The 110,601-nt window shown below is 72.1% G+C and carries 107 protein-coding genes and 1 pseudogene; 49 read left to right on the top strand and 59 right to left on the bottom strand.

The window, feature by feature from the left end:
- Window positions 1–484 precede the first annotated feature (484 nt).
- On the bottom strand, window positions 485–979 hold the full coding sequence (locus ACY34I_RS22580) for a phytase (RefSeq protein ID WP_462757067.1): 495 nt from the start codon (window positions 977–979) through the stop codon (window positions 485–487).
- 396 nt (window positions 980–1,375) lie between these two features.
- Window positions 1,376–2,410: a helix-turn-helix domain-containing protein gene (locus tag ACY34I_RS22575; protein WP_462757066.1), complete on the bottom strand. Its 1,035-nt coding sequence runs from the start codon at window positions 2,408–2,410 to the stop codon at window positions 1,376–1,378.
- A 63-nt stretch (window positions 2,411–2,473) separates the two neighbouring features.
- On the opposite strand from ACY34I_RS22575, the gene ACY34I_RS22570 reads away from it, so the two are divergent.
- Complete coding sequence (locus ACY34I_RS22570; protein WP_462757065.1) at window positions 2,474–6,856, top strand: S8 family serine peptidase; 4,383 nt, start codon at window positions 2,474–2,476, stop codon at window positions 6,854–6,856.
- Window positions 6,857–6,879: 23 nt separating this feature from the next.
- Complete coding sequence (locus ACY34I_RS22565; protein ID WP_462757064.1) at window positions 6,880–8,565, top strand: Kelch repeat-containing protein; 1,686 nt, start codon at window positions 6,880–6,882, stop codon at window positions 8,563–8,565.
- A gap of 87 nt (window positions 8,566–8,652) precedes the next feature.
- On the opposite strand, the gene ACY34I_RS22560 is transcribed toward ACY34I_RS22565, so the two are convergent.
- Window positions 8,653–9,267, bottom strand: a complete 615-nt coding sequence (locus ACY34I_RS22560; protein ID WP_462757063.1) for a dihydrofolate reductase family protein — start codon at window positions 9,265–9,267, stop codon at window positions 8,653–8,655.
- Window positions 9,268–9,824: 557 nt separating this feature from the next.
- On the opposite strand from ACY34I_RS22560, the gene ACY34I_RS22555 reads away from it, so the two are divergent.
- The 3 genes from ACY34I_RS22555 (at window position 9,825) to ACY34I_RS22545 (ending at window position 13,024) form a co-directional block, all read left to right on the top strand.
- The gene (locus tag ACY34I_RS22555; protein ID WP_462757062.1) at window positions 9,825–11,735 is read left to right on the top strand and encodes a hypothetical protein; all 1,911 of its coding nucleotides are present in this window, start codon (window positions 9,825–9,827) and stop codon (window positions 11,733–11,735) included.
- Between the two features lie 151 nt (window positions 11,736–11,886).
- The gene (locus ACY34I_RS22550) at window positions 11,887–12,432 is read left to right on the top strand and encodes a CbrC family protein (protein ID WP_462757061.1); all 546 of its coding nucleotides are present in this window, start codon (window positions 11,887–11,889) and stop codon (window positions 12,430–12,432) included.
- Window positions 12,433–12,502: 70 nt separating this feature from the next.
- Window positions 12,503–13,024, top strand: coding sequence for a hypothetical protein (locus tag ACY34I_RS22545; protein WP_462757060.1), 522 nt, complete (start codon window positions 12,503–12,505; stop codon window positions 13,022–13,024).
- A 339-nt stretch (window positions 13,025–13,363) separates the two neighbouring features.
- On the opposite strand, the gene ACY34I_RS22540 is transcribed toward ACY34I_RS22545, so the two are convergent.
- Window positions 13,364–14,167, bottom strand: coding sequence for an AEC family transporter (locus tag ACY34I_RS22540; protein ID WP_462757059.1), 804 nt, complete (start codon window positions 14,165–14,167; stop codon window positions 13,364–13,366).
- 47 nt (window positions 14,168–14,214) lie between these two features.
- Between ACY34I_RS22540 and ACY34I_RS22535 the strand changes: the two genes are divergently transcribed.
- On the top strand, window positions 14,215–14,760 hold the full coding sequence (locus ACY34I_RS22535) for a CGNR zinc finger domain-containing protein (RefSeq protein WP_462757058.1): 546 nt from the start codon (window positions 14,215–14,217) through the stop codon (window positions 14,758–14,760).
- A gap of 249 nt (window positions 14,761–15,009) precedes the next feature.
- Window positions 15,010–15,960, top strand: a complete 951-nt coding sequence (locus ACY34I_RS22530) for a helix-turn-helix domain-containing protein (RefSeq protein ID WP_462757057.1) — start codon at window positions 15,010–15,012, stop codon at window positions 15,958–15,960.
- A gap of 70 nt (window positions 15,961–16,030) precedes the next feature.
- Here ACY34I_RS22530 and ACY34I_RS22525 read toward each other — a convergent pair whose 3' ends face one another.
- From ACY34I_RS22525 to ACY34I_RS22515, 3 genes are all read right to left on the bottom strand, one after another.
- Window positions 16,031–19,780: a S8 family serine peptidase gene (locus ACY34I_RS22525; RefSeq protein ID WP_462757056.1), complete on the bottom strand. Its 3,750-nt coding sequence runs from the start codon at window positions 19,778–19,780 to the stop codon at window positions 16,031–16,033.
- A gap of 278 nt (window positions 19,781–20,058) precedes the next feature.
- Window positions 20,059–21,066 carry a 4-hydroxythreonine-4-phosphate dehydrogenase PdxA gene (locus ACY34I_RS22520; RefSeq protein ID WP_462757055.1) on the bottom strand — a complete coding sequence of 336 codons (1,008 nt, stop codon included), beginning with the start codon at window positions 21,064–21,066 and terminating at the stop codon, window positions 20,059–20,061.
- A 113-nt stretch (window positions 21,067–21,179) separates the two neighbouring features.
- The gene (locus ACY34I_RS22515) at window positions 21,180–21,911 is read right to left on the bottom strand and encodes a GntR family transcriptional regulator (protein WP_462757054.1); all 732 of its coding nucleotides are present in this window, start codon (window positions 21,909–21,911) and stop codon (window positions 21,180–21,182) included.
- Between the two features lie 137 nt (window positions 21,912–22,048).
- Here ACY34I_RS22515 and ACY34I_RS22510 point away from each other — a divergent pair, with 137 nt between their 5' ends.
- The 7 genes from ACY34I_RS22510 (at window position 22,049) to ACY34I_RS22480 (ending at window position 29,108) form a co-directional block, all read left to right on the top strand.
- Window positions 22,049–22,990 (top strand): sugar phosphate isomerase/epimerase family protein, encoded by a 942-nt coding sequence (locus tag ACY34I_RS22510; protein ID WP_462757053.1) that lies wholly within the window; start codon window positions 22,049–22,051, stop codon window positions 22,988–22,990.
- The gene (locus ACY34I_RS22505; protein ID WP_462757052.1) at window positions 22,987–24,717 is read left to right on the top strand and encodes a dihydroxyacetone kinase family protein; all 1,731 of its coding nucleotides are present in this window, start codon (window positions 22,987–22,989) and stop codon (window positions 24,715–24,717) included. Before ACY34I_RS22510 ends, ACY34I_RS22505 begins: the two co-directional genes overlap by 4 nt.
- Window positions 24,714–25,169, top strand: coding sequence for a ribose-5-phosphate isomerase (locus ACY34I_RS22500; protein WP_387278088.1), 456 nt, complete (start codon window positions 24,714–24,716; stop codon window positions 25,167–25,169). Before ACY34I_RS22505 ends, ACY34I_RS22500 begins: the two co-directional genes overlap by 4 nt.
- Window positions 25,170–25,173: 4 nt before the next feature.
- Window positions 25,174–25,950 carry a triose-phosphate isomerase gene (locus ACY34I_RS22495; RefSeq protein ID WP_462757051.1) on the top strand — a complete coding sequence of 259 codons (777 nt, stop codon included), beginning with the start codon at window positions 25,174–25,176 and terminating at the stop codon, window positions 25,948–25,950.
- A gap of 128 nt (window positions 25,951–26,078) precedes the next feature.
- On the top strand, window positions 26,079–27,053 hold the full coding sequence (locus tag ACY34I_RS22490; protein WP_462757050.1) for a tripartite tricarboxylate transporter substrate binding protein: 975 nt from the start codon (window positions 26,079–26,081) through the stop codon (window positions 27,051–27,053).
- Entirely contained in the window at window positions 27,054–27,593 is a 540-nt protein-coding gene (locus ACY34I_RS22485; protein WP_462757049.1) for a tripartite tricarboxylate transporter TctB family protein, read from the top strand. It begins immediately after the preceding gene.
- Window positions 27,594–27,596: 3 nt separating this feature from the next.
- A complete protein-coding gene (locus ACY34I_RS22480) occupies window positions 27,597–29,108 on the top strand; it encodes a tripartite tricarboxylate transporter permease (protein WP_462757048.1) in 1,512 nt (503 codons plus the stop codon).
- A 219-nt stretch (window positions 29,109–29,327) separates the two neighbouring features.
- Here the strand turns inward: ACY34I_RS22480 and ACY34I_RS22475 are convergent, their stop codons facing one another.
- Window positions 29,328–30,650, bottom strand: a complete 1,323-nt coding sequence (locus tag ACY34I_RS22475) for an aspartate aminotransferase family protein (RefSeq protein WP_462757047.1) — start codon at window positions 30,648–30,650, stop codon at window positions 29,328–29,330.
- Between the two features lie 86 nt (window positions 30,651–30,736).
- Between ACY34I_RS22475 and ACY34I_RS22470 the strand changes: the two genes are divergently transcribed.
- Window positions 30,737–31,711 (top strand): LysR family transcriptional regulator, encoded by a 975-nt coding sequence (locus ACY34I_RS22470; RefSeq protein WP_462757046.1) that lies wholly within the window; start codon window positions 30,737–30,739, stop codon window positions 31,709–31,711.
- A gap of 140 nt (window positions 31,712–31,851) precedes the next feature.
- Here ACY34I_RS22470 and ACY34I_RS22465 read toward each other — a convergent pair whose 3' ends face one another.
- Window positions 31,852–32,388, bottom strand: a complete 537-nt coding sequence (locus tag ACY34I_RS22465; RefSeq protein WP_462757045.1) for a TetR/AcrR family transcriptional regulator — start codon at window positions 32,386–32,388, stop codon at window positions 31,852–31,854.
- Window positions 32,389–32,747: 359 nt separating this feature from the next.
- Here ACY34I_RS22465 and ACY34I_RS22460 point away from each other — a divergent pair, with 359 nt between their 5' ends.
- A complete protein-coding gene (locus tag ACY34I_RS22460) occupies window positions 32,748–33,086 on the top strand; it encodes a DoxX family protein (RefSeq protein WP_462757044.1) in 339 nt (112 codons plus the stop codon).
- 44 nt (window positions 33,087–33,130) lie between these two features.
- On the opposite strand, the gene ACY34I_RS22455 is transcribed toward ACY34I_RS22460, so the two are convergent.
- Both ACY34I_RS22455 and ACY34I_RS22450 read right to left on the bottom strand, forming a co-directional pair.
- Window positions 33,131–33,538, bottom strand: a complete 408-nt coding sequence (locus ACY34I_RS22455; protein ID WP_148801123.1) for a hypothetical protein — start codon at window positions 33,536–33,538, stop codon at window positions 33,131–33,133.
- Window positions 33,539–33,611: 73 nt separating this feature from the next.
- Entirely contained in the window at window positions 33,612–34,124 is a 513-nt protein-coding gene (locus tag ACY34I_RS22450) for a DoxX family protein (RefSeq protein ID WP_462757043.1), read from the bottom strand.
- A 66-nt stretch (window positions 34,125–34,190) separates the two neighbouring features.
- Here ACY34I_RS22450 and ACY34I_RS22445 point away from each other — a divergent pair, with 66 nt between their 5' ends.
- On the top strand, window positions 34,191–34,322 hold the full coding sequence (locus ACY34I_RS22445) for a hypothetical protein (protein ID WP_462757042.1): 132 nt from the start codon (window positions 34,191–34,193) through the stop codon (window positions 34,320–34,322).
- A gap of 225 nt (window positions 34,323–34,547) precedes the next feature.
- On the opposite strand, the gene ACY34I_RS22440 is transcribed toward ACY34I_RS22445, so the two are convergent.
- Window positions 34,548–35,153, bottom strand: a complete 606-nt coding sequence (locus ACY34I_RS22440) for a TetR family transcriptional regulator (RefSeq protein ID WP_462757041.1) — start codon at window positions 35,151–35,153, stop codon at window positions 34,548–34,550.
- 80 nt (window positions 35,154–35,233) lie between these two features.
- On the opposite strand from ACY34I_RS22440, the gene ACY34I_RS22435 reads away from it, so the two are divergent.
- Entirely contained in the window at window positions 35,234–36,163 is a 930-nt protein-coding gene (locus ACY34I_RS22435) for an oxidoreductase (protein WP_462757040.1), read from the top strand.
- Here the strand turns inward: ACY34I_RS22435 and ACY34I_RS22430 are convergent.
- A complete protein-coding gene (locus ACY34I_RS22430) occupies window positions 36,126–37,094 on the bottom strand; it encodes a LysR family transcriptional regulator (RefSeq protein WP_462757039.1) in 969 nt (322 codons plus the stop codon). The genes ACY34I_RS22435 and ACY34I_RS22430 overlap by 38 nt on opposite strands.
- Window positions 37,095–37,216: 122 nt before the next feature.
- Here ACY34I_RS22430 and ACY34I_RS22425 point away from each other — a divergent pair, with 122 nt between their 5' ends.
- Entirely contained in the window at window positions 37,217–38,464 is a 1,248-nt protein-coding gene (locus tag ACY34I_RS22425) for an MFS transporter (RefSeq protein ID WP_462757038.1), read from the top strand.
- 49 nt (window positions 38,465–38,513) lie between these two features.
- Here the strand turns inward: ACY34I_RS22425 and ACY34I_RS22420 are convergent, their stop codons facing one another.
- The 4 genes from ACY34I_RS22420 to ACY34I_RS22405 all read right to left on the bottom strand — a co-directional run bounded on the left by ACY34I_RS22420 (window position 38,514) and on the right by ACY34I_RS22405 (window position 41,440).
- The gene (locus ACY34I_RS22420; protein ID WP_462757037.1) at window positions 38,514–38,897 is read right to left on the bottom strand and encodes a UBP-type zinc finger domain-containing protein; all 384 of its coding nucleotides are present in this window, start codon (window positions 38,895–38,897) and stop codon (window positions 38,514–38,516) included.
- A 236-nt stretch (window positions 38,898–39,133) separates the two neighbouring features.
- Window positions 39,134–39,469: a YnfA family protein gene (locus tag ACY34I_RS22415; protein WP_462757036.1), complete on the bottom strand. Its 336-nt coding sequence runs from the start codon at window positions 39,467–39,469 to the stop codon at window positions 39,134–39,136.
- 137 nt (window positions 39,470–39,606) lie between these two features.
- On the bottom strand, window positions 39,607–40,794 hold the full coding sequence (tuf, locus tag ACY34I_RS22410; protein ID WP_462757035.1) for an elongation factor Tu: 1,188 nt from the start codon (window positions 40,792–40,794) through the stop codon (window positions 39,607–39,609).
- 307 nt (window positions 40,795–41,101) lie between these two features.
- Window positions 41,102–41,440, bottom strand: coding sequence for a hypothetical protein (locus tag ACY34I_RS22405; protein ID WP_462757034.1), 339 nt, complete (start codon window positions 41,438–41,440; stop codon window positions 41,102–41,104).
- Between the two features lie 180 nt (window positions 41,441–41,620).
- Between ACY34I_RS22405 and ACY34I_RS22400 the strand changes: the two genes are divergently transcribed.
- Both ACY34I_RS22400 and ACY34I_RS22395 read left to right on the top strand, forming a co-directional pair.
- Entirely contained in the window at window positions 41,621–42,100 is a 480-nt protein-coding gene (locus tag ACY34I_RS22400; protein WP_462757033.1) for a hypothetical protein, read from the top strand.
- A gap of 64 nt (window positions 42,101–42,164) precedes the next feature.
- Complete coding sequence (locus ACY34I_RS22395; RefSeq protein WP_462757032.1) at window positions 42,165–43,076, top strand: TIGR03619 family F420-dependent LLM class oxidoreductase; 912 nt, start codon at window positions 42,165–42,167, stop codon at window positions 43,074–43,076.
- A 23-nt stretch (window positions 43,077–43,099) separates the two neighbouring features.
- Here ACY34I_RS22395 and ACY34I_RS22390 read toward each other — a convergent pair whose 3' ends face one another.
- The 3 genes from ACY34I_RS22390 to ACY34I_RS22380 are packed head-to-tail and all read right to left on the bottom strand — an operon-like array spanning window position 43,100 to window position 44,835.
- The gene (locus tag ACY34I_RS22390) at window positions 43,100–43,534 is read right to left on the bottom strand and encodes a TIGR03668 family PPOX class F420-dependent oxidoreductase (protein ID WP_462757031.1); all 435 of its coding nucleotides are present in this window, start codon (window positions 43,532–43,534) and stop codon (window positions 43,100–43,102) included.
- Between the two features lie 45 nt (window positions 43,535–43,579).
- A complete protein-coding gene (locus ACY34I_RS22385) occupies window positions 43,580–43,987 on the bottom strand; it encodes a RidA family protein (RefSeq protein WP_462757030.1) in 408 nt (135 codons plus the stop codon).
- Entirely contained in the window at window positions 43,984–44,835 is an 852-nt protein-coding gene (locus tag ACY34I_RS22380) for an NAD(P)-dependent oxidoreductase (RefSeq protein WP_462757029.1), read from the bottom strand. The genes ACY34I_RS22385 and ACY34I_RS22380 overlap by 4 nt, the downstream gene beginning before the upstream one ends.
- 59 nt (window positions 44,836–44,894) lie before the next feature.
- On the opposite strand from ACY34I_RS22380, the gene ACY34I_RS22375 reads away from it, so the two are divergent.
- Both ACY34I_RS22375 and ACY34I_RS22370 read left to right on the top strand, forming a co-directional pair.
- Complete coding sequence (locus tag ACY34I_RS22375) at window positions 44,895–45,839, top strand: LysR family transcriptional regulator (RefSeq protein WP_462757028.1); 945 nt, start codon at window positions 44,895–44,897, stop codon at window positions 45,837–45,839.
- 399 nt (window positions 45,840–46,238) lie between these two features.
- A complete protein-coding gene (locus ACY34I_RS22370) occupies window positions 46,239–46,724 on the top strand; it encodes a hypothetical protein (RefSeq protein WP_462757027.1) in 486 nt (161 codons plus the stop codon).
- Window positions 46,725–46,869: 145 nt separating this feature from the next.
- Here the strand turns inward: ACY34I_RS22370 and ACY34I_RS22365 are convergent, their stop codons facing one another.
- The 7 genes from ACY34I_RS22365 to ACY34I_RS22335 form a co-directional block, all read right to left on the bottom strand.
- Complete coding sequence (locus ACY34I_RS22365; RefSeq protein WP_462757026.1) at window positions 46,870–49,635, bottom strand: helix-turn-helix transcriptional regulator; 2,766 nt, start codon at window positions 49,633–49,635, stop codon at window positions 46,870–46,872.
- Between the two features lie 132 nt (window positions 49,636–49,767).
- Entirely contained in the window at window positions 49,768–50,313 is a 546-nt protein-coding gene (locus tag ACY34I_RS22360; RefSeq protein ID WP_462757025.1) for a hypothetical protein, read from the bottom strand.
- Between the two features lie 11 nt (window positions 50,314–50,324).
- Window positions 50,325–50,894: a hypothetical protein gene (locus tag ACY34I_RS22355; protein WP_462757024.1), complete on the bottom strand. Its 570-nt coding sequence runs from the start codon at window positions 50,892–50,894 to the stop codon at window positions 50,325–50,327.
- 177 nt (window positions 50,895–51,071) lie between these two features.
- A complete protein-coding gene (locus tag ACY34I_RS22350; protein WP_462757023.1) occupies window positions 51,072–51,857 on the bottom strand; it encodes a polysaccharide deacetylase family protein in 786 nt (261 codons plus the stop codon).
- A 9-nt stretch (window positions 51,858–51,866) separates the two neighbouring features.
- Entirely contained in the window at window positions 51,867–52,757 is an 891-nt protein-coding gene (locus ACY34I_RS22345) for an alpha/beta fold hydrolase (protein WP_462757022.1), read from the bottom strand.
- A 78-nt stretch (window positions 52,758–52,835) separates the two neighbouring features.
- Window positions 52,836–52,994, bottom strand: a complete 159-nt coding sequence (locus tag ACY34I_RS22340; protein ID WP_462757021.1) for a hypothetical protein — start codon at window positions 52,992–52,994, stop codon at window positions 52,836–52,838.
- 97 nt (window positions 52,995–53,091) lie between these two features.
- Window positions 53,092–54,378, bottom strand: coding sequence for an erythromycin esterase family protein (locus ACY34I_RS22335; protein ID WP_462757020.1), 1,287 nt, complete (start codon window positions 54,376–54,378; stop codon window positions 53,092–53,094).
- Between the two features lie 325 nt (window positions 54,379–54,703).
- On the opposite strand from ACY34I_RS22335, the gene glpK reads away from it, so the two are divergent.
- Complete coding sequence (glpK, locus tag ACY34I_RS22330) at window positions 54,704–56,221, top strand: glycerol kinase GlpK (protein WP_462757019.1); 1,518 nt, start codon at window positions 54,704–54,706, stop codon at window positions 56,219–56,221.
- 44 nt (window positions 56,222–56,265) lie between these two features.
- Here glpK and ACY34I_RS22325 read toward each other — a convergent pair whose 3' ends face one another.
- Genes ACY34I_RS22325 through ccsA form a run of 5 tightly spaced genes read right to left on the bottom strand, consistent with a single transcriptional unit; the run spans window position 56,266 to window position 60,859 of the window.
- Window positions 56,266–57,168 carry a cytochrome c-type biogenesis protein CcmH gene (locus tag ACY34I_RS22325; RefSeq protein ID WP_462757018.1) on the bottom strand — a complete coding sequence of 301 codons (903 nt, stop codon included), beginning with the start codon at window positions 57,166–57,168 and terminating at the stop codon, window positions 56,266–56,268.
- Window positions 57,165–57,728 carry a TlpA family protein disulfide reductase gene (locus ACY34I_RS22320; RefSeq protein WP_462757017.1) on the bottom strand — a complete coding sequence of 188 codons (564 nt, stop codon included), beginning with the start codon at window positions 57,726–57,728 and terminating at the stop codon, window positions 57,165–57,167. Before ACY34I_RS22320 ends, ACY34I_RS22325 begins: the two co-directional genes overlap by 4 nt.
- The gene (locus ACY34I_RS22315) at window positions 57,725–59,704 is read right to left on the bottom strand and encodes a heme lyase CcmF/NrfE family subunit (protein ID WP_462757016.1); all 1,980 of its coding nucleotides are present in this window, start codon (window positions 59,702–59,704) and stop codon (window positions 57,725–57,727) included. Before ACY34I_RS22315 ends, ACY34I_RS22320 begins: the two co-directional genes overlap by 4 nt.
- Entirely contained in the window at window positions 59,694–60,101 is a 408-nt protein-coding gene (locus ACY34I_RS22310; RefSeq protein ID WP_462757015.1) for a cytochrome c maturation protein CcmE, read from the bottom strand. Before ACY34I_RS22310 ends, ACY34I_RS22315 begins: the two co-directional genes overlap by 11 nt.
- The gene (gene ccsA, locus ACY34I_RS22305) at window positions 60,101–60,859 is read right to left on the bottom strand and encodes a cytochrome c biogenesis protein CcsA (RefSeq protein WP_462757014.1); all 759 of its coding nucleotides are present in this window, start codon (window positions 60,857–60,859) and stop codon (window positions 60,101–60,103) included. The genes ACY34I_RS22310 and ccsA overlap by 1 nt, the downstream gene beginning before the upstream one ends.
- 135 nt (window positions 60,860–60,994) lie before the next feature.
- Between ccsA and coxB the strand changes: the two genes are divergently transcribed.
- From coxB to qcrB, 9 genes are read left to right on the top strand one after another with little or no spacing between them, the layout of a single operon-like run.
- The gene (gene coxB / locus ACY34I_RS22300) at window positions 60,995–62,020 is read left to right on the top strand and encodes a cytochrome c oxidase subunit II (protein WP_462757013.1); all 1,026 of its coding nucleotides are present in this window, start codon (window positions 60,995–60,997) and stop codon (window positions 62,018–62,020) included.
- Window positions 62,021–62,028: 8 nt separating this feature from the next.
- Window positions 62,029–63,954 (top strand): cytochrome c oxidase subunit I, encoded by a 1,926-nt coding sequence (ctaD, locus tag ACY34I_RS22295; RefSeq protein WP_462757012.1) that lies wholly within the window; start codon window positions 62,029–62,031, stop codon window positions 63,952–63,954.
- The gene (locus ACY34I_RS22290) at window positions 63,951–64,580 is read left to right on the top strand and encodes a cytochrome c oxidase subunit 3 (protein ID WP_187413857.1); all 630 of its coding nucleotides are present in this window, start codon (window positions 63,951–63,953) and stop codon (window positions 64,578–64,580) included. The genes ctaD and ACY34I_RS22290 overlap by 4 nt, the downstream gene beginning before the upstream one ends.
- Entirely contained in the window at window positions 64,580–64,981 is a 402-nt protein-coding gene (locus ACY34I_RS22285) for a hypothetical protein (RefSeq protein WP_462757011.1), read from the top strand. The genes ACY34I_RS22290 and ACY34I_RS22285 overlap by 1 nt, the downstream gene beginning before the upstream one ends.
- Entirely contained in the window at window positions 64,969–65,883 is a 915-nt protein-coding gene (locus ACY34I_RS22280; RefSeq protein ID WP_462757010.1) for a cytochrome c oxidase assembly protein, read from the top strand. The genes ACY34I_RS22285 and ACY34I_RS22280 overlap by 13 nt, the downstream gene beginning before the upstream one ends.
- Window positions 65,880–66,266 carry a c-type cytochrome gene (locus ACY34I_RS22275; RefSeq protein ID WP_462757009.1) on the top strand — a complete coding sequence of 129 codons (387 nt, stop codon included), beginning with the start codon at window positions 65,880–65,882 and terminating at the stop codon, window positions 66,264–66,266. The genes ACY34I_RS22280 and ACY34I_RS22275 overlap by 4 nt, the downstream gene beginning before the upstream one ends.
- Before the next feature lie 3 nt (window positions 66,267–66,269).
- Window positions 66,270–67,049 (top strand): cytochrome bc1 complex diheme cytochrome c subunit, encoded by a 780-nt coding sequence (qcrC, locus tag ACY34I_RS22270; protein WP_462757008.1) that lies wholly within the window; start codon window positions 66,270–66,272, stop codon window positions 67,047–67,049.
- Complete coding sequence (locus ACY34I_RS22265; protein WP_462757007.1) at window positions 67,046–67,909, top strand: QcrA and Rieske domain-containing protein; 864 nt, start codon at window positions 67,046–67,048, stop codon at window positions 67,907–67,909. Before qcrC ends, ACY34I_RS22265 begins: the two co-directional genes overlap by 4 nt.
- On the top strand, window positions 67,906–69,672 hold the full coding sequence (gene qcrB, locus ACY34I_RS22260; RefSeq protein ID WP_462757006.1) for a cytochrome bc1 complex cytochrome b subunit: 1,767 nt from the start codon (window positions 67,906–67,908) through the stop codon (window positions 69,670–69,672). Before ACY34I_RS22265 ends, qcrB begins: the two co-directional genes overlap by 4 nt.
- A 40-nt stretch (window positions 69,673–69,712) precedes the next feature.
- Here qcrB and ACY34I_RS22255 read toward each other — a convergent pair whose 3' ends face one another.
- Complete coding sequence (locus ACY34I_RS22255; RefSeq protein WP_462757005.1) at window positions 69,713–70,609, bottom strand: LysR family transcriptional regulator; 897 nt, start codon at window positions 70,607–70,609, stop codon at window positions 69,713–69,715.
- Between the two features lie 105 nt (window positions 70,610–70,714).
- On the opposite strand from ACY34I_RS22255, the gene ACY34I_RS22250 reads away from it, so the two are divergent.
- Entirely contained in the window at window positions 70,715–71,662 is a 948-nt protein-coding gene (locus tag ACY34I_RS22250) for a DMT family transporter (RefSeq protein ID WP_462757004.1), read from the top strand.
- A gap of 184 nt (window positions 71,663–71,846) precedes the next feature.
- On the top strand, window positions 71,847–73,979 hold the full coding sequence (locus tag ACY34I_RS22245; protein WP_462757003.1) for an amylo-alpha-1,6-glucosidase: 2,133 nt from the start codon (window positions 71,847–71,849) through the stop codon (window positions 73,977–73,979).
- 48 nt (window positions 73,980–74,027) lie between these two features.
- On the opposite strand, the gene ACY34I_RS22240 is transcribed toward ACY34I_RS22245, so the two are convergent.
- Complete coding sequence (locus ACY34I_RS22240) at window positions 74,028–75,077, bottom strand: zinc-dependent alcohol dehydrogenase family protein (RefSeq protein ID WP_462757002.1); 1,050 nt, start codon at window positions 75,075–75,077, stop codon at window positions 74,028–74,030.
- 85 nt (window positions 75,078–75,162) lie between these two features.
- Here ACY34I_RS22240 and ACY34I_RS22235 point away from each other — a divergent pair, with 85 nt between their 5' ends.
- Window positions 75,163–76,323, top strand: a complete 1,161-nt coding sequence (locus ACY34I_RS22235; RefSeq protein WP_462757001.1) for a hypothetical protein — start codon at window positions 75,163–75,165, stop codon at window positions 76,321–76,323.
- Between the two features lie 24 nt (window positions 76,324–76,347).
- Here ACY34I_RS22235 and ACY34I_RS22230 read toward each other — a convergent pair whose 3' ends face one another.
- From ACY34I_RS22230 to ACY34I_RS22215, 4 genes are all read right to left on the bottom strand, one after another.
- Window positions 76,348–76,731: a VOC family protein gene (locus tag ACY34I_RS22230; protein WP_462757000.1), complete on the bottom strand. Its 384-nt coding sequence runs from the start codon at window positions 76,729–76,731 to the stop codon at window positions 76,348–76,350.
- Entirely contained in the window at window positions 76,728–77,018 is a 291-nt protein-coding gene (locus tag ACY34I_RS22225; protein ID WP_462756999.1) for an ArsR/SmtB family transcription factor, read from the bottom strand. The genes ACY34I_RS22230 and ACY34I_RS22225 overlap by 4 nt, the downstream gene beginning before the upstream one ends.
- Window positions 77,019–77,071: 53 nt before the next feature.
- Entirely contained in the window at window positions 77,072–78,205 is a 1,134-nt protein-coding gene (locus ACY34I_RS22220; RefSeq protein ID WP_462756998.1) for a hypothetical protein, read from the bottom strand.
- Between the two features lie 149 nt (window positions 78,206–78,354).
- A complete protein-coding gene (locus ACY34I_RS22215) occupies window positions 78,355–79,506 on the bottom strand; it encodes an NRAMP family divalent metal transporter (protein ID WP_462756997.1) in 1,152 nt (383 codons plus the stop codon).
- A 255-nt stretch (window positions 79,507–79,761) separates the two neighbouring features.
- On the opposite strand from ACY34I_RS22215, the gene ACY34I_RS22210 reads away from it, so the two are divergent.
- Window positions 79,762–81,987 carry a hypothetical protein gene (locus ACY34I_RS22210; RefSeq protein ID WP_462756996.1) on the top strand — a complete coding sequence of 742 codons (2,226 nt, stop codon included), beginning with the start codon at window positions 79,762–79,764 and terminating at the stop codon, window positions 81,985–81,987.
- Window positions 81,988–81,995: 8 nt separating this feature from the next.
- Here the strand turns inward: ACY34I_RS22210 and ACY34I_RS22205 are convergent, their stop codons facing one another.
- Window positions 81,996–82,433: a PPC domain-containing DNA-binding protein gene (locus ACY34I_RS22205; protein ID WP_148802927.1), complete on the bottom strand. Its 438-nt coding sequence runs from the start codon at window positions 82,431–82,433 to the stop codon at window positions 81,996–81,998.
- Window positions 82,434–82,601: 168 nt separating this feature from the next.
- On the bottom strand, window positions 82,602–83,024 hold the full coding sequence (locus tag ACY34I_RS22200) for an acyl-CoA thioesterase (protein ID WP_462756995.1): 423 nt from the start codon (window positions 83,022–83,024) through the stop codon (window positions 82,602–82,604).
- A 98-nt stretch (window positions 83,025–83,122) separates the two neighbouring features.
- Between ACY34I_RS22200 and ACY34I_RS22195 the strand changes: the two genes are divergently transcribed.
- Window positions 83,123–84,181: a S8 family peptidase gene (locus ACY34I_RS22195; protein WP_462756994.1), complete on the top strand. Its 1,059-nt coding sequence runs from the start codon at window positions 83,123–83,125 to the stop codon at window positions 84,179–84,181.
- Between the two features lie 111 nt (window positions 84,182–84,292).
- Here the strand turns inward: ACY34I_RS22195 and ACY34I_RS22190 are convergent, their stop codons facing one another.
- On the bottom strand, window positions 84,293–85,540 hold the full coding sequence (locus ACY34I_RS22190; protein ID WP_462756993.1) for a D-alanyl-D-alanine carboxypeptidase family protein: 1,248 nt from the start codon (window positions 85,538–85,540) through the stop codon (window positions 84,293–84,295).
- A 528-nt stretch (window positions 85,541–86,068) separates the two neighbouring features.
- On the opposite strand from ACY34I_RS22190, the gene ACY34I_RS22185 reads away from it, so the two are divergent.
- The 6 genes from ACY34I_RS22185 (at window position 86,069) to hypF (ending at window position 91,723) form a co-directional block, all read left to right on the top strand.
- Entirely contained in the window at window positions 86,069–87,334 is a 1,266-nt protein-coding gene (locus tag ACY34I_RS22185; RefSeq protein WP_462756992.1) for a L,D-transpeptidase, read from the top strand.
- Between the two features lie 170 nt (window positions 87,335–87,504).
- Complete coding sequence (locus tag ACY34I_RS22180) at window positions 87,505–87,882, top strand: helix-turn-helix transcriptional regulator (protein ID WP_462756991.1); 378 nt, start codon at window positions 87,505–87,507, stop codon at window positions 87,880–87,882.
- Window positions 87,883–87,892: 10 nt separating this feature from the next.
- Window positions 87,893–88,507 carry a D-sedoheptulose-7-phosphate isomerase gene (locus tag ACY34I_RS22175; RefSeq protein WP_462756990.1) on the top strand — a complete coding sequence of 205 codons (615 nt, stop codon included), beginning with the start codon at window positions 87,893–87,895 and terminating at the stop codon, window positions 88,505–88,507.
- A complete protein-coding gene (locus ACY34I_RS22170) occupies window positions 88,504–88,746 on the top strand; it encodes a HypC/HybG/HupF family hydrogenase formation chaperone (protein WP_462756989.1) in 243 nt (80 codons plus the stop codon). Before ACY34I_RS22175 ends, ACY34I_RS22170 begins: the two co-directional genes overlap by 4 nt.
- Before the next feature lie 22 nt (window positions 88,747–88,768).
- Window positions 88,769–89,434, top strand: coding sequence for a D-sedoheptulose-7-phosphate isomerase (locus tag ACY34I_RS22165; RefSeq protein ID WP_462756988.1), 666 nt, complete (start codon window positions 88,769–88,771; stop codon window positions 89,432–89,434).
- A 9-nt stretch (window positions 89,435–89,443) separates the two neighbouring features.
- Complete coding sequence (gene hypF, locus ACY34I_RS22160; RefSeq protein WP_462756987.1) at window positions 89,444–91,723, top strand: carbamoyltransferase HypF; 2,280 nt, start codon at window positions 89,444–89,446, stop codon at window positions 91,721–91,723.
- Window positions 91,724–91,882: 159 nt separating this feature from the next.
- Here hypF and hypE read toward each other — a convergent pair whose 3' ends face one another.
- From hypE to ACY34I_RS22095, 13 genes are read right to left on the bottom strand one after another with little or no spacing between them, the layout of a single operon-like run.
- Window positions 91,883–93,028 carry a hydrogenase expression/formation protein HypE gene (hypE, locus tag ACY34I_RS22155; protein ID WP_462756986.1) on the bottom strand — a complete coding sequence of 382 codons (1,146 nt, stop codon included), beginning with the start codon at window positions 93,026–93,028 and terminating at the stop codon, window positions 91,883–91,885.
- The gene (gene hypD, locus ACY34I_RS22150) at window positions 93,025–94,152 is read right to left on the bottom strand and encodes a hydrogenase formation protein HypD (RefSeq protein ID WP_462756985.1); all 1,128 of its coding nucleotides are present in this window, start codon (window positions 94,150–94,152) and stop codon (window positions 93,025–93,027) included. Before hypD ends, hypE begins: the two co-directional genes overlap by 4 nt.
- A gap of 11 nt (window positions 94,153–94,163) precedes the next feature.
- The gene (locus ACY34I_RS22145; RefSeq protein WP_148802550.1) at window positions 94,164–94,436 is read right to left on the bottom strand and encodes a HypC/HybG/HupF family hydrogenase formation chaperone; all 273 of its coding nucleotides are present in this window, start codon (window positions 94,434–94,436) and stop codon (window positions 94,164–94,166) included.
- A gap of 21 nt (window positions 94,437–94,457) precedes the next feature.
- A complete protein-coding gene (locus ACY34I_RS22140) occupies window positions 94,458–94,559 on the bottom strand; it encodes a DUF6893 family small protein (protein ID WP_462756984.1) in 102 nt (33 codons plus the stop codon).
- A 33-nt stretch (window positions 94,560–94,592) separates the two neighbouring features.
- The gene (locus ACY34I_RS22135) at window positions 94,593–94,796 is read right to left on the bottom strand and encodes a hypothetical protein (protein WP_148802554.1); all 204 of its coding nucleotides are present in this window, start codon (window positions 94,794–94,796) and stop codon (window positions 94,593–94,595) included.
- Between the two features lie 13 nt (window positions 94,797–94,809).
- Complete coding sequence (locus ACY34I_RS22130; protein ID WP_462756983.1) at window positions 94,810–95,427, bottom strand: DUF5947 family protein; 618 nt, start codon at window positions 95,425–95,427, stop codon at window positions 94,810–94,812.
- Window positions 95,424–96,032: a hypothetical protein gene (locus ACY34I_RS22125; protein ID WP_462756982.1), complete on the bottom strand. Its 609-nt coding sequence runs from the start codon at window positions 96,030–96,032 to the stop codon at window positions 95,424–95,426. Before ACY34I_RS22125 ends, ACY34I_RS22130 begins: the two co-directional genes overlap by 4 nt.
- The gene (locus tag ACY34I_RS22120) at window positions 96,025–97,824 is read right to left on the bottom strand and encodes a nickel-dependent hydrogenase large subunit (protein ID WP_462756981.1); all 1,800 of its coding nucleotides are present in this window, start codon (window positions 97,822–97,824) and stop codon (window positions 96,025–96,027) included. The genes ACY34I_RS22125 and ACY34I_RS22120 overlap by 8 nt, the downstream gene beginning before the upstream one ends.
- A complete protein-coding gene (locus tag ACY34I_RS22115; RefSeq protein ID WP_462756980.1) occupies window positions 97,821–98,942 on the bottom strand; it encodes an NADH-quinone oxidoreductase subunit B family protein in 1,122 nt (373 codons plus the stop codon). The genes ACY34I_RS22120 and ACY34I_RS22115 overlap by 4 nt, the downstream gene beginning before the upstream one ends.
- Window positions 98,939–99,469 carry a hemerythrin domain-containing protein gene (locus ACY34I_RS22110; RefSeq protein ID WP_462756979.1) on the bottom strand — a complete coding sequence of 177 codons (531 nt, stop codon included), beginning with the start codon at window positions 99,467–99,469 and terminating at the stop codon, window positions 98,939–98,941. Before ACY34I_RS22110 ends, ACY34I_RS22115 begins: the two co-directional genes overlap by 4 nt.
- The gene (locus ACY34I_RS22105) at window positions 99,469–99,825 is read right to left on the bottom strand and encodes a hydrogenase maturation nickel metallochaperone HypA (RefSeq protein ID WP_222870791.1); all 357 of its coding nucleotides are present in this window, start codon (window positions 99,823–99,825) and stop codon (window positions 99,469–99,471) included. The genes ACY34I_RS22110 and ACY34I_RS22105 overlap by 1 nt, the downstream gene beginning before the upstream one ends.
- Complete coding sequence (locus ACY34I_RS22100; RefSeq protein WP_462756978.1) at window positions 99,818–100,402, bottom strand: hydrogenase maturation protease; 585 nt, start codon at window positions 100,400–100,402, stop codon at window positions 99,818–99,820. Before ACY34I_RS22100 ends, ACY34I_RS22105 begins: the two co-directional genes overlap by 8 nt.
- Complete coding sequence (locus ACY34I_RS22095; protein ID WP_462756977.1) at window positions 100,399–101,805, bottom strand: hypothetical protein; 1,407 nt, start codon at window positions 101,803–101,805, stop codon at window positions 100,399–100,401. Before ACY34I_RS22095 ends, ACY34I_RS22100 begins: the two co-directional genes overlap by 4 nt.
- A 266-nt stretch (window positions 101,806–102,071) precedes the next feature.
- Here ACY34I_RS22095 and ACY34I_RS22090 point away from each other — a divergent pair, with 266 nt between their 5' ends.
- From ACY34I_RS22090 to ACY34I_RS22080, 3 genes are read left to right on the top strand one after another with little or no spacing between them, the layout of a single operon-like run.
- On the top strand, window positions 102,072–103,040 hold the full coding sequence (locus ACY34I_RS22090; protein ID WP_462756976.1) for an ABC transporter ATP-binding protein: 969 nt from the start codon (window positions 102,072–102,074) through the stop codon (window positions 103,038–103,040).
- Window positions 103,033–103,833: an ABC transporter permease gene (locus ACY34I_RS22085; protein ID WP_462756975.1), complete on the top strand. Its 801-nt coding sequence runs from the start codon at window positions 103,033–103,035 to the stop codon at window positions 103,831–103,833. The genes ACY34I_RS22090 and ACY34I_RS22085 overlap by 8 nt, the downstream gene beginning before the upstream one ends.
- On the top strand, window positions 103,830–104,624 hold the full coding sequence (locus ACY34I_RS22080) for an ABC transporter permease (protein WP_462756974.1): 795 nt from the start codon (window positions 103,830–103,832) through the stop codon (window positions 104,622–104,624). The genes ACY34I_RS22085 and ACY34I_RS22080 overlap by 4 nt, the downstream gene beginning before the upstream one ends.
- 17 nt (window positions 104,625–104,641) lie before the next feature.
- Here the strand turns inward: ACY34I_RS22080 and ACY34I_RS22075 are convergent, their stop codons facing one another.
- The 3 genes from ACY34I_RS22075 to ACY34I_RS22065 form a co-directional block, all read right to left on the bottom strand.
- Window positions 104,642–105,016 (bottom strand): VOC family protein, encoded by a 375-nt coding sequence (locus ACY34I_RS22075; protein WP_462756973.1) that lies wholly within the window; start codon window positions 105,014–105,016, stop codon window positions 104,642–104,644.
- 68 nt (window positions 105,017–105,084) lie between these two features.
- Window positions 105,085–105,297, bottom strand: a complete 213-nt coding sequence (locus ACY34I_RS22070) for a hypothetical protein (RefSeq protein ID WP_462756972.1) — start codon at window positions 105,295–105,297, stop codon at window positions 105,085–105,087.
- 108 nt (window positions 105,298–105,405) lie between these two features.
- Window positions 105,406–106,254 (bottom strand): SAM-dependent methyltransferase, encoded by an 849-nt coding sequence (locus ACY34I_RS22065; RefSeq protein WP_462756971.1) that lies wholly within the window; start codon window positions 106,252–106,254, stop codon window positions 105,406–105,408.
- A gap of 142 nt (window positions 106,255–106,396) precedes the next feature.
- Here ACY34I_RS22065 and ACY34I_RS22060 point away from each other — a divergent pair, with 142 nt between their 5' ends.
- Window positions 106,397–107,470 (top strand): NYN domain-containing protein, encoded by a 1,074-nt coding sequence (locus tag ACY34I_RS22060; protein WP_462756970.1) that lies wholly within the window; start codon window positions 106,397–106,399, stop codon window positions 107,468–107,470.
- A 49-nt stretch (window positions 107,471–107,519) separates the two neighbouring features.
- Here the strand turns inward: ACY34I_RS22060 and ACY34I_RS22055 are convergent, their stop codons facing one another.
- Complete coding sequence (locus tag ACY34I_RS22055; protein WP_462756969.1) at window positions 107,520–108,707, bottom strand: hypothetical protein; 1,188 nt, start codon at window positions 108,705–108,707, stop codon at window positions 107,520–107,522.
- Between the two features lie 367 nt (window positions 108,708–109,074).
- Between ACY34I_RS22055 and ACY34I_RS22050 the strand changes: the two are divergent.
- Window positions 109,075–109,642 (top strand): annotated as a pseudogene (locus tag ACY34I_RS22050) (sigma-70 family RNA polymerase sigma factor).
- A gap of 94 nt (window positions 109,643–109,736) precedes the next feature.
- Here the strand turns inward: ACY34I_RS22050 and ACY34I_RS22045 are convergent.
- Window positions 109,737–110,474: a zf-HC2 domain-containing protein gene (locus tag ACY34I_RS22045; protein ID WP_462757068.1), complete on the bottom strand. Its 738-nt coding sequence runs from the start codon at window positions 110,472–110,474 to the stop codon at window positions 109,737–109,739.
- Between the last annotated feature and the right edge of the window lie 127 nt (window positions 110,475–110,601).

The raw sequence follows: 110,601 nt of genomic DNA, 5'->3' as shown, positions 1-110,601 counted from the left end.
CACGGTATCGCCGTCGTCACCACGCCTGCGCGGAATACCTCGAAGCACTGCCCACAGTGCCTGACTCCGCTACGGCACTGTAAGGCCCCCGACAAGCCCACCACCCCGGGCTGGAAGTGGGCCCTGTGTCCCCACCAGTCCTGCCGGTGGCAGGGAGACCGGGACCAGGGTGCCTGGCGGCGGATCGCCGCCCGCGGCCTGGCCCATCAGGCAAAGACCGTCATCGACAAGGCCAGCGGGCACATGGTCATCCGCGCCGTGGTCGACAAACTTGAAGCGTCGGCGGTCATCACGAAGACCCACCGGGGGGACCGGTCGAAGACGGGTTTCACCCGGCGCAAGGCATCACGCCCCGCGCCCAGGCGACGTAGGGCACCCTCCCCCACCCGGCCTCACAGCCTGGCGGGTAAGCGTCCGGAGGGACACGCATCAACGGACCGGAGGCTGCCCCGCGCAGCCCACCGGCACCAGGGCGTGACAACGATCAGCACACCCACCACCGGCCACCGGCCACGCGGAGCCGCGTTGGGCGCGGGATTCCACTTCCACGCCCACGCGACACCACCACGGTGGGAAACGATCCCGGAAACTCAATCCGACTCAGGATCACTAAGCTGATCAGGGACGCTGACGCCGTACGCGATGTCGACGTTGTTGTAGCGGCCGCGGCGGTGTCGACCCGCGGTGCCTTGGTGGCGGGCAGCGACTGGAGCTCTCGCGAGCCCATGTCGTAGACGCGGAGGCCGCCTTCCTTGGCGGTCACGATCACGACCGACTTGTGGGAGTCGGCCGGGTGGACCCAGATGGCCGGGTCGCCGCCGGAGGCGTTTCCGCCAGCATCGTCGTCGTACAGGGCCGGGGTTTCGCTGTCGGTGGTCACGACCGCGGGCTGTGTGGTGGCGGCACTGGCGTGGGGCGGGGCGAGCAGCGCGGCGACGATGCTGCCCGCCGCGATTGCGGCGTTCAATGTGTACGTCACGGCAGCCAGGCTGTGGGACGGAGATTACCGCCGATCTGACCGGCGGTTGCCATGGGTGAAATCGGCGATTACCGGCGCTGTACGGTACGTGACGTCGATGCCGAGCGACCTCGTCGCCTGGGCAACCCGCGCGATGCCGGTTACGCCCGATCAGGTGCTCGCGGCCCGTCCCACTTTTCATGTCATCACCGGGGGTGTCTCCCTTTTACGCCAAGGGTTTTGGCGACGGTGAGCCAGGTGTGGGTGACCATGGCGAGGGTTATTGGGGCGTGCCGGGCCACCAGCCGCGGATGCCGCCGAGGCGGTTTGGCCGACCTAGCCAGGGGGACTGTTCGGTCCATTGCCTTGCACTATGACGTGAACTTCCTGTCGCTCTGCTGGGTTCCTGGTGGCGGGTCAGATCCAGCCCAGGCGGGCCGCCTGGCGGCCGAGTTGGGTACGGGTCTGCGCGCCCGCCAGGTCCATCAGGAGGCGGACTCGGCGCTGCACGGTTCGCAATGAGGTGCCGAGCCGGCCGGCCACCGCCTGGTCGGTGAGCCCGGCCAGCAGCAGACTGAGGATCTTCGCATCGATGTCCTCCAGTTGCCCAGGGCCGACCTCGGCAATGCCGTCAGCCATGGTGACGATCTCGCTGGAGACGTTCCACAGGCACTCGAACAGCGTGATGAGTGCGTCGAGCAGCGCGCTTCGGTGCACCATGAGTGCCCCCGATGCAGCGCCGTGGTGCTCGCCGGCGATCGGGATGAGCGCCAGCTCGCGGTCGACGATCAGCAGCTTCATGGGCAGGTTGTCGATGACGCGTACCCGCTCGCCCTGCGCGATCACCCTTTCGATCTCGCCGAAGATGTTGACGTCGTCCTCGAGCATCGCGCGTTCGAGCACCACGCGGTAGGAGACGCCGCGTGCCACGGCCGCGTCCTCGGCGGTGTTCTCGTCGGTCTCGACCACCACGGGGGGCGCCGTGACGAAGGCCATCACCTCCTCGCGCGCGCCCATTTGCAGCTGCTCGAAGCGCTGCCTGATCGCCTCCGCGCCCTGCACCACGTCGATCACGTCGGCGATGGTCCGCCGGGTGGCCGCCGCCCGGTAGGTCTCTTCCAGCGCGTTGAGCTCCAGCTCGGCGAGCCTGATCTCGTTCTGCCGCTTGGCCAGCAACGCGCCGAGCGCGACGGTGGGCGGGGACGCCACGAACCGCCCGGTGTCTTCGCCGCTGCGCGCGGCCAGGCCGAGGTTCACCAGGCGTCCCAGCACGTACGCCACCTGAGCTGTCTCCATGCCGAGCCCGGCACTCAGGTCCGCCGGCGCGCAGGACGGCAGCTTGATCAACTCGCGGTAGACCCGCGACTCTTCGTTCGTCAACCCCAGCACGGGTAAGAGCATGGCGTGCCTCCGTCTCGATGATCCACCTGAAGCATGGCGGAAAGCCGCCATGACGCAAAGCCGTACCTCGATCCCGCTTGTTCGGTCGGATCCCAGGCGGGATCGTGCCATCCCATGAGAAAGATGCTCTTGAAAAGGCGGCTGGCGCTCCGCCTGGGAGTGGTGATGTCCCTTCTGGCCAGCGCCGCCGCCGTCGTTGCGTTGTCCAGCGGCGCGCAGGCCCGCGACAAGATCAAGCCGGAGGTGCGCTCGGCCTTGCAGTCCGAGCGGACCGGCTCGTACTGGGTGCGGTTCACCGAGCGACCCAACCTGGGGGCAGCCGCCGCGCAGCAGGACTGGACCGGGCGCGGCGAAGCCGTCGTGAAGGAACTGCGTCGGAGCGCGGCCCGTAGCCAGGGCAATGTGCTCGGCAAGCTCAAGTCGTCGGGCGCCGACTTCGAAGTGTTCTGGGTGTCCAACACCGTGTACGTCAAGAAGGGCACCCTGGAACTGGCCCAGTCGCTGGCCACCGAGAGCGAGGTCACCTCCATCGAGGCCGACCACGTATACACGCTGCCCGAGCCCACCCCGGGCAAGGATGTGGCCGCTGCTGCGGCCGACACGGTGGAGTGGGGCATCAAGGCCATCGGCGCCGACCGCGTCTGGGCCGACTTCGGCGCGCGCGGCGCGGGCATCGTCGTCGGCAGCATCGACAGCGGCGCCCAGTATGACCACCCGGCGCTGGTCAACTCCTACCGCGGCAAGCGAGGCGACGGTACCTTCAGCCACGACTACAACTGGTACGACCCCGCGCTCGAATGCGCCTCGCCGTCCCGGGTGCCATGCGACAACAACGGGCACGGCACGCACACCATCGGCACCATGACCGGTGACGGTGGCGAGGGCGGCCACATCGGCGTCGCGCCGGGCGCGCAGTGGATCTCCGCCAAGGGCTGCACCGGCCGCAGCTGCCCGGAGTCGGCGCTGATGGCCTCGGCTCAGTGGATGCTGGCGCCCACCGACCTCAACGGCAACAACCCCCGCCCCGAGCTGCGCCCGCATGTCGTGAACAACTCCTGGGGCAGCCCCAACGGCCCGATCGTGGAGCCGTGGTTCAAGGACGTGGTCGACGCATGGATCGCCGCGGGCATGTTCCCGATGTTTTCCAACGGCAACGAGGGCCCCGCCTGCGACACCTCAGGCAGCCCCGGTGACTACCAGAGCACCTATGCGGCGGGCGCGTTCGACGCCAACGGCGCCATCGCCATCTTCTCCTCCCGCGGCTCCGGCGAGGAGGGCGACATCAAGCCCAACATCGCCGCTCCGGGCGTCAATGTCCGCTCGGCCGCCCCCGGCAACGGCTACGTCTCGATGAACGGCACCTCGATGGCCTCCCCACACGTCGCGGGTGCCATCGCGCTGCTGTGGTCGGCCGCTCCGGCGCTGGTCGGCGACATCGCCGCGACCAGGAAGCTGCTCGACCAGACCGCCGTGGATGTCGCGGACACGTCCTGCGGCGGCACTGCGCAGAAGAACAACGTCTGGGGCGAGGGCAAGCTCGACGTGCTCGCCGCCGTCGCCGCCGCGCCGCTGCAGAATGTCGGCACGCTGAACGGCAAGGCGACCGACGCCAAGACTGGTAAGCCGCTGGCCGGCGTCAAGGTGCACGTCGACGGCCCGCTTGACCGTGACCTGGTCACCGGGATCGACGGCGGTTACAGCGTCCGCCTGCTGGCCGGTGACTACAAGATCACTGCGTCGATGTTCGGCTATGTCGACGTCAACCGGGACGTGACCGTCAAGGCGACCGCGACCGTATCGGCCGACTTCGCGCTGCAGGCCGCGCCCAAGGGCGCGGTGCACGGCGTGATCCGCGACGGGTCCGGCCAGGGTTGGCCGCTGTACGCGAGGATCAGCGTGGCAGGGCTCGCCGCCGGGCCGTGGTTCACCGATCCGCAGACCGGCGCGTACGAGATCGAGCTGCCCGAAGGCACCACCTACCCGCTGGACGTGCAGGCGGTCTACCCCGGCTACCAGAAGTTGAGCGTGCCCGTGGCGTTCGGGGGCGACCTCACCAAGGACCTCACCCTCCAGGTCGACGCCAACCGCTGCAAGGCGCCCGGCTACCAGGTGAACGGCCTCTCCGAGACCTTCGACGGCACCGAGACGCCCGCCGGCTGGACGGTGGAGTCCAAGACGGACGGCGGCATGTGGGTCTTCGACGACCCCACCCCGCTCGGTAACCGCACGCCGGGCGGCGAGGGCAACTTCGCCTCGGTGAACAGCGAGCTCTCCGGCTACCAGAAGACGCAGGACACCTACCTGATCACCCCGGCGATCGACCTGTCCGCCACCACCGAGCCCGTGATCAGGCTGAAGACGGAGTACTTCGCCCCCTCCTGGGTGCGCTCCACCGCGACGATCGAGCTGTCCACCGACGGCGGTCAGAATTGGGCCGCGGTGTGGAGCCGTGCCAAGGGCACCGTCAAGGACACCCTCACGGTCCCGATCCGGCAGGCGGCGGGCAAGGGCGACGTGCGCGTCCGCTTCCACTACACCGGCTCGTTCGACATGTGGTGGGAGATCGACGATGTGCTCGTCGGGGAGCCCACCTGCGCCCCGGTGCCGGGCGGCCTGGTGGTCGGCCAGGTGACCGACCGCAACACCGGCGCCGGGCTCGGTGCGGCCGAGGTGGCCGCCACCGAGGCCCGCTCGCAGGCCGGTCGCTCCCGCGCCACGCCCGAGGACAACGCCACCGGTGACGGGTTCTACTGGGCCTTCCTGCCCCGTACCGCGGAGCTGACCGCCACCCACCAGAAGTTCACCGCCCAGAGCAAGACGGTGCAGATCACCCCTGGCACGATCACCAAGGCTGACTTCTCGCTGGCCGCCGGCCTGGCCGAGCTGTCCACCACGAAGCTGACGGCCGGCCAGGAACTCGGCACCACCGGCACCGCCACGGTCACCGTCACCAACAAGGGCACCGCACCGTTGCGCCCGCGCACTGGTACGGTCTCCGGCGGTGCGCGCGCCCTCGCCGCCACCGGGCAGCCGCCGGTCGAGGTGCGGGCGAACGTCACGCCGAGTGCGCTGACCCCGAACACCGAGCAGGCGCCACGCACCGACGCGGACGCCACCGCGACCGGGCAGGAGGGCGACTGGTCGGTCCTGACCCCCTACCCCGTGGGCATCATGGACCCGACCGTCGGCACGCACGAGGGCAAGATCTACTCCGTCGGCGGTTTCGACGGCGCGAAGACCGTCGCCACCGGCTACAGCTACGACCCGATCAACGAGCGCTGGGACAGCATCCCGCAGATGCAGGTGGCCAGGCAGCGGGCCTCAGGCGCGTTCATCGACGGCAAGTTCTACGTCGCGGGAGGCTGGGACGCCTCCGTCAAGGTCGTCGGCGTCACCGAGGTGTACGACCCGGCCAAGCGTCAGTGGAGCGTGGCCGCCAGCCCCGCCAAGCCGCTGGCCGCCGCGGGCACCGTCGTCCTGGACGGCAAGCTCTACCTGATCGGCGGCTGCGGCTCGGGCAACGGCACGCTCGCGGGCGACTGCGGCAGAACCGACGTCCAGGTCTACGACCCGGCCACCGACACCTGGCGTACGGCGGCGCCGTACCCGGCCAACGTCGGCTGGGCCTCCTGTGGCGCGATCAACGGGAAGATCTACTGCGCGGGTGGCATGAACTCCACCGCCGCGGGCCCCGTCGCCTCCGCCTACTCCTACGACCCGGTCTACGACCACTGGACGCCCATTGCCGACCTGCCCGTCGGCGCATGGGCCTCGGCCTACAGCGCGGGCGCCGGCAAGTTGCTGGTCTCCGGCGGTATCCGCGGCGGCATCACCAACGGCCTTGTCACCAACCAGGGCTACGCCTACGACCCGACCAGCAACGCCTGGACGGCGCTGCCCAACACCAAGTACCCGCTGTACCGGGCGGGCACCACATGCGGCTTCACCATCATCGGCGGTGCGGCCAGCGGCTGGCCCGGCATGGCCAGGTCGCAGGTGCTGCCCGGCTACGAGGGCTGCGGCACCGGCGAGGGCTCCTGGCTGTCGGCCAAGCTGCCGTCGGGCGCCCTGGCCCCCGGTGAGAAGGCCACCATCAGCGTCACCTTCGACACGGCCAAGCTCGAGCAGCCGGGCAAGCGCCAGGGCCAGGTCGTGGTCATGGGCGACTCGCCGTACGCACCCGTCGGCGTGGACGTCGCGCTCGACGTGACGCCCCCACCGGGCTGGGCCAAGGTCGAGGTCAGCGCCGTCGCGCAGGCCTGCGACGGGACGAAGACGGCGCTGCCGTCGGCGTACCTGGAGATCGGCTCGGTGGCTCGCAAGAGCGACGCCAACGGCAGGGCCGTCGTCTGGCTGCCGGTCCAGGGCAAGCCCGACGTCCGGATCATCGCCAGCAAGGACGGCCTCGCCTCGGCCGTCACCACCATCCAGGTCAAGCAAGGCGCGGCGACGGCCGAGCTGACGCTGAAGCCGGCGGGCGGGTGTTCGGCCCGATGAAGACCGCACAGATCGGAACCATCATGAAAATCCCCATGCGGGCGGGGGCCGTCCTCGCCCTGGTAGCGGCAATGTCCACGGCGTCGAGCGCGTACGCCGCATCGCCGGACGTCGTGGTCTCTCCCGGCGAACTGACCGTGACGCATCCGATGGGCGAGGCCAGCCAGGCCACCTTCACCGTGACCAACTCTTCGGCCGCGGCCAGGCGCGTCACCGTGTCCGAATCGACCGGCACCTTCACGATCCAGGGAGCCGCCGAGGTCCAGGGCGCTGCCGCCGTACCGGCGAAGGTCGTCCCGATGGAGGGCGACGGCTGGCACCGGCTCGCGGACACCAAGGCTGCGGCCCAGGCTGAGGCCAAGGTGGAGGCCGCTGTCGCGCCGTGGGTGGACGTGGCGGCCTACCCCATCCCGATCATGGACAACCTGATGGCCGTCCACGAGGGCAAGGTGTACTCCGTCGCCGGAGTCACCAAGAGCGCCATGACCGCCGCAGGCTACTCCTACGACCCCTCCACCAGGGCCTGGGCGGCGATCGCGCCGATGTCCAAGCCGAGGGAGAAGCCCACGGGCGCCTTCATCGACGGCAAGCTGTACGTCGTCGGTGGCTGGGCGGAGACCGGCGGCCCGGCCGGCGACGTCGAGGTGTTCGATCCGGCGACGGGCGCGTGGAGCAAGGCCGCACCGAATCCCGAGCCGCTGGCCGCCTCGGCGGCGGCGGTCGTAGACGACAAGCTGTACGTCATCGGTGGCTGCGACGACCGCTACTGCGGCAAGACCACCGTCCAGTCCTACGACCCCAAGACCGACGCGTGGACGGCCAAGGCCGCCTACCCGCAGGAGATCTCCTGGCTGTCGTGCGGTGCGATCGCCGGGAAGATCTACTGCGCGGGCGGGCTCAGCGACAACGGGGGAGTCACCGCAAACCTGCATGTGTACAACCCGGCCACCAACAGCTGGACCGCCCTGGCGCCCATGCCCACCGCGCTGTGGGGCTCGGGCTACGCCGTTGCGGGCGGCCAACTGCTCGTCTCCGGCGGTTCCACCGCTGAGGGCCTGACCAACGTGGGTTTCCGGTTCGATCCGCAGACCTCCAGCTGGGCGCCGCTGCCCAACGCCAGCCAGCTTTTGCGGCGGAGCGGCAGCGCGTGCGGCTTCTACCGGGTCGGCGGTTCGACCGGCGACTTCACTGGCGTAACGGCGGCGGAGGTGCTCCCTGGCTACGACGCGTGCGGCGACGACGTGCCCTGGCTGTCGGCCGACCCCGTCCAGCTCGACCTGCAGCCCGGCCAGACCCGGACGGTGACCGTCACCATGGACAGCGCGGGAGTGGCCCAGCCCGGCACCTTCACCGCGGCGCTCAGGATCGGCACCGACGCCGGCGACGTGGTCGACCCGGTGAAGGTGACGATGATCGTTGCGGCACCCGCCCGGTGGGGCAAGCTCAGCGGCGTGGTGACCAGGGCCGCGTGCGCGGGTGGCACGCCTCTGGAGGGTGCCACCGTGGTGGTCACCTCGGGCGACGTCACAGAGGTGCTGAAGACGGGCCCCGACGGCGGCTACGCGCTCTGGCTGGACAAGCACCGGAGCCCAGTCACCGTCATCGCCAGCAGCGACGGCTGGCGGGCCGACGCTACCGAAGTAAAGATCAAGAAGGGTGAGGACGCCACCGCGTCCTTCGGGCTGAACCCGTACCCGGCCTGCCGGTAAACCTACAGCCCGCACCGCGGTGTGCCCGGGGACCAGCCAGTCGGCCTCCCCGGGCACCCCGACCTGCGCAGTCCCCGCGAAGGCGGGCTATTTCCCTGCGGGTACCTGGTCTTTGACCTCGTCGTAGCCGACCTTGGCGGGTGCCGCGGTGGGCGAGTAGATCACGCGGATCACGCCCGTCGGAAACGCCTCCGTCGCCGTCATTCTCAGGTGGTACGGCGCCTCGCCCTCGTCGAACAGCCTGCGGCCCTTACGCGCCGCCACCGGATGCACCAGCAGGCGCAGCTCATCGACCAGCCCGGCGGCGAGCAGTTGCTGCACCACGGAGATCGACCCGGGGATGAGAATGCCTCTGACGCCGGCATCGGCCTTGAGTGAGGTGACGGCATCCAGGAGATCGCCCTTGATCAGCTCGGAGTTGCCCCAGGTGAACTCCAGCGGCTGGCGCGAGACGACCACCTTGCGCATGTCCCCGAGTTGCTTGGCGAACGGTGCGTCGTCCCCACCCGCGACCTCGCGGTCGGGCCAGGCTCCGGCGAAGCTGTCGTAGGTCTCGCGGCCGATGAGCAGCACGTCAGCGGTGTCATAGTCCTCGCCGACGGCGCGGCCCATGTTCTCGTCGAAGTACGGGAAGTGCCAATCGGGGTCGATCTCGGCCACACCGTCGGCCGAGATGAACAGCGTGGAGATGACCTTTGCCATCGGGGTGATCCCTTCGGTTCAGGTGGTGTCGGTAGGTAGACCCGCGCAGCATCCCAAACTCATTGGCCGGCCGCGGATCCCGTCCGACGGAAGCGTTCAGCGCTGGACATCGTGGTCGGTGCGCTGGCGGTTCCCGACCTGGCGGCCGGTGTAGCGGGGGTTGCACAGGATCGCCGCGACGGTGGCCAGCCTCTATTGGTGGGTGCTGCGGTGAAGGTTACGCCCCGGGTCGGCGCCGGACGGGCACGGCACGCCGGTGCCATCGAGCGTGCGGGCGATGCTGCCGCCGCAGGGCCTCGGCGTCGTGGTGGGCGGCGCGGGCACTGCGGCTCGGGAGTTGAGTTCGATGACCCGCCGGTCGTGGGGTCCGAACGACGGTCGGATGATCGATGCCGCTCGGGGAAGCCGGAGCCCTGGCCACGCAGTTGGTTGCATATGCTGCCGCCGTGCTGCGGGGATTGGGCGATGTCGGCTGGGATGAGCTGAGCCATGCATACGGTCAGGCTCTGGATACCGCGGACCTGCTGCGGCAGGTGGGCTCGCCGAACGAGGAGGCCGTGAAAGAGGCGCTTTCCGAGCTGTACGGCAGCATCTTCCACCAGGGCACCGTCTACCCCGCCACGGTCGCGGCCGTGCCGTTCCTGGCCGAGTTGGCGCAGACCGCGCCGCACGGGCGGGCCGAGCTCGTCTGGATGCTCGGGCAACTGGCCGACCGACGGCACGCGTACGGCGAGGACTTCCCAGATGTGCGTGCCGCGGTCGCCACGCAGCTGCCGATGCTGCTGACGCTGCTCGCAGACGGCGACCAGGAGGTACGGGAAGCCGCGGCCTACGCGGCAGCTCAGGCGGGCACGGCTGCCGAGCCCCTGTGGCGGCGCTGGCGGACGGAGACCAGCGAGCTGGTGCAGGCGTCGCTCGTGCTGGCGCTGGGCCTGATCGACCCTGCCACCGCCGGGCCGGTGCTGGCCGAACGGGTCCTACACGCCGCGCCGCGGGTACGGGTGGCTGCCGCAGTTGCGCTCCTGCGCGCCGGGATGCCCTGGCCGAAGGACAGCATCGCTGCGGTGGTCTCGGCGATCGATGACGGCGCTACCGTCACGTACTGCTGGGCGCCCGGCGGAGACTGGTCCGACGAGCTGATGGTGGCGCCGTCCGCGACGGTCGCGTTCGACCTGCTCCGCCATCTGCTGCAGGCTAGTCAGCCGGAGACTCGCAAGATCGGCCTATGGGCTGCGTCGCAAAGGTGCGACGCCAGGCGCTCCGCGCCGGCGCAAGTTGTTCCGTTGGTCGTGGCCGCGTTACACGACCCAGACCCGGGTGTACGGCATGCTGCCCTCAACACGCTCACCCGGGCCGGCGCGGCAGCCGGACGGTATGCCGATCTGCTGGCCGGTCTCGCCACCGGATACGCACAGGCGGCCAGCGAGCCCGGATTCACCTCCGAGTATCAGGCGGTCGCCGCTCTCACCCGGCTCGGTGATCCCCGCTGGATCGAACCGGTGTGCGCCGCGGCGGCCGCCGGGCACCCAGCGCCGCGGTTGCTCGACCGCACCCGCTTCACGCCCGCAGTGCTGGCCGCGGTCCGTCGACGCCTGGCCGCTGAGCCGGCCCGAGCCGATGTGTTGGCCGGGGTGCTCGGCCGCTGGCGCGCGGGGGAGGCCGTTCCAGAGCTGATCGCCGCGCTGCCCTACGCGGGGCCGCAGGTGGCGTGGGCGCTGCTGGAGATCGGGCACGACGATCCGGACGCCGTGCCGCACCTGCGCACACGCGCGGCCCAGGGCTGCGACGCGGCAGCCGCCCTGGCCGTCCGGCGCATCACCGGCGACGTGCAGCCGCTACTGGACCTCATCGACGTCTTCTTGACCGGAGGGCGGCAGCCGTCCCCCGGCCCGCGCACGTTCGTCAACGAGTTAGGTGAGGCGTTGCGCCCGCTGCTGCCCGCCGCCCTAGCCCAGCTCACCGGCGCAGCAGCCCGGACGTACCCGCAGCGGGAGGTCCAGATCCTCGCCGCCCGCGTGGTCGCCGCCCTCGACGGCGTGCGGCCCATCCTGGCAACCGTGCGGGCGGTCCTCGCTGCAGGGCAGACCCCGGCCCGATCCGCCGCAGACCTCGTCGCGGACCTGGCCCCAGCCCACCGCGACGCGCTAAGCGAGTTCCACGAGCCCCTACACGATCGGCTCGGCGACCGATGGAGCCGGGTAGCGGCGTCACGTGCCCTCGCCCGACTCGGCGTGCCCACCGCGAACCTGACCGTACCGCTCGTCAACGGCGTCACCGACTACGCCGGCCGGTACGGCCTGGCAACGATCCTGGAACTACGCGCCATCGAGACGATCCCCGGTCTTGAGAGACTCGCCGACGGCGACGACCGCCTTCCCGTCGCCAGCTCCGCCGACGACATCGTCTGGGCCGACGAACTGCTGACCGAGCGCATCCGCGCAACGATCGCCACCCTGCGAGACGACTGACCAACACAGGGACTCCATTCGGACCAGGTGGGCTGGCTGCCAGCCGAGCGGGATGGCGCCGCCGACGGCGTCCTTGACGTCTATGCGGGCTGGAAGATCGATTACTCTCCCAGCCGGTACCTCATGACCCAGGTCTGACAGAGGTGATCGAGTGACAAAGACGCGCTTCCGCTACCATCCCGATCCGGTCGCGACCGGGTCGGCCGTCCCGACCGTCGAGGCGTGTGATCTGTGCGGGGTTGTGCGCGGTTGGCGGTATGCCGGGCCGATCTACGGCCGCCAGATCGATGTGCTGTGCCTGCACTGCATTGCCTCGGGTGAGGCGGCGAGGGGGTTGACGGGTGCCGTTGAATGGCCCTGCATGTTCACTGATGCGATCGACGTGCCCCAGGATGTTCCGTCCGCCGTCGTCGAGGAGATCACGCAACGTACACCGGGGTTCGTCTCCTGGCAGCAGCCGAGCTGGCTGTATCACTGCGGCGACGGTGCCGCGTTTCTCGGCGCTGCCGGATACGAGGAGTTGCGCGCCCACCCTGATGCGCTGGAGATGATCCGGGACGATCTGCACCGGCTCGGGTGGTCGACGGATCAGGCCGAGCAGATGCTGCGGCGGATGGATCCGACCGGTGAGCCGACGGCGTACCTGTTTCGGTGCCTGCACTGCGGCGTCCATTTGGCTTCCTGGGATATCGGATGACCGGCGGCTGCAGGGACAGGTGCGCACACGCCAGGGCATCGGCGGATTGATTGGCGGAGTTGGTAGCCAGATGGACGCGGCGTACGTCCGGCGCTGGCGCGAGGACGTCAACGCTTGCCTGGACCGGCTGCTGCCGGGATTTGAAGTCCGCTTTGGTTACCCGGCGGACCGGCATACGGTCGGCGGCCCGGCGAGGGAGGAGGAGTTCGCCTCGCTGGTGGGTATGCACCCGCCCGATGATCTTCTCGTGTGGTACGGGCAGGTGCGCGACGTGAACCTGCCGGACATCGGCAACGGCTACTTCCTTCACGAACCCGGCCTGGTCGCGCGCCGGGATGTGACGTCTGTCCGGGGCCGCTTCACTGCTGATGTGGTGGTGTTCGCCAGTGATGGCGGCGGCACGCTGTTCGCGGTGGAGGCGGTGACCGGCTCGCCGGTGTACCGGCTTCCTGTCGGCGAGATCGCCGCCGGTGTCTACCGCAGCGATGACCCGCGCTTCGACGTGGTGGCGGAGAATCTGGCCGGCTTTCTCGACCGGCTACGTGACGCCGTCGGGCTCTTCGCCACCACGGGCACAGTCTGCGACCTGTAGAAGCAGTTGCCGGGTAACGGCGGCGGTTTTCGCCCTCGGCTGCTCCGTCGGCGGACATCGTCGCCTATGACCTGCCGCCGGATCCGCCCGAGGCGATCGCCTCCGGCCGGCGACCGCGGCGAGTACTCGGCTTAGTTGGCGACGTTGATCGCATTGGCGAGCTCACGGAGGCGGCCTGGTGGCTGCCGCGGGTCAGGTGGTGCGCGTCGCCGGGCGCGGGGGCGGCTATCCCGTGGTCATGCCGACGATGAGCGGGAGCGTGGCGATCGAGAGCAGCGTCTGCGCGCCGGTGATGGACGCGATGAGGTGCGTGTCGCCGCCCATCCGCCTGGCGAGGACCTAGGCGGACGGTGCGGTCGGGACAGCACAGATGATCGCGATGCTGGTGAGCGTCGCGCCACTGACGCCCAGGGCGGTGGCGATGGCAACCGCGGCGAGGGGCAGGGCGACGAGCTTGAGGGCGGATGCCGAGAGGATGTCGACGACATCACGCCGCCGTAGGCGGAAGGTGATTGCCGCACCTGCCGCGAGCGTTCCGCAGACCAGCGCGGGCGCGGCGAGCATGTCGAGGGTGGCGGCCAGGAACGCGGGCAGGGTGAAATGGAGCAGGTTCAGGGCGAGGCCGGCCGCGCAGCCCTGGATGAGGGGGTTGCCGAGGAGTTCGCGCCCGAGGCTGGGCCGGTCGCGGTCGTCCCGGTCGCCGTGTTTCGACAGGACGCTCACCGATATGACGTTGACGAGCGGGACCATGACGGCGGCGGCCAGGGCGAAGGTGGCGACCCCTTCCGGGCCGAAGGCGGCCGACGCGAACACGAGCCCGATGTAGGTGTTGAGGCGGATGCTGCCCTGGACCAGCGAGGTCAGTTGCGGGCCGTTCGCGCGGAGCGGGCGACGCAGCGCGATGATGAGCACGGAAACGACGACGACCGGCACGGCCAGGCTGGGTAGCAATGCCGCCGGCGAGGCCGCGGCCAGGTCGGTCGCGGCGATCGAGGTGACGAACAGCGCGGGCGTGAAGACGCGGTAGCTCATCCACTCGATGCCGCGCCAGAATCCCGGGTCGGTCACCAGCCGTCGGCGCAGCACGGTGCCGAGTCCGAGCAGCAGCACGATCGGGACGACGGCCATGACGACGAGGTGCATGTCGACGACTGTGTTGCAATGGGTCAGTGCAGTTCAACCATGACAACATGACCGGGGTCCGTCTCGCCGCCGATCTCGCCAACCTCGTGGTCGAGGGCCGGCCCGGCGTGGGTGGGATCGGGGCGGCTGAGATCGAGGTGGTCCTGCGTACGCACGAGATCCGCCGACCGGCGCTCACGGCCCGGCAGGCACAGATCCTGCGGGGGTGGGGTGTGCGGCTGCGAGCCGTGTTCGAGGCGTCCGGGACCGACAAGCGTTGCGCGGCGATCAACGCGCTGCTGATCGAGGGGACTGCCGGGGCGTTCCTCACCACCCATGACGGGCGGCGTCCGCACCTGCACTTCACGCCGGAGGACGACGATGTCGTCGGCCGGGTCCGGGCGGTCACGGCCGGCGGTTTGGCGATCTTCGCGGTTGAGGCGGAAGCGCGGCGCCTGGGCGTCTGCGCCCGGTCGACTTGCCTGACGGTGTTCGTCGACACCAGCCGCAACGGGCGTTGCGACTACTGCTCGGCCCGGTGCGGCAACCACGACGCCGTGCATCGCCATCGGACCCTGCGCCGAGCGGACAGGGTGGCCGCCTCTCACGGTTGAACCGCTGCCAATGCGCGGTCGCGGCGGCGGTCGGCGGCTGGATCTGACGATCGGCGCAGGTCGCGGCAGGACAGCGCCGCTGATCGGCTTGGTGATCCTGAGTCGCGCGGAGGCCATCGCGGCCCGGTCGCTGTGTCGAGTCGGCCCTGACCAGAGGGGATGGCGCTTTCCCGCCGCTGCCTCCAGCCGTTGGTGTGCGGCATAGTGTTCCCGGGCAGGGCCGCAACGAGGGGTCGGAACGGGTGACGAATGCTGCACGGGCTGGGTATCAGCGAGCAGGATGAGGCCGTCTACGTCGAGCTGCTACGGCGACGTCGGGCGACCGTTGCAGAGGTGGCGGAGGTGCTCGCGCTGCCGGCGCCGGCTGCGGCGTCTGTGCTGGCGCGGCTGGTCGCGCTGGGCCTGGTGACCCGCGAGGACGGCGAACTGCATACGGTCGTACCGCCGGACGTCGGGCTCGGCGCCCTGATCGTGCAACGGCAGACCGCGCTGCAACAGGTCCAGGGCAGGCTGGCCCAGCTGGTGGAGGTGTACCAGACGGGGGCGGCCGCTGCGGTGGGCGAGGTGGAGGCGCTCACGACCCCGGAACAGCTCGCGACGTGGATCGACAACATGGAGCGGGGTGCCCGACGGGAGGTGTTGGCGTTCTTCCGGCCGCCGTACGTGCTGGACGGCGAGCTCGACGTCTCCGTCGAGGTGCCCAGCTACCGGTACGTGTACGAACGTGCCGCCCTCGACGACCCGCGGACCCCGGACGAGATCAGCAGGTTCCTCAAGCACGGCTACGAGATCAGGATCGCCGCGGAACTGCCCAGCAAGATGATCATCGTGGACCGGGCGGCGGTGCTGTTGCCGATGCTGCCTGACCAGACCAGCATCCACCCCGGGTTCCTCCTGGTCCGGGGGCAGGCGCTGGTGCGCCTGCTGGTGGCGCTCTTTGAGCGGGTCTGGCAGACCGCCACGCCGTTGCGGCTCACCGGCGCGGGTGTCACCGAGGGGATGCCGGCCTGGGACGACATCGACGTCACGCTGCTGACGTACCTGCTTTCCGGCATGCCGGACAAGACGGTGGCCAGCCGGCTCGGGACCAGCGAACGTACCGTGCAGCGCCGGATCCAACGGCTGATGAAGCTGGCCGGGACCGACAGCCGGATGCAACTGGCCTGGTACGCCGCCCGGTCGGGATTGATTCCGTCCTGACTGTCGGTGCGGAGCGGATCGTCCCCCGTCCGCGACGCGGACGGGGGACGATCCTCAAGGTGCGGCGGGGTTACCGCAGTTGGTAGGCGCGGGTCACGGTCTGCTCGACGGTGTTGCCGTCAGCGTCGGTGGCCTGCACCCGCAGGGTGACGAAACCGTTGGTGCCGCGCAGCGCCGGGTTCTTGATGGTGCCCGTGGCGCCGGTGTCGCCGTTGGCGGTGACCGCCGCCTGCTGCCAGGTGGCGCCGTCGTCGTAGGAGACCCACATCTTCGTCTCGGCGATCCGCAGCCCGTCCAGGCCCTGCGGGTAGCGGAAGCCGAGGTGGATGTCGACCGCCGACTGGGCCTGCAGACTGTTGTTCAGGTCGACGTCCAGGCCGTAGTCGATCGAGATCACCGGCAGCCCAGTCGTCTGCTCGCCGTCGCCGTCGTACGCGGAGTGGAACGTCCAGGCGGTGTTGACCTTGGTGGAGGTCGTCCACGCCGGCTGGTTCCGCTGCACCTCCGTCACCAGCCGGTACTGAGCCCGCCCGGGCGTCATCGGGAAGGCCACCTGCGCGGAGGGCGCCGACCCCAGCGACTGACCGTCGCGGTACACAGTGGTCAGTTCCTTGTCGGCGTTGTGGCGGTACCCGAACAGTTGGCCGGTCGCCTCGTCGAGGAGCCCGACCGGGAGGACCACTCCGGCATCACGGTTCCGGACGGCACCGCCGGGATGGTTGGCCGTTATCGCGGACCGGACCACCGCCTTGTTCCAGGTCCGGGTCACCCGCTGGCCCGGCTGCAGCACGGTCAGGTCCGTCTGCTGGTAGGCGGGCAGCGCCTCCCATACCGGGGTCGGCGACATGAGCTCAAGCGTCGGCGCGCCGGCGGTGACGTACTCGGTGACGGACCGGGGCAGGGTCATCCGGGCAAAGGTCATGACCAGGAAGGTCTGCTGCGGCCCGATGATGAATCGGCCGTACCCGCCTTCAGTGTTGGGCGTCGAGGCGTGGAAGGCGGCGTCCACGGTGGCCAGTTCCTTGGCGCTGACCTGGTAGCTCTGGTCGGGCAGGATGCCCTCCTGGTGCTTGAGCACCTCATAGGTGTACGGGCTGACCGCCGTTCCCTTGAGCTGGATCATGACGTCGCCGTGGGCAGCCTGGTCGGCCAGCCGCGCACCCTGCTCACCGGCGAGGGTCATGGCCGGGATCGCGGTTGGCGTCCTCGCGTAGCTGCTGATGCCCCAGTCCTCGGGCGCGTCGTTGTAGATGATGATCGCGCTGGCGCCGGCTGCCGCCGCGTTGGCGATCTGCGCCCCGGACGTCAGGTCGTCGCTGCGCCGGACCAAGGCCAGCTTGCCCTTGGCCGCCTTGCCCGCGTAGTCCTGCGGCCGTCCGATGCCGGCGTTCACGACGTGCAGCAGGTGCGTGCCGTCGAGACGCGCCGAGCCGATCCATCCGTCGACGTACTCCGGCGTGATCGGGAAGGCTCCGGGACTGACGATCTGCGCCGCCAGTTCCGGCGCGCTCAGCGACCAGCTCAGCCGGTGCGCCAGGTTCTCCTTCTTGAGCTGTGACGGGATGGCGTGCATCCTCGTGTAGCCGTAAGCACCGTCCTGAAGCCCGTAGCCGAGGGACCGGTCGTCCTTCAGCAGCGTCAGCCCCATGAGGGTCCGCTTGGGCTGGCTCGGCTTGGGCGTCTCGACGGTGACCAGGTCGGCCTTGCGTCCGTCAAAGGTGATGGTCCGGTCGGAATCGAGGTGAACCCCCGATTCGGCGCCGTAGACGTAATCCCGCACCTGGTTGTAGTCAGGGGTGAAGCGGTACGTCCCCGAGGCGAAGGCGTACTGACCGCGGGGCAGCCGCAGGTCCACGGTGCCCTCGGCGCCGAGGATGAAGTACATGTCGGCGGGCCGGGGCGTGTCCAGGTCGAATACCCACACGACGCTGTAGGTCGAGGCTGGTGCCTTGCCGTCGATGTCCATCAACTTGACGCTGAGGTTGAAGCGCTCGACGTCCTTGACGAACGCGACCGCCGTGGCCACGACCGTCCCGCCGTCGGCGGCGGCGGTGACGTGGGCGCCGTACGCTCCGGACGCCACCGTGCTGGGGTCGAGCGTCACGTTCACGGCGGCGGTGCCATGGGCGGGCACGGTCACCGTGTCGGCGCCGAGCGCCAGTGTCCCGGCCGGCAGGGCGCCGCCGGCGCTCTTCACCGTCAGTGCGAGGGTGACCGCCTGGTCGCCGTCGTTGACGTAGGTGATCGGCTTGACGACCTGGCCGGTCGAGTCCCACTCCTGGTTGCCGAAGTCGACCACGCCCGGCCCGGACACCGGCTGCCGCACCGCGCGGCTCACGTCGGTCCGGCCGGCTCCCTGGGCGTACACCGACGTGTCCGGCGTGGTCTTCGCCGTGCTGACCAGGTGGTTCTTCAGCCGCTGCGGCGTCCAGTCGGGGTGCCGCTGGGCCAGGATGGCGGCGGCGCCGGCCACGTGCGGTGTGGCCATGGAGGTGCCGCTGGCGGAGGTGTAGTGGTCGTCCACCGGCGTGCCCATGGTGGTGCCGGCCGCCCGGGCCGCGACGATCTGCCAGCCCGGCGCGGTGATCTCCGGCTTGAGGCGTCCGTCGGTCAACGGGCCACGGCTGGAGAAGTAGGTGATCGCGTCGGTGTCGTCCACCGCGCCGACGGTCAGGGCCGCCGCGGCGATGCCGGGCGAGCCGACGGTCGTCGCGTCCGGCCCCGAGTTGCCGGCGGCGATGGTGAACAGGGCGCCGGTCTCGGCCGTCAGCTGGTTCACCGCCTCGGCCATCGGGTCGGACGCGTCCTGGACCGTGCCGCCCAGGCTCATCGACACGACCTTCGCGCCCGAGTGGGCCGCCCAGTCCATCCCGGCGATGATCTCCGACTCGCCGCCGCTGCCTTCGTCGGACAGCACCTTGCCCACCAGGAGCTTGGCGCCAGGCGCGACGCCGCGGTACTTGCCACCGGACGCCGCGCCCGTGCCGGCGATCGTGGCGGCGACGTGGGTGCCGTGCCCGTGCCCGTCCTGAACGGTCTCGCCGGGCACGAAGCTCCGGGTGTCGGCGATCTGCCCGACCAGGTCGGGGTGGTTCGGATCCACTCCGGTGTCCAGCACGGCGACCTTCACGCCCGTGCCGTCGTACCCGGCAGCCCAGGCGTCGGGCGCGCCGATCTGCGGCACGCTCGCGTCGAGCAGGGCGTGCACCTTGCCGTCCAGCCAGATGCGCTCGATGCCACCGGAGAGCTTCGCCTTGGGGCCGCGGCCCTTGGCCGTGTCGTCGTCGACGGCCTCCCAGAACGTGGCGGCCTGCTTCTTGTCGGCGGCGACGGCGGCGCCCCGCACGCTCGGCAGGCTCCGCGTCACGCGGCTGCCGGCCGGGGTGGCGGGCGCCGCGGCCTTGGCGGCCGCCTGCTTGGGGTAGCGCACGATCAGGGGGATCGTCGCGCTGTTCGCGTCGTCGTAGCCCTGCGCGATCAGCCCGGTGACGTTGAACAACCGTTGGTCCACCTGGCCGGACGCGAGGAACGGCTGAACCGCCAACGGCACCACGTACACGTCGCTGCCGACCGAGTAGCTGCGGAAGAGGCTGTCCGGGCTGTGCGGGTTCACCGTGACCGCCGGCTTGCCGTCCACATTGGTCACCGTGACCACGTCACCGGTGACGAGGGTGACCTGCTTGGCGGGTGCTGCCGACGCCGGTACGCCGGTGACCCCGGCCACGGGCGCCGGCGGCTGGCCGTACGCGCTGGTGCCGCCGGCCACGACGAGCGTGGCGGCGAGCGTGACGCCGAGCAACGTCGGTCTCTTTATTGGCATTGGTCTGGCCTCCTTCTGCCGGTACCAGGGGTCCGTACCGGTGGGGCAAAGCTTCGTTAAGACCGGGGGCGGCGCGCTATGGGCTGCACCTGGCGGACACCAGACATGTCAGGTCGTCGCCATCGATGCCTCGATTGAGATCGAGGGGCGAGGGCGGGGGAATTCGGCGGGTCTGCCCGCGGGCAGCGAACATCGGCCGTGCCAACCGGACGAGCCGACCTCGTTGAGCTGGGTCGGTCATCGGTCGCGGCCGGCGCCGGCCTCACGAGCAGGGGGAACTATCCCCGGTGCTGGCGTACCCGTCGGCCGAGGGCGACGGCGAGGTCGTACGCGTGCTGGGTGGGGCCGAGGTGGGCGATGCTCTTGCCGACGATCTCGAAGGCGGTGCCGTGTGACGGGGTCGCGATCGGTACCGGCAGGCCGCCCTGGACGGTGACGCCTCGGTCGAAGCCCATCAGCTTCATCGCGATCTGCCCCTGGTCGTGGTACATGGTCACCACGCCGTCGAAGTGGCCGTCCCGAGCCTTGATGAAGACCGTGTCGCAGGGGTACGGCCCGGTGGCGTCGATTCCCTCCGCCCGGGCGGCCTCGATCCCGGGCCGGATGTGGTCGATCTCCTCGCGGCCGAACTGGCCGTTCTCCCCGGCGTGCGGGTTGAGCGCGCAGACGGCGAGGCGGGGTGCCTGGATCCCCGATCCCTTGATCACGTCGTCGAGCAGGCGGATGGCCGCGAGCACGGAGCCGGCGTTGATGCGCGCCGCCACGTCCTTCAGCGGGATGTGCGACGTCACCCGGGAGGTGACCAGCCCGGGTACGAAGTTCAGCTCTGAGGTGGTACCGGTGTAGTCGAGGTTCTTGGCGAACCAGCGAAGCTCGTCCTCCTCGTGCATTCCGGCAAGGTGCAGGGAGGCCTTGTTCAACGGGGTGAACATGATCGCGTCCACCGTGCCCGCCTGGTAGAGGCTCAGCGCCTTGCGCAGATCGCTCATCACCCGTTCGCCGGCCTCTCGGCTGACCGTCTGTCGGGCCACCGGGCGGCTGGACAGGTCGCTGCCGACGAGCACGGCGTGACCCGGGCCGGCCACGTCGGCCACCGGGACGTCCGCGCCGAACTCGTCGGCGACTGCCTTGAACTCGGCGGCGTCGCTGAGCACGTACACCTCGGCCCGGTCGAGGTTGCCGGGCGTGGCCAGCAGTCGGACGGCAAGCTCCGGTCCGATCCCGGCCGGGTCGCCCAGCGTCAGGGCGATCCGGGGCCTGATCTCCTCGGCGGTGGTCTGCGACATGTGGTTCCTCTCCTGGCATCCCGGTCTCGCCGCGGCTGCATATCTGCGGCATCCATGTTTCCTATAGGATCGACCCTTGGGTGCGGCGGGTCAAGCTCGGGTTCGGTGAGGGGTCAGCTTTCCGCCAACGAGCGGGCCCGTACCCCGAGCAGGTGGGCCCGCATGGCGTCCTCGGCCCGCTGGTCGTCGCCGGTGGCGATCGCCTCGAGGATCACTCCGTGCTCGGCCACCGCCTGGTCGACGTCGGTGAGCCCGTGGCCGAGCGACTGGCGCATCCGGTGCACCTGGGGGGAGAGGAACTCGGCCAGCTGCAACAAGTACTGGTTGCCGCAGTGATGCAGGATCACCCGGTGGAACGCCCAGTCGGCGGTGTAGTACCGGCGGATGGCAGGCCAGCTCGTCTCGTCGCTGGTGGCTCGTAGGCGCTTGACGTACTCGGCCGCCATCACGTGGTCGGAGTGTGCGGCCTTCAGTTCGAGCAGGGCGGCGTCGCCCATCGGAACGGCGCTGCGGACGGCGGCGACCTCCAGGATGGTGCGGGCGTCGACCAGCTCGGACATGCGGTCGGCCGACAAGGGCGGCGCCACCCGGTAGCCCTTCAACGCGGCTCGGGTGACCAGGCCGGTGTGCTCGAGCTGCACCATCGCCTCGCGGACCGGCGTGGGCGAGACGCCGAGCTGCCGGGCGAGGCCGTCAATGCTCAACGACGCGCCCGGCTTGACCCGGCCCTCCAGCAGCAGCTCCAGAATCGCGTCGTAGACGCCATCGCGCAGGGCGCGTCGCTCGACCGTCAGGCCCAGGTCGGGCTCCAGCCGGGCGGGATTCGGGGTCGTCGGGCTTGTCATGGTGGCTGAGATCCTACCGGTCCTGCCTCTAGACACGGGGCGCATGGTCATGGATCCTACAGGATCTAGGGGCAACGGCGCGGCAATGCCGTGGCAACGGGATGGCAATCACCCGGCGACTTCGATCGGAGACAGGAATGGTTTGGACCGCGGAGCAGTGGCCCATCGGTGCTGCCCTGATCCAGTTCCCCGGGCAGACCCGGACGGGGACGAGCGTCCAGGACGCCGGCCCCACCGAATGGGCCCGGGTCTTCACCGAGGTGAGCGCCTGCGGGTTCGACCACGTCGACATCACCGACAGCTGGCTGCGCCCGGGGGACCTCGATGACCGCCAGCGGGCAGAGCTGGCACGCACGCTCAAGGAGTGCAACCTCGGGGTCACCGCCATCTCCGTCGTCCGGCGCAGCATCCTCGACGCCCGCGACGGCGAGGCCAACCTCCGGTACGCGTTGCGCACGGTCGAGGCCGCCGCAGCCATCGGCACCAGCGTGGTCTGCCTGGGTCTGCACCGTCCGCTGACCGCCCGGCAGCAGGCGGCCCAGTGGTTCTGGACCGAGCCCGGCCCGCCCGACACCCAGCAGGACACGGCGAGCTTCGCGCTCGCGGTCGACCGGTTCACGCAGGTCGGCCAGCACGCCGCCGCCTTCGGTGTCGCGCTCTCCCTGGAGATGTACGAGGACACCCTGCTTGGCACGGCGGACGGCGCCGTCGCGCTGGTGGAGGCGATCAACCTGCCGAACGTCGGGCTGAACCCGGACATCGGCAACCTCATCCGGCTGCACCGGCCCGTAGCGGACTGGGAGCAGTTGCACCTGAAGACGCTCCCGTATGCCAACTACTGGCACATCAAGAACTACTACCGCGACCACGACCCGGCCACCGGGGCGTACTTCACCGTCCCGGCCCCGGCCGAGTCGGGGCTGATCAGCTACCGGCGGGCTATCGAGATCGCCCTCGACGCCGGCTTCCAGGGCCCGATATGTGTCGAGCACTACGGCGGTGACGGCTTGGGCGTGTCCGCCCGCAACCGCGACTACCTGCGCGGTCTTCTCCGGACGAAGCTGGGGGCCGTACGATGACGCGCCTGGTCAACGCCGCCGCAGAGTTCGCCAGGGAAGCGCTTGAAGGATTCGTTGCCGCCCATCAGGAGTACGTCCTCCCGGTCCACGGCGGCGTCGTGCGCGCCGCGGCCACGCCGCCCGGTCAGGTCGCGGTCGTGCTAGGTGGCGGCTCCGGCCACTACCCAGCCTTCGCCGGCTGGGTCGGCCCCGGGTTCGCGCACGGCGCCGCGTGCGGCAACACCTTCGCCTCGCCCGCCGCGAACCAGGTCTACTCGGTCGCCCGCGCCGCCGACGCCGGCGGCGGGGTCATCCTCGGGTTCGGCAACTACGCCGGGGACGTCCTGCACTTCGGCCAGGCCGCCGAGCGGCTGCGCGCCGACGGCATCGACGTCCGCGCCATCGCGGTGGTCGACGACATCGCCTCGGCCCCGCCCGAACAGCGGCACCGCCGCCGCGGTGTCGCCGGTGACCTCATCGTCTTCAAGATTGTCTGCGCGGCGGCTGAAGCGGGCCTCGACCTCGCCGCCGTCGAGGCGATCGGCCAGCACGCCAACACCGCCACCCGGTCCTTCGGCATCGCCTTCGACGGCTGCATCCTGCCCGGCGCCGACCACCCCCTGTTCACCGTCGACGGCGGGCAGATGGCCATCGGGCTCGGCATCCACGGGGAACCGGGGATCGGCGCGAAGCCGCTGCCCAGCGCCGATGAGGTGGCGGACATGCTGGTCGACGAGATCCTCGACGAGGCCGGCGCCGGCGGGTCGGGCAGCCGGGTGGCGATGCTGGTCAACGGGCTCGGGTCGATCAAGTACGAAGAGCTGTTCGTCATCTACCGCCGGGTGGCCCACCGGCTGGAGCGGGCCGGCCTGACCCTCGTCCGGCCGGTGGTCGGCGAGCAGGTCACCAGCCTGAACATGGCCGGGCTGTCGCTGAGTCTCACCTTCCTCGACGACGATCTGGAGGCGTACTGGATCGCTCCTGCCGACACGCCCGCCTTCCAGCGCCGTCCGGCGCCGCAACACCCGCCCCGCGCTGTGCTGCCGGCTGCGCCGACCCGGCCGCGGCCGCGACCAGGATCGCCCGCAGCGCAGCGTGGCGCCGCTCGCGTCGCGCAGGCCCTGGCCGCTGTCCGAGACGTCGTGCTCGCTCACGAAGCCCGGCTCGGCGAGATCGACGCGATGGCCGGCGACGGAGACCACGGCATCGGCATGGCCCGGGGCAGCATGGCCGCCGCCGAGGCCGCCGCCGCGGCGGTAACCGAGCAGGCCGGGGTTCGGGGGCTGCTGCTCGCCGCCGCCGACGCCTGGGCCGAGCACGCCGGCGGCACGTCGGGTGCGCTCTGGGGCGCTGCCCTCACCGCCGCCGGCGCCGCCCTGGACGACGATCACCTGCCGGCACCCGACGACGTCGTCCGCGCGGTCACGGCGGCCGTCGAGACGATCGTCCGGCTCGGCGGTGCGCAACCGGGCGACAAGACGATGGTCGATGCCGCCGTGCCATTCCAACAGGTCCTCACCGCCGAGACGGCGGCGGGAACGCCGCTGGCCGCCGCCTGGTCGGTCGCCGCCGCCGCGGCGACCGCTGCCGGCGAGGCGACCGCCCGGATACCCGCCCGGCTGGGCCGGGCCCGCACCCACGGCGACCGCAGCATCGGCACCCCCGACGCCGGGGCTGTTTCGTTCGCCCTGATCGTCACCGCCCTCACCGACCACGTCGCCACCGATCAGCCCGCGGAGCAAGCATGACGCTACGAATTGTCGTCGGCGCGGACAGCGCCGGTTTCAGCTACAAGGAGACGCTCAAGGCCGACCTGGCCGCCAACCCCGCGGTGCGGGAGGTCATCGACGTCGGCGTCGCCTCCGGCGAGGACACCGACTACCCGCACATCGCCGTCGCCGCCGCCCGACTGATCGTCGAGGGCTCAGCTGACCGTGCCCTGCTGGTGTGCGGGACGGGGTTGGGCGTCGCCATCGCCGCGAACAAGGTGCCCGGCATCCGGGCGGTCACCGCCCACGACTCGTTCTCGGTCGAACGCGCGATCCTGTCCAACAACGCCCAGGTGCTCACCTTCGGGCAGCGCGTCATCGGGCTGGAACTGGCCCGCCGGCTGGCCAGGGAGTGGCTGACCTACTCCTTCGATCCCACCTCCGCCTCCGCGGCCAAAGTCGCCGCGATCTGCTCGTACGAGGGGGACTGACGGCATGATCCGGTGGATCGGCACCAGCTGGAAGATGAACAAGACCCGGGCCGAGGCGGCCCGATACGCCAGCGACCTGCAGGAGGCGACGCCGCCGGGTGGCTGGCCCGGCATCCAGCCCTTCGTCATCCCGCCGGCCACGGCGATCTCCGTGGTCCGCGACGCGCTGCCGGCAGCCTCGCCGATCATCGTCGGCGCACAGAACGCGCACTGGGCGGACAGCGGCGCCTGGACCGGGGAGGTCTCGGTGCCACAGGTCGCAGACGCCGGCGCGACGCTCGTCGAAATCGGACACTCGGAGCGGCGCCAGCACTTCGGCGAGACCGACGACATCGTCAACCGCAAGGTCCACGCGACGCTTCGGCACGGCTTGACCGCGCTGGTCTGCGTGGGCGAGCCGGCGTACGTGCGGGCTGCGGGCGGGGCCGTCGAGCACGTGCTCGGGCAGGTCGCTGCCGCCCTGAACCAGGTGACCGACCCGTCGGCGGTGCTGCTGGCGTACGAGCCGGTCTGGGCGATCGGCGAGCAGGGCCGAGAGCCCACGGTCGCCGAGGTAGCCGAGGTCACCGAGGCACTCGCCGCCGAGTACGGCGACAGAGTCTCCGCCGTGCTGTACGGCGGCTCGGTCAACGCCGCGAACGCCGGGCAACTGCTGCAGGCACCCGGCGTACGCGGGCTGTTCATCGGGCGCAGCGCCTGGCCGGTGGACGGCTATCTCCGACTGCTGCGGATCGCCACGGACGTGGCACGACAGGCTGACCCGGAAACCGCGCGGCGCTAGCCCCGCGGGTGCCGGCGTGGGATCCCGTGGCCGGGGGCGGTGGGCCCACACCCCTTCATCGCACAGCGCACACGCAGCTCCACCCACCACCACACGAAGGGTTCATCATGAAGAGCAGTAGGTTCATCATGAAGAGCAGTACCTCGCTGCTGGCCGCAGTCGCGGCCGTCTCGGTCCTCTCGGCCAGCGGCTGCAGCAGGGCCAGCGGCCAGCAATCGGACGGCGGATCGTTCAAGCCCAAGGGCAACGTCACCATGGTCGTCCCGTTCGGCGCGGGCGGCGGCAGCGACGTGTCCGGCCGGTCGATCGCCGCAGGCCTGGAGGCGGTGGTTCCCGGCCTACACGTCAACACGGAGAACCGGGACGGCGGCTCGGGCGCGGTCGGCTACTCCTATTTCCTGAGCAAGCAGGGCAACCCCAACTACCTGCTGCCCAGCGAGACCGCCCTGCTGGCCCTGCCGGTGAACACCAAGGTGAGCTTCGACTACACCTCCTTCACCCCCATCATGAAGATTGGCGACGACTTCACCCTGGCCGTCGTCCCCACCAACTCCCCGTGGCAGACCTGCGCCGACGTGGTGAACGCCAGCAAGACCGGTCGGGTGCTCGCCGGTGTCTCCGGCGCGACCAGCCTCGACAACGTGGTCTTCACGCTGACCGAGCAGGCCACCGGCGCCAAGTTCGACCGCGTTCCCTTCGAATCCGGCGACGAACTGCTCGCGGCGCTGCTGGGCAACCAGATCCAGGTCGCGTCACTCAACCCCGGCGAGGTCGTCGAGCAGCTCAAGGCCGGGAAGCTCAAGGCGCTCTGTTCCTTCTCCGAGAAGCGGTACGACTACCCCGAGCTCAAGGACATCCCCACCGCCAAGGAGCAGGGGGTCGACGTCGCGTACGCCCAGTTCCGGGGCATGATCGCACCCGGTGGGATCAGCCCGGAGGCCAAGCGCTTCTGGATCGACGCGAGCCGGAAGTTCGTCGAGTCCGACAAGGCCAAGCAGTACATCGCCAGCAACTACCTGCAGCCGAACGCCCTGTTCGGCGACGACTTCAACCAGTACCTGAAGGACAACAACGACCTGCTCAAGAAGGCGCTGGGTAAGTAGGTGAGCGCGCTGACTCGGCTTCGCGGCAGCGGCGAGGCAACGGCGTACGCCGTCCTCGCCCTGCTCGGCCTCGCCGCCGCGGCGGGAGGCTTCCTCTACGGCATGTTCGTCGACGGCGGGCGGGTTGGTCCCGGATTCCTCCCGGTCGTCGCCGGCGGGCTGACCGCGCTGCTGTGCGGCTGGATCGCGGTCCGGTCCGGCATCGAGCCCACCGGGGTGACCGACGCGGCGGAGCCTGCGGAGGCGCCGGACGCCGACGACGACATTGACATCACCGGGCGCAGCCGGCGGGAGCGGGTCCGCAACCTCTGGGCGGTGTTCGCGCTGACCTTCGGCGGGATCCTCCTGGTGCAGGTCGTCGGCTTCCTGGTGGCGTTCGCCGGGCTGGTGTTCGTGATCTCCACCTGGATCGAACGGCAGTCGCTGGTCAGATCCGCGCTCATCGCCGCGTTGGCCGCCGCAGTGATCTACGGCGTCTTCGGCCTGTTCCTCAGGGTGCCCCTGCCCGGCGGGCTGCTCGGACTCGGTACGGAAGGCTGATCGGTGATTGACAACGTTCTGCTCGGCTTCCAGACCGCGCTGACCCCCGAGAACCTGCTCTGGTGCTTCGTCGGCGTCCTCGCCGGTACCGTGATCGGGCTGCTCCCCGGCCTCGGGTCCACCACCGGCGTGGCCGTACTCCTGCCACTGACCCTCGACTTCGAGCCCGTCACCGCGCTCATCATGCTCGCCGGGATCTACTACGGCGCGCAGTACGGCGGAACCATCACCTCGGTGCTGATCTCCACCCCGGGGGAGGCCTCGAGCGTCGTGACCACCCTTGACGGCTACCAGATGGCGCGTAACGGCCGGGCCGGCGCAGCGCTGTCCATCGCCGCGATCGGCTCCTTCGTGGCGGCGATCTTCTCACTCGTCCTGCTGATGGTGCTCGCACCGCCCTTCGCGGGCTTCGCGCTGAAGTTCGGCCCGGTCGAGAACCTCGCCATCATGATCCTCGGCCTGGCCACCATCGTCAGCTTCTCCGGCAACTCACGAATCCGCGGCTTCGCGATGGCCGCCGCCGGGCTGCTGCTGGCGACCGTCGGCCTGGACGCGGGAACCGGCACCTCCCGCTTCACCTTCGACAGCGTCAACCTCCTCGGCGGGATACCGTTCGTGGAGGTCATGATCGGACTGTTCGCCGTCGGCGAGGTGATGTACCAGATCCGCGTCGGTGCCGCCGCACCGATCCGGACCCGGTTCCGGGACCTGCTGATCACCAGAAGCGAACTGCGCCGCAGCATCGGCCCGATCGGACGCGGCAGCATCCTGGGCTTCCTGCTCGGTTGCCTGCCCGGATCCGGCTCGACGCTGGCCTCCTTCATCGCATACGGCGTGGAGAAGCGGGTCGGCAAGAACAAGGATCAACTGGGTCGCGGAGCGATCGAAGGGGTGGCCTCCCCGGAAAGCGCCAACAACGCGGCCGCCAACGCCAACTTCGTACCGACGCTCACCCTCGGCATCCCTGGCGGCGGCACGACCGCGGTGCTCCTCGGCGCGTTCACCATCTACGGACTGCAGCCCGGACCGCTGCTGTTCGACAGCCAGCCGAAGCTGGTCTGGGGCCTGCTGGTGTCGTTCTTCATCGGCAACGTGATGCTGCTGGTGCTCAACCTGCCGATGGCGCCGATGTTCGCCCAGATGCTGCGCATCCCGTACGCCTACCTGTATCCAATCATCCTGTTCACCAGCTTCGTCGGCGCGTACTCCATCGACAACAACATGTTCAGCGTCTGGGTCGTCTTCGCCGCCGGCATCGCCGGGTACTTCATGCGGCGCTACGACATTCCCATGGCGCCGCTGGTCCTCGGCCTGGTGATCGGCCCGCTCTTCGAGAAGGCGCTCACCCAGACGTCGGCCCTCGGCAACGGCAACCTGCTGATTGTCTTCACCCACCCGGTGGCGCTGGTGGTGCTGGCCCTGGCCGTCCTGCTGGTGGCCGGCCCCTGGCTGGTACGCCTGCTCCCGCGCGGCAGCAAGGCACCACCCAAGGACCGCGAACCAGTGGGTGTCTGACCGACCCCGGCGGAGCTTGACGAGCAGTCGGCAAGGCCAAGTGATGGCGCCGGCTGATCGGCTGGAATGGCGCCTGTCCCGGTGCCCCACGGGCCAGGCGCCATTCCCCGAGCTTCAGCGACGTCCGCGCCAAGGCAGTTGATCTTCGTGTGGGGCTGTCGAGCAGCCCGACGCTCCAGCCCGTCGGCAATCGCTCAGCCCCGCACCTGACGCGGCCGGTCAGGCCGGTGCCGCTTCGCCGATCGCCTGGTCCAGGATTTCCAGGCCGAGGGCCAGTTCCTCCCGCGTCGTGGTGAGGGGTGGTGCGATCCGGAAGGTGCTTCCCATGCCGGGCAGCTGCACGACGTTCATATGGAGGCCGAGTTCGAGGCAGCGGCGGGTGACCTGGGCGCCGAGGACGTCCGAGCCTTCTCGTGTCTCCCGGTCGAGGACGAGTTCGATCCCCTGCAGCAGGCCGCGCCCCCGTACGTCTCCGACCACGTGGTGCCGGTCTCTGATGTCAAGCAGGCCGGCGCGCAGGAACTCGCCGAGCTCGAGTGCCCGTACGTCCATCTGCTCCTGCTGGAGGACGTCGAGCACGGTGTTGCCGACGGCGGCGACGAGGGGATCGGACACATGTGTGGTGTAGAAGAGGTAACCCCGCTCGTGTGCCCGTTGTTCGATCTCTTCGGTCGTGATCACCGCGGCGAGCGGTAGGCCGGCACCCAGCGTCTTGGACAGCGTGAGGATGTCGGGCACGATGCCGTCCCGTTGGAAGGCGTACCACGTGCCGGTGCGGCACAGGCCGGTCTGCGCCTCGTCGACGATCAGCAGCATGCCGCGCTCTCGGCACTTGTGCGCCAGGGCGGCGAAGTAGCCCGGCGGTGGCTCGATGATGCCGCCGGAGCTGAGGATCGGCTCGACGATGCAGGCCGCGAGGCTCCCCGACGACTGGGCGTCGACGAGGGCGAAGGCGTAGTCGAGCTGCCGCTGCCAGTCCAACTCGCCGTCCGCGGTGGTGAAGTCGGGGCGGTACGGGTTGGGTGTGGGGATCGCGAAGTTTCCCGGCGGCGTAGGCCCGTAGCCCCGGTGGCCGGCGCTGTACGTCGCGGCGGCCGCGGCGTGCGTCATGCCGTGCCACGACCGGGCGAAGGCGACGATCTCGTGCCTGCCCGTGACGAGCTTGGCCATCCGGATGGCCGCCTCGTTCGACTCGGCGCCGGTCGTCAGCAGCAGCGTCTTCTCCAGCGGCGGGGGGAGGGACTCGGCGAGCCGGCGCGCGAGGTCGACGACCGAGCGCGACAGCATGCCGCTGAACAGGTGATCCAGGCTCGCGATTTCCCGCTGGACCGTGTTGACGATCGCGGGATGACAGTGCCCGAGAATCGCGCTCATCTGACCTGAGGTGAAGTCCAGGATCTGCCGGCCGTCGGCGGTGTACACGAAGCTACCGGCCGCGCGCTCGATGATCTCGGGCGTGAACGAGGCGCCGTAGCGCACCAGATGGCGGTCGACGTCGGACCAGAACTGCTCGGCAGCGCTCTGCTCAGTAGTCAGTGTCATACGGCTCACGTTAGGGCCGTTCGTAGTGCACGAAAAGCTGAAGTTTCTGGCTACGCTGTGCGGAATCTCTGCACAGGAGGGTCCTGATGCGGCTGAACACCGCACGGCTGGAGATGCTCAGCCTGCTGGACGGCCTCGGCACCATGCGGGCGGTCGCCGCGGCCCTGCACATGAGTCCATCGGCAGTGTCAGCGCAGCTGGCAGTCCTGGAGGCGGAGACCCACACCGAACTCCTCCGGCGCACCGGCCGCCGCGTACAGCTCACGGCTGCCGGACGGGCGCTCGCCCGGCACGCCCGCATCATCCTCGACCAGATCAAGGCCGCCGAGGCCGACTTGCAGGGCCTCTCCGAACAACCGACGGGACCGGTACGCCTCGCGGCCTTCTCCAGCGCCATCCGCGCCGTCGTCATTCCACTCGCCGCGCGGCTCCGCGAGGCGCATCCAAGGATCGAGCTTGAGGTCGCCGAACTCGACCCGCAGGCCAGCCACCCGGCCCTGCGCCGCGGCGACTACGACATCATCGTGACCGCGGACTTCATCGACGGGTCCCTGCCGGTGCATCCGGACGTGCACACGATCCCTCTGCTCACCGACGCCATCGTGCTCGTGGCGCCGCAGTCGCCGGCTGCGTCGGACGTACCGGCAGACCTGGAAGACTTCGCCCAGGCGCCCTGGTCCATCGACATGCCCGGCACCTACCTGTCCAACCTGGTGACGAGCACCTGCCGGCAGGCCGGCTTCGAGCCGATCGTGGCCGGCCGCTTCGCCAGCTACGAGCTGCTGCTGGCACATGTCGAGGCCGGCCTGTCCGTGTCGCTCCTGCCCGAGCTGGCCGTGGACCGCCGCTACCGCGTCGCCGCCCGCCCGCTGCGCCGACCGTTGACCCGTCAGGTCTACGCGGCGGTGCGCAGTCGATCGATGCTCACTGCCGCGAGCCAGATCGTCCTGGACGAACTCCGCGCCCTCTCCACGACGTTCGCTCACGACCGGCACGAACGGATCACCAACCGGACCTGCTGCGGCCCGAAAAGGCTGAGCGGCCCGGCTCAAGATCCGTGATGGACAGCTGGTGTGGGTGCACTGCGCGATCTCGGGTCGCCATGACGGGGATCAGACGGACTGGCGGCGGTGGAGCGCGAAGTGGACGCACGGCGCGGCGCCGGGCGGCGGTCGCCGCGCCGGGCGTGAATGCGGTGTGATCATCGGTCCGCCGGTCGCCGGGCCGTGCCGAGTACGTGGGCGATGACGTCGTTGACCAGGTTCGGAGGGATGGGCCGGTGGGCGATGAAGCGGCGGTAGAAGAACGGGCTCGTGAGCAGGTCGACCGCTAACTCTGGGTCGAGATGTCCGGGCAGTTGGCCGCGCTCGCGTGCGCGGGTCAGCGCGACGAGGAGCGGTTCGCGACGACGGCGGGTCAGCTCGGCGTGGAGTGACGCGAGGGTGGGGTCACGTTCGGCGGCGTCGATGAAGGCGGCGAGCAGGCGCGGGAACGGGGTGTGTTCGAGCAGGGCGACGAAGGCGGTGAGCAACTGGGCGACGTCGGTCTCCACGCTTCCGGTGTCGGGCTCGGGGAAGGGCTGGAACGTGGCGTCCATGGCGTCGACCATGAGCGCGCCGGCGGTGGGCCAGTGCCGGTACAAGGTGGCCTTGCTCGCGCCGGCGCGCCGGGCCACGGCCTCCATGGTGAAGCCGGGGAGACCATGCTCGTCGAGTACCTGGAGCGCGGCCTGCAGCACCCGCTGACGTGCGCCTGCCCCGCGCGAAATCGGCTCCCGGGGCTTGGTCGGGGATCGGGACGAGGCCGTCGACGCAGCCCGAGGGTGTTCCGCAGCGCGCGATGCTGCGGGCGTCGGCGAATGCGTGGGACGGTTGCTGCCTTGTCGAGGACCCTTGACCATTGCCGCACCTCCATCGAAACGGTACCGTACTTATATTAAGGAAACGTGTCCGTGTCGATAGGAGGGGTCCGATGGCACGAGCGCCAGCTTCCGCGTCCGGACCGGACGGTGGAGCCACAGGGCCAGCGATCATGACCATCCGGCCAGCCGCCGCAGCAGCCGCTGCTCTACGCCGTCACCACAATGGCGCCTACTGGGTGCTCACTGCGATCGTGGCCGGTGAATGCGCGGTTGGCGGTGCGATGGATCTGCTCCGGATGGCGCCGTTCTACCCGGTGATGATCGACCTGGGGTACCCCAGTTATCTGGCCACAATGATGGGTGCCGCGAAGGTCATCGCCGCCGGGGTCGTGCTGGCGCCCGGGCTGCCCCGATTGAAGGAGTGGGCCTACGCCGGCATCATGATCAATATGATTGGTGCGGTCGCTTCGCACCTCGCCATGCACCAAGCCCTGAGCAACCTCATCGCTCCCGCCATCTTCGCGGGGCTGGCGATGCTCTCCTGGGCATGGCGCCCACCCGCACGTCGGCTCTGAGAATTTCGCCCACCCGGGCGAGTTGCGTGTCCGGTGCCCGCGAATCAGGCGGTCAGCAGCCCGACGCCGAGGCTGACCACCCCCGCAGCGAGCGAGAGTGCGCCTACCCACAGCACCCAGACGAACCGGTTCGGCGCCGTGACGTTCCTGCCGGCGGACGACGCGAAGAATCCCGCCGACATCAGGATCGCGGCGATCGGCACTCCGAGCCGTGCGGTCCACAGCAGTACGCCGTTGAGGCCCGTGGCATCCACATAGAGCAGTGCTACCAGGCTCAGCAGCACCAGCACGCCGGCGTGGCCGTGCCCGGCGCGCGCGAAGGACTTCTGGAAGTCGGTCATCGGCACCGCCCCGCGGGCGATGCGGGTCATGAACCAGCCGCCCACCTGGATGGTGACGATCGTGAGCAGCACTGCTCCGGCGATGATCCGTGACTCGGTGCTGAGGCCCATGCTCTGCACGGCAGGCTCCTTCGGGTTGGGTGTGGCGAGGTCTAATGGGGAATCGAGGCTCGGTCGAAAGCTCTTACGCTCGCTGGGTTCGGGATGCTGGCGCGCGCCGCAGCGATGGCAGCGGCAGTGCGCCGCGAGTGGCCCAGAGTGCCGTGGCGATGTAGAAGACCTGTTCGGGGATGCGCTGCCACAGCGGCGACGCGGGCTCGCCAGCGAGCGGGACGTCGGCGGTGGCAGCGTAGATGTTCGCCGGGAGCAGGCTGACGAACAACAGCGTGAGGCAGTATCCGGCAGCGCGGCGGGTGCCGGCGACGATGAGGCCGAGCGCGCCGAGGAACTCCAGGACGCCGGTGAGGTACACCATGGCGGACGGGAACGGCACGGCGGGCGGCACCATCGCGACCAGGTCGTCGTGAGTCGGCATGACGGTGACGCCGCCCGGGACGAAGTGGGCGCTGGCGGTCATGAACAGCATGATCGCCAGCGCGTGGGCCGCGGCGGAAGGCCAGGTGGCGAACCGCCGCACGCCGAGCGCGCCGAGGCCGCGCAGGACAGCGAGCGCGATGAGCAGGACGAGGAGTGTCATGGTGAGGTCCATATCTAGCCACTGTCAAGTTCTCGTCGAACCTAGCCCTGCCCGAGCATCTTGTCAATGACTAGTTTCGTTGCGGTGCACGCCACGCAGGACGAAAGGAATCTTGTGCAGGCCTCGTTCGCCCTGACGGAGCTGACCGCCGCCGACGAGGCGAGGTTCGGCGCGCTCGTGAAGCAGGCGGTGAGCTGACGACCGGGCGCTCCACAGTGGCATGTCGGACGTGCGTACCCGGCATGCGGCTGAGGAGCCGCAGACCTCGATCTCCCACCACCGAGGCCGACATCCTGGCCGTCGCCACCGCTCGCCGCTACGTCCGGCCACTCACCCGCTCGTCAGGGCATGACGCCTCCGGGCGCAGCGCCATGCCGGAGCGATCAGAGGAAGCCGCATTCCGGCAGCGCAGGTGAGTGCGGTCTAGATCGTGTCGAGCGCCGGGGCGATGACGGCGAAGGCTTGGTCGGTCAGCTCGGCGGGGTCTTCCTTGCCTTCGCTGTCGCTCCACCTTTGCAGCACGGTGCCGAAGGCGGCCAGCGCCATGCGGGCCGCCATCTGGGGATACACTGCATGGCCGGTGTCGAGCCCCACACGGCTTGCCAGCTCGGTTGCCAGGTCGTCGCGCCACTGTTCCTGTCGCTCGAGGAAGCGGGCGAGCAGGGCGGGCGTGCGCAGGATCAACTGGACGACGCGCAGCGTGCGCTCAGGATGGTCGGCGCAGGCGGCGATGGGCACCCACACGGCGTGGCGCAGCGCCACCGAGGGCGGCTCGGCACTCGGGCGGGCGACCAGGTCGGCGCGGATGTCAGCGCCCATGTCGACCAGGAACTGGACGACCACGTCCTCCTTGGACCGGAAGTACCGGAAGAAGGTCCGCTGGGAGACGCCAGCGGCCGCGACGATCTCATCGACGGTGACCGAGTCGAACCCCTTCAGGGCGAGTAGCTGCAGCGCTGCCTCGGTCAGCTCGGTCGACACGAGCTGCCGCTTGCGCTGGGCCAAGGTCACTTCGGGACGGGACGCCATCGCCCGATGATACCCCCTGCCGTTTATGGCACAGGGCGCACTTGTTGACAGTGACTGCCACGCGTGGCAGCGTTGATCACATGAAGCAGCAATCCTGGACCGCCGAGCAGATCCCGGACCAGACCGGCCGGGTGTTCGTCGTCACCGGGGCCACCAGTGGCCTCGGCCTGGCCGCCACCCGCGCGCTCGCCCGTCGTAACGGCCAGGTCATCCTCGCCGTCCGCGACGAGGAGAAGGGCCGGCGCGCCGTCGCCGACCTCACCGCCCAACACCCCGGGGCCCGCCTCGAGGTACGCCACCTCGATCTGGCCGACCTCGACTCGGTCCGCGCCTTCGCCGCCCGGCTGCACGGCGACCTTCCCCGGCTGGACGTGCTCGTCAACAACGCCGGCGTGATGGCCCCACCCCGGACCCTGACCGCACAGGGCCACGAACTGCAGTTCGCCGCGAACCACCTCGGCCACTTCGCCCTCACCGGACTACTGCTCGAATTGCTGGCCGCGGGGCAGGACCCCCGCGTGGTCACCGTCAGCTCGCTCAACCACCGCCAGGGGCGCATCTTCTTCGACGACCTGACCGGCGCCCATGGCTACCGGCCGATGGCCTACTACAACCAGTCCAAGCTGGCCAACGCCATCTTCGGCTGGGAACTGCACCGGCGTCTGACCACGGCGGACAGCCCGCTGCGTAGCGTGCTGTCCCACCCCGGGTACACCGCCACCAACCTGCAGATGCGGGCGACCGGCCTGCCACGGCTGCTGTTCGGCATCATCGCCAAGCCGCTCGCGCAGGCGCCGGACCAGGGCGCGTTGCCCTTGCTGTACGCCGCGACCACGCCTGGGATCGAAGGCGGCGCGTTCATCGGCCCGGACGGTCAGGGCGAACTGCGCGGTTCCCCGACCCGGGTATCCCTGTCGGCTGGGGCGACCGACATCGAGACCGGCCGCCGGCTGTGGGAGCTGTCGGAGCAGCTCACCGACGTACGGTACGCGCTGCCCGCGACCGCCTAGACGTTGTCGTTGCCCAGGACGGGAGCCAGACCGTCTCGGGGAGCGGTGGCAGGCTTGCGAAGTAGTTGATGATCGCCCGAAGTCCCGGGTGCGGATTCGTCCTGGGGAACATGAGGGAGAGCGGGTAGGCGAGCGTCGGGTTCACGATCGGGATACGGCGTAGGTCGTGGTTCGTCGGCCAGATGTAGCGGTCGCGCGCGCCGACGAGGGTGGCCACGTCGGCGGATTCCGCGAGGGTGTCGAGGAGCACCTCGTCACCGAAGTTCGGGCCTGCCGCGTCGATGCGGAGGTCGAAGGCGGTGGCCAGCTGATCGTAGAACTCTGCCCATTCGCTTCGGGGCACGATGCCCGGCACCCAGATCCGAAGCTTGCGCAGCTGGGGTGGTGTCAGTGTTCGTGCGGCGGCAAGCGGATGCCTGGGGCCGACGAGGAGTTCCAGCGGGGAGTCGAAGGCGTGGATCATCCGCACGTCGCGCGGCAGCGTGGCCGGATCGGTGACGGTGCGGAACGAGGCGTCGAGATCGCCTGCCTGGACGGCGGCGGCCGCCACGTGAGGGTCGTTGACCCTGAGGGTCACCACGTCGAGGTCAGTTTCGGGATGCGACCGCCAATAGTCGTGCAGAACGACGGCCTGCGCGCTTCGCAGGCCCAGAACGTCGATCCGAAGGGCCCGCGAGCCCGGCCTGACCGCCGTGACGGCGCGATCAACACCCGCGACGATGCTCCGTGCATGTGGGAGGAATGCCTGGCCGTCGAGCGTCAGTTCGACCCCTCGGGCGGTACGGGTGAACAGGCGGACCTCCAGCTCACGCTCCAGAGCGGCAACCCGCTTCGAGACCGCCTGCTGCGTCACGCCCAACTCGTCGGCCGCGTGTTGCAACTGCCCGAGCTCGGCCGCCCGGACGAACGATCGCACTGCCTCGGTATCCATCGGTCCAGCCTATGCCCGCCCAACTGATCGTTGTGGCTCGCCGAAAGGCGGTTGTTTGATCCCGCGCCCGCGCAGCCGGTGTGATTCCGGGACCCAAACATCGGTTGTTGCGGAGGAGTCATGTGCGCGTGAAATTGGGGTCCAGTTTCGGCTGGCTGTGGTCGGCCTACGCCGTCAGCACGTACGGCACGTGGATCGCCTTCGGAGCGTTCCCGCTCATCGCGGTTCGAGTGCTGCACTCGTCGGCATTCGCGGTTTCGCTGCTGGAGGCAGCCGGGCTCGCCGTCGCGGCGATCATTGCGATCCCGCTCGGGCCGTGGGTCGAGCACCGGTCCAAGCGTCCGGTGATGATCGCGATGGACCTGGCGCGGTTCCTCGCGATGGCGAGTGTTCCGGCCGCGTACCTCCTCGGCCTGCTGTCCTACGGCCAGCTGCTGGTCGTCTCGGTCATCTCCGGAACCGCAAGCATCGCCTTCACCGCCGCATCCGGCGCGTACCTGAAATACCTCGTCCGCGGCGCTCACCTCCTTACCGCGAACGGGCGATTCGAGGGCACGAGCTGGGTGGCGACCGCAGCCGGACCGCCCCTCGGCGGCGCGCTGATCGGGCTGCTCGGCCCGGTCGTCACCATCATGGCCGACGCCCTCAGCTATCTGCTGTCCGCGCTCGCGGTCCTCCGCATCCGCGGAGGCGACGTCGCGGCCCCCCGCGACCCGGCCACCACGTTGCGCGGAGCCGACCTACTTCGTGGCTGGCGGTTCATCCTCCACGACCGCGCACTACGGTGCCTGTTCCTCAACTCGATCCTGGTCGCCGGCCTGATCACGGCCACCGTCCCGCTCCTGGCCGTCCTCCTGCTGGGCGAATACCACCTCCCGGCCTGGCAATACGGTCTTGCCTTCGGCATCCCGGCACTCGGCGGCTTCGTGGGCGCCCGCGTCTCCGCCCGCCTCGTGAGGCGTTACGGCCGGCACCGGGTCATGACCGTCTCCGGCTGGCTGCGATCACTCTTCCCGCTCGGTCTCGCGTTCATCCATCCCGGCATCACCGGACTCCTCACCGTGATCGTCGTCGAGGGCCTGCTGATCACCTGCATGGGCATCTTCAACCCGATCTACGCCACCGAACGCCTGCAACGGACTCCCGCGGATCATGCCGCCCAAGTCCTCAGCGCATGGGGTGTCAGCAGCAAACTCATGCAGGCCACCCTCACGGTGGTCTGGGGCATCCTCGCCACACTCACCAGCCCCCGCGCCGCGATCACCATCTCCGGCGTTCTCCTGCTCGCCACCCCACTCCTGCTGCCCAACCGGACACACTTCTTCCACCCTGAACCCGCCCGGTCGGCCGAAGACGTCCCGGCCGCATGACTCACCGCAACGCCCGTTCAGTCCAGAAGAGCGCGCCAGCTCATCACAGTCAGTGCAGCCGCGTCTTCCAGTCCTCTGGCACCCGGCCCCGCGGACCGGGGGCGGGCTGGTCGAGAGGGTGCGAGTGCGGCTCGGCCAGCTCCGGCCCGTCGGCGTAGAGCTGGTCGGTGGAGTAGTCCCAGAACCACGCCTCGCCGGGCTCGAAGCTCTGGATGATCGGGTGACCCGTCGCAGCTGAGTGAGCGGTCGCGTGCTGGCTCGGCGAGGAGTCGCAGCAGCCGACGTGGCCGCAGGCCGCGCAGCGGCGCAGGTGGAACCACCACCCGCCGGAGGATTCACACTCCACGCAGCCCGGGCCGCTCGGTGGGACGGCAGGGTCGATCGCCGCAGTCACGGCCTGCGGCTCCGGCTTGGGCTCGGTCTGGTCACCCATGTTTCCTTCCCTCCCGGCTCACGGTCTCCGACGGTCGAGGCCGGTCTGCAGCTGTCCTGCCAGACCGCCCCGACGTCGCAGTCTGGCACCCGACAGCGTCGGCCCGCACCCCGCCCTCGATCCACCCCTGCACGGGGCTGCGGTAGCCGGTGACCTGGAGCTTCGTCCGAGCACCCGGGATGGCGAGCCGCAGGCCCCAGTCCGATGGCCGGGTCCGGCATGACGAGTCGCCGGGATCAGCTGCTGCGTGGGGCGTACATGATGACGGCGACGCCGATGAGGCAGATGGCTGCGCCGATGAGGTCGTAGCGATCGGGGCGGAACTTGTCCACGGCCATGCCCCAGGCGAGGGATCCGGCGACGAAGACGCCGCCGTAGGCGGCGAGGATGCGGCCGAAGTGCGGGTCGGGTTGGAAGGTGGCGACGAAGCCGTAGCACCCGAGGGCAATGACTCCCGCCGCGATCCACAGCAGCCCCCGATTTTCCCGCCAGCCCTGCCACACCAGCCAGGCGCCACCGATCTCGGCGAGCGCGGCGAGCAGGAACAGCAGGATCGAGCGGGCAACCGTCATGCCCTGGAACGTAGCGGCAGCTCCACGCGGCCCTGTTCCTCGGGGTTTCCGCAGGAGTAGTTACCGCCGGAACAGCCGGCGGCGTGCCAGGCCGTACCGGAAGGGCCCCTTGTTGCCAAGGGGCCCTTCCGCGCACCTCAGTCGAGCAGTTCGGTGACCGTGCCGGCGGCCACCGTACGGCCACCCTCCCGGACCGCGAAGCCGAGCCCCACATCCATCGCGATCGGCTTGCCGAGCTCCACCGACAGGTCAACGGTGTCGCCCGGCAGGACCATTGTCACGTCACCGAGGTCCACCGACCCGACCACATCGGTGGTGCGGAAGTAGAACTGCGGCCGATAGTTGGCGAGGAACGGCGTGTGACGTCCGCCTTCGGCGGTGGTCAGGGCGTAGAGCCTGGCCCGGAACCGCTGGTGCGGCGTGACGCTGCCCGGCAGCGCCACCACCTGACCCCGCTGCACCTGGTCGCGCTTGACCCCGCGCAGCAGTACGGCGGCGTTGTCCCCGGCCTCGGCGGTCGCCAGCGACTTGCCGAAGGTTTCCAGCCCCGTCGCCACGGTCGACAGCGTCGGGCCGAGGCCGACCACCTCCACCGGGTCGCCGACCCGCAGGGTGCCCCGCTCGACCGCGCCGGTCACCACCGTTCCCCGTCCGGAGATCGTCATCACGTTCTCGATCGGCATGAGGAACGGCTCGCCGAGCTCGCGGGGCGGCACCGGGACGTACCGGTCGACGGCGTCGAGCAGTTCCACGACGGACGACACCCAGCGCGGGTCGCCCTCGAGGGCCCGCAGCGCCGACACCCGTACGACGGGCACCTCGTCGCCGGGGAACCCGTACTCGGAGACAAGCTCCCGGACCTCGAGCTCGACCAGGTCGAGCAGCTCCGGGTCCTCGACCGCGTCGGCCTTGTTCATCGCCACCACCAGGTAGGGCACGCCGACCCGCCGAGCGAGCAGCACGTGCTCGCGGGTTTGCGGCATCGCCCCGTCCAGCGCGGAGACGACCAGGATCGCACCGTCGACCTGCGCCGCCCCCGTGATCATGTTCTTCACGAAGTCGGCGTGGCCGGGCATGTCCACGTGGGCGTAGTGCCGGGTCGCGGTCTCGTACTCGACGTGCGCGATGTTGATGGTGATGCCGCGCGCCACCTCCTCCGGCGCCCGGTCGATGCCGTCGAAGGACACGAACCGGTTGACGGCCGGGTCGTGGTCGGCGAGGACCTTGGTGATGGCGGCCGTCAGGGTCGTCTTGCCGTGGTCGACGTGACCCATCGTGCCGATGTTGAGGTGCGGCTTCGTGCGCACGAACTGGCTCTTGGCCATGATGGAACTCCACACTGGAGATGAGCTGGCGGACGACGAACGCGGGCGGGTGCCACTCCGCGGGAAACCGCGCCAGAACCGCACGTCACGGCGCGCCTGAATGGGCAGCGCCGGAGCACCGGGCCACCCTCCTCCGTGGTTCTGCCCGAGCGGGAGGAGGGTCAGCTTCGGGTATCAGCCAGCCACGCGCACACGTCGACGGCACCCGGCAGGTGGAAACCTGCGGGCCGCACAGAGCCGACGGTGCCGAACATGGCGATCACGCTAGCCCCGAACGTCGGGTGGGGCTACCGATATTCCCAGGGCCTCAGCGGGCGGGGGAGTGGCGCCGCCGGCTGCGGGCGGCGGCGACCAGGGCCAACCCGCCCGCGATGAGGATGGGCAGACCGATCGACAGGATGGCGAGCAGACCCAGCGCCGCCAGCAGCACTCCCGACGCCGCCAGCGCCCAGCTGCGCCGAGGCGCGGTGCGGACCACACCGTAGCCCGCGAGGATCGCGGCCGCCGCCAGCGCGGCGACGACCCAGGCGAGGGGCTGCTCGCCCTGCTGCCGCATGAGTCCGACGTAGAGGCCGAGAACGAGCACCGCGATCAGGGCCGGGGCGGCGGCCAGCAGATCCGCCCCGCTGCGCCATCGGGAGGCCATGGTTCATGGTGGCAGACTCGGTGGCGGCAGCCAACGGCGCGGCGAACCTCAGGCAGCGACCGCCGGAACCTGGGGGACCCGGCCGGTGTCCTCGAAGTGGATCCAGAGATCAGGTCATCGGCAAGCAGGATCGTCCGGGGGTGTGCGATGGGCTCGTGGTGCAGGGTGTTGCTGGGGTCGGTGCTGTTGCTGGCGGGGTGCACCACCGCCGACCGGCCAGGCGCGCGGGCCGCTGCTCCGGCCCGTACGGCCTTCCCGGGCGCGGCCACCGGCTGCACCTCCCCGGTGGAGATGGGATCCCTGCCCGACTGGGCGGACGAGGGATTCCACGGGAGCAGCGCGGGGCCGCACGTCTTCGGCGCGAAGGGTGAGATCGTCGCGGTGCTGTTCGGTCACCCGCTCTCGCAGCCGACCGAAGGCGGGCGCAACAACAAGATCCTCTGGGTCTCCCGGCCCGCCCCGACGCCGTCCGACCCGGGATCGCCGACGACGCTGGTGATCACGGCGACGCTGGACGGCACCGACACCCGGGTGACCCACGAGGTCGCCGGCGGTCCCGGCCCGTCGATCATCGACATGCCGCGCGCCGGCTGCTGGCATCTCGAACTCCGCTGGTCCGGGCGTACCGACACGATGGATCTCGTCTACGTCGGAAGTTAGGCCGCGGGTCGTCATCCGGGCGGGTTCGCGCGCCGGACCGGGCGGATCCCGGTACGGTGCCGAGGTGGAGATTGGATTCGCCGTGCCCGTCTCCGGCTCGTGGGCCACGCCGGAACACATGATCCACGTGGCCCGCCGGGCCGAACAGCTCGGCTACCACTCGCTCTGGACGTTCCAACGCCTGCTGGTGCCCGCCGATCTGGGTTGGAGCGAGACCTACCACAGCGTCCAGGACCCGCTGACCACGCTGGCCTTCCTCGCCGCCCACACCGGGCGGATCCGGCTCGGCGTGGCCGTGCTCAACATGCCGTTCGTGTCGCCGGTGGTGCTGGCCAAGCAGGCCGCGACCCTCGACATCCTCGCCGCCGGGCGGCTCGACCTCGGGCTCGGTCTCGGCTGGGCGGAGGAGGAGTACCAGGCCACCGGCGCGAGCAGGCAGCAGCGAGGCCGGCGGGCGGAGGAGTTCCTCACCGTGCTCCGTAGCCTCTGGCAGGAGGAGGTCACGGCGTATCGCGGCGAGTTCTATCAGGTCCCGCCGACGCGGATGCAGCCGAAGCCGGTGCAGCGCCCGCATCCGCCGATCCTGCTCGGCGGGCACGCGCCGGCCGCGCTGCACCGGGCGGGCCGGCTCGCCGACGGCTGGGTCAGCGGCAGCCAGGCCGACCTGACGGGCATCGGCGAGGCGGTTGCGACGGTCAAGGCCGCCGCGGCGGGCGCGGGCCGGGACCCGGAGGCGCTGCGGTTCGTCTGCCGGGGCGCGGTGCGGGTACGCGCGGCGGGCCTGCCTGACCGCGAGCCCCTCACCGGCACGCTCGACCAGATCCGCTCGGATGTCGGCGTACTCGCCGCGGCCGGCATCACCGAGCTGTTCCTCGACCTCAACTTCGACCCGGAGATCGGCTCACCCCGGGCCGACCCGTACGTGTCGTTGCGCCGGGCCGACGAGGTGCTCGACGCCCTCGCCCCCGGCCGGTGACCCGTCGACGGCGCGGCGGAGGGTCACGCAGCCGGGTCCGCCGTCCCGTCGGCGGCCGACCACGCCGACCACCGGGTCACCGTGACCGCGACGACCGGCCCGTCCGGCGGCCGATCCACGTACTGCGGATACTTGTCGCGCAACGCCGCCTGGGCGGTGGCCTCCTCCGTCGGGGCCGCCACCACCCGGCCGTGGCCGTCCAGGCGCACCCACCACAGCCTCGACCAGTCCTCGGCGTATTCGTCGATGAGCAGGCAGGCCCTCCCCGTCGCCTCGATGTTGTCCAGGCGCCGTAGCCGGCGGTGGCGCTTGGGCTTGCGGTCCACCGCGTGATAGACCACGTCGTCGAGCAGGACGAAGCACACCGGCACCAGGTGGGGGCGGCCGTCGGCCCCGACGGTGGCCAGCCGGGCGACCCGGGCCGACGCGACCCGGTGCCGCAGGTCGTCAGCGGGCACAAGCCCGACCCTAGCCGAGCCCGGCCGGGGGAGGGCCTTATCGGCTCAGCTGCTGGTCACGGCGGCGGTCACCTCGACCTCCAGCACCGCACCGGCCAGGAACAGCCGGCTCACCTCCACCGTGGTGCTGGCCGGCTTGGCGCCGGGGAAGTAGCGGTTGCGTACCGCGCCGTAGCCGGCCAGGTCGTCGAGGTCGGTCAGGAATGTGCGGACGTGCAGGACGTCGGCGAACGTGGCGCCGTGCGCGGCCAGCAGGGCGCCGATCAGCTCGAAGATCTGTTCGGTCTGCGCCCGGACGTCGCTGGGCGCCACCACGGCGCCGGCGTCGTCCACAGCGACCTGGCCGGAGAGCATCAGCAGCGCCCCGCCCGGCAGGTCGAGGCGGGCGACGTGGGCGAACCGGTCGCCGTACGGCGCGGGCACGGTCGCGGGGTTGTCCAGGATCACGGTCACGATTGCTCCTTGTCTCCGGTGGCGACGCCCACGGTGCGGGCGTCGGCGAGGGTGGCGATGTCGGCGTCCGGCCGGGGCGCGGCCGCCAACACCGATGCGGCGGCCCGCAGGACGGGGGCCGGCACGTGGCCCAGCGCGTCGAGGGCGAGCCGGGTGTCCTTGGCGGCCAGCGCGACGGCGAACGCGGCCTCCGTGGTGGTCGCCCGGGTGACCGCGCCGCCGAGCGGTCCGCTGGCGAGCGCCTCGCCCGCCGTACGGCGGTCCACGCCGACCGCGTCGGCGACGGCGAGGGCGTCGGCGACCGCCGTGACCGCGGTGACCAGAGCGGTGTTGAGCACCAGCTTCATGGCCGCGCCGCGGCCGGAACCGCCGCACCGGCGGATCGTGCCGAGGGTCGCCAGCACCGGGGCGACCCGGTCGACGGCCTCCTCAGCGCCGCCGGCCAGCACCACGAGCCGGCCCGCCTCCGCCGCGCCGGCGCTGCCGGCGACCGGTGCGTCCACGAGAGGTACGTCGGGTGGCAACCGTGCGGTCAGGGCGCCGACGGCGTGCGGGCCGATCGTGGACATCTCCACGAGGTGGGTCCCGGGCCGCAGGGCGCACGCGGCCGCGTCGGCACCGAACAGCGTCTCCCATACGGCGGTGGCGTCGGTGAGCATGGTGATCACCACGTCGGCGTCCCGGACGGCCTCGGCCGGGGTGGCGGCGGCCCGCGCGCCGGCCTCGACCAGCGGCCGGGTCCGGCCGGAGGTCCGGTTCCAGACGGTGAGCCGGTGCCCGGTGGCGAGCAGGCGGCGGCCGAGCGCCGTGCCCATGGTGCCCGTTCCCAGCAGTGCGATGGCGTTCATGCCCTGGAACGTTATGGGGCCGCCAGGCATGCCACCATCGAATGTTGAACATGCCAGCCATGCTGCGAGAGCATGGCGGGATGCAGCCGCACGCCCTCCAGGTCTTCCGCGCCGTGGCCGAGCACGGGTCCATCACGGCCGCCGCCCGGACCCTGCGCTACACCCAGTCGGCGGTGTCCCGGCAGATCGCCGCTCTGGAAGCCGAGACCGCGGCCATCCTGTTCGACCGGTTGCCGCGCGGCGTCGCCCTGACCGAGCAGGGCCGCTGCCTGCTCGGCCACGCCGAAGCGGTGCTCGACCGGCTCGACGCCGCCCGCCGCGACCTCGCCGCACTGCGCGACCTGACCGCCGGCCGGCTGCGGGTCGGCGCGTTTCCCACGGCGGTCGCCGCGCTCGTGCCGCGCGCCCTGGCCACGTTCCGGTCCGCCCATCCCGGCGTCGCCCTCTCCCTGGTCGAGGGGCTGACGCCCGGCCTGTTGGAACGCCTGCTCGCCGGGGACGCCGACGTCGCGGTGCTGAGCGCCGCATCCGATCAGCCCCTCGACGACGAGCGCTTCGACCTGCACCACCTGGTCGACGAGGTGCTGCTGGTGGCGGTGCCCCGCACGCACCGGCTCGCCCACCGGCGTACCGTCCGGCTGCGCGAGCTGGCCGACGACGCCTTCATCGCCGGTTCGGCGGACGCCGAGAAGACGCTGCTGCGCGCCACCCTGCCGGCCGACTTCCGACCGCGGATCGACATCGTGGCCGCCGAGTGGACCGGCAAACTGGGCTGCGTCGCGGCCGGACTGGGCGTCGCGCTGATCCCTGCGCTGGCCGTCCGCGCCGCTCCGCCCGACCTCGCCCTGCTCCGGCTGCACCCCGACGACGCCTCCGTCCGGCGGGTGTTCGCCGCCACCGTCGCGGGACGCAGTCGTCCCCCCGCCGTGCACCGGTTCCTCGACCATCTCGACACGGCGGCGGCCGGGCTGGGGCTGCCCGATCACCCTCCGGCAGCGGTGTGACACCGGGGGAATACCAACTAGTCTTCGGGCTATATTCACGAAACGGACGTAATCCGTTTCAAGTGTCATATACTCGACCAAACGACACCTGCTCCGGAGGCCCCGGTGCGGGCGTCGGGACAGAGTTGACCGGCGGCGCCGACCCGGACTCCGCCAAGCCGGGCAGCCCCGCGCGGCGGCGGCGATCCGGCGGTACGACCGCCACGCGGCCGGAACCCGTCCGGCCCACCGGCGGCCACAGACGGTGATTTTGGGTGATCACCGCGGCCGGCACGGGTCTCGCCCTCCTACGGGCCCGTGCCGGCCACTCCGGCAAGCGACCCGGCGGCGACATCGTCGCGCAGCGCCGAGAAGCTCGATCGGTTGCCCGGCCGGGCCGGCACGGGAGAGGAGAGGGTGATGTGGAAGCCGCCAACCCCGGCGGAGCAGGAGCTGTGGAACGCCGTCGTGGCCGGCGTCCACGCGGCCAACCGGATGGATCGCGCGGGCTTCGACGCGGCGGTCGACCGGCTGACCCGGCTGCCCGGCGCCTGGGTGCGCCGGACCCTCACGGGCACCACCCGGCTGCTCGCCGAGGAGTTCGCCCCGGCTCCCCGTGACCCGTGGCCGCTCGTGGCGGTGCAGATCGACCGCGTCGGCGCCTGGCTGCCCGAGCTGGACCCGCAACTGCTGGCCGCACTCCTTCCTGGTCGCCATCGACCGTTGGATCCCGACGTGCCGGATGAGCCGCGGCACCTCATGCACCGGCTGCTGCTGATCGCCTGTCTGTCGAACGTCGCGCAGAGCGGCGTGGGCGCGTTCGTCGACGTGGCGTTGGCCCGAGACGGCGGCCGGGCCGGCCGGCGCCTCTCCGGGCTGGTGCCGCAGCATCGCACCGGACGGTGAGACGCCCGATGGCCGGCTCGGGCGGTTGTCCGTCCGGCACCGGCCGTCAGCCGCACCGTCTCCATCACGCGAGCCAGCATATCGGACAAAGCGGGCGCAAGCGGCTGTAAACGGGACGAACATCGCCGAGTGTCGGAAATGTCCGTCACCCTGGAATGGACTCCGGCGGTGGGGCGGGCGGCCTGCCCATCGCCGCGCCCAGCTCCGCGCGGCTGGAGATGCAGAGCTTCCGGTACACCCGGGCGAGGTTGGCCTCGACCGTCTTCGGGCTGATGAACAGCGAGTCGGCGATGGCCCGGTTGGTGCGGCCCTGGGCGGCGAGGCGGGCCACCCGCTCCTCCGTGGCGGTCAGCGCGGTCGGCGCGGGCGTACGCCGCCCGATCCGGGCCAGCTCCGCGTGGGCCCGCTCGGCGAAGGCGACGGCGCCGAGGGCGGTGAACTCGGCGGCCGCCGCGTCGAGGGCGTCGCGGGCCTCCCGCCGGCGGCGAGCCCGGCGATGCGCCCGGCCGGCCACCAGCAGGCAGCGGGCCCGGTCCAGCGGCAGCACATCCACCGGCACGCTCGCCCGCGCGGCGGCCAGCGCCGCCAGCGCCGCGGACGGATCGGCTCCGGTGGCGCTGTCCACCAGCACCCGGCTACGGGCCAGACCGAGCGTGGTCCACGGGCGGGCCAGCCGGGCGTGCCGCTCGGTGAGCCGGGCGAGCGCGGCGCGGGCGCTGTCCAGGTCACCGGCTCCGACGCACGCCTCGATCCAGTCCGGCTCGAAGCGCTGCGCCAGCGGCTCGGCGATCCCCGAGGTGTCCAACGCGGCGACCAGTCCGCCGTACGCGCCGGCTGCCTCGGTCATCCTGCCGGCGGAGAGTGCCACGAACCCGGCGAGCTGCAGGTGGATCCGCCGGCACCAGGCGTCGTCGAACTCGTCGGCGCGGCGTAGCCCGGCCTCGGCCACCGCGCCCGCCTCGGCGAGCCGGCCCCGGTAGGCGTCCAGCAGGCCAGCCAGCCAGGTCTCGCCGACCAGGCCGGTGCCGAGTTGCTCACCCAGCTCCCGCGCCGCCGCGATGTGCTCCCCGGCGGCGTCGAACCGGCCGGCCAGCAGCTCGGCCTCGCCCAGGTGGGTGAGCATCTCGTGCTGCCACGGTTCGTCGCCGCGCGCCACGGCCCGGCCCAACATGTGATGCAGCCGCGCCCGGGCCCGCGCGTGGTCGTCCGTGGCCTTCCACCAGATCGCCGGGATCGACCCGGCCAACCAGGAGGGCTCACCGGCCTCCAGGACCAGCGCCCGGTCGAGCAACTCGGTCCGGGCCGGCCGCCCAGCGCGTACCTCGTGGAAGAACAGCAGCAACAGCGCGGCGGTGAGCAGCGGACGGTGCTCGTCGCTGCCGGACAGTTGCGCGATGGCGGCCTCGGCATGCCGGCGGGCGGGCTCCGGCGCGTCCTGGAACAGGGTCAGGTGCGCATGGATGCGCCCGGCCAGGTCGCGGTGCCCCTCGGCCGCGGCCAGAGCGCGCTGGGCGAGCGAGACCGCGCCGGTGAGGTCGTCGACGCACCACGCCACCATGGCGCGGAGCAGCAGCGCCTCCGCGTGCGCCGCGCCGGCCAGCTGGCCGGCGGCGGCATCCGCCGCCGCACCGGCCGCAGCGTAGTCGCCGCTGTCGATCCGGCACTGCACCGCGTCGAGACGGCGCCGGTCCCGCTCCGCGGTGGCCGTCGGGGGCGTGAGGTCGGCCGCGCGGTCGTACCACTCGGCGGCGGTCGCGGGCGCACCCCGGGAGCGTTGGCGCGCGGCTGCGGCGGCCAGTTCGGCGGCGACCGCGGCGTCCGGCGCCACCGTGCACCGGGCGAGCTGCCGGGCCCGCTCGTCGGGGTCGGACACCGCGTCGGCCAGCACCGCGTGGAGCCGGCGCCGGACGCCGGGCGGGACGCCCTCGCGCACGGCGGCGGCGTACCGGGGGTGGGCGAAACTGATCCGCCTCGGCGTCACGCTCAGCAGACCGGCCTCCTCCGCCGCGTCGAACGCGTCCGCCGGCACGCCGGCCGCGTGCAGGTCCCGCAGCGTGGGCACGGTCAGCAGCGCCGCCAGGCGCACCGCGTCCCGACTGGAGGGGGGCAGGGTCCGCAGGGCGTCCGCGAGCAGTTGACGCATCGACGACGGCACCGGCAGGTCCTCGCCCGGCCACGGCGGCCGGGGCAACCGCAGCACCGCCCGGGCCAGTTCGATGGCCAGCAGCGGGTTGCCCCCGGCGTCCCGGGCGATCCGGGCGAGCAGCGGGCGGCTGAGCGTACCCCCGAGCCGCGCCTGCACGATGCGGTGCAGCGCGGCCGGGCCGAGTGGCGGCACGTCGATCCGGGTGAGCCGGCGGTCGCCGGCCCGGTCGTCGTCGAGACCGAGCGGGAGGGCCGGCGCCCCGGCCTCGTCGGTACGGCGGGTGAGCAGGGTGGCGGGCCAGCGGGCGAGGCGGCGCAGCGCGAACCGCAGGGCCCGCTCGCTCGGCGGGTCGAGCCAGGCCGCGTCGTCGACGGCGAGCAGCACCGGCACCTCGCCGCCCGTCGCGGCCTCGAGCAACGAGCGGGTGGCCGCACCCACCGCCCGCTCGTCGATCGGCTCGTCGTGCTCAGCGGCCAGCAGCACCACCTCGGCGGCGAGCCGCTGTGGCGGTGGCAGGGCCGCCACCCGGTCGGCCAGCGGCCGCAGCACGTCGGCCAGTGCCGCGTACGGCAACACGGCCTCCGCCTCGGTCGGCGCGCTGGCCAGCAGGACCCAGCCGGACCGCTCGGCCCGGGCGACGGCGGCCCGCCACAGCACGGTCTTGCCGATGCCACTGGGTCCTTCCAGGAGAACCGGGGCGCCGCCCACCAGCGCGCGCCAGGTCTGCTCGAGGGTCGCGTCACGGCCGACGAGGGCGGCGTCCATGGCGGGATGATGGCACAGCCGTGCCACCTACCGAGGTCGTCGTTCACCTCCGGGCGTGTCCACGCACCGCCACGGGTGGACCCGCGGTCGCGACCAGCACCTCCGTTCCTCGAGCGGACCGCGACGGCCGCCTCACAGCCGCCCGGCGACGACGCGGGCGAGGGCCTCCAGCGGCTTGCGGTTCGCCGCCGGGTCGTTGAGTCGCATCAGCCGGACCGCCACCCACACGTCGCCCTTCCTGATGAAGAACGCCTCCATCGTGACGTGGGCCTCGTCCCCCACCCCGGACAGGGCCCGCACCTCGTGCCCGAGGTCGCGCTCGATGTCGAGGTACTTCTTCGCGCCGTCGCCGACGTACACCTCGACCTGCGCGGTCGGGCCGGTGACCGGGGCGGTGTAGGTGCAGCTCTCCCGGACCGCCACGGCGTCGTCCAGCCGCGTGCCGGCCAGCTTCTCCGCGTCCGCCTTGGACACCAAGGTGCAGGCGTCGGGCCGCGCGGCGGAGGTGGCCTGGCTGGCGTCGTCGGCGGCCGCGCTGGTCTCCTCGGCCGCCGGCTCCGCCGTGGCCGCCGGGACCGGCTGCCCGCCCGCGGCGGGCTTGTCGGCGCCGCCGCATCCGGCGGGCAGCACGAGGGCGACCACGGCCGCCCCGAGCACCGCGAGGTGCCCGTTACGCATCTGGGTCCCCCTCACGCCGGAAGCGCGTCGAGCAGGCGACGCAGCTTCTGCTCGTAGCCCGCGACGTCCATGCTGAAGCTGCTCATGATCAGGGTGTAGCTGCCCTTGGGGCTGACCACGACGGCCTCGGCCGCGATGTCCTTGGCGGCGAGATACGACCGCTCGCCGAGGTCCACCACCTTCTCGTACTGCTGGCCGGCCTGCTCGTGCTGGTAGTCATAGGTCGTCGCCCCGGCGAACTCGGAGGCCATGGTGATGGTGAGGCTGGCGACCCCCTTGCCGTCGCCGAACACGCAGTTGCCCTCGTCCTTCAGGGACTGTCCGAGCAGTTCGGACACCCGGTCGGCCGTGAAGGGGCAGCCCGGCACCGAGCCACCGAGCTTGCCGAGGTCGTCCGAACCCGCGTCGACTCCCGACCCGGCGTCGGCGCCCTCGGACGTGGGGGAGCCGGTCGAGCTGTCGCAGGCGGCGGGCACGAGCAGGGCGAGCAGGAGCAGCGGCAGCAGCCGCCGCCCTCGTGCGGCACGGGCTCGGGAACGTGGTGCGCCGGGGCGGTCCGGCGCGAACAGGTGACGGGCCATGCGGTCGACGCTATGGCTCCCGGCACGCCGGGTAATCGGGTGATTCCCTACGCCGTCACGAGTTGGCGCTGCACCCCGGCTGCCCGCGCCGGCGCCCCGGGCCGGCGCTGGAACCAGAGGTGGCCGGCGGCCACCGCCGTCGCCCAGGAGACTGGCGGCGCCATCGGACGACGAGGATCAGGCCAGCAATTCCTTCATCGACACGGCGTGCAGACCCCGTTGGCGCAGCCCGTCGAGGATCGGCCCGATGGCGGCCAGCGTGTCCCGATGGCCGAAGTGCAGGCTGACGATCGAACCCGGCCGGACCTGGCTCATCGTCGTCCGTACCACCAGCGGTGGGCCGGGGTCGGTGGAGTCGAGCGAGTCCACGTCGTACGACACGCACGTCGGATAGCCCACCCGGCTGGCCTGGGCGCGGATCATGGCGTTGGCGTGCTGGGTCTGCGACGGGCGGAACCAGACGCCGATCGAGCCGGTGAGCTGCTTGATCCGCTGAGCGCACCGGTTGATCTCACCGAACGCCTCGGCCGGGGTCAGCCGGCTGATGTCGGCATGGTTCTCGGTGTGGTTGCCCAACTCATGACCGCCGTCGAGGACTTGCCGCGCCATCGCGGGCTGGTCGGCCAACCACGTACCGACCGCGAAGACGGTGACCCGCGCGTTGGCCCGCTCCAGCTCGGCCAGCAACTGGCGGGCGAGGGCGGGCTCCCCCTGGCCATGAAAGGTCAGCGCCACTTTGGGCCGTTCCCGTGGTCCGTTGCTGATCTCCCCTGGTAAGGCCGGAGGACCGGAGGCACCTGCGATCGACGGGGGCGGGAAGGCGGGCGGCGACGTGGTGCCGGTCCCCGACGGGGCCGACCGGGCGACCGACGGTCGGCGTGCCGGGTCACAGCCGGCCAGTCCGACAATCCCGGCGGCCGCAGCGACGGCGGCACGCAGCGCACCGCGACGGTCCGGTGACACTCTGCGATGCTAAGCCGCCGCGGGACTGGCGGAGAGGAAATCGAGGAGGCGGCATGCCGTCTCCTCCGGCGCCTCCTCGGCGAGGAAGTGCCCCGCCGACATCGGGCCGCCGTGCACGTCGTCCGCCCATCGCCGCCAGACCTCCAGCGGTTCGTAGCGGCCGGCGAGGAACCCGGTGCCGCTCCACAGCGCGAGGACCGGGCAGGTGATCCGTCGCCTGCCCCGATCGGCCTCGTCGTGCGCGTAGTCGAGGGTGATCGACGCCCGGTACTCCTCGCAGACGGCGTGGACCGTGTCGGGATGCCGGAACGCCTCGACGTAGGCGGCGCGGACCTCGGGCGGGAAGACCTCCGGCCGCTCGGACCACGCGTCGAGCATGTGGTTGACGATGACGTCGGGAGCCTGGGCGATGAGCCGTTCGGGGACCGGTTCCGGGGCGGACAGGAAGGACCATACCCAGAAGCCGCGGGTGAACTCCCGGTCGACGTTCCGGTAGGTGTCCGCGGTGGGGATGATGTCGAGCACCGCGAGCCGGGTGACGGTGCGCGGATGGTCCAACGCCATCCGGTACGCGCACCGCGCGCCCCGGTCATGGCCGACCACGCTGAACCGGTCGTACCCCAGCTTCGCCATGACCTCGACCTGGTCGCGGGCGATCTCCCGCATGCTGTACGGCGCGTGGTCCGGACCGGTCGGCGGCTTGCCGCTGGCGCCGTATCCCCGCAGGTCGGTGGCGACCACCGTGAACCGCTCGGCGAGCGCCGGGGCCACGTGCCGCCACATGAGGTGGGTCTCGGGGATGCCGTGCAGGAGGAGGACCGGTTCCCCCGCGCCGCCGCGACGCCCGTGGATCGTCGTGCCGGTCGTGGTGATGTCGAATCCCTCGAAACCAGCGAACATCGGGACCTCCGCGCCTGGCGCGAGACGGCACGGCGGTGCCGGGCAGCGTTGCCCGGCACCGCCGCGAACGAGCTGATGTCAGCTCTTGGCCTGCCGCTTGGCCTCCTGCGGATTGGCGCCCTTGCCGACCTTGTTGAGCGCCTGCCGCAGCTGGCCCTCGGTCATCTTGGAGTTGCCTTCGATGCCAGCGTTGTGGGCCTGCTGGCGCAGGTCGTGAAGCTTCTCGCGATCGGCCATGTCAGCCTCCCGTGTGCTCAAGAGCCTGAAGCGACTCCGGTTGGAGACATCTGCGTTCCCACCGCCCCCGGGCCCAAACGGTCGGCCCGTCCCGGGATCAGACGCCCGAGGGGTACGTCTCGGGCTCGGCGAGGGTGGTGGGCCGCACCCGCAGCGGCCGGACCGCCTGCGATTCGTCGATCCAGCAGAAGGCGTCGTACCGGTCGCCGAGCACGGTGGGGACGTAGTTGCCCAAGCTCTCCCGTTCCGGGTGGTAGACGACGCCGATCGCCCGGTGGTCGAGTTCGTCGGTGAGCAGGTCCAGTGGCTCGTCGCCGGGGAACACGAACAGGGCCTGCGCCGGCGCGGCGCCGTGCAGGACCTCCTCCAGCGAGTGCCGGCGGCCGGGCGGCACCGGCATCACCTCCATCGGCGCGCCCCAGGCGTCGCCCGCGACCACGGTGCCGTGGTGGGTGCCGAAACCGACCAGCACGACCTGGTCGGTGCCGTACCGCTCCCGGGCGAGTTGGCCGATGTTGACCTCGCCGGCGTCGGTCATGTCGGTCGCGCGGGCGTCCCCGACGTGGGTGTTGTGTGCCCAGACGACCCCCTTGGCCGTCGGCCCGTAGTGCCGCAGGAGCCGGTCGAGGGTGTCGTCCATGTGCCGGTCGCGGACGTTCCACGACTCCCGGCCGCCGCGTGCCATGGTCCGGTAGTAGCGCTCGGCCCCGGCCACGATCTCGGCGTTCTGCCAGGCCCCGAAGCGGCCCGCGCCGTCGGTGGCGGCCCGCTCGCGCAGCCCGACGAGCAGGTCGACGACCTCGTTCTCGCAGTTGGTCGGCACCAGCCGGGTGGCCAGCGCGTACTGCTGCGCGTCCTCCTCGTACGGCTGGAAGCAGCGGTAGGCGGCCAGCGCCGCCGGCACCTGCTCCGGGTCGTGCTCGCGCAGGTAGACGAGGATCTCGCGCAGCGACTCCCACAACGAGTAGACGTCCAGGCCGTGGAAGCCCGCGCGGGCGGGCTCGTCCACCCGGCTGTTGTGCACCCGCAGCCACCGGGTGAGGTCGACGATCTCCTCGTTGGCCCACATCCACGTCGGCCAGCGCTCGAAGGTGGCCAACGCGTCCCGGGGATCCGCGGGCGCGTCGGGCAGGCAGCGTACGCTGCGGTCCACCCGGTCACAGTCGGGCCAGTCGCCCTCGACGGCCACGAACGAGAAGCCCTTCTCCTCGATCAGCCGCCGGGTGATCCACCCCCGCCAGGTGTAGAAGTCGTGCGTGCCGTGACTCGCCTCGCCCAGCATCACCACGCGGGCGTCGCCCACCCGGTCCAGCAGCGCGTCCAGGTCTCCCGGGTCGGCCAGCGGCGCCGCCAGGCCGACGATCTCGTCGTCGTAGCGTCCCATGGGCGGGCGGTACCCGTTGCGGTAGCAGCCATGCGAGGCGGCCATCGCGAATCACTGGGCGGCGACCGGTGGCTGCGGGCGGACGAACGGGACGGAACAGTCTGTTGCCGCCGGAACACCCGGGGGCGTTCCTGGTTGAGATTGCCGCGGTGCGGTGCCCACAATCTCCTGACTGCCGTCAAGGGGCTTCCTGCCGGGCGAGGACGGGCCGGAGCCGCCGGGCACGCTGAAGACCGAGACCGTTCCGGCGGAGGCGGAGTGCGGCCGCGTCCGACCACCGCCGGCACGCGCAACCACCGCGGCGACCATGACAAGGAGACACCGGATGCCTGACTTCGTCGGTGCGGTAGACCAGGGCACCACCAGCACCCGCTTCATGATCTTCGACCACGGCGGCAATGAGGTCGGCCGCCACCAGCTCGAACACCAGCAGATCCTGCCCCGGGCCGGCTGGGTCGAGCACAACCCGCTGGAGATCTGGGAGCGGACCCAGACGGTCGTCCAGACCGCGATGAACGCCCGCGGCCTGACCGCCGCCGACCTGGCCGCGCTCGGCATCACCAACCAGCGCGAGACCACCGTGGTGTGGAACCGCCGCACCGGCCGGCCCTACTACAACGCCATCGTCTGGCAGGACACCCGGACCGACCGCATCGCCGCGGCGCTGGAACGCGAGGGCAAGGGCGACGTCATTCGGCGTAAGGCCGGCCTGCCGCCGGCGACGTACTTTTCGGCCGGAAAGATCCAGTGGATCCTCGAGAACGTGGACGGGGTCCGCGAGGCCGCCGAGCGGGGCGAGGCCGTCTTCGGCAACACCGACACCTGGCTGCTGTGGAACCTCACCGGCGGCGTCGAGGGCGGGGTGCACGTCACCGATCCCACCAACGCCAGCCGCACCATGCTGATGAACCTGGAGACGCTGGACTGGGACGACGAGCTGCTGTCCTTCTTCGACATCCCGCGCGCCATGCTGCCGCAGATCCGGCCCTCGTCGGACCCGCGCTCGTACGGCAGCACGGGGCGGCGCGGTCCGTTCACCGGCCCGGTCCCGCTCACCGGCGACCTCGGCGACCAGCAGGCGGCCACGGTCGGGCAGGTCTGCTTCGCCCCGGGCGAGGCGAAGAACACCTACGGCACCGGCAACTTCATGCTGCTCAACACCGGCCGGGAGATCGTCCGGTCGAACGCCGGGCTGCTCACCACCGTGTGCTACCAGTTCGGCGACGAGGCGCCGGTGTATGCGCTCGAAGGGTCCATCGCGGTCACCGGCTCGGCGGTGCAGTGGCTCCGCGACCAACTCAAGATCATCAGCAGTGCGGCGCAGAGCGAGCTCCTGGCCGGCCAGGTCGCGGACAACGGCGGCGTCTACTTCGTGCCCGCCTTCTCCGGCCTGTTCGCCCCGTACTGGCGCTCCGACGCCCGCGGCGCCATCGTCGGCCTCTCCCGCTACAACACCGACGCCCACATCGCCCGCGCCACCCTCGAGTCCATCTGCTACCAGAGCCGGGACGTGGCGGAGGCCATGGCGCAGGACTCCGGGGTGCACCTGGAGTGCCTCAAGGTCGACGGCGGGGTCACCGTCAACGACCTGTGCATGCAGCTGCAGGCCGACATCCTCGGCGTGCCGGTCAGCCGCCCGGTGGTCGCCGAGACCACCGCGCTCGGCGCCGCGTACGCCGCCGGCCTCGCCGTCGGGTTCTGGAAGAACATCGACGAACTGCGGGAGAACTGGAACGAGAGCAGGCGCTGGCAGCCGACCTGGTCGCCGGAGCAGCGCGAGGACGGCTACGCCCGGTGGAAGAAGGCGGTCCAGCGCACCCTCGACTGGGTCGAGGTCGACTGAGCCCACCAGCGCCGGCGGCCGGCACCGGGTGGCGGCCGCCCCACTCAGCGTCCGTTGGGCGCCGGGTCCGGAGAGAGGAGCCGCCTGATCTCCGCGGCGGCCGGGTGCGCCGGCGCGACGGCCAGGAAGCGCCGCAGGCTCCGCTCGGCCTCGACGGGCTGGCTGGTCCGCTGCGCCAGCCCCAGCACCAGCAGGCCGTCGGGGGAGTCCGGCTCGCGGCCCAGCACCTCCCGGGCGGTGCGTTGCGCGCCGTCGCTGTCGCCGGAGCGGAGCAACGCGAACGCGAGCCGCAGCCGGACGGCGTCATCGGGTCGCTCGCGCAACGCCTCCTGGTACATCTGCGCCGCGGCGTCGTACCGGTCCTGCGTCTCCAGGTCGTGGGCGAGTTGGAGGGCGACCGCGACCGGGTCGGCCGGCGCCGGCCGCGCGGGCGGGTCGAGCCGGTAGGCGACGACCGCGACGGACGCCACCAGCCCCACCACGCCCACCGACGCGACCCGCCACGCCCGCCGCGCAACCCGCGCGCCCGACGTCCGGGGCGCGGCGGGTCGGGCCCGGCCGGCGCGGGGGCGCAGCGTCCGCACGGCCGCGTAGCCGCCGGCCAGCAGGGCCAGCGCGGGTACGCCCCACAGCAGTAGCCGGACCCCGCGATCGGGCGGATCGGTCAGCACGTCCGCCCCGTACCGCTGCACGAACCAGCGCCGGATCTCGTCGCGGTCCCGCCCCTGGGCGAGCTGGTCCGCCACCACCTGCCGCATCGCCACCGCGATCGGTGACCGGGAGTCCGCCACCGACTCGCCCTGACAGGCCGGGCAGCGCAGCTCGGCGGCCACCGCGCGGACCGGGTCCGGCCGGCCACGGTCGCCCGCCGACCGGGCCAGTCCGGCGCCGGCCGCGGCGGCCAGCGCGACGAGCACGAGCGCCACCAGGACGCGGCGCCACCTCATCCGGCCAGCAGCGGCGCGATCCGCTGCTCCAGCCACTGCCGGGTCACCACGCCCTGCCGCCGGTCGACGAGCCGGCCGTCCCGGTCCACCACGAAGGTCTCCGGCACCCCCCGCACGCCCCACTCGACCGCCCGGGTGCCGTCCGGGTCCGGCACCACGGTCAGCCCCGTCGCGCCGGTCTCGTCCAGCAGCGCCCGGACCGCGTCGACGCCGTCGCGGATGTTCAGCCCCACCACCCGGAGCCCGCGCGGGGACCAGCTGCGCTCGGTGTCGACCAGCAGCGGCAGCTCGTCCCGGCACGGGCCGCACCAGGAGGCGAACACGTTGACCAGCACCACCTGACCCCGGGCCTCGGCGAGCGCGAAGCGGCCACCGTCCAGGGTGGTGCCGGACAGCGCGGGGGCGGGAGCGCCCGCGACGGACGGCGTGCCGCCGGGGCCCGACGCGGCGGGCGCGCGCAGGCCGACCGCGACCAGGGCGCCGACGGCGAGGGTGAGCGCGAGGACCGTCGCGGGCCCGGCGCGCAGCCAGCCGGGGCGGCGCACGGTCGGGCGCCTCACGTCGCAGCTCCGGAGCCGACCGCTTTCGGGGCGGGCCGGTCGGCGCGGCTGGCCGAGCGCCCGGCTCCGGTACCGGCCGCCGTCGGCGGCAGCCGGTCGGCGCGGCCGCGCGGCCGTCGCGCGGAGCGGGCGGCGGCGAGCAACCCGCCGGCGGCGGTGAGCGCCCCGCCGGCCCAGAGGAGACCGACGAGCGGGTTCACCGCGAGCCGCACCGTGGCGCTGCCGCTGTCCTCGCCGACGGCGATCAGCGTGACGTACGTGTCGCGCAGCGGGCCGGTGCCGATCGCCGGCACGGTCACGGCGGTGTCCCGGGCGGGGTGGTAGCGCAGCGCCGGGGTGATCGTCGGACCGGCGCGGCCGGACGCGGTGAGCGCCAGCCGGGCCCGTACCGCCATGCTGCCGCTGCCGCCGGTGCGGTCCACGCCGACCAGGCGGACCGAGACGTCGCCCACCCGCAGGGTCTCGCCGACCCGCAGCGTGCGTTCGTCGTCCCGCCCGTACGCCGACGATCCGGCGACGCCCACCGCGACCAGGGCGAGCCCGGCGTGCGCGACCAGTCCGGCGAGCCGGCCGGGTCGTCGTCGTGGGCCGGTCCGCCGGTGCAGCGCGTCCCCGGCCAGTCCGGTGAGGACGAACGCCGCCGCGCCGAACGCGGTGAGCGCGGCCGGGCCGGGCCGGCTGAGCAGGCCGACCAGGGCCACCGTGCCCAGGCCGGCGCCGGCGGGAACGGCGAGCCGCCGCAGCGCCGCCGACCGGTCGCGGACCCGCAGCGCGGGCGTCACGCCCATCATCAGCAGCACCACGACCGCCAGGGGCACCGCGGTCTGCTGGTAGTAGCCGGGTCCCACCGAGGCGCGGGTCCCGTTCAACGGGGCCGACAGCAGCGGCAGGATCGTGCCGATCAGCACCACCGCGGCGATGGTCACCAGGAGTACGCCGTTGACCAGCACGAGGGTGGGGCGGGAGAGCGCCGGTGGCCGGCCGGCGCGGGCCGGTTCGGAGTCCCGGCGGCCGGTCAGGACGGTCGACACCGCCACGGCCAGCAGCACGAAGCCGAGCAGCATCGGACCCAGCGGCGAGTCGGTGAAGGCGTGCACGCTGGCCACCGCCCCGGACCGGGTGAGGAAGGTGCCCAGCAGCACCAGCAGGAAGCTGGCGCAGGCGAGCGCGCTGTGCCAGGCGACCCGGCCGCGTACCAGGGTGGTGTGCAGGAACGCGGTGGCGGTCAGCCAGGGCAGCAGGGAGGCGTTCTCCACCGGGTCCCACGCCCAGTAGCCGCCCCAGCCCAGCACCGCGTACGACCACCAGGCGCCCAGGCCGATGCCGCCGGTGAGCGCGGCCCAGGCGGCCAGCGCCCACGGACGGGCCAGCCGCACCCAGCCCGCTCCGTCCCGCCCGGCCAGCGGCGCCGCCAGCGCGAACGCGAAGGGTACGACCAGCCCGAGGTAGCCGGCGTAGAGCAGCGGCGGGTGCACGCCCATGGCCGGGTGCTGCTGCAGCAGCGGGTTCGGCCCGGGGCCGTCGGTCGGCACCGGGCTCACCGGGCGGAACGGGTTCGCGGCGAAGCTGGACAGCGCGAAGAAGAACAGCATGACCACGCTGACGACGACCATCGCGTACGCGTGCAACCGGGCCGGGTACGCGCGCCGGGCCAGCAGCGCCGCGTACCCGCCGAGGACGAGCAGCCACAGCAGCAGCGAGCCGTCCAGGGCCGACCAGAGGCTGGTCAGCGTGTAGTAGAGCGGGACGTGCCGGCCGCCGTTCTCGGCCACGAACCGCACGCTGAAGTCGTGCCGCAGCAGCGCCGCCTCCAGCAGGGCGCAGGCCACCGCGGCGGCGGCCAGGGTGCCGGCGGTGCCGAGCCGGGCGATGCGCGCGGGCGCGTCGAACAGGGCCACCCGCAGCCAGAGCAGGGCGGTCAGGGTCGCACTGGCCAGCCCGGCGGCGAGGCTGGCGGTGCCGAGGTCACCGAGCATCGACCGGACCCACGGGCGGGGATGACGGCTGGTACTCGTTGCCGTGCCGGACCACCACGTGGTCCGAGCGGAACACGCCGTCCGGTGACAGGGTGCCCTCGACGACCGCCCCCGTGCCCTCCCGGAACGTCTCGGGAGGCGCGCCGCGCTGCTCGACGGCGATCTCGCGACCCCCGGCCGCGAGGCGGAACAGGACCAGGTCGCCGTCCTGGCGCAGCGATCCGGGCACCACGTCGCCGCCGAGGCGGACCCGGTGCCGGGCGAGGTCCGGTTCGTCGAGCACCTCGCCCGGGGTCCGGTAGTAGGTGACGGTGTCGCGGAGCGCGCTGGTGACCAGCAGCCCGCCGGCGACGAGCAGCACCGCGAGGAGGGTGATCCGGCCCGCGCGGCGACGCATCATCCGACTCCGACCCGCGTGCGTTCCGCGGCGGGGGTGGGCTCGGGCGCCAGGCGCCGCTCCAGGCGGATCACCCGGTGCAGCAGCACGCAGAACGCGGCGAGGGTGGCGGCGGCCACCGCGAGCAGCAGCGCGGTGGCCATCCGGGGGTCGATCGGGGGTCGGTGCGGGGCCAGCATGGTCGCCTGCTGATGAAGCGAGCGCCACCAGACGACCGAGAAGTGCACCACGGGCACGAGGAGGAACCCGGCCACCCCGACCACCGCGGCGGGCTTCGCCACCCGGCGGTCGCCGCCGTCGCGCGCCCCCGTCCGCTCCGCCAGTTCCCGGCGCAGGGCCAGGTAGCCGGCGTAGGCGAGCAGCAGCAGGGCCGTGCTGACCAGCCGTGGATCCCAGGCCCACCAGGTGCCCCAGACCAGGTGCCCCCAGACCGAGCCGGTGGCGATGGCGGCGGCGGTGAGCACCACGCCGAGCTCCGCCGCGGCCCGGGCGAACCGGTCCCACCGCAGGTCACCGCCGATGAGGTACGCCCCGCTGGCCGCGAGCACGACCGTGAACGCGGCGTACGCCACCCAGGCGGCGGGGACGTGCAGGTACATCAGCCGTTGCGCGTCGCCCTGCAGTTCGTCGGGGGGCGCCAGCCAGGCGCCGGCCGCGGCGGCCGCCGCGGCGAGGCCGCCGGCGATCCAGGCCATCGTCCGGCGTGCGGCGGCCGCTCTGGCCGTGTCCGCGACGAGGTCCACCGTGGAGGCTCGCATGATCTCCCTGTCCGCGTCCGGGGGCGCTTGACCGAAGGTGGGGATGGAGCCCACCATAAGGCGCTTACGGCGGTATATGAGTCTGTTCGGAATAAAAGGTATGAAGACGGTCAACCGGGACTAAGGTCCTTGCCGATGAGGACGACAGCGCAGACCACCTCGCGCCCGATCCGGCGGCAGCGCAGACCCCGGGCCGTGCTGCTGCTGGCCGGCCTGCTGCTGCTCACCGGCTGCTCCGGCGGGTCACCGTCAGCGTTGAACCCGCAGGGGGCCGGAGCGGCCCGGGTCAACGGCCTCTGGTGGCTGCTGTTCTGGATCTCCGTGGCGGTGTTCGCCGAGGTCATGGCGCTGCTCGCGTGGGCGCTGGTGTTCCGGCGGGGCGCGGCCCGGGTGCGCCACGGCCAGCCGCTGCGCTTCGTGACGATCGCCGGAGCCGGACTGCCGTTCATCATCCTCGTGGCCGTGTACGGCGTCGGCCTGCGGGACCTCGCCGCGCTCGGCGCCGGACCGGGCCGGGACGCGCTGACCGTGGAGGTCATCGGCCACCAGTGGTGGTGGGAGGTGCGCTACGCGGGCCGATCCGGCGCCACCGCCAACGAGATCCACATCCCGGTGGGGGAGCGGGTCAAGGTACGCCTGCGCACCAACGACGTGCTGCACAGCTTCTGGGTGCCGCAGCTGATGCCGAAGACCGACCTGATCTCCGGCGAGACCCGCGAGACCTGGCTGGAGGCGCGGCAGGCCGGCAGCTACCGCGGCCAGTGCGCCGAGTACTGCGGCACCCAGCACGCCCACATGGCGTTCCTCGTGGTGGCGCAGCCCCGCGCCGACTTCGACGCCTTCCTGGACCGGCTCGACGCCCCGGCCCGGGCGCCGCAGACGGATGCCGAACGGCGCGGCCAGCAGACGTTCGTGCAGGGCACCTGTGCCGCCTGCCACTCGATCCGGGGCACCGGCGCGCAGGGGCGGGTCGGGCCCGACCTGTCGAACGTGGGATCGCGGTGGAGCATCGGCGCCGGCGCCATACCCAACGACGCCGGCCACCTCGGCGGCTGGATCGCCAACTCGCAGACCGTCAAGCCCGGCAACGCCATGCCTCCGCAACCGGTCGACGCCGCCCGCCTGCCCGACCTCATCGCCTACCTTCGGTCGCTGGAGTAGGGGCCGCCATGACCACGACCACCAGCACACCCGGCATCGGGCGGGACGACCTGGCCCGGCTGGCCGAGCACTGGGACGAGCCCCGCTCGCTGCGCGCCTGGTTCACCACCGTGGACCACAAGAAGATCGGCCGGCGCTACCTGGTCACCGCCGCGTTCTTCTTCCTCCTCGCCGGGCTCAGCGCCCTGCTGATGCGCACCCAGCTCGCCCGGCCCGAGTCCGGCGTGCTGTCGCCGCAGGAGTACAACCAGCTCTTCACCATGCACGGCACGGCGATGATCTTCCTGTTCGCCACGCCGATGCTGTTCGGCTTCGGCAACTTCCTCGTCCCGCTGATGATCGGCTCGCGGGACATGGCGTTCCCCAGGTTGAACGCCTTCGGCTACTGGGTGTTCCTCTTCGCCGGGCTGTTCATGTGGGCGAGCCTGCCGTTCGGGGCGGCGCCGAACAACGGCTGGTTCGCCTACGCTCCGCTCAACCAGGATCAGCACAACCCCGGCCTGCACATGGACGTCTACGCGCTGGGCCTGCTCTTCCTCGGCATCTCCACCACCTCGGGCGCGATCAACTTCATCGTCACCGCGCTCAAGCTGCGCGCGCCGGGGATGTCGCTCAACCGGGTGCCGCTGTTCGTCTGGGCGATCGTGGCCACCGCCTTCATGGTGGTCTTCGCCCTGCCGGCGCTGAACACGGACAACGCGCTGCTCTTCCTCGACCGCCGGTTCGACACCCACTTCTTCGATCCGGGCGGCGGCGGGAACGTGCTGCTCTGGCAGCACCTGTTCTGGATCTTCGGGCACCCCGACGTGTACATCATCGTGATGCCCGGGCTGGGCATCGTCTCCGCCGTGCTCCCCGCGTTCACCCGCCGCGGCGTCGTCGGCTACCCGCTGATCGTGCTGGCGATCGTCGCGATCTCCATCGTCTCGTTCGGGGTCTGGGTACACCACATGTTCGCCACCGGGCTGCCCCAGCTGTCGTACAGCTTCTTCAGCGCGGCCAGCACCATCATCACCATCCCGTCCGGAATCCAGATCTTCGCCTGGCTGGCCACCATGATGCTCGGCCGGCTGGTGCTGCGGGCCCCGCTGCTGTTCGTCATCGGGTTCATCGTGACCTTCGTGCTCGGCGGCTTCACCGGCGCGATGTTCGCGCTGACCGCCTTCGACCAACAGGTCACCGACTCGTACTTCGTGGTGGCCCACTTCCACTACGTGCTGCTCGGCGGGGCGCTCTTCCCGATACTCGCCGGCATCTACTTCTGGCTGCCCAAGATCACCGGCCGGATGTACCACGAGGGGCTCGGGCGGTGGGCGTTCTGGCTGGTCTTCACCGGCATGCACGTCACCTTCTTCCCCATGCACCTCTACGGCCTGTTCGGCATGCCCCGGCGCGTCTACACCTACCGCAGCGACCTGGGCTGGGACGTGGGGAACCTGATCAGCAGCATCGGGTCGTACGTGCTGGCGCTCGGGCTGCTGCTGGTGCTCATCGGCGTGGTGCACGCGATCCGGCGGGGCCGGCCGGCCGGGCCGGACCCGTGGGAGGGCGACAGCCTGGAATGGTCGGCCGCCTCACCACCCGAGGCGTACAACTTCCCGGTCATCCCCCGGGTGCACAGCCTGCACCCCACCTGGGACGAGCGGACCGCGGAGTCGACCACCACGGGCGCGACCAAGGACCGCATCCTCAGCGAGGGCAAGCGCACCCTCTTCACCAGTGAGCTGGACGCGCGCCCCGAGCGCGCGGCGCAGATGCCGGAGCCGTCGTTCAAGCCGCTCGTGCTCGCCGGCGTGCTGCTGGTCTTCTTCACCGCCCTGCTGCTGGGCGCGTACCCGGTCGCGGTGGCCGCCGTGCTGGCGGTGGCGGCGACGATCGCGGCATGGCTCTGGCCGCCCCGACGGCCAGACGAGGAAATCGGGATCGCGTCATGACGGACCGGGGCGGGGTGGTGGCCGCAGCCACCGGTGTCGAGGCGCTGACCACGGAGGAGCCGGTCGGCCGGCCGACCGGCTGGTGGGGCATGGTGATGTTCGTGGCCACCGAGGCCACCCTCTTCGCCTGCCTGCTCGGCAGCTACTTCTACCTCCGCTTCCAGCACGGCCCCGTCTGGCCGCCCGACGGCATCGACAAGCCGAAGCTGCTCATCCCGCTGGTGATGACCGGGGTGCTGGTGCCCAGCAGCCTGCCTGTGGTCTGGGCGGAACACGGCATCCGGCGGGGCCAGCGCTGGCGCCTGCGCGCCGGTCTCGCCGCGACCCTGGTGATGGGGCTGTCCTTCATGGCCCTGCTGGTCATCGAGTACCGCGAGGACCTGACGCACTTCACCATGACCACCAACGTCTACGGGTCGCTGTTCTACGTGATCACCGGGTTCCACGGGCTGCACGTGAGCGTCGGGTTGGCGATGATCGGGTGGCTGCTGGCCGCCTCCCTGCGCGGCGGCAGCTTCGGGTCCCACCGCCACGAACGGGTCCGCAACGCCGCGATCTACTGGCACTTCGTCGACACGGTGTGGGTCGCCATTCTGTTCACCATCTACCTCTCCCCGCGGCTGTGATGACCGCGCGACCCGGCCCACACGCCCGCCTGACCGGCGGGCTGCTGCTCTGGTACGGCGTGCTCGGCGGCGCGGCCGCCTGGGCGGTGCACCTGATCGCCGCCTGGAGCCTGGACGAACTCGCCTGCGCCGCCAAGTCCGAGCGCATCGCCGGCGTACCGCTCTGGCAGGCCCTCAGCGTGGCCGTGTTCGTCCCGGGCGTGGCCACCCTGGGATCGTTGCTGGTCGCCACCCTGGTGCTGAGGCGTACCGGGCAGGCGCGGGCGGCCGGCGCCCACGACCGGGCCCTCGAGCGGTCCCGGATGCTCGCCGTGGTGGGTGTGTGGGCGAACCTGCTGTTCCTGACGATCATCGCGCTCGGCGGCGTCGCCGTGCTGGTGTTCCCGCCATGTCAGGGCTGAGCGGCTACCGGGCCCACGGGCCCGGCCCGGGCGACGTGGCCGACGGCCTGCTGACCATGCTGGTCGTCGTCGTGCTCTGCCTGCTCGCCGCCTGCTACGGCCGGGGCGTGCAGGAGCTGTGGGCGCGCCGCGGCCCCGGCCGGATCGTGCCGGGCTGGCGGGTGGCCGCGTTCGGCGGCGGGCTGCTGGTGGTGCTGGCGGCCGACCAGGGGCCGGTGCACCGGCTGGCGGAGGCCTCCTTCGCCGGCCACATGGCCCAGCACATGCTGCTCCTGCTGGTGGCCGGCCCGCTGCTCGCGGCGGGCGCGGCCGGGCTGCCGCTGACCGTGGCCGCGCCCCGGCCGCTGCGCCGGATGCTGGCCCGCTGGCGGGCCGCGGCCCCGGTACGCCGGCTGCGCCGCCCTGCCGGGTACGCCCTGCTGGCCGCCGCGGCGCAGACCCTCGTCCTGTGGTTCTGGCACCTGCCAGGCCCGTACGTCGCCGCGGTGGACCGCCCGGTCCTGCACGCCGCCGAGCACGTGAGCCTGGTGGCGGCGGCCTGGCTGCTGTGGGCGCCGGTGCTCGGCCCGGCGCGCCACCGGGCGCCCGCTCCGGTGTCGCTGCTGCTGCTGGTCGGCACCATGCTGCCCGCGTCCGCCCTCGGCGCGGTCCTCACCTTCGCCCCCGAGCCGGTCTATCCCACCCGCGTCCTCGGCCCCGACCCGGTCGCCGACCAGCAGCTCGCCGGGCTGCTGATGTGGGCGCCGATGGACGTGGCGGTGCTGGTGGCGACGCTGGCGGTCTTCCTCGCCTGGCTACTACGGCTGGACCGGGACCGGCCCGACCACCTGGTTGCCGACCGACCGGGCCGGGACCCGAAGCCGGCGGCGACCGGTGCCGCAACGGAAGGGATGGTGCGATGAGCCGTCGTCGCTGGATGCTGGGCGCCGTGCTGGCGGCGCTGCCGGTCGTCACCGTGACCGGCTGCGCCTCGGCGCCGCCCCCACCGCCGCCCGAGTCCCGCGCCGGCCGGCCCGACCGGGGTGCGAAGCTCATCGCCCAGTACGGCTGCGGCTCGTGCCACACCATTCCCGGCATCGACCAGGCCGGTGGGCTGGTCGGCCCGCCGCTGACCCGCTTCGGCGCCCGTTCCTACATCGCCGGCGAGCTGCCCAACAACGCCGACAACCTGCAACGGTGGATCACCGACCCGCAGGCCGTCGAACCGGGCACCGCCATGCCGAGGCTGGGCGTCAGCGCAATCGACGCGCAGGACATCGCCGCGTACCTCTACACCCTGGACTGACCGATGCGGCGACCACGAGCGGTGACGCTGCCCACCCCGCACCCCCGCCGGGCCCTCGCGGTCGGGTCCGTCCTGGCGCTGGCCGCGGGGCCGGTGGCACTCGCGCCCGCACCCACCCCGACCCCGACCGCCACCACCCCCGCCGCCGACCGGGGCACCCAGCTCTACCTGGAGCAGTGCGCGAGCTGCCACGGGCCGCAGGGACAGGGGTCGCAGCGGGGGCCATCCCTGATCGGCGTCGGACCGGCCTCGGTGGACTTCCAGCTCTCCACCGGGCGGATGCCGCTCTCCGAGGAGGTGCCGCAGGCCACCCGCCGGGCACCGGTCTTCTCCGCCGACGACATCTCGGCGCTGGTCGGCCACGTGTCCAGCTTCGGCGGCGGTGGCCCGCAGATCCCCCGGGTCGCGCCCGGCGACATGGTCTCGGGCCGCGCACTCTTCGCCGCCAACTGCGCGCCCTGCCACGGGGCGGGCGGCTCAGGTGCGGTCCTCACCAACGGCTGGATCGCTCCGCCGCTGTACGAGTCCACGGCCACCCAGGTGGCCGAGGCGGTCCGGGTCGGGCCCGGGCTGATGCCGGCCTTCCCCAGCCAGGTGCTCACCGACCGGCAGGTGAACGACCTGACCAGCTACGTGCAGCGGCTGCGCTCCGAGCGACTGGACCGGGGCGGCAACCCGCTCGGCCGGCTGGGACCGCTGGCCGAGGGGCTGGTCGGCTGGGTGGTGGTGCTCGCCCTGCTGGTGGGCGCTGTGCGATGGCTGGGCCGGAGGGCGGGGGAGTGAGCGGCCGGACTCCGTCGAAGAGCGAGCGGGCCGCGAGCCGCCGGATCGCCGTCGCGTTCCTGGTGAGCGCCGCCGGGGCGGTCGGCTTCGCGGTCACGTACGGGCTGAATGGCGGTACCCAGTGGGAAGGGGTGTGCCTGGCGGTCGCCTTCGCCGGCCTGGCGGTGGGGCTCGCGGTCTGGTCCCGCCGGTTGGTGCCGGTCGGCGGCTACGTCGAGGAGCATGAGGGCTTCGTCCCGCCCCCCGCCGAGCAGGCAATGACCGCGGCGGTGTTCCGCGCGCCGGAGAGCCCGACGCGCCGGTGGGGGCTGCTCGCGGCGCTCGGCTTCGCGCTGGCCGCCCTCGGCGTCGCCGCGCTGTTCCCGCTGCGCTCCCTGCTCCCCTGGGACCGGCAACGCCCGACGCGGTCGCTGAAGGACACCCCGTGGGGGCCGGGTGTCCGGCTGGTCGACGACCAGGGACGACCGTTGCGGCCGGACGACGTGCCCGCCGACACGCTGGTCGCGGTCTTCCCCGAGGGCAGCATCGACGTCGGGGACGCACCCGCGTTCGCGGTCCGACTCAACCCGGAGCGCTTCATCCGTCAACCCGCCGGCGGGCACCTGGGCGGCCTGGTCGTCTGGTCGCTGCTCTGTACCCACGCCGGCTGCCCGGTGCGGCTCTATCTCAAGGGCGCCGGCCGCGTGCTCTGCCCCTGCCACCAGTCCTCGTTCGACCTGCTGGCCGGCGCCCGGCCGATCGCCGGCCCCGCGGCACGGCCCCTGCCGGGGCTGCCGATCGAGGTCGGCCCGGACGGCTTCCTGCGGGCCACCGGCGACTTCACCGCGCCGCCCGGCGCCGGATTCTGGAGCCGACCATGATCATGGGTCCGCTGGCCCGCGCGCTGGACGACCGGCTCCGGCTCTCCCCGATCACCCGCCGGGCGCTGGCGAAGATCTTCCCCGATCACTGGTCGTTCATGCTCGGGGAGATCGCGCTCTACTCGTTCATCGCGCTGATCCTTACCGGCGTCTATCTCACCTTCTTCTTCGACGCCAGCTCCGCCGATCGGGTCTACCACGGCTCCTACGCCCCGCTGGACGGCGCCACCACCACCTCCGCCGCCTACGCCTCGACGGTGCGGCTGAGCTGGGATGTCCGGGCCGGACTGCTGATCCGGCAGACCCACCACTGGGCGGCCCTGGCCTTCGTCGCGGCGATCGTGCTGCACCTGTCCCGGATCTTCTTCACCGGGGCGTTCCGGAAGCCGCGTGAACTCAACTGGCTGATCGGCGTGACCATGCTGGCCCTCGCCCTGGCCAACGGCTTCACCGGCTACTCCATGCCCGACGACCTCCTGTCCGGGCTGGGTCTGCGGATCATCACCTCGGTGGTCGAGTCCATCCCTCTGGTGGGGACCTGGCTGGCCGCGCTGGCCCTCGGCGGCGAGTTCCCCTCCGACGAGATGATCCCGCGGATGTTCATCACCCACGTGCTGCTCGTACCGGCGATCCTCGTCGCCCTCGTCTCGCTGCATCTGGGCATCCTGGTGCGGCAGAAGCACAGCCAGTTCCCGGGCCCGGGGCGGACCGAGCACAATGTGGTCGGCTCCCGCTTCTGGCCGGGTTATACCCTGCGCACGCTCGCCCTCTTCGCCTGGGTGCTGGCGGTGTTGTTCGCCCTCGGCGGGCTGGTCCAGATCAACCCGGTCTGGCTGTACGGTCCCTTCGCGCCGGCCGAGTCCAGCTCGCCGGCGCAGCCGGACTGGTATGTCGCCTGGGGCGACGGGGCGCTGCGCCTGTTCCCGCCGTGGGAGTTCCGCATCGGCGGGTACCTGGTGCCGGCCCCGTTCTTCCCCGGCGTCGTGCTCGGCGGGCTGAGCTTCGTCGCCCTCTACCTGTGGCCGTTCGTCGAACGATGGTGCACCCGCGATCGCCACCCGCATCAGCTGCTCGACCGGCCCCGGAACCATCCGGTCCGGCTCGGCATCGGCGTGGGCGCGCTGACCTTCTACGTGGTCCTCGTGGTGGCCGCGGGCGACGACATCCTCGCCCGGCTGCTCCGGGTGCCGGTCTACGACCTGCTGGCGCTGTTCCGGGTCCTGGTGCTGGTCCTGCCGATCGTGACCGGTGTGCTCGCGTTCCTCATCGCGCGGGCGCTGCGCCGGGGCAAGGCCGCCTCCCTCGGGGAACTCACCCGGGCCGACCTGCGCCGGGCGACCCGCCCCGCGCCGCGGCGCCCGGCCGGCGAGGACGAACCCGAGGTCCCCGTCCGCCACCGCCCAGGGGAGCGGATCGAGATGTGGCCGCAGGGCGAGTTGTGGCGCTGGCGCTACCGGAACGAGGCCCGACAGTTGGCCCTCACCAACAACCGGGCCGTCACCTCAGAGCAGGAGGCGGTCGAGACCGCCCGGCTGGCCTACCCGGGCGTGGACCGGGTCGTGGTGCCGGGCCCGCCCCCGCCGCCGGCCCGGGCGCTCCGGGTGGCCCTGCGCCGCTGGGGACGCGCGGCCGCCGCCGGGTCGCTGCTCGTCGCGGCGCTGCTCGGGCGCAGGCGGGAACGCCGCCGGCGGCGGGACGGTGACGACGAACGCCCGCCGGCCGAGCAGACCGACGCCACCTCGGGCGGCGGCGACCCGACCTGAAACGGCGGGTCGGTGGCGGCGGCTGGGTCTGCCGGCGCGGTCAGCCGCGCGCGCGGGCAGCGTCGCGCAGCGCGGTGAGCAGGCCGCGCAGCGCCGGTTGCTCCAGCGAGGTCTCCCGGACCGCCGCGTGGATCCGCCGGACCGGCTGCGGGTTCCGGATCTCCCGTACGGCCACGTCGGGGTGGTGGCTGTCGAGGGCGGTCCGCGGGATCACACTGACGCCGAGCCCGGCGGCGACGAAACCCTGCGCCGTGGGGTAGTCGTCGCACTCCACCGTGGTGCGCGGATGGAAACCGGCGGCCGCGCAGGCGGCCAGGACCACCTCGCGGCACGGCCCGGCCGGCTCGCTGCTGACCCAGGCCTTTCCGGCGAGATCGGCCAGGTCGACCGCCTCCTTCGCGGCGAGGCGGTGATCGCGGGGCAGGACGGCCAGGTACGGATCGTCGAGCAGGTGGACGAGGCGCACGCCGTCGCGGACCGGCGCGCCGGCGCGGACGAGGATGGCCAGGTCGGCCTGGCCCTGTGCCACCTCCGGCAGCGGGTCGTCGGGGTCGGTCAGCTTCAGCTCGACCCGTACGTCCGGATGGTGCTGGCGGAAACGGGCCAGCGCGGGCGGGATCAGGGCGGCGCCGGCGGTGGCGAAGTAGCGCACGGTCAGCAGCCCGGTGCGGCCGGCCCGGAGTTCGGCCAGGGCCGTCTCCGCCTCGGCGATGCTCCGGCCGATGATGCCGGCGTGCTCGGTGAGCAGCCGGCCCGCCGCGGTGGGGCGTACGCCGCGGCCGATCCGCTCCAGCAGCCGGACACCGGCCTGCCGCTCCAGCGCGGCGATCTGCTGGCTGACCGCCGACGGCGTGTACCCGAGGTGGGTCGCGGCGGCGGTGACCGAGCCGCTCATCACGACCGCGCGGAGGACCTGGAGGCGACGTACGTCGAGCATGTAGCACAGCTTAACGATCAGGTAGGAACCTTCACTTGTTCTGATGGTCCAGCCGGGGGACGGTGGAGCCGGCACGACGCGACGACACGCCCCGACGGGAGACCCATGATCAGCGACGGCGTCCGGAACCTGGTCCGGGTGGGCGTACTGGCCCTGCTGTGGGGCTCGACCTTCCTGTGGATCTCGGTGGCCCTGGACGGGTTCTCACCCGCCCAGGTGACCTTCGCCCGCTGCGTCCTGGGCGCGGCGGCACTCCTGCTGGTGTGCCGGCTGGCCGGTCACCGCCTGCCTACGGACCGGTCGATCTGGCGGCACCTGTCCGTGGCGGCCCTGCTCTGCAACGCCCTGCCGTTCGCCCTGTTCAGCATCGGCCAGCGGACCGTCGAATCGGGCACCGCCGGGGTGCTGAACGCCACGACCCCACTCTGGGCCCTGCTGCTGGGGTTCGCGAGCGGCGCGGAGCGCGACCTGCGCCCGATCCGCCTCGGCGGCCTCCTGCTCGGCTTCGCCGGAGTCGTGACCATCTTCGCCCCGTGGCGGCACGGGGGTCTGGTCAGCTGGAACGCCCTGGCCATCCTCGGCGCCGCGGCCAGCTACGCCGCCGCCTTCGCCTATATGGGGCGGACTCTGGTCGGCCGAGGAGTTCCGACGATCGTGCTGTCCAGCGCCCAGCTCCTCGCCGCGGCCGGCTGGAGCGCGCTGTTCCTGCCCGTCGGTGGCCTCGAGGCGCCGCAGGTGACCATTACGTCGGTCGGCGCCCTCGTCGTCCTCGCCCTCGGCTGCACCGCGCTCACCTTCCACCTTACCTACAAGATCATCACCCACGAGGGCGCCACCAACGCCGCCAGCGTCGGCTACCTGCTGCCGGTCGTCTCGGTGGCGTTGGGCGCGCTCCTGCTCGACGAGCCGGTCACGATCCGGACGACCGTCGGCATGGCCGTCGTCCTGCTCGGCGTCGGCATGACGCGGTGGCGACCCCGACGCCGGGCCGTCGCCCCGCGGCGAACCGGAGGTCGACTCCCGGAACCGGCCGGCGCGCGGGAGCGCTCGTAAGGCGAGAGCCGCGCAGCCGAGGACCGACCTGCCCCGCAGCCGCTGTTTGCCGGATCGCCCGCTGGGGTGGCCGGCCAGCGCATACCGTTGGCAGGGGCTGGCCGTCCGGGGCGACGGTCCGGTCCGCCGGTGGGGGGTGCGGGTGGTGACGATCGCAGGTCGACGGCCGACGCCGGCGGATCCGATGCCGACGGAGGGAGCGGAACGGCTGCTGGAGGAGACGATCCGGAAGCTGCCGCCGGCACTGGGCCCCAACGCCATCGCGATCGTCGAAGACGGCTCCTTCATGTACTCCGACGCGGTCGGCGACGTGCCGCCCGGATCGATCGGCGGCCTCGTCTACGCGGACACCCGGTACATCAGCCAGTGGCAGCTGTTCTTGAACGGCTCGCCGCTGCTGGTGCTGGACTCGTCCACCGTCCGTCCCTACGCCGCCGCCTTCTTCCTCACCAATCCCGAACTGCCCGGCCTGCCGGCGAACAGCGTCGGGCTGCGCCGGCAGCGCTTCGTCGGGCGGGGCATGCAGGAACGCATCGAGCTGCAGAACCTGACCGGCAAGCAGATCACCGTCGAACTGCGGCTGGCGGTGGACACCGACTTCGCGGACATCCTGGAGATCAAGGAAACCGTCCGGGACCGCTCGGGCGACATCAGTCGACGGCACAGCGACGACGGCTCCTGCGTGGTGTTCAACTACCGGTCCGGCGACTACCAGGCGATCACCGAGGTCCACGCCCAGCCGGCGGCGCAACGGCTGGACAACAACGACTTCAGCTGGGACATCACCCTCGAACCCCGCGACGCGTGGGTCTGCGACCTGACGGTGCCTGCCCTCCATTCGCCCCGGGACGTCGTCATGACGGTTCGGGAGTTCCGGCGGGTGTTCGAGAGCGTCGAAGGGGACCCCGCGCACGAGTGGCGCAAGGGTGCCCCGACCCTGCACGGCGATTCGCCGATCCTGCCGGAGATCTTCGCCAAATCCATCGACGACCTGGTGTCCCTGCGCATCCAACGCGAGCTGAAGGGCACGCAGATCGACTTCCCGGCGGCGGGGCTGCCGTGGTTCCTCAGCGTCTTCGGACGGGACTCGCTGATCACCGCGTACCAGACGGTCTGCTACGGGCCCAGGCTGACCCGGGGCGCGGTGCTGACCCTCGCCCACCATCAGGGCGACGAGCTGAACGACTTCCGCGACGAGGAGCCCGGCAAGATCCTGCACGAGATCCGCGCCGGCGAGCTGACCCGCACCGGGGTCAAACCCTACGACCCCTACTACGGCACCTCCGACGCCACCCAGCTCTGGCTGATCGCGCTGTCCGAGTACTGGCGTTTCACCGGGGACGACGCGCTGGTGCGGCAGGTCCGGAACAACGTACACGCCGCCCTCCGCTGGATCGACGAGTACGGTGACCGCGACGGCGACGGCTACGTGGAGTACGCGACGCGATCCTCGCAGGGGCTGGGCAACCAGTGCTGGCGCGATTCCTGGGACGGCGTGCAGTTCGCCGACGGCAGCATCCCCGTCCTGCCGATCGCCACCTGCGAGCTGCAGGGCTACACCTACGACGCCAAACTCCGGGTGGCCGAACTGGCCGAGGGGCCCCTCGCCGAACCCGAGCTCGCCGAGCGGCTTCGACGGGAGGCCGAGGAACTGCACGACCGGTTCAACCGCGACTTCTGGATCGACCGCCGGGGCGGCTACTACGCGATCGGGCTCGACGGGGACAAGAACCAGATCGACTCCATGACCTCCAACATGGGCCATCTGCTGTGGAGCGGCATCGTGCCCGCCGATCGGGCCGGCATCGTGGCCCGCCAGCTCATGTCCGACGAGATGTTCTCGGGCTGGGGTGTCCGGACGGTCTCCACGGCCGACCGGGGCTACAACCCGATCGGCTACCACATGGGCACCGTCTGGCCGCACGACAACTCGCTCATCGCCCACGGCCTCGCCCGCTACGGCTTCCGCCACGAGGCCAATCGGATCATCCTCGCGATGCTCGACGCCGCCCGCTACACCGACGACCGCCTACCGGAAGCCTTCTCCGGCTACCAGCGGGCCTGGAGCCGGATTCCCGTGCGTTACCCCACCGCGTGCAGCCCACAGGCCTGGGCCAGCGGGGCGCCCCTGATGTTCCTCCGTACCATGCTCGGTCTCGACACCCGGGACGGGAAGCTCGTCGTCGACCCCGACCTGCCCGACAGCATCGGCCGGATCTGCCTGGTCGGCACCAACGCCTTCGGCGGACGCTGGGACATCGAAGCGAAAGGCCGGCAGGCCACCGTCCGACCCAGCCAACTACCGCCACCACGATGAGCCCTGGGCCGGGTGAGCCGATGACGCCGGACGGCCACCCCGTGCGACTCACCAGGGTTGGATGAGGCACATCCCGCCCGGCGCGGGCCGGTCCATCATGGCCAACGCGTCGGGCACCTCGGCGAGGCCGATGGTGCGGGTGACCAGCTCGGCGGGGCGCAGCACGCCGGCGGTGACCAGCCGGAGCAGCTCGGGGTAGGCGTGCGCGGCCATGCCGTGACTGCCGCGCAGTTCCAGCTCGTACGCGATCACGAGGTCCATCGGCAGGGCCGGGCGACCCTGGGCGGCGGGAAGGAGCCCGACCTGCACGTGCCGCCCGCGCCGCCGCAGGCCCTCGATCGACGCGGCGCAGGTGGCGTGGCTGCCCAGGGCGTCCAGCGACAGGTGCGCCCCGCCGCCGGTCGCCTCGCGAACGGCCGAGGCCACCGCGCCGGGTCCGGCGAGGGCGCGGCCGTCCAGACACACCGTGGCCCCGAAGGCTCGGGCGAGGTCCAGCGCATCTGGGGCGACGTCGACCGCGACCACCCGCGCGCCGCAGGCCACCGCGATCATCACCGCGGAGAGCCCCACCCCGCCGCAGCCGTGCACCGCCACCCATTCGCCCGCGGTGACCCGGCCCTGGCCGACCACCGCGCGGAACGCTGTGGCGAACCGGCAGCCGAGCGCCGCCGCGGCCGGGTAATCCAGCTCGTCGGGGAGCCGGATCAGGTTGACGTCGGCGTCGCGCACCGCCACGTACTCGGCGAACGATCCCCAGTGGGTGAAGCCCGGCTGCGTCTGCCGCTCGCACACCTGCTGGTCGCCGGAGAGGCAGGCCGGGCACTGCCCGCACGCGCAGACGAAGGGCACGGTGACCCGGTCCCCGGGGCGCCAGCCGCGTACGCCGGCGCCGACCGCCGCGACGACCCCGGCGTACTCGTGGCCTGGGACGTGGGGCAGGCGGATGTCGGGGTCGTGCCCCTGCCAACCGTGCCAGTCGCTGCGGCACAGCCCGGTCGCCGCCACCCGGATGACGACGCCGCCGGCCGGCGGCACCGGGTCCGGGACGTCGCGGACCTCGGGTCGGGCACCGAACTCGTCGAAGATCACCGCACGCATGCGCCGCATCCTCACATGCCCCGGCCGGCCGGCCAAGGGCGGACGGGGGTCAGCGCGAGGCGACGCCGCGCGGGATGATGGCGGCGTGACGGCCGACGACCACCCGGGCGACATCATCGAGATCGGCGGCCCGGTCCGCGAGGACCGCCCGCGGCGACCCTGGCGGAAGTGGCTGCCGCTGGTGCTCGTCGCCGGCGTCGGGCTGGCCGTGTACGCGCGTACCGGCGCCGACAGCCGCGCGGACCGGCCGCCGGTGACCCGGCCGCCGTCCGCGATCACGGCGGCCGCGTCGCCGAGCGGGCCCACCCCCACATCGACCGCCCCGGTGGTGACCGAGGTCGGCCACCCCCTGCTGGGAGTGGACGCCGGATGGCAGCTGCACGGCCGGGGACCGGGCGTGGTCGTCCGCATCGACCTCGCCGCCGGCCGGGTGACCACCACCCCGATGCCGGCGCTGCGGAGCACCGGGCCGGTCAGCTTCCTGGTCGGCCCGGACCGGGTGGTCGTCCGGCCGCTGGACACGGTGCCCGGCTACGTGGTGCCGGACGGCCGACCGGCGGTCGAGGCGACCGACGACCTCAGCCGCGGTGGCACGGCGCTGCCCGGCCCGGATCCGACGTCGGTCTGGGTGAGCGACGACGAGGCCGGGCGGATGCTCCTGGTCCGGTTCGACGGCCGGCGCACCGGGCGGGCTCTCGAGCTCCCGCAGGGCATGCGCAGCTTCGCCGAGCCGGACGGCGCCGGGTATCCGCTCGTCGCCGCGACCGGCGGGGTCTACTCGCTGCGCCCCGACGGTGTCCACCGGATCACCACCGGGGAGGTGCTCGCGGTCGGCCCGCGACACTGGCTGGCCCGGGAGTGCGACGAGCGCCTGCGCTGCGGCACGGTGCTGATCGAGCAGCGCGACGGGGCCCGCCGCGCGGTGCCGCTGCGGCTGGACGAGAGCGAGGTCAGCCGCGGGCTGATCTCGCCGGACGGGACGAGGGCGGCGATCTGGGTGACCGCTTCGGGCGGGACATACCGGCTCCACCTGCTCGACCTGCGCTCCGGCGGTAACGCCCCGGTGGATCTGGCCGTGCAACCCGGGTTTCTCCTGCAGCGGCTGGCCTGGTCGCCGGACGGCCGGTGGCTGTTCGTCGCCGGCGTCGACGGCCAACTGCACGCCGTCGAGGTGGCGGCCGGCCGGACCCGGGACCTCGGCGTCGCGTTGCCGCAGCTCGACCAGATCGCGGTGCGGGCCGGATAGCCACCTCCGGCCCGTCGCCCGGCCCTACTGGGAGGCGATCTGGATCAGGTTGCCGCAGGTGTCGTCGAACACCGCGGTGGTCACCGGGCCCATGGCCGTCGGCTCCTGGGTGAAGACGACGCCCTTCTCCCGCAGCCGCTCGTACTCCTTGTGCACGTCCTCCACGGCGAACGAGGTGAACGGGATGCCGTCGGCGACCAGCGCCGCCTTGAACGGCTTCGCCGCCGGGTGGGCGTCCGGCTCGAGCACCAGTTCGGTGCCGTCCGGCTGCTCGGGGGAGACGACGGTGAGCCAGCTGACCGCGCCCATCGGGATCTCCGTCTTCTTCACGAAGCCCAGCACCTCGGTGTAGAACCGCAGTGCCTTCTGCTGGTCGTCGACGAGCACGCTGCTCAGGTTGATCCTCACGAGGACTCCTTCGTCCGGTGGTTGAGCCACCGCTCGACGATCTGTTCGAGCGGGGCGGGATTGATGGAATGGAACTTGTAACGCCCCTCCCGTCGCGACACCACCAGCCCGGCGGCCTCCAGCAGCTCGAGGTGTTGCGAGATCGCCTGCCGGGAGGAGGTGATCTGGTGCCGCATGGTCAGCCGGGAGCAGATCTCGAACAGGGTCTGGTCGTCGCGTTCGGTCAGCTCGTCGAGAATCCTGCGACGGGTCGGGTCGGCGATTGCTCGGAACACGTCCTCCTTCACCGCGCCGAGTATATGCAAGCAGCGACTTGCCTATCAAGTCTGCGGGGCGCGCGTCAGCCTCGACCGCCGGATGGCGACTCCGGCCGTCGGTCGACCGGCCGTTGGGGCGCCAGCGGCGTGTGCGGAAAGTCCCGCTCGCCGCTCCACAGCGCCGGCACGGCGTCGACGGCGCGGGCCAGCGCGTAGCCGATGCCCTCGTAGTTGACCCGCCAACCGCGAAATTGCGGCCAGGACTCCTCCGCCGACCGTTCCACCACGAAGCCCGCCTTCTTCACGTGCTCCACCGCCTCGGCGTACTCCTCGAACGTCAGCCGGAGCGGATCGCCGGGGTCGGGGTCGGGATCGAACGGGATGCGGACCACCCGGGCGATCTCGCGCAGCGCGGTGAAGCCCGAGCGCAGCATCAGCCGCGCGGCGGGGACGGGCGCCGCGGACGGGGTGAGGGAGATGTGCATGGCGGCGGCGTCCATCACCGCGATCAGGGCGACCACCCAACCGCGGTACGGGCGCGGCGAGCGGAACGACAGCAGCACCGGGTAGTTGCTGTGCGTCTCGCCGATGTCGGCGGCCAACCGCTCCCAGTCCTCGTACAACCCGCGCAGCTCGTCCACGGTGCCGACGAGGGCCTGCCGGGCCAGCAGCTCAGGCCCCCAGGCGGGCTGCGAGGCGCGGGACTGGAGCAGGGTGACCTCCTGCTCCCGGCGGTTGAACGCGCCGTACAACGTCGGCAGGTAGGCGATCTGCAGCGCGATGACCACCGGTCCGCTCGCCGCGGCGATGAAGTCCAGCGGGTTGAGCGCGGACCGTTTCCCGGACGCGAAGCCGAGGGTGAACAGGCTGGAACCGGCCTCGCGGAAGGAGTCCGGCCAGGAGATCCCGGAGACCGCGTGCATGAGCAACCCATACGCCGCGAGCAGCCCGAACAGCCAGGACCACAGCATCGCGATCAGCACGCCCGGGGCGAGCCAGGCGAGGAACCGGTCGCGGGCCTCGTAGCTGTCGAAGGGCGCCCCCGCGCGGCGCAGCAACCAGCGCAGCGACAGCCACAGCACCCGCACCAGCGCGGACCCCAACCCGCGCGGCACCACCAGATTGCGCAGGATGCTGCCCGCCACGACCACCAGGACGGCCAGCCCGAGCACCCCCGACAGCCACCGCATCAGGTCCACCCGGACCGCCGTACCCACCAGGGAATAGCGGCGCTCGTGCCCCCGCTGGCCACCGCGCCCATGTCACACACCACCGTTCCCCCCGCCGACCGCGCCGTACGTGGGTTCAACGCCGACCCACGCGACCTGGCTACCCCGCCGCGCCGCCGAATCAGGCCCGGCGCCCGTCACGACCCTGGCGCGAGGTGCAGTTGCTGGGCCAGAAAGAGCAGGCTGACGACGGCCACCAGCGCGGCGACGGCCCAACCCGCGAGCCGCAGGCCCAGGTGGATGCGGGTGGCACCGATCAGCCTCGGGTTCCCGGCGGCCAGCACGAGCAGGACCAGCCCCAGCGGGGTGGCGATGCCACCGATGAGGCTCGCCAGGAACAGCAGTCGGATCGGACCTATGCCGGTGCTGGCCAGGGCGACGCCGGCCACGGTCTGGGCGACGACCACCGCGTAGAACCGAGGCGCCTGGCGGGGGGTGCGGCTCAGGCCGCGCGGCCAGCCGAAGGCGCTGGCGGTGACGTACCCGCCACTGGCCATGATCACCGGTACCGCGATGAGCGCGGAGGCGAGCAACCCCAGCGAGAACAGGACCCCGGCCGCCGGCCCGGCCAGGGGACGCAGCGCCTGGGCGGCCTGCTCGGCGGTCTCGACCTGCTGGTGGTGCGCGCCGAGGGTGGCGGCGCTGGCGACCAGGATGCTCCAGAAGCTCACCGCGGCCAGGCCGGCGCCGACCAACGCGTCGAACTCGCGCAGCCGGAGCCGTTCGCGGGCAAACGGTTCCTCGACCTGTTCCACCGTCTGCCACACGTACATGTAGCTCGTCAGCGTGGTGCCGAGGATCGCCAGCGCCCCCGCAAGATGAGCCTCGGTGAAGGGGATGGACGGGATCAGGCTGCCCCGGGCCACCGCGAGCCAGTGCGGGTGGGCCAGCACCGCCGCCGCCCCGTACGCGAGCAGGCCCAGCATCACCACCTTGAGCACCCGTTCGACCTCGTCGTACTTGCCGAACAGCAGCAGGACGAGGACTCCCGCGGCGAAGGCCGGGGCCAGCCAGCGGGACTCCAGCCCGACGAGCAGGCCGATCGCCGCCGCTCCGGCGGCGACATCGGCGGCTATCGTCACGACGTTGACCGCCAGGATCGAGATCAACAGCAGGACGCTCGCCGCGTGGCCGTAGCCGTCGCGGACCGCCCGTTGCAGATCCCGCCCCGACAGCACGCCCACCCGGGTGGCAAGGACCTGCACCACCACCAGCGCCGGCATCATCAACAGGGTCAGCCAGGCCAGCCCGAACATGGTGCTCGCCCCGACCACCACCAGCGTCGCCACCGTGGTCGGATCCGTGTCCGCCGCTCCCGATACCAGGCCGGGCCCCAGAGACCGCAACCTGGACCCGCCGGAGTGCGTGCCCGCCCGACCCCTACGGCCTCGGACCCTCCGGCGATCGCCCATCCGTCAAATCTGGCAGCGGGTCCAAACGCCAGGGCGGAGGTTTCCGAAAGCCCGCCCGGTCGCTGGCGGGCGTGGGGCACGAGGCAACGGGTAAGCGGGTACCGGCGAACAGTCGACGGGACGGCGAGGCCGGTGGAGACGACCGAGTTGCGGGTACCGGGCGTCGGGGGAGCGAGCGCGGAGCAGATCCTCGACCGGCCGATCGTGACCCGGGTCGCCGGCGACCAGGACGCCGGGTTCTTCCGCCCGAAGGCGGGCTACGGCGACCCGACCGGGCCGGGCGGGGCGCTCATCGAGGCGTACCGCTGGGGCGGCCTGACCGGCGGACGGGCGGCCCGCGCCCTCTCCCTAGTGCTGCTGTTGCCGTTCATGCTGAGCAACGTCGCGATCTGGATGCTCCCGCCCGCACCGGCCGGTCCCGTCGCGGTCGCCCGGGCGGTCTGCCGGCTGCTCGCCGCCACACTGACCGCGATGTACGTGCTGGCCGTCGTCGGCGTGGCGCTCGACCTCGTCGCCTGGCAGTGCGCCGCCTACCAGCACTGCACCGCGAACCGCCGGGCGGTCTCGTGGCTGTCCGACGTGCAGCCCGGGCAGCGGATCGCGCTGTCCGCCCTGGTGCCGATCGCCGCCGTGGCGATTGTCTCGTGGCTCGGGGCGAGATCGTGGCGGCTGCCCGAGGACGCCTCGGCGACCACGGTGCCGGGCGGGTGCGGTGCCCTGCACCTCGACGACCCTGACTTCTGGGACAACCAGGCCCTCCTGCGCCGGCTGCACGCGCTGCACGTGGCGATCGCGCTCGGCGCCGTCGACGTCGCCGTGCTCGGCGCGGTCGCCCCGCACGACAACCGCGCCGCCGGCTACGCGCTGCTCGCCCTGGTCACCGTCGTCATCGTCGCCGCGGCGGCGCTGCTCTGCCGCCCGGCCCGGCCCGGTCAGCCCGCGGACCGACCGATCGGCACGCTCGTCCAAGCGGTACGCGCCGCGATGCTGCTGCTCACCGCGCTGGCGGTCGGCTACGCCGCCCGGCCCCGGTCCGGGTGGAATCCCGGGACCGAACTGCCCGGCTACGACGCTCTGGTCGCCTGGCTCTACGTGCTTCAGGCGGCGCTCATGCTGGCCCTCGCCGCAGTGGTCCTGCGCCGGCGGAGCCGGCCGGGAGTTCCGGCCTATCTCGGCGGGCTGGGTGCCCCCGTCGTCGTCGCCTTCGCCATCGGTCTGGGGGTGGCCTACTCGTCCGCCGTCCTCTACGCGGCCTCGTACTACCTCGACCGGAACCTCAACCCCACCCCACGCCGACTGCTGCCCAGCGACGTCCCGTCACTGTTGCCGCCGGTGGTGTACCGGTGGGCCGCGATGAGCTTCTTCGTGGCGGTCCTGGTGACCGCGCTCGCCGCCCTCCTGCGCAGCCGGCTGACGCTGCGTCGACGGCGCCGGGCCGCGATGGAGATCCTGCGCCGGGACTTCCCGGACGCCCCGCCGGAGCCGCAGCCCCGGGTCCGCGCGGTGCGCGACGTCATCGCCCGAGCGCAGCTGACCGACCGGAGCTGGCCGCTGCCCGCCGCGTACGCGGTCATCTTCGTGCTGATCCTCGCCTCCGCCGGGCTCTCCCTGGCGAGCATCGGGCCCAGAGAGCTGGGCCTGCGCATCGGCGGCGAGTCGCTCGCCGAGGCCGCGGTGTACCTCAGCCACGTCGGCACCAACCTGACCGGGCTCTTCGCCGTCGCCATGGCGGTCGCCGCCCCGTACACCAACCGGGCGCGGGTGGTCCGCATCGTCGGGGTGCTGTGGGATCTGGCCACGTTCTGGCCGCGCACCACGCATCCGCTCGCCCCGCCCTGCTATACCGAACGCGCGGTGCCGGAACTCACCCGACGGATCCGGTATCTCACCCGGCAGCACGGCGCCGTGGTGCTGTCCGGGCACAGCCACGGCGCGCTGCTGGCGGCCGCCGTGGTGCTGCAACTGGAGCCGGCGTGCCTCGACCGGGTCGCGCTGGTGACCGACGCCAATCCGCTGCGTCGCCTCTACAGCGTGGTCTTCCCCGCGTATCTCGGCCCGGGCACGCTGCGCGACATCGGCGACCGGGTGCGGTGGCGTTGGCGGAACCTGTGGCGGGACACCGACTGGATCGGCGGCTGGGTCTTCTCGCCCGGGCCGGCCGGGCCGGCGGCGGGCGACCGGGCGGCCGGCGGCGATCCGGCCGGCGGCGTGGATCAGCGGGTGCGGGACCCGCGCGGGCTGCTGACCCCACCCGGGGACACTGTGCCGCCACCGGTTCGGGGACACACCCTCGACCCGAACGACGCGGACCACCAGCGCGCAGTACGCGACCTCGTCATCCGCCTGCGTACGGGGTGACCTCGCGCTCAGCGGGCCGCGGAGATCAGGGCCAGGCCGGTCTCCGGGTCCACCCGTTTCGCCAGTTCCGGCGCCACCTCCGAGATGATGACCTCGAGCGTCGGCCACACCCGGCCGCGTAGCAGGTGCCCGCCGACCGTGCTGCCGTCGGCTCGTCCCAGCACCGCGTGCACGTGCAGGGCGGGCTCGCCGTCCTGCGCGGCGACGTCGCCGAGCAGGGAGAGCACCTCGACCTGCTCGGTGACCGGGATGCGCCGGTAGTCGCCGGCCTCGCGGTCGAACCAGCCGACCTCGGCGTCGGCGAACCCGCCCACCGCGGACACCCGGGCGGCGATCAGGCCGTGCTCTCGCAGCGCCGCGCGGATGGTGCTGACCGCCTCCTCCTCCTTGTCGCAGACCACCACCAGGACCCGCCCGGTCTGGTGGCGCAGCTCGCGAAGTCTCATCCCGATCTCCCGTGTCGACGACCTCGTGGACTCCGGCCACGCCGAGGCGCGTGCGCGGCGGTCCCGGCCGCCGGAGCATTCCCCCCCGAAGCGTAGGCAGCCGGCTCCTCCGGTGGTGGCATTCCCGAGCGACCTGGCGCTCGCCCCGCACCGTTCTCCGGCGCGGTGTCACAGGTTGAGCGGCCCCGGGTCGGTGGCCAGCTCCCGGAACCGCTGTCGCGGGTCGGGCACCAGGCGCCGGGCCGACAGGTCGATGAGCCCACCCACCCCGGTCAGCGTCGCCACCGGGGTGCCGTCCGCGCGGGTGTAGTCCTGGTCGAGGTGGAAGGTCTTGCCCTCGCCCCAGCGGAACCCGCAGGACACGTCCACCTCGTCCCCGCCGCGCAGCTCCCGCAGGTAGCGCACGGTCACCTCCAGGGCGACCGGTCCCACCCCGCTGGCGATGAGCCGGTCCTGCGAGATGCCGGCGGCGCGCAGGCACTCCCACCGGGCGTGCTCGGCGTACTGCAGGTAGACGGCCTGGTTCAGGTGGCCCTGGGTGTCGAGTTCGTAGCCGCGGACGGTGATGCGTACCCGGAACGGATCTCCCATGTCCGGGAGCGTAGCGGGCCGCGCTGATCGTGCCGCTGTTACGTATCGACTCTGGTCACCGATACGGAGGTAAGCCCTGCCGTACCTGAGGAGGCCTCATGTCGATCATCCGGTTGCTCACCGGCGCCGCCGTGGCCACGACGCTCGTCGCCGCCGTCGCCACACCCGCGCAGGCGGCCACCAACGATCCGTTGTACGACAAGCAGTGGGGCCTGCGGCAGATCAACGCCGAACAGGCCTGGGCGACCAGCACCGGAGCCGGTGTGGTGATCGCCGTGGTGGACACCGGCGTCGACTTCGGCCACCCCGACCTGAGCGCCAAGCTCGTGCCCGGCGCCACCTTCGTCGACTGCGGCCCGACCTCCTGCGGCAACGGCGACTGGCGGGGCCCCAACGGCACCGCCGACGCCGGCGACGAGCACGGCACCCACGTGGCGGGCATCGCGGCCGCGGCCACCGGCAACGGGGTCGGGATCGCCGGCGTCGCCCCGGACGCGAAGATCATGCCGATCAAGGTTCTGGAGGCGGGCAGTGGCAGCTTCGCGGACATCGCCGCGGGCATCCGCTACGCGGCCGACCACGGCGCCAAGGTGATCAACCTCAGTCTCGGGGCGCTGCCGGGCTCGCAGGCGCTCACCCTCACCGGGCTCGAGTCCGACGCGACCGCGGCGATCGCGTACGCGCAGACGAGGGGTGTCGCGGTGGTCGCCGCCGCCGGCAACGAGACGGCGCCGCTGTGCGACACTCCGGCCTGGGAGGCCGGCGCGCTCTGCGTGACCGCCACCGACCGCAACGAGGTCAAAGCCTGGTACTCCAACCTCGGCGTGAAAGCCGACCTGAAGGCGGTGGCCGCTCCCGGTGGCGCCGGCCTGGTCAAGTGCGACGACGACGTGTGGTCCAGTGTCCCCGTGGGCACCGGCTCCGCCGGCTGCGGCCAGGGCAACTACGACGCGTACGCCGGGACGTCGATGGCGACGCCCGCCGTGTCGGGGGTCGCGGCCCTGCTCTTCGCCCAGGGCCGCAGCCTCGACAACGTGTACTCGGTGCTGATGTCCACGGCCCGTACCCCGGTGCTCGGCCTGCGCGGCGTCTACTCGCCGGTGTACGGCTGGGGCATCGTCGACGCCCAAGCCGCCGTGGCGGCGCCACGCACCTGACGCCCTCCGCCGGCGAGCCGGGCGCGGATACCGGCTCGCCGGCTGCCGGCGCCGGCCCGAGACGCGCCGTCCGTCGTGGACTCCCACGGCCAGCGCAGCGGCGTGGTCCGTCTACGGTTCCGATCCGACCCGGTCACGCCCGGATGGTCCGGCCGGCTGACCGACCGACCGGCGCGCGGCCCTCCGCCAGCGCGGCACCGCCAGGGCCAGGACGACCAGGACGACGGCGGCGCCGACGCCGAGGGCGACCGGCGACGAGAGCGCCGACAGGGTCAAGCCGCGACCGTGCCGCCCGCCCTGGACGGCGGCCTGCGGATGGTCGTCCTTCTTCTCGCCGGGGGTGACCAGGCGGCCGACGGACGCGCCGGGGGAGAGGGCGAAGCCCCAGTCGAGCAGGGCCGCCGCCTCGCCCAGACTGCCCAACGGCGCGGTCTCCGCGCCGAGCAGGGTCACCGCGAGCCGTCGGCCGTCGCGTTCGGCCACGCCCACGTACGTCTGCCGGGCCAGGTCGGTGAAGCCCGTCTTCCCGCCGAGCGTGCCGGGGTAGTGGTCCAGCAGGGTGTTGTCGTGGGTGATGGCGAAGCCCGGGGTGCCCGCCTCGTCCGGTATCTGCGCCACCCGGGTGGCGATGTACCGGCGGAAGTCCTCGCGGGCGTAGGTGGCCCGCGCGATCAGCGCCAGATCGTACGCGCTGGTGTACTGACCGGGACCGTCCAGACCGGACGGCGTCGCCGCATGGGTCTGATTCGCGTGCAGCCGGTGCGCCTCCTCGTTCATCGCCTGTACGCCGCCCGGCCGGCCGGCCGGGCCGCCGCCCACCCGGGCCAGCACGTTGGCCGCGTCGTTTCCCGACTTGAGGAGCAGTCCCAGCCACAGGCTCTCGACCGAGTAACGGCCGCCCGCGACCACTCCCATCAGCGAACTGGCCGGATCGAGATCCTGCAGATCCGCCCGGGTCACCTCGACGATCTGGGTCGGGTCGAGCCGGGGCATCAGGGCCGCGGCCAGCAACATTTTCTGCACGCTGGCCGGTGTGCGGTGCTCGTGCGGGCCGCACCCACCGAGCACCGCGCCGCTGTCGAGGTCGGCCACCAGCCACGAGGTGGCGGTCACCGCCGGCGCCATGGGCGCACCGGCGGGAATGGCCAGTCCCGTGGTGGCCAGCGACTCTCCGCCGACCGCCTGATCGTCGGGACCGACCGGTGGCGGAGACGGTGCGGGGGGCGGCGGCATCGGCGGCTTCACGGCCGGACAGGGCACGTAGGGAGCGGCTTCCGCCCGCGCCGCTGACCCGACCACCACGGCGGGCGCGGTCAGGAAAGCGCTGAGCGCGACGGCGGCAATGCGAATGATGGTCACGTCAATGCACCGTAATCGTCGGCAGGGCGGGCCCGGCCGGGTTGCAGAAAGTGGGCCGGTAACGGCGAGAATCCGAGCCCCGGCGTGGCCTGGCCCAGGTTGGGGTTGTCTGTGCAAGTTCGCGAACCTTTCTCCGGAAGGTCCGGTTTCGTGGCAGTCTAGTCGACAGTGATGCGCGGGCGGGGAAGCCGGGCCGCCCGTCGTCGACGTGTTCCGGACGAATCGGCGCGGGGTGGCCGAGTCGGACCCGATCCGGATGAGCGGGAATTGGGTGTGGCTTCCGGGCCGAGGGTCACCGCAAGCGGAAACGCCGGTCGCAGCGGGTGCGGACGGGATGGGTGGGCAGCCTGTCGCGTTTTCTGCCGGAATGCGTCGCGAACGGAATTCGTCGGCCCATTTCTGCCATTGGGTAAAACCACGGGAGATGTTTCCGCGGCCCGGCTCTGACCAGTCTGCGGAAATCGCACATACGTCTCCGCGTCATGGCAAGAATGTGGGCGGAGGGATAGCCATGAACGGGGGGACAATATGGAGCTGAGGCGGCGATTGAGGCTGCTGTCGGTGACCATCGCGGCCACACCGTTGGTCCTCGTCGGGTGTACCGCCGACCACCTGCCGGGCGCCCGGCAGGCGAACGCGGCCCCGCCGCAACTGACGGTGACGCCGGGGAACCAGTCGAAGGACGTGCCGATCAGCGCCGAGGTGGGGACCGCCGTCAAGGGTGGGAAGATCACGGCGGTGCGGTTGACCGACGACAAGGGTGCCCAGGTGCCGGCGGAGCCGCGCGAGGACGGGTCGAGTTGGGTGCCGGCGCGGCCGTTGCAGAATTCGCGGACGTACACGGCGGAGGTGACCGCCACTGGCGACAAGGGGAAGACGACCACGCAGAAGACAACCTTCACGACGGCGGCCAAATCGACCAAACCGGAAGTCACCAGTGTCCTGAATTTCACCGGGGACCAGACGTACGGGACGGCCATGCCGGTGGTTGTCACGTTTGACCCGGCAATTCCGAAAGAGGCCCGGGCGGACGTGCAGCGGCGATTGTTCGTGAAGACGGATCCGCCGCAGCCGGGCACCTGGTCGTGGCTGGCCGACGGCAAGCAGGTCGAGTATCGGGCGCCGGACTTCTGGAAGCCGGGCACGAAGATCAGCGTCCGTAGCGCCCTGGAGGGGCTGCCGATCGGCAAGGACGCCATCGGCGACGCGGACCGGTCGGGCACGTCGAAGATCGGCCGGCAGGTGTCGCTCGACATCGACAACGCCAGCAAGCAGATGTCTGTCTACGAGGACGGCAAGTTGCTGCGGAAGATCCCGGTCAGCCTCGGCAAGCCGAGCACGCCGACCTCGAGCGGCAACATGGTGATCATGGAGAAGTTCGAGTACACGACGTTCAACACCATGGGCGACCCGAACGGCGGTTACATCGTCGACGTCGAGGACGCGCAGCGGCTCACCGACGGTGGCGAGTTCATCCACGCCGCGCCGTGGTCGGAGGGGGACCAGGGCTACACCAACGTCTCGCACGGCTGCACCAACGTTTCCAACGCCAACGCCGACTGGCTGATGCGGACCACCCAGGTCGGTGACCTGGTGACGGTCAAGGGCACCGAGGTGACCCTGGATCAGGGCAACGGCTGGACCGCCTGGAACGTCGGCTGGGACGAGTTCGCCAAGGGCAGCGCGCTGCCCGTACCGGCCGGGCTGAAGCCCACGGTCAGTGCGACGCCGCACCCGGGCGTGGTGGCCGGCGGTTCGGCGCCCGCCCCCGCCCGCTCCAACAGCGGCGGCTGATCCGGGCGTACGCCCTTCGCGCGACAGACGCCGCGGCCCGCGACCGGACAATCCGGCCGCGGGCCGCGGCGCTTGCCGGGGTCCCTGGCGAACCGGGCAATCCACCATATTTCGGCAGCAAGTGTGTTTAGCTGCAGGAGGAGGGTGCCCGGCACCGGGAAGGGATCGGCATGGACGGACGTGAGCTGCGCGGCCTGCTGCATCCGTTCCTGCTGCTCCTGATCTTCGAACGGCCCGCTCACGGGTACGACCTGATCGACCGGCTGCGGGCCATGGGGGTGCCGGACGTGGAACCGGGCCACGTCTACCGGGTGCTGCGCGGCCTGGAACGCGACCGGGCGCTGGTCTCCATGTGGCAGACCACCGGGGCCGGCCCGGCACGCCGGTGCTACGAGCTCACCGCCAAGGGCCGCGACGACCTGCGGTCCTGGACGGTCCGACTGGCCCAGCTCGACCAGGTCATCGGCACCTGCCTGCGGCGCACGGCTGGTCTCTTCGACGGGGCGCGGGCCGGTCGCGCCGAGCGGTACGCCGCCACCCCACGCTGAACGGAGGAGAATGCAGTCGTCCCTGATGCCGGCGGTCGGCCGCGCGTTCGCCCGCCGGGTGGCACCCGGGCAGGCGCTCGCTGGCGACGCGGCGCGGATCGCGCGGGCCTGCTACGAGATGGCCCTACGCTTCCATCGCGGCGGCAAGTTGATCGTCTTCGGCAACGGTGGGCCGGCGACCGACGCCCAGCACGTCGTGGTGGAGTTCGTCCACCCGGTCATCGTGGGCAAGCGGGCGCTGCCGGCGATCTCGCTGACCAACGACGCCGCCACCCTCACCGGGATCGCCCGGGCCGAGGGCTTCGACGAGGTGTTCGCGGCCCAGCTGCGCCTGCTCGCCGCCCCGCAGGACATCGCGCTCGGCCTGTCCGTCGACGGCCGCTGCGCCAACGTGCGGCGCGGCCTGGCGACGGCCCGCGACCTCGGTCTGCTGACCGTCGGGCTGGTCGGCGGCGACGGCGGCGACCTCGCCCGGGACGCCGTCGCCGACCACGTCGTCGTGGCCTGTTCCGACGATCCGTGCATCGTCAAGGAGGTGCACGTGACGATTTACCACATCCTCTGGGAGCTGGTGCACGTGTTCTTCGAGCAGCCCGGACTGCTGGCGCCGGAGGTGGTCCGGTGACCGCGCGCCCGGTGCCGGCGACCCGGGCCGTACCCGAATGCCACGACGACGTCTGCCTCACCTGCTCAGACGCGGCGATCGCCGTGCGGGTGCGGGAGCTGCTGGCCGACGGCCTGGCCGTGGTGGACACGGACGCCGGACCGGAGGAGGTCAGTGTGGCCCTGGTCGAGGCGGGACCGGGCGACGTGGTGCTGGTACACGCCAAGGAGGCCATCGCCGTGGTGGAGAAGCGCCCATGAGCGAGCGCAGCGGAGTGGCGGCATGAGCGCCGGGGTCGAGGGTGCGATCGGGTCGCTCTACCCGTTCCTCGACAGCCGGCCGACCGACGTGGACGCGGTGCTCACCGCGGTGGCGCGGTCCACCGCCGAGAAGGCGGCGGAGATCGTCGCCCTCCGCGAATCGCTGGTTGCCGAGCACGGGCAGCGACTGGTCGACTGCGCCCGCGGGTGCGCCGCGGCCTTCCGGGCCGGCGGCACGCTGTTCGCGGTGGGCAACGGCGGCAGCAGCACCGACGCGCAGGACCTCGCGCAGTTGTTCCTGCACCCGCCGACGGCCGCCCGCCCGTTGCCGGCCATCTCGCTGACCCACGACGTCGCGCTGATCACCGCACTCTCCAACGACGTCGGCTTCGAGGTGGTCTTCGCCCGGCAGGTGGCGGCGTTCGGCCGGGCCGGGGACATCGTCGTGGGGCTGTCCACGAGCGGTGGGTCGGCCAACGTCCTGCGGGCGTTCGAGGAGGCGGCCCGGCGCGGCATGCTCACCGTCGGCATCGCCGGGTACGACGGCGGCCGGATGGCGGAGTCCGAGTTCGTCGACCATCTGTTCGTGGTGCCGTCGGCCTCGGTGCACCGGGTCCAGGAGGCGCAGACGACGGTCTACCACGTGCTGTGGGAACTCACCCAGCAGGCGCTGGCCGGCGAGCTCTGACCGGCCGTCATGGAGCTGGCCAGCGTGCGGCGGGTGCACGTCCGGGTGGAGGGCATCGTGCAGGGGGTCGGCTTCCGACCGTTCGTGCACGCCCTGGCCACCGAGTACGACCTGGCCGGGTTCGTCGGCAACGACACCGCGGGCGTCTTCGTCGAGGTCGAAGGGGAGGGCGACCGGCTGGCCGCCTTCGTGGCCGACCTCAGCCGGCGCGCGCCGACCCTCGCCCAGGTCGAGCGGCTCACCACCGAACCGGTCCCGCCCACCGGCCAGCCCGGCTTCGCCATCGTCACCAGCGTCACCGGCACCGGCCGGGACGCCCTGATCTCCCCGGACACCGCGACCTGCCCGGACTGCCTCGCCGAGCTGTCCGATCCGGCGGACCGGCGCCACGGGTACCCGTTCACGAACTGCACCAACTGCGGCCCGCGGTTCACCATCGTCGAGGACGTCCCGTACGACCGCCGCACCACCACGATGGCCGGGTTCCCGCTCTGCGCCGACTGCGCCGCCGAGTACGCGGACCCGGGCAACCGGCGCTTCCACGCCGAGCCGGTGTGCTGCCCCGCGTGCGGTCCGACCCTGCGGCTCGTCGAGGCCGACGGCGCCCCGGTGCCCGGTGACCCGCTGGACACCGCCGTTCGGTGGCTGCGGGACGGCCGGATCGTCGCGGTCAAGGGCCTCGGCGGCTACCACCTGGCCACCCGGGCCGACGACGAGCGGGTCGTCTCGACGTTGCGGGCCCGCAAGCACCGCGAGGAGAAGCCGTTCGCGGTGATGGCCGCCGACCTGCGGGCGGCACACACCCTGGTGGACGTGGCGCCCGCGGCCGTGCCGGTGCTCACCAGCGCCCGCCGTCCCGTGGTGCTGCTGCCCCGCCGCGCCGGCGCCCCGGTCGCCGCGTCGGTGGCGCCGGGCAACCGCGACCTGGGCATCATGCTGCCGTACACGCCGCTGCACCGGCTGCTGCTCGGCCGGCTCGGCCTGCCGATCGTGCTGACCAGCGGCAACGTCTCCGACGAACCGATCGCGCACCGCGACGACGACGCCCGCCGGCGGCTGGCGCCGATCGCCGACGGGTTCCTCACCCACGACCGGCGGATCCACGTCCGCACCGACGACTCGGTGGTACGCGTGTTCCGCGGCCGGGAGCTGCCGGTGCGGCGCTCCCGGGGGTACGTGCCCGCGCCGCTCACCCTGCCGTGGCGGTTCGACCGGCCGGTGCTGGCCTGCGGCGCCGAGCTGAAGAACACGTTCTGCGTGGCGAAGGGGCGGCGCGCGTTCGTGTCGCACCACATCGGTGACCTGGCCAACTACGAGACGTTGCGGGCGTTCACCGACGGGATCGCGCACTTCACCCGGCTCTTCGACGTCCGGCCGGAGATCGTCGCCCACGACCTGCATCCCGAGTACCTGTCCACGAAGTACGCGTTGCAGCGCGACGACGTCGAGCTGCTCGGTGTCCAGCACCACCATGCCCACATCGCGTCCTGCCTGGCCGACAACGGCGAACCAGGCCCGGTGATCGGCGTCGCCTTCGACGGTCTCGGCTACGGCCCGGACGGCACCCTCTGGGGCGGCGAGCTGCTCGTCGCGGACCTGGCCGGCTTCGAGCGGGTCGGTCACCTGGCCACGGTTCCCATGCCGGGCGGGGTCGCGGCGGTGCACGAGCCGTGGCGGATGGCGGCGGCCCACCTCGACGAGATCTACGGCGACGCGGTGCCCGACCTGGCGGTGCGGCGCCGGCACGAGCGGCACTGGCCCGCGGTCGTGGCGCTTGCGCGGACCGGGACGAACTCACCGCGTACCTCCAGCGCCGGACGGCTGTTCGACGCGGTCTCGGCGATCCTCGGCCTGTACGACCGGGTCACCTACGAGGGGCAGGCGGCGGTCGCGCTGGAGCAGCGGGCCGACCGCGACGAGCGGGGCGGCTACCCGGTCGAGGCGGGCGGACCGGTGCCGCTCCTCGACGCCGGGCGCGCGCTGGTCCGGTGCGTGGTCGAGGACCTGCGCGCCGGGGTGGACCCTGGTCGGATCGCCGCGCGTTTCCACCACGGCCTGGCCGGGGCCGTGGTCGCGGCGGCCGGCGCGGTCCGGGACCGCAGCGGCCTGACCACGGTCGCGCTCTCCGGCGGGGTCTTCCAGAACGTGCTGCTGCTCGACCGGGTGGTGAGCGGGCTGGAGCGGGACGACTTCCGGGTGCTCGTGCACTCCCGGGTGCCGCCCAACGACGGCGGCATCTCCCTCGGCCAGGCCGTGGTGGCGGCGGCCCGGGCCGTGCCCGCCGGCTGACCTCCCGCCACGTCCGCCGGCGGCGGGCTGCGGCTGGCGGTCATCGGCTACGGCCACCGGTGCTCGCGGCGCGAGCGGTGGCCGCCCGGCTGGCCCCGCGCCGCGCGCACCCGTGCGAGCGGCGCGAGCCGTGGCCGCCCAGCTGACCCGCGACCGCCCTCAGCAGATCCGGGGGAGTGGGTCGCCGACCAGCATGTCGACCACCCGGGTGCCGCCGAACGCCGTGTGGAGCAGCACCATCCCAAGCGGGTCGGCGGTGACCCGGCCGATGACCGCCGCGCCGTCGCCGAGCGGGTGGCCGCGCAGCGCCGCCACCGCGGCCTCCGCCTGGGCGCCGTCCACCACGGCCACCAGGCGGCCCTCGCAGGCCACGTAGAGCGGGTCGATGCCGAGCAGTTCGCACGCGCCGGTCACGGCGGGACGCACCGGCACCGCGGCCTCGTCGACGACGACGGCCACCCGGGCCGCCTGCGCCACCTCGTTGAGGATGGTCGCCACGCCGCCCCGGGTGGCGTCGCGCAGCAGCCGCACCCCGGGCGCCGCGTCCAGCAGGTCAGCCACCAGACCGGACAGCGGTGCGGTGTCCGAGGCCAAGTCGGCGGCGATGTCCAGCTCGCCGCGGGCGAGCATGATGGTGACGCCGTGGTCGCCGATCGGACCGGAGACGACGACCGCGTCACCCGGGCGGACCTGGCCCGTCCCGAGCGCCACCGGCCGCTCCAGCAGACCCACGCCGGCCGTGTTGATATAGCAGCCGTCGGCCTTGCCCCGCTGCACCACCTTGGTGTCACCGGTGACCACCTGGACCCCGGCGCGCTCCGCCGCGGCGGCCATGGAGGCGGTGATCCGCCGCAGGTCGGCGACGGGAAAGCCCTCCTCCAGGATGAACCCGGCCGACAGGTAGAGCGGGCGGGCGCCGCTCACCGCGAGGTCGTTGACGGTGCCGTTGACGGCGAGGTCGCCGATGTCCCCGCCCGGGAAGAACAGCGGCGACACCACGTACGAGTCGGTGGTGAAGGCCAGCCGGCCGCCGCCCACCGACAGCACGGCGCCGTCGTCGAGCGCCTCCAGCGTCGGGTTGCGGAACGCCTCGACGAACAGCCCCTCGATCAGGCTGTGCGTCGCCTTCCCGCCCGCGCCGTGCGCGAGGGTGATCCGGCTCTCCCGGATCCTCGGCGCACGCTGCCGGGCCCGCTCGATGCGCAGCAGCACCTGCTGCTCCGGCGACAGACGCCCCGGCTCGGGCCCGGTCGTCGCCTCGGCCACCGCGCGTTCGGTCCCACCGGCGGTACGTTCGGTCGTCATACGCTGCTCGCCTCCGTCAGCCGCTGCCGCGTGAAGCGGCCGAAGTTGTAGTAGGCGGCGCACGCGCCCTCCGAGGAGACCATGCAGGTGCCGATGGGTGTCTCCGGCGTGCACGCGGTACCGAACACCTTGCACTCCCAGGGCTTGAGCACCCCCTTGAGCACCTCGCCGCACTGGCAGGCCTTCGGGTCCGCGACGCGCACCCCGGGCACGTCGAAGATCCGCTCGGCGTCGTACGCCGCGTACTCGTCCCGCATCCGCAGGGCCGAGTGCGAGATGAAGCCGAGTCCGCGCCACTCGAAGTACGGTCGCAGCTGCATGACCCGGCCGATCGCCTCCAGCGCCCGCAGGTTGCCGTCCCAGGGCACCACCCGGGTGTACTGGTTCTCCACCTCGCAGCGGCCCTCGGCGAGCTGTCTGAGCAGCAGGTGAACCGACTGCAGGAGATCCAGCGGCTCGAACCCGGCGCACACGAGCGGCTTGCCGTAGTCGCGGGCGATGAACTCGTACGGCCGGCAGCCGATGACGGTGGAGACGTGTCCGGGCCCGAGGAAGCCGTCCAGCCGCAGGTCCGGTGAGTCGAGGATCGCCTTGATCGCCGGCAGGATGGTGACGTGGTTGCAGAAGATCGAGAAGTTGTCGATGCCCTCGGCGGCCGCCCGCAGCACGGTCATCGCGGTCGACGGTGAGGTGGTCTCGAACCCGATCGCCATGAAGACCACTCTGCGGTCCGGGTTGGTCCGGGCGATCTTCAGGGCGTCCAGCGGCGAGTACACCATCCGGATGTCCGCGCCGGCCGCCTTGGCGTCCAGGAACGAGCCGTTCCCGCCGGGGACCCGCATCATGTCGCCGAACGCGGTCATGATGACGCCCGGTTCGTGGGCGATGGCGATGGCGTCGTCCACGCGGCCCATCGGGATGACGCAGACCGGGCAGCCCGGGCCGTGCACGAGCGAGACGCTCTCCGGCAGGTAGTCCTCGATCCCGTGTTTGTAGATGGTGTGCGTGTGCCCGCCGCACACCTCCATGAACTTGTACTGCCGTCCCGGCTCGCACAACGCGGCGATCTGGGTGGCCAACGCCTGGGCCTTGTCCGCGTCGCGGTACTCGTCGACGAAACGCATGTGGTGATCCCCTAGCTGATGTCGGATTCGGCGAGCGCCTGCAACTCGTCGGTGTACGCCTGTCCGAGGCCGGTCAGCAGCGCCAACGTGGCGGCCGCCTCGGCTTCGTCGATTTTGGACATGGCGAACCCGACGTGGACCAGCACCCAGTCGCCGACGCCGATCTGGTCCGCCTCGAGCAGGCCGATGTTGACCGCCCGCCGTACGCCCACGACGTCGACCACGGCGAGATCGTCGTGGCCGGCCTTGATCTCGACGATCTCACCCGGGATACCTAGACACATCGGTTCGTTCGGCCTTCCCGCTCACATTTTCTCGATCTTGATGTAGCGCCGCAGCGCGGGTAATTCCTTCCAGAACAGCCCCACGGCGGCGGCGCCGGCCAGCAGCGCCAACAGCTTCCGCATCACTCACCTCCTTCGGGCCCGCTCCGGATCCGGTCAGCCCGGCGGCAGGTTCGGCATGATCGGCAGGATCGGGCCGTGCTTCTTGGGCCGGATGCCGGTGGAGCGGCGGGCGTCCACCGTCCCGTCATCGTGGTGGCCCGACTGCTTCCGCCGCCGCGAGTTGCCCTCCTCGACGCCCTTGGTGTGCGCCGGCGCGTCGAGTTCGACATCGGGGTCGCCCACCCGGATCTCGCCCATACCGCCTCCTCCATCAGTCGTTTCCGGACGGCCGACCGTGCCGTCGGCCGAGATCGTCGAAGAACCCGGCGATCGCTCGCCACACCGCGCTTCCCCCCGACATGCCCGTCCAGTGCCGCCGGATGAGCGCGACGAGTCGGAAGCAGTCGTCCACCGGCACCACCCACTGCTGAGCGCCGCCGCCGTGGGCCGTGCCCGTCCATACCAGGAACGCCTCGACCCGCGGCTTCAGCTCGGCCAGCGCGGGTGACCGCGCCTCGACCGTTCGCCAGGCGCCGGCGTCGACCTCCGACTCGGTGGTGCCGAGGGGGCTCGGATAATGCCCGAGTACGCGGCCGTCCCGCTGCTTCACGAAGAACACCAGACCGACCGGCACGCCGAGCTCGTCGGCGGGCGGGCCGGTCAACCGCCGGCCGCGAGCAGGGACGAGCTGGTACCGGCCGGCGCCGGCCGCCTCGCGTTCGAACAGCAGCGAACACGGCGCGCAGGCGCACAGCAGTTCCCCGTCCTGCTCGTCCCACACGTGCCGGTGCTCCGGGTTGACCGTTCCGGCGCACATGCCGCAGCGCTCGACCGCCGCCGTCCGCTGCCCCGCGCGGCGGATCGCCCGCTGCAGCGCGCCCGCTGTCATGCCCGGCCGCCCGACGCCGCCGGCCCCGCGGCTCGCCCCGCCTCGGTCAGCGTCGCCGCGCCGGTCCGGTCCGGCCGTTGCCACAGGGTGGCGATCGGAATCAGCGCCGGCCCCGGCTCGGGCGCCACCACGTCGACCGTGGACAACTCCGGCGCGAACGTCAGCACCTGCTCGCGCACCAGCTCGCGTACGGCCGCGCCACCACCGCCACACGACCTCGCCGACAGGCTGATCCGCGCCACCTCGCCCCGGACACCCATCAGCGCGACGTCGGCGCCCTGTGCCCGCAGCTGCGGCCGGAGGTCGTCGATCGCCCGGGCCACCCGCCGTTCCACCGGATCCGGGTGGATGCGGTGCAACAGCAGCAGGTGTCGCAGCAACTCGTCGCCGGTGAGCCGGTCGAGCGCGCCAGGGCTGTCGGCGAGGTCGGTGACCCGGGCCAGCGCCTCGCCGTACACCTCGGTCAGCAGCTCGACGGCCTCCAGCGCGAGCTCGGCGGTGCGGCCGGGGGTCTGCTCCAGCTGGCCGAGCACGGCGTCCAGGCGGGCCAGCCGCGGCTCGACGGCCGCGTCGGCGAGCCGCGGGAGTTCCGGCTGCTCAGCCATGCGACGCGCCGAACATCGGCGAGTGGATCTTCTTGAGCGTCTGCCCGCCGCCGACGTACATGTGCACCCCGCAGGGCAGGCAGGGATCGAAGCTGCGCACCGCCCGCATGATGTCCACGCCCTTGAAGTTGTCCGGGCCGTTCTCCTCGAAGATCGGCGTGTTCTGGATCGCGTCCTCGTACGGCCCGGGGGTGCCGTAGCTGTCGCGGGGGCTGCCGTTCCACGGCGTCGGCGGGTACGGGTGGTAGTTGGCGATCTTGCGGTCCCGGATCACGACGTGGTGCGACAGGAGGCCCCGGACGGCCTCGTGGAAGCCGCAGCCGATGGCCTCGTCCGGCACGTCGAACTCGGCGAACACCCGCATGTCGCCGCCGCGCATCCGCTCCATCGCACGCTCGAGGAAGTACAGCGCCATCGCCGCGGCGTACGCGATGAAGTAGGCCCGCGAGCGGTCCCGCTCCAGCGCGTTCGACCACTTCGGGATCTTCCACTCCAGCGTCATCTCGGGCAGCTGGTGGCTCTTCGGCAGCGAGATCAGCACGCTCTGCCCGGTCGACTTGACGTACGGGGTGTCGACCATCTTGGCCAGTGCGGTGGTGTACAGCCGGGCGAAGCAGCCGCCGCCGGTGTCCAGCGCGAGATGCTCGCCGCTGCTCTTGTCGAACCAGCGGGGGCTCATCACCCAGCTGTACTTGTCGTCGAAGTCGCGCTTCTGCGGATCGGGCAGGGTCGTCTGGTTCCAGGGGTGGCGGATGTCGACCGGGTTGCCGAGCGGGTCGTACTTGACGAACGGCTCCTCCTGGCCGGCCCAGTCCTTGTAGTACGAGCTGCCGAGCAGGATGCGGATGCCGAGGTTGATGTCCACCAGGTCGGTGGTGAGCAGCTTGCCGTCGACCACGATGCCAGGCGTGACGTGCATCGCCCGCCCCCAGTTCGTCATGGTCTCGTACTTGTAGTCGACGACGTCGGGGTTCTGGAACGAGCCCCAGCAGCCGAGCAGGACCCGGCGGCGACCGACCTCCTCGTAGCCGGGCAGCGCCTCGTACCAGAAGTCGAAGATGTCGTCGTTCATGGCGACGGCCTTCTTCACGAAGTCGAGGATGCTGATCAGCCGGGTCAGGTAGTCGGTGAACAGCGTCGGCTGCGGCATGGTGCCGACGCCGCCGGGGTAGACCGTCGACGGGTGGACGTGCCGGCCCTCCATGAGGCAGAACATCTCCCGGGTGGTCCGGCTGACCTTCAGCGCCTCCTTGTAGACCTCGCCCTCGAACGGGTTGTACGCCCGCATGATGTCGGCGATCGTCCGGTAGCCGTGGATGTCCCGGCCCGGTGCCGCGGTGGCTTCCGCGCGGGCGAGCACGCTGGGGTTGGTCTGCTTGACCATCGCCTCGCAGAAGTCGACGAAGACGAGATTGTCCTGGAAGAGGGTGTGGTCGAACATGTACTCGGCGGCCTCGCCGAGGTTGATGATCCACTCGGCGAGCGGCGGGGTCTTGACGCCGTAGGCCATGTTCTGCGCGTAGACGGAGCAGGTCGTGTGGTTGTCGCCGCAGATGCCGCAGATCCGGCTGGTGATGAAGCCGGCGTCCCGCGGGTCCTTGCCCTTCATGAACACGGAGTAGCCGCGGAACAGCGACGACGTGGTGTGGCATTCGGCAACCACCCGGTTCGCGAAGTCGATCTTCGTGTAGACGCCGAGGTTGCCGATGATCCGGGTGATCGGATCCCACGCCATCTCCACCAGTTCGCCGGGCTTCTTGCCGGCGGCCGGCTTCGGTTTCGTCGCGGTCACGGTCGGTTCCTCTCCTCTGCTGCCTGTCGGCGGGGGTCCGCCGGACCGTACGGGCGCCAGCGGGGGTTGTAGCCGCTGGTGAGCTCGGGGCCGTTGTGGTGCCACTTCGGTTCGCGGTTGGCGGTGACGTTGGTGAGGCCGCGCAGGCGGCGGATCACCGCGCCGTACGGCTTGATGAGCAGGGTGGACAGGCTGCCACCGGGAGGCATGTCCATGAACGGCATGAACTTGTCGGGGAAGCCCGGCATGGTGCAGCCGATGCAGATGCCGCCGACGTTGGGGCAGCCGCCCACACCGCCCATCCAGCCGCGCTTCGGGACGTTGCAGTTGATGACCGGGCCCCAGCAGCCGACCTTGACCTGGCACTTGGGCGAGTTGTAGTCCTTGGCGAAGTCGGCCTGCTCGTAGTAGGCGGCCCGGTCGCAGCCCTCGTGCACGGTCTTGCCGAACAGCCACTGCGGTCGCAGCATGTGGTCCAGCGGCGGGGGCGGCGCCGACCCCGCCGCGTGGTAGAGCACCCAGGTGAGGGTCTCCATGAAGTTCTCCGGCTGGATCGGGCAGCCGGGCACGTTCACGATCGGTAGGCCGCCCTGGGACCGGAAGTCCCACCCGAGATAGTCGGCCAGACCCATGCACCCCGTCGGGTTGCCCGCCATGGCGTGGATGCCGCCGTACGTCGCGCAGGTGCCGGCGGCGACGACCGCCCACGCCTTCGGCGCCAACTGGTCGATCCACCAGTTCAAGGTCAGCGGCTCACCGGTGCGCTCGTCGTTGCCGAACGACGTCCAGTACCCGTCGCCGTTGATGTTCTCGTTCGGGATCGAGCCCTCGATGACCAGGATGAACGGCTCGGTCATCTCGCCGCGGGCCGCCTTCCGGTACGGGGCCAGGAACTCCTCGCCGCCGGCCGCGGGTGACAGCACCTTGTTGTGCAGGTTGACCTTCGGCAGGCCGGGAATGAGCCCGAGGGCGATGTCCTCGATCGCCGGCTGCGCGGAGGCCGTCATCGACACGGAGTCCCCGTCACAACTCATGCCCTCGGAGATCCAGAGGATGGTGATCTCGTCGAACCCGTTCTCCTGCGGGATCACCGCGGTGGCGCCCTTGCTCTGACTCATGTGCGTGGCCTCCCTTGCATCCGATCCCGAAGCCGGTCGTAGATGGCCGCCACCGGCGCCGCGAGGGTGAGCGCCGGCGGCTTGTCCGGGGCGTGCGGGCGCGTCGGGGCCCGCTGCTTGCCCTGGTCGATCTCCTGGCCCAGCTCGCGGAGGGCCTGCTCGTCGGCTTGGGCGCACAGCTGCGGCATGAGCTCGTTCTCGTCGTCCTGCACGTGCCGGGCGACGGACGCCAGCCGCTCCATCAGCTCGTCCTGGGCGTGGTCGCCGGCCCGGCAGCGGTCGAGTTCGAGGAGCAGCTCCTTGATCGGCCGGTGCCCGGCGATGTGCCGGTCGACCTGCCCGTCGGCCAGCACCTGCGCGGCGAACGGGTAGAAGAGCACCTCTTCGAGCGCGGCGTGCTTCGTCAGTTCGCGGACGAGGATTTCCACGACGCCGCGGCGCTGTGCGTCGGATTCCGCCGCCCGGTAGTCGCGGAACAGCTGTTCCACCACGCGGTGGTCGTGCCGCAGCACCTCGGTGGCGTCCATCAGACCGCTCCCACTTCGACGTTCGCCACCGTGATCGACTCCAGTACCACGTCGTCGCTGCCGGCGACATCGATGTCGACGCCCCCGCACCGCGGACAGGCCACCATCGCGAGGTGGTCGTCGACCGGCCCGCTGCGGCCGCACTCGTGGCAGGCCACCGTCATCGGTTCGAGCACCAGGTCGACCGCGGTGTCCGCGGCGACCGTGCCGGCGGCGGCCAGCTGGATGCCCTGCGTGACGACGTCGGGGTCGACCGGATGCCCACCGATCCGCACCCGCAGCCCGGTCACCCGGCGGCCGGCCGCCCGGCGTACCGCCGCGTCCACGATCGCCTGGGACAAACCCGTCTCATGCACGCGTACCGACCTCCCGTTCACTGCCGTCTGCGGGCCTGCCTGGTGCAGGGCCCTCGCCGTGGGCGAGCCGCGCCGTCTCCTTCCGGACGATCCCGGCCACCGTCCGGACCGCCTCGTCGACCGCGGCGGCCACTGGATCGGAAAGCCCCATGCACTCGTCGAGGACGGCGGGCCGGCAACCCACCACGAGGACCCGGCCGACACTGCCGCCCAGACCGCGCAGCAGGCGCAGTACCGATTCGGGATCCATGCCGTGGGCGTCGGCGGCCGGCGCGGCCAGCACGTCGGCCGGCCGCAGCGACCAGCCCGGGTCGTCGAGATCCACCTGAAGTACGGCCAACGTCCCGGGCGGCTCGTCCAGCGGCAACGCGTCCACCAGGACCAACACGTCGTGGCGGCCGTCCAGCAGATCGTAGGCCAGATGCATCCCCCGGATCCCGTAATCGGACACATCCACCCCCGGTGGGAGGACCACGTCCCGGAGGCGCCGTACGACCTCGACGCCGAACGCGTCGTCGCCGAGGAAGATGTTGCCGATGCCGGCGACCAGGACCCGTCCGCCGTCGACGCTGCTCACGGCGCGCTCACCTCGCCCGTCAACGGTTCGACCTCCTCCGGCCGGAAGTGACGCAGGCGCCCGTACCACTGGTGCAGCTCCGCGCCCGGGTCGTCGTCCACCGTCACGGCGAGGAACCGGGTCCCGTCCACGTCGAGCAGCACCTGCTCCACCCGGGCGGTACGACCCGCCAGGAACATGTCGTGCGCGTCCGTGCCGCGTCGGCGGGGCCGTAACCGGACCCGGCTGCCCCGGGCCAGCAGGGTGCCCGCGACCAGCACGGTGTCCGTCTCCGGCGTGATCCCCGCATCGGCGCCCGGCTCCCACCACGGCCGGTCCGGATCCGGCTCGCCAGCGCCGTCCGGGCGTACCGGCGCCAGGGTGCGGATCGCCCCGTGCAACCGTTCGAGCACCTCGGGCGGCATGGTGTCGACCCGGTCGAGGATGGCGGCCGCCCGGGGATCGGTCGCCCGCGCCTCGCGCTTCTCCGCGTCGGAGAGCGTGAGCGTCCGCAGCGAGAGGATCTCGTCGATCTCGGTCGCGTCGTGCAGGTCGCCCGGGCTCTCCGGCGCGATCCGCGGGTGGTCGTAGAGGATGATGGGCGAGGAGAGCAGCACGTCGGCGGTGCCGGGCTCGCCGGCGAGCACCGGGAACGTGTGCACGTTGCGGCACTCCCGCGCCGCGGCCACCGCCCACTCGGGCGGGTCGAGCAGCGACAGGAACCGTCCCCGATCGACGGTGACCAGCGTGTGCGCCGCCAGCAGGCAGCGGTGCAACGCCTCGTCCCGGGGGCTGTCCGGCGGGGTCGTGTCGTCCGTGTTCTCGACCCGGATCCCGAGGCGCAGCAGGCGGAAGGGCGCCTCGGCCGGGGCGGCGGAGACGGTGACCGACGCCGACAACGGCCAGCGCCGGCGTACCACCCGACCGACCGGCTCGCCCCGGTCGTCGACTAGCGCCTCGACGTCCTCCCCGCCCGGCGCCCGGACGTCGAGGCGGCGGCCCCGCCGCAGGTCGCCGACGGACGTCGCCACCTCGTACTCGCGGGGCACCGCCTCGTCGAAGCTCAGCTCCGTGCGGCCACCGACCTCGATCCGGTCGACCGGCCGGTACCCGCCGTCGGCCGTCCGGCTCTCGGTCACCTTGCGCTGCACCTGCAGGAATCGCAGCCGGACGCGGACGATCGCCGTGTCCGGCGCCTCCACCAGGCACTCGGTCCGCTGCCACGGCGACTCCGCGGAGCCCGCCACGCCGCTGTCCACCAGGCCGTGCGCCTCGCCCCAGGCCGGCGGCACCAGGACCCCGAACTGCCAGCGGACCCGGTTCTTGCCCGATGATCGACGGTAGGGATAGAGCAGGTAGCCCTCGTACAGGATCGCGTCGGCGACCGCCTCGGCGCTGTCGAGACTGGGACTGTCGGTCCGCACCGTGCGCAACCCCCTTCGGGCATACGGGACCGCTCCGGCGAGCGGTCACCCTGGTCTAGCCCGTCCCGCGGAGCGGCCGTAAGTGCGCGCTGCCGGTAGGTGAGGACAGTGCTCACCGCACCGGGTGAGCCGACGGCAGTTGTCCGGCGCGGGTCGCGCTCACCGGGACCCGGCGTGCCGGCGTTCCTGCGACGCCTGTCCTGGCCCCGCGCGGGATCCGGAATATTCGATGTCGATCAGTCGGTGCGCGCCGCTATGGTCGCCACATGATCGAGGTGCGCGACCTGGCCAAGCATTTCCGGGTGCACCGCCGACAACCCGGCCTGCGCGCCTCGCTACGCTCGCTCGTCCGGCGCGAGCACCTCACCGTCCGCGCGGTCGAGCAGGTCAGCTTCACGATCCCTGCGGGCGAGGTCGTCGGCTTCCTCGGCCCCAACGGCGCCGGCAAGACCACCACCCTGAAATGCCTGACCGGCCTGCTGCACCCCACCGCCGGCGCCGTACGGGTGCTCGGGCACACCCCGCACCACCGGGAGCCCGCGTTCCTGCGCCGGATCTCACTGGTGATGGGCCAGCGCAACGCCCTGTTCTGGGATCTGCCCGCCGCCGACGCGTTCGAGGTCAACCGCGCGATCTACGGCCTCGCCGAGGGCCCGTACCGGTCGGCGCTCGACGAAATGGTCACCCTGCTGGACCTCGCGCCGCTGCTGCACAAGCAGGTCCGGGTGCTCAGCCTCGGCGAGCGGATGCGCTGCGAGCTGGCCGGCGCCCTGCTGCACCGGCCCGACGTGCTCTTCCTCGACGAGCCGACGCTCGGTCTGGACGTCAACGGCCAGGCGGCGGTGCGCACCTTCCTGCGCGACTACAACGCCCGCTACGGCGCGACGGTCCTGCTCACCAGCCACTACATGGGCGACGTCACGACGCTGGCCCGCCGGGTGCTGGTCATCGACCACGGCACCCTGCGCTTCGACGGCGATCTCGCCGCGCTGGTCGAGGCCCACTCACCGCACCGGCTGGTCCGGGTCACCCTGCGCGAGGCCGTACCGGCGCAGACCTGGGTCGGCCTCGGCGAGGTGTCCGAGGTGGACGGTGCCGTGGTCACCCTGGCGGTGCCGCGCGCCGAGACCGCCGCGGTCGCCGCCCGGCTGCTCACCACCCTCCCGGTCGAGGACGTCGCGATCGAGGACCCGCCGGTGGAGGACATCATCCGGGCGGTCTTCGCCCATGCGTGACGTCCTCACCGCATACCCGCCACTGGTGCGCAGCGCGACGCTGGTGGCGGCGACCTACCGGGGGCGCGTCGCGCTGTCGCTGCTCACCGGCTTCTTCCCGCTGCTGCTGATGGGGGTGTGGCTCACCGTCGTCGCCGAGGGCGGCCCGCCGAAGGGCTGGACCACCGGCGACTTCCTGTCCTACTACGCGGCGGCGACCCTGCTGTGGAACCTCTCCGGCGACCACGTCGTCTGGCAGTGGGACGCGGACATGCGCAGCGGTGACCTGTCCGTGCGGCTGCTGCGCCCGGTGCACCCCTTCCACCAGTACGCCACCAACGACCTCGGCCACCGCCTGGTCTTCCTGACCGTGCTGGTGCCGGCCCTGGTGCTCGCCGCGCTGCTGGTGCCGGGCCTGGACTATCCGGCCGGTCCCGTCCGGCTCGCCGCCGTTGCCGCCGCGCTCGTCCTCGCGTACGCGGTCAGCCTGCTCATGGCGTCGACGTTCGCGCTGATCGGGTTCTGGAGCACCCAGACGTCCAACGCGTGGCTGCTGTGGTGGGGGCTGGGCTCGTTCGCCTCCGGTTGGGTCGCGCCGCTGGCGCTGATGCCGGACTGGCTGCGCAGCGTCGCGGTGGTGCTGCCGTTCCGCACCGCGATGGGTTTCCCGGTGGAACTGCTGATGGGCCGCCTCGACGCGCGGGAGGCCGCGTACGGCTTCGCCGTCGGGCTCGGCTGGCTCGCCGCCTTCGCCGTGCTGTACCGGGTCATCTGGCGGCACGGCGTCCGCCGCTACCAGGCGGTGGCCGGGTGAACGGCTGGTCCCGGCACGCCCGGGTCCTCGCGATCTGCTGGCGGGCGGCGGTGGCCGGCGAGGTGGAATACCGGTTCAACTTCTTCTCGAACGTGGCGCTCAGCGCCTTCTGGATGGTGTGGGCGGCGGCCGGCGCGTCGGTCTACTTCCGCTTCACCGGCGCGGTGGCCGGCTGGACGCAGGCCGAGGTGCTTGTCGTGATCGGCCTGTTCTTCACCCTCAACGGCCTGCGCCAGGCGCTGTTGCAGCCCAACCTGGAGCGGATGACCGACTACGTACGCCTGGGCACCCTCGATTTCCTGCTCACCAAGCCGTTCGACGCGCAACTGCTGGTGAGCCTGCGGCAGGTGCGGGTCAACAACCTGCTGGACCCGGTGCTGGGCCTGGCCCTGGCCACCGTCGGGGTGGTCCTGTCCGGCCGCGGCGTGTCGGTGGTCGCGCTGGCCGCGTTCGGGCTGCTGCTGGGCTGCGCCGTGCTGCTGCTGTACGCCCTGACCGTGCTGCTCATGGCGCTCGCCGTGGTGCTGGTGGCCGCCGAGGAACTCGGCCGGGTCTCGTACGCCTTCGTCGAACTGTCCCGCTTCCCGGTGGAGCTGTACCGCAACCCGGTGCAGGCGATCCTCACCGTGGTGCCGGTGGCGTTCCTCACCACGTACCCCGCGGCGGCCCTGCTGGGCCGGCTCGACCCGTACCTGCTGCTGATCGCGCCGGCGGTGGCGGCCGGCGCCGTCGTCGTGGCCTCTCTCGCCTGGCGCCGCTCGCTGCGCTCCTACGCCGGCGCCAGCGCGTAGGAGACGCCCCGACGCGATCAGCGGAACAGGCAGAACGGGTGGCCGGCCGGGTCGAGGTGCACCCGCACGTCGTCCTGCGGCTGGAAGTCGGCCACGGTGGCGCCGGCGGCCACCGCGTGGGCGGAGGCGGCGTCGAGGTCGTCGACCTGAATGTCCAGGTGGGCCATCATCTGCGGCTCCCGCGGGCCGGCCGGCCAGACCGGCCGCACGTACGCCGGCTCGGTCTGGAAGGACAGGCCGGCACCGGCGTCCGGCGGGCGCAGCGTGACCCAGTCCGGCTGGTCCTCGTGCCGCGACCAGCCGAGCAGGCGTTCGTAGAACGCGGCGAGCTCCTGGGCGTCGGGGGAGTCCAGCACGGTGGCGGCCAGGGTCAGCCGAGGTCGAGCTGCCATGGCGGGGTCCATACCCGGATGGCGCCCGCCGTACCCGTCGGACTAGCGGCAATCCCGCCAGGCCCCGCTCAAAAGCCGGAGGAGTTCTGGCCGCGCCGCCACACCTCGCCCTGGACGCCGTGGCGCTCCGCCGCGTGCCGTTCCTGGGCCGACCGGGCGTCGCGGGCCGCCGCCGAATCCTCCGGCGACGAGAGGCGGTTTCGGTCCCGCCAACCGACGAAGACGAACACCGCGATCAGCAACACGACGAACACCGCGACAGACACCAGCACAGCCGTCATGCCGTCGACGCTACGACAGGTCCGCCAGTGGACGGCCGCTCCGTTTCCCGCCCGACCGGCGGTGCGGGACATCGGCGGGCCTGCCGGCCGGCGTCGTCCCGACCGGGCTCACGGCTTGCGGGCCACCGCGGCGTACATGGACGCCTGGGCGACCGGCGTGCGCAGCTCCGCTGGATCGTCCGGCTGCCACTCGGTGACCGGGGTGATGCCGGGCGGGACGAGTTCGAGGCCGTCGAAGAACGCGGCGAACTGGTCCCTGCTCCGGAACGCCATGTCGATCATGCTGGCGGTGGTGACCGGTGCCGCGGTGGCGGCGACGGTCCGCGGCACCAGGTCGGTGGTGGCGTGCGAGACCACCAGGTAGCTGCCCGAGGGCAGCGCGTCGACCAGCCGGCGGGTGATCGCGTACGGGTCGTCGGCGTCGGTGAGGAAGTGCAGGATGGCCACCAGCATCAGCCCCAACGGCCGGTCCAGGTCGAGGGTGGCGCGTACGTCGGGGTGGTCCAGGATCCGCTCCGGGTCGCGCAGGTCGGCGTCCACGTACGCGGTGGCGCCCGCGGGCGTGCTGGTCAACAGGGCACGCGCGTGCGTGAGCACGATCGGGTCGTTGTCCACATACACCACCCGCGACTCCGGGGCGACGCCCTGGGCGACCTCGTGCATGTTCGGACTGGTCGGGATCCCGGTGCCGATGTCGAGGAACTGTCGGACGCCGGCGCTCTCGGTCAGGTAGCGGGTCGCCCGCTGCATGAACCGCCGGTTCTCGATCACCGTGGTCCGGATCGCTGGGTAGGCGGCGGCCACCGCATCGCCGGATTGCCGGTCCGCCGCGAAGTTGTCCTTGCCGCCCAGCCAGTAGTCGTAGCGGCGGGCGGGATGGGGCACCGACGGGTCGATCCGCGACGACGGGGTGGGCTCCTCCAAAGCGGGGTGGACTTCCGACCCGACATCCGCCATGGCGACCTCCTACGCTCCCCGGGCAGCAACCGCGATCGTAGCGGTCGGACACGTCTCCCGGGGCCCCCGATGCACCCACCGACACCGCACGCCTTCGCCGTGGCGCGCGGGGTAGCGGCCCGTCCCGCGTAGGCTGGCCGGCGTGGATCAGGAAGACCGCATCGCACTGTTCCTCGACTACGAGAACCTGGCGCTGGGCGTACGCGACCATCACGGCGGACGGGCGTTCGACTTCCGGCCCATCGCCGACGCCCTCGCCGAACGGGGCCGGGTGGTGGTACGCCGGGCGTACGCCGACTGGTCGTACTTCGACGAGGACCGCCGAATGCTCACCCGCTCGCACGTCGAACTCATCGAGATACCGCAGCGGATGGGCGCCTCGCGGAAGAACGCCGCCGACATCAAGATGGCCGTCGACGCGGTGGAGTTGGCCTTCGAGCGGGAGTACATCTCCACGTTCGTAATCTGCACCGGGGACAGCGACTTCACTCCGCTCGTACACAAGCTGCGCGAGCTCAACAAGCGGGTCATCGGGGTGGGGGTGGAGAAGTCGACGTCGGCGCTGCTGCCGCCCGCGTGCGACGAGTTCCTCTACTACGAGCGCCTCGAGGGCGTCGACCTGCCCGCGCCGTCCGAGCGGCGCGGCCGCCCCCGGACGACCGGCCCGGAGGCGCGCCCGCCGGTGGAGCCGCAGCCCGAGCCGCAGCCGGCGGAGGAACCGGCGCGCGGCGTCGACCGGCTCGCGGTCTTCGTGGCCCAGACCGTGGCGGGGCTCCAGGGCAGCTCCAGCGGCGAGGTGACCGCCTCGGGCCTGAAGCGGACCCTGCTGCGCAAGGACCCCACGTTCAGCGAATCCGACTACGGCTTCCGCACCTTCGGTGAACTCCTGCGCCACCTGGCCGAGCACAACGTGATCGAGCTGTCCGAAGGGCCGGCCAAGGGGGATCCCGAGGTGTCGCTGCCCGAGCGCGGCGACCGCGAGGCGGCGTTCGCGCTGTTGCGCTCCGTCGTCGCGGACCTGGCCGGCGCCGACGGAGCGGTGGCCCTGTCCGGCCTGAAGAACCAGCTGCGCCGGGCCCGGCCGGACTTCAGCGAGAAGAAGCTCGGCTACCGCAGCTTCCTGCAGTTCTGCACAGCGGCCGCCACCAGCGGAATCGTCGACCTGCAGTGGAGCCCGGAGGCGGACGACTACCTGCTCACCCCACGCAGCTCCTGACCTCGCCCCGGCGCACCCGCCGACCGACGCGGCGCGGTTGCCCGGCCGCTCAGCTGCCGGCCGACGGACACAGGAGCGAGTCCAGCAGCGGCAGCCGGAGGGGATCCAGGCAGACGCTCAGCACCGGTGGGTCGGCGGGCGGCGGCTCGCTGCTCGGGGCGGGCGCGGGTGTGGGGGCGGCGCTCGACGGCGGCGGCGCGGCCGGGGGAGCGGCGGTGGTCGGTGCCGGCTGGCCGGCCGGTGGCGTTCTGGTGACCCGGGCGGCGGGCGGGGCGGGCCGCGGCCGCCCCGAGGTGGTGCGCGGGGCGGGTCGGGTCGCCTCGGGCGTCTCCGTGGTGGTCAGCGCCACGGACACGGCCGCCGGGGAGGGCACCGGACCGGTGCCGGGCGCCGCCGGGCGGGCGGACGGGCTCGGGAAGACCTCGACGGTGCCGTTGGGTTCCTCCACGGGGGCCATCCCGCTCGCACCCGGCTGTGCGCGGTATGGCACGTCGGCCGGCCCGGGGGTGACGGCGCCGGTGGTCAGCGCCGCGAACGCCACCGCGACGACGACAGCGGCGGCGGCGGCCATCCGCTCCGGCGGCAGCAGGGCCGTCGGCGCGTCCTGGGGCGCCACCGGTGGCGGGGGCGCTGGCCGCACGGCGCGGTGGGCCGCCAGCAGGGCGTCGACCTGCGGGGCGACGGCGGCCCGTTGCCCGCTGGCGGCGGCGAAGGCGAGGGTGAGATAGAAGCGGAAGTTCACCGTCGCGGTGCCGGGCACCTGCAACCCGGCGGGCCGACGCCCGTCCGCGGTGTGCAGGAGGGTCACCGGGACCTCCGGATGGTGGCCAGGCCCCAGCAGCTCCCGGTACGTCCACTCGCGCCGGCCGCTGCGCCCGCCGAAGGCGACCCGGCGGTCGGTCACGACCGCCATCCCGGTGTCGACCACGCGCAACCCCTTGGGCAGCGCCGGGCCGGACGACTCGACGGGGGTGGCGCCGAGCGCCAGGGCGGGCGGCGGCAGCCCGGCGATGTGTCGGGCCTCCGCCTCGACCAACTCGGCGCTCGGCAGTACGCGGTAGAGGACCTCGCCGTCGTCGAGCTCCACAGGCAGGCCGGTGCGGGGCTGGGTGCACCCGAGGAACCCGGTGGCCTCGATGCGCAGTCGCACGAGCTGCTCCTCGCGGCGGCGCCACGCCTCGACCTCGGCGTCGTACGCGCGCCGCCGCCGGTCGTTCTCGCGGTGCGCCCACGCCACCTGCCGTCGGGACTGTGCCGCGGCGTACCTGGGGGCGATGACTGACCGTTGCGCCGTCACACCTCGTACAACGGCCGCCGAGGGTGACGGACACGAGGCGGGTAGTAACCGGTCCCATTCCTCCCGGAAGAGGAGGGAAGGTCGCGTGGCTTCACGATCGGCGCGCGAGCGACGTCGACCCGCGACGGAGAAACGGCGGCGGCCCGGGAACTTCTCGACGCCGCGAAGCGACCAACAGAGGGCGCGCGACCCGGCCGGGTCCGTGACCGGTCGGCCGTGCGGTCGGAGGAGGCGCAGGAATGAACCGAGCGAGGCCAGCTCCCGTACCGTTGATCATGATAGCGACGGACCGGCCGGCCGGTCACGGATGACCGCGCACGCCGACGACGCGCAGGTCACCCGGTGGGCGCAGCTGGCCGGCCGAGGTGACCAGCAGGCCGCCGCCGCGTTCGTCCGGGCCCTCCAGGGCCCGGTGTGGCGGTTCCTCGCGCACCTGGCCGGCCCGGCCGAGGCCGACGACCTGGCCCAGGAGACGTTCCTGCGCGCGCTGCGCAGCCTGCCCGGCTTCGCCGGCCGCTCGTCGGCCCGGACCTGGCTGTTCACCATCGCCCGCCGGGTCGCCGTGGACCACGTACGGGCCGCCGCGGCCCGCCCGCGGGTGTCCGCGCTGACCGACTCGGGAGCGGGCCGCCGAGGCGGCCGGGGCGGTCACCTCCGGCGGCGACGACGCCGTGACCCTGCGGCGGCTCATCGCCGCCCTGGCGCCCGAACGGCGGGAGGCGTTCGTCGCCACCCAGCTGGTCGGCCTGTCCTACGCCGAGGCCGCGCAGGTGTGCGGCTGCCCGGTCGGCACCATCCGGTCTCGCGTCGCCCGGGCCCGCGAGGACCTGGTCGCCGCCTGGCAGGGCGACACCCGGGGAAGCCGCGTGGTCTGAGCCGGCCCCGCCGGCCCGGGTCCGTCCCCGCCGGGCCCGGGCACGACCCCGTCGCGCACCGGCCGAGCCGGCCCACCCGCGCGCCGTCCGGCGGTCAGGCCGCCTGGCGGTCGCGGGCCTGCGCGGAGTACGGCGGCAGCAGGCGCAGCGGCGCCACCTCCGGCTGTTCCTCCAGCCGCAGCGACCACCGCGACCCCGATGAGCGGCCCTGCCGGGGCGGGGTGCCGCCCGTGCGCCACCGCGGCCGGGACAGCAGCAGCATGACCACCCAGCCGACGAGCAGGAACCCGTGGCTTACCAGTCGCTGCACCGCCACCTGCCCGGTGATCAGGTCGTTCACCGACAGCAGCACCAGCGTGGCGACGAAGGCGCTGAGCATCGGCAGCAGCCCCGCCGGCGCGGACCGGCGCAGCGCCACGTACAGGAACCCGGCGCCCACGGCCACGTTCCACGCCGCGGACTCATGCCACAGGTGCTGGCCGGAGGTGTGCACGTGTCCGATGACGGCGTCCCGGCCGACCTGCGCCATCCCGAGCACCAGCTGCACCGCCCCGAGCAGCCCCAGCACGCCTCGCAGCCCGAGCGCCACGCGCTCCCGCCCGGCGGGCCGGGCGGGAGTCGGGGGTGCGGCCGCGAGCACCGCGTCGACCAGGTCGGGCACCTGCGGCACGACGTGCGTACGCGCCCGCCGGGTCACGGCCGCCGCCGCGTCGAACCACTCCCGGCAGCCGGCGCAGGACTCCAGGTGCCCCTCGGCCGCCGCAGCCTCGGCTGCCGACGCCTCACCGTCCAGCTGCGCCGACAGGATCTCCCGCCACTGCTCACACGCCATGTAGAGGTAGTCGTCGGCGGCGCCCACCTGGTTCCCGGCTCCCCGGCGGCCGGCGCCGCCCGACGGTTCGTCGATCGTGTGCCATTCTGCTTCCTACTCGTTGCTCATAGTTGAGTGGTTCGGATGG

The organism is Micromonospora sp. RTBAU3-60 (assembly GCF_054963695.1).
Note: the sequence above shows the minus strand (reverse complement) of the source record. Positions and strands in the feature narration are given on the sequence as shown.

Excerpts from the sequence above, each read along its gene's own strand:
- ACY34I_RS22575 (WP_462757066.1), bottom strand. The coding sequence starts at position 2,410 with ATGGCGGCTTTCCGCCATGCTTCAGGTGGATCATCGAGACGGAGGCAC.
- ACY34I_RS22570 (WP_462757065.1), top strand. The coding sequence starts at position 2,474 with ATGAGAAAGATGCTCTTGAAAAGGCGGCTGGCGCTCCGCCTGGGAGTG.
- ACY34I_RS22565 (WP_462757064.1), top strand. The coding sequence starts at position 6,880 with ATGAAAATCCCCATGCGGGCGGGGGCCGTCCTCGCCCTGGTAGCGGCA.
- ACY34I_RS22560 (WP_462757063.1), bottom strand. The coding sequence starts at position 9,267 with ATGGCAAAGGTCATCTCCACGCTGTTCATCTCGGCCGACGGTGTGGCC.
- ACY34I_RS22545 (WP_462757060.1), top strand. The coding sequence starts at position 12,503 with ATGGACGCGGCGTACGTCCGGCGCTGGCGCGAGGACGTCAACGCTTGC.
- ACY34I_RS22540 (WP_462757059.1), bottom strand. The coding sequence starts at position 14,167 with ATGCACCTCGTCGTCATGGCCGTCGTCCCGATCGTGCTGCTGCTCGGA.
- ACY34I_RS22535 (WP_462757058.1), top strand. The coding sequence starts at position 14,215 with ATGACCGGGGTCCGTCTCGCCGCCGATCTCGCCAACCTCGTGGTCGAG.
- ACY34I_RS22530 (WP_462757057.1), top strand. The coding sequence starts at position 15,010 with ATGCTGCACGGGCTGGGTATCAGCGAGCAGGATGAGGCCGTCTACGTC.
- ACY34I_RS22525 (WP_462757056.1), bottom strand. The coding sequence starts at position 19,780 with ATGCCAATAAAGAGACCGACGTTGCTCGGCGTCACGCTCGCCGCCACG.
- ACY34I_RS22520 (WP_462757055.1), bottom strand. The coding sequence starts at position 21,066 with ATGTCGCAGACCACCGCCGAGGAGATCAGGCCCCGGATCGCCCTGACG.
- ACY34I_RS22515 (WP_462757054.1), bottom strand. The coding sequence starts at position 21,911 with ATGACAAGCCCGACGACCCCGAATCCCGCCCGGCTGGAGCCCGACCTG.
- ACY34I_RS22510 (WP_462757053.1), top strand. The coding sequence starts at position 22,049 with ATGGTTTGGACCGCGGAGCAGTGGCCCATCGGTGCTGCCCTGATCCAG.
- ACY34I_RS22505 (WP_462757052.1), top strand. The coding sequence starts at position 22,987 with ATGACGCGCCTGGTCAACGCCGCCGCAGAGTTCGCCAGGGAAGCGCTT.
- ACY34I_RS22500 (WP_387278088.1), top strand. The coding sequence starts at position 24,714 with ATGACGCTACGAATTGTCGTCGGCGCGGACAGCGCCGGTTTCAGCTAC.
- ACY34I_RS22495 (WP_462757051.1), top strand. The coding sequence starts at position 25,174 with ATGATCCGGTGGATCGGCACCAGCTGGAAGATGAACAAGACCCGGGCC.
- ACY34I_RS22490 (WP_462757050.1), top strand. The coding sequence starts at position 26,079 with ATGAAGAGCAGTACCTCGCTGCTGGCCGCAGTCGCGGCCGTCTCGGTC.
- ACY34I_RS22475 (WP_462757047.1), bottom strand. The coding sequence starts at position 30,650 with ATGACACTGACTACTGAGCAGAGCGCTGCCGAGCAGTTCTGGTCCGAC.
- ACY34I_RS22470 (WP_462757046.1), top strand. The coding sequence starts at position 30,737 with ATGCGGCTGAACACCGCACGGCTGGAGATGCTCAGCCTGCTGGACGGC.
- ACY34I_RS22455 (WP_148801123.1), bottom strand. The coding sequence starts at position 33,538 with ATGGGCCTCAGCACCGAGTCACGGATCATCGCCGGAGCAGTGCTGCTC.
- ACY34I_RS22450 (WP_462757043.1), bottom strand. The coding sequence starts at position 34,124 with ATGACACTCCTCGTCCTGCTCATCGCGCTCGCTGTCCTGCGCGGCCTC.
- ACY34I_RS22445 (WP_462757042.1), top strand. The coding sequence starts at position 34,191 with ATGACTAGTTTCGTTGCGGTGCACGCCACGCAGGACGAAAGGAATCTT.
- ACY34I_RS22440 (WP_462757041.1), bottom strand. The coding sequence starts at position 35,153 with ATGGCGTCCCGTCCCGAAGTGACCTTGGCCCAGCGCAAGCGGCAGCTC.
- ACY34I_RS22435 (WP_462757040.1), top strand. The coding sequence starts at position 35,234 with ATGAAGCAGCAATCCTGGACCGCCGAGCAGATCCCGGACCAGACCGGC.
- ACY34I_RS22430 (WP_462757039.1), bottom strand. The coding sequence starts at position 37,094 with ATGGATACCGAGGCAGTGCGATCGTTCGTCCGGGCGGCCGAGCTCGGG.
- ACY34I_RS22420 (WP_462757037.1), bottom strand. The coding sequence starts at position 38,897 with ATGGGTGACCAGACCGAGCCCAAGCCGGAGCCGCAGGCCGTGACTGCG.
- ACY34I_RS22415 (WP_462757036.1), bottom strand. The coding sequence starts at position 39,469 with ATGACGGTTGCCCGCTCGATCCTGCTGTTCCTGCTCGCCGCGCTCGCC.
- tuf (WP_462757035.1), bottom strand. The coding sequence starts at position 40,794 with ATGGCCAAGAGCCAGTTCGTGCGCACGAAGCCGCACCTCAACATCGGC.
- ACY34I_RS22405 (WP_462757034.1), bottom strand. The coding sequence starts at position 41,440 with ATGGCCTCCCGATGGCGCAGCGGGGCGGATCTGCTGGCCGCCGCCCCG.
- ACY34I_RS22380 (WP_462757029.1), bottom strand. The coding sequence starts at position 44,835 with ATGAACGCCATCGCACTGCTGGGAACGGGCACCATGGGCACGGCGCTC.
- ACY34I_RS22375 (WP_462757028.1), top strand. The coding sequence starts at position 44,895 with ATGCTGCGAGAGCATGGCGGGATGCAGCCGCACGCCCTCCAGGTCTTC.
- ACY34I_RS22370 (WP_462757027.1), top strand. The coding sequence starts at position 46,239 with ATGTGGAAGCCGCCAACCCCGGCGGAGCAGGAGCTGTGGAACGCCGTC.
- ACY34I_RS22365 (WP_462757026.1), bottom strand. The coding sequence starts at position 49,635 with ATGGACGCCGCCCTCGTCGGCCGTGACGCGACCCTCGAGCAGACCTGG.
- ACY34I_RS22360 (WP_462757025.1), bottom strand. The coding sequence starts at position 50,313 with ATGCGTAACGGGCACCTCGCGGTGCTCGGGGCGGCCGTGGTCGCCCTC.
- ACY34I_RS22355 (WP_462757024.1), bottom strand. The coding sequence starts at position 50,894 with ATGGCCCGTCACCTGTTCGCGCCGGACCGCCCCGGCGCACCACGTTCC.
- ACY34I_RS22345 (WP_462757022.1), bottom strand. The coding sequence starts at position 52,757 with ATGTTCGCTGGTTTCGAGGGATTCGACATCACCACGACCGGCACGACG.
- ACY34I_RS22340 (WP_462757021.1), bottom strand. The coding sequence starts at position 52,994 with ATGGCCGATCGCGAGAAGCTTCACGACCTGCGCCAGCAGGCCCACAAC.
- ACY34I_RS22335 (WP_462757020.1), bottom strand. The coding sequence starts at position 54,378 with ATGGGACGCTACGACGACGAGATCGTCGGCCTGGCGGCGCCGCTGGCC.
- glpK (WP_462757019.1), top strand. The coding sequence starts at position 54,704 with ATGCCTGACTTCGTCGGTGCGGTAGACCAGGGCACCACCAGCACCCGC.
- ACY34I_RS22325 (WP_462757018.1), bottom strand. The coding sequence starts at position 57,168 with ATGAGGTGGCGCCGCGTCCTGGTGGCGCTCGTGCTCGTCGCGCTGGCC.
- ACY34I_RS22315 (WP_462757016.1), bottom strand. The coding sequence starts at position 59,704 with ATGCTCGGTGACCTCGGCACCGCCAGCCTCGCCGCCGGGCTGGCCAGT.
- ACY34I_RS22310 (WP_462757015.1), bottom strand. The coding sequence starts at position 60,101 with ATGCGTCGCCGCGCGGGCCGGATCACCCTCCTCGCGGTGCTGCTCGTC.
- ccsA (WP_462757014.1), bottom strand. The coding sequence starts at position 60,859 with ATGCGAGCCTCCACGGTGGACCTCGTCGCGGACACGGCCAGAGCGGCC.
- coxB (WP_462757013.1), top strand. The coding sequence starts at position 60,995 with ATGAGGACGACAGCGCAGACCACCTCGCGCCCGATCCGGCGGCAGCGC.
- ctaD (WP_462757012.1), top strand. The coding sequence starts at position 62,029 with ATGACCACGACCACCAGCACACCCGGCATCGGGCGGGACGACCTGGCC.
- ACY34I_RS22290 (WP_187413857.1), top strand. The coding sequence starts at position 63,951 with ATGACGGACCGGGGCGGGGTGGTGGCCGCAGCCACCGGTGTCGAGGCG.
- ACY34I_RS22285 (WP_462757011.1), top strand. The coding sequence starts at position 64,580 with ATGACCGCGCGACCCGGCCCACACGCCCGCCTGACCGGCGGGCTGCTG.
- ACY34I_RS22280 (WP_462757010.1), top strand. The coding sequence starts at position 64,969 with ATGTCAGGGCTGAGCGGCTACCGGGCCCACGGGCCCGGCCCGGGCGAC.
- ACY34I_RS22275 (WP_462757009.1), top strand. The coding sequence starts at position 65,880 with ATGAGCCGTCGTCGCTGGATGCTGGGCGCCGTGCTGGCGGCGCTGCCG.
- qcrC (WP_462757008.1), top strand. The coding sequence starts at position 66,270 with ATGCGGCGACCACGAGCGGTGACGCTGCCCACCCCGCACCCCCGCCGG.
- qcrB (WP_462757006.1), top strand. The coding sequence starts at position 67,906 with ATGATCATGGGTCCGCTGGCCCGCGCGCTGGACGACCGGCTCCGGCTC.
- ACY34I_RS22255 (WP_462757005.1), bottom strand. The coding sequence starts at position 70,609 with ATGCTCGACGTACGTCGCCTCCAGGTCCTCCGCGCGGTCGTGATGAGC.
- ACY34I_RS22250 (WP_462757004.1), top strand. The coding sequence starts at position 70,715 with ATGATCAGCGACGGCGTCCGGAACCTGGTCCGGGTGGGCGTACTGGCC.
- ACY34I_RS22245 (WP_462757003.1), top strand. The coding sequence starts at position 71,847 with ATGCCGACGGAGGGAGCGGAACGGCTGCTGGAGGAGACGATCCGGAAG.
- ACY34I_RS22240 (WP_462757002.1), bottom strand. The coding sequence starts at position 75,077 with ATGCGTGCGGTGATCTTCGACGAGTTCGGTGCCCGACCCGAGGTCCGC.
- ACY34I_RS22205 (WP_148802927.1), bottom strand. The coding sequence starts at position 82,433 with ATGAGACTTCGCGAGCTGCGCCACCAGACCGGGCGGGTCCTGGTGGTG.
- ACY34I_RS22200 (WP_462756995.1), bottom strand. The coding sequence starts at position 83,024 with ATGGGAGATCCGTTCCGGGTACGCATCACCGTCCGCGGCTACGAACTC.
- ACY34I_RS22195 (WP_462756994.1), top strand. The coding sequence starts at position 83,123 with ATGTCGATCATCCGGTTGCTCACCGGCGCCGCCGTGGCCACGACGCTC.
- ACY34I_RS22185 (WP_462756992.1), top strand. The coding sequence starts at position 86,069 with ATGGAGCTGAGGCGGCGATTGAGGCTGCTGTCGGTGACCATCGCGGCC.
- ACY34I_RS22180 (WP_462756991.1), top strand. The coding sequence starts at position 87,505 with ATGGACGGACGTGAGCTGCGCGGCCTGCTGCATCCGTTCCTGCTGCTC.
- ACY34I_RS22175 (WP_462756990.1), top strand. The coding sequence starts at position 87,893 with ATGCAGTCGTCCCTGATGCCGGCGGTCGGCCGCGCGTTCGCCCGCCGG.
- ACY34I_RS22165 (WP_462756988.1), top strand. The coding sequence starts at position 88,769 with ATGAGCGCCGGGGTCGAGGGTGCGATCGGGTCGCTCTACCCGTTCCTC.
- hypF (WP_462756987.1), top strand. The coding sequence starts at position 89,444 with ATGGAGCTGGCCAGCGTGCGGCGGGTGCACGTCCGGGTGGAGGGCATC.
- hypE (WP_462756986.1), bottom strand. The coding sequence starts at position 93,028 with ATGACGACCGAACGTACCGCCGGTGGGACCGAACGCGCGGTGGCCGAG.
- hypD (WP_462756985.1), bottom strand. The coding sequence starts at position 94,152 with ATGCGTTTCGTCGACGAGTACCGCGACGCGGACAAGGCCCAGGCGTTG.
- ACY34I_RS22145 (WP_148802550.1), bottom strand. The coding sequence starts at position 94,436 with ATGTGTCTAGGTATCCCGGGTGAGATCGTCGAGATCAAGGCCGGCCAC.
- ACY34I_RS22140 (WP_462756984.1), bottom strand. The coding sequence starts at position 94,559 with ATGCGGAAGCTGTTGGCGCTGCTGGCCGGCGCCGCCGCCGTGGGGCTG.
- ACY34I_RS22135 (WP_148802554.1), bottom strand. The coding sequence starts at position 94,796 with ATGGGCGAGATCCGGGTGGGCGACCCCGATGTCGAACTCGACGCGCCG.
- ACY34I_RS22130 (WP_462756983.1), bottom strand. The coding sequence starts at position 95,427 with ATGACAGCGGGCGCGCTGCAGCGGGCGATCCGCCGCGCGGGGCAGCGG.
- ACY34I_RS22125 (WP_462756982.1), bottom strand. The coding sequence starts at position 96,032 with ATGGCTGAGCAGCCGGAACTCCCGCGGCTCGCCGACGCGGCCGTCGAG.
- ACY34I_RS22115 (WP_462756980.1), bottom strand. The coding sequence starts at position 98,942 with ATGAGTCAGAGCAAGGGCGCCACCGCGGTGATCCCGCAGGAGAACGGG.
- ACY34I_RS22110 (WP_462756979.1), bottom strand. The coding sequence starts at position 99,469 with ATGGACGCCACCGAGGTGCTGCGGCACGACCACCGCGTGGTGGAACAG.
- ACY34I_RS22090 (WP_462756976.1), top strand. The coding sequence starts at position 102,072 with ATGATCGAGGTGCGCGACCTGGCCAAGCATTTCCGGGTGCACCGCCGA.
- ACY34I_RS22085 (WP_462756975.1), top strand. The coding sequence starts at position 103,033 with ATGCGTGACGTCCTCACCGCATACCCGCCACTGGTGCGCAGCGCGACG.
- ACY34I_RS22075 (WP_462756973.1), bottom strand. The coding sequence starts at position 105,016 with ATGGCAGCTCGACCTCGGCTGACCCTGGCCGCCACCGTGCTGGACTCC.
- ACY34I_RS22070 (WP_462756972.1), bottom strand. The coding sequence starts at position 105,297 with ATGACGGCTGTGCTGGTGTCTGTCGCGGTGTTCGTCGTGTTGCTGATC.
- ACY34I_RS22065 (WP_462756971.1), bottom strand. The coding sequence starts at position 106,254 with ATGGCGGATGTCGGGTCGGAAGTCCACCCCGCTTTGGAGGAGCCCACC.
- ACY34I_RS22045 (WP_462757068.1), bottom strand. The coding sequence starts at position 110,474 with ATGGCGTGTGAGCAGTGGCGGGAGATCCTGTCGGCGCAGCTGGACGGT.